The following is a 115,343-nucleotide window of genomic DNA, read 5'->3' on the forward strand; positions in this document are numbered from 1 at the left end:
TGCATCGGGCGTTTTGAGACTGAAACAGGTGTAAACCTATTTCAGGACTAGACACTGCGATTCAGGGGGCCGTTTCCTGGTGTTGTGCTCGGGCGTCGGCAGTACCCGTGACCTTGCGACCCCATGCCTTGCCCAGTTCAATGCCCGGTAGCTCGATATAGCGGTACGTCAGCATCGACAGCAGCAATACCATCCCCAGGCTGATCGCAATGATCAGATTGTCGAGCGCCATGCTTTGTGTGTGGATGTAGCGCAGAGCAACGCCCGGGATTTCACTCGGAATGTCGATCAACAGTTCCTGTCCGGTGATCTTGCCGTACAGCATCAGGCCCGTCGTCACGGAGAAGAGCACGATGGTGTGAGTCATGTAGATCGAAAAGGACAGGGTGCCAGCCCATTTGAATGGCCGGGTACACAGCCCTCGCGAAATCCCGCCAGCCTCAAAGGCAAACAGACCGATCACCCAGCAGAACAGCAGGCTCAGGGAAATGTTCTGCGAGGGGCCGCTGTAGGTGATCGCCATGTACACCGCAACCAGACTCAGTGCCTCCAGCAAGGTCGCCCAGCCTTTGTGGAACTCAAAGCCTTTGAATCTTGCATACAACCGATAAGTCATTACTCCGCTGAAGAAGCACGCCAGGCCTGTCAGTGCTCCTTCGTTGAAGAAGGTGTCTTTGAAGTACAGCGCGACGAAAGCCAGAACAGCGATGGCCGCGAATATCTGCCGCGACATCCCTGGTATCCCGACGGCAATCAGGGCGAAGAGCAGGTACAGATAGAACTCGACGCTGATGCTCCATGACGGGAAGTTGAACGACAGCTGATTGAAGCCAGGCCACCAGGATTGCAGCAGCAACAGATTGGGCAGGATTTCTTCGGCAGCTCTGGGGCCGGTAAAGCTGCCCGCGGCAAAAAGGATGCCCTGTTGTTCGGCGGCCAGCTTCAGGAACTCGAACAGCAGAGCCGCTAGCAGGGTCGCCAGATGCAGCGGGTACAGGCGGCAGATGCGTGCAATCACAAATCGTTTGAGCTGTGCGGTGCTGCCCAGTCGGTCGGCGTAGATGTGATAGAGCACAAAGCCGCTGAGCACGAAGAAAAAATTCACCAGGTAATTGGCGTGCTGGAAAAACGGCAGCTCAGTGACGCTTTGCGTTGCATGAAAGTGATGCAGGACCACCGCAAGGGCACAAAGCCCGCGAAAGCTGTCGAGCACAAGAAATCGCTTCATGGCTTGGGTTCCTTGAAGGGCGTTTGAGGCTGCAAACAGCGCAGGAGGGCAGTGCTGAGGGATGGGGCGTCGATATGTCGGGCACGTTACCACTGCGGCAAGGCTGCCGAGGGAAAGGGTATTTAGAGAGACGTTACCAACGTTAGCGCATTACGACGCAAGGCAGGGTTTAAATTAATCCCTATATATGGGATTGAAAATTACATATTGAGATTTATCGTTCGATGGGCTTATAGTCCGCCTCGCACTCACTTTTAAAAAAACAACAGGTGAAGCGATGGCGGCGCAATTGATCGCGCTCGATTGGGGGACAACCTCACTTCGTGCTTATCGACTTGGCGAACACGGCCAGGTCCTGGAACAACGCTCCTTGAGCGCAGGCATCATGCAATTGCCGGATACTCCCCGGCTGATCGCAGGTGCCATGTGCAGCGATGGTTTTGAACTGGCCTTTGATCAGGCCTGTGGCGACTGGCTCGATGCGCAACCGGATCTGCCGGTGATTGCCTGCGGCATGGTGGGCAGTGCCCAGGGCTGGCGCGAGGCGGTGTACCGGGAAACTCCGGCCAGCGTCGGTGAACTGAGCGCAGCCTTGCAGACCGTGCGCAGCCTGCGCGGCGTCGATATCCATATCATCCCCGGTGTATTGCAGCGCTCGACCCTGCCCAATGTGATGCGTGGTGAAGAAACCCAGGTGCTTGGCGTACTTGCCTCGCTTGATGAGGAGTCGACCCGTCGATCGCTGTTGATCGGTCTTCCCGGCAGCCACTCCAAATGGGTGCGTGTGGTTGAAGGCTGCATCGTCCATTTCGATACCTTCATGACCGGCGAGGTATACGCCGCCTTGTGCGGGCACACCATTCTCGGCCGCACCATGCGGCCCGGCGAAACCTTCGATACCAATGCGTTCGACTGCGGGCTGTCCATTGCCCTGTCGCCAGAGGGCGCGTCCGGTCTGCTCTCGACCATTTTCAGTTCCCGGACCCTGGGCCTGACCGGCCAGCTTGATGCCAGCGCCCAGCCTGACTATCTGTCCGGCCTATTGATCGGGCATGAGCTGGATGCCCTGACCAGAATCCAGCAAAAAAGCCTGAAGCAACTGCCTGCCGTGATCCTGATCGGCAGCGAGTCGCTTTGCGCACGCTACACACGCGGCCTTACGGCTTGCGGTTTCGATCAGGTGACCACAGCTATGCAGGCGACCGAGAGAGGCCTGTGGCAAGTGGCCGTTCAGGCCGGCCTTATCGCGTCCGGACCTTCAACAGATCCCTACGAGGTGTGAAATGCTCAAGCAAGCCCTGAAGGAAAACGGACTGGTCGCGATTCTGCGCGGCCTGCGTCCCGAAGAAGCTCCAGCCATTGGCGAGGTCTTGTATCAGGCCGGTTTCCGGGTGATCGAGGTGCCGCTCAACTCGCCGCAGCCTTATGACAGCATCACTCTGTTGCGCCAGTACCTGCCTGCCGATTGTCTGGTCGGTGCCGGAACCGTGCTGACACCGGAGCAGGTCGATCAGGTCAAGGAGGCGGGCGGTCAGGTCATTGTCATGCCACATAGCGACCCGAAGGTCTTGCGTGCGGCCAAGGCTGCCGGATTGTTCCTGTCGCCAGGTGTCGCCACGCCGACCGAAGCCTTTGCGGCTCTGGCCGAAGGCGCCGATGTGCTCAAGCTGTTTCCGGCCGAGCAAATGTCGCCTGCGGTGGTGAAGGCCTGGCTGGCGGTATTGCCAGCCGGAACGGTGCTGTTGCCAGTGGGTGGCATTACGCCGGAGAACATGAAGGTCTTCCTCGATGCTGGCGTCAAAGGCTTTGGCCTGGGCTCCGGGCTGTTCAAGCCGGGCATGAGCGCGGCGGATGTGGAGCTGCGCGCCAAGGCTTACGTCAGCGCCTGGCATGAACTGACTTCCAACTGACCGGCGCGCCGAGCGCTTCTTCCCCTACCTAATAAGAGAGAAATTGCACACATGAAAATCACCAAGCTCACGACCTTTATCGTTCCGCCACGCTGGTGCTTTCTGAAAGTCGAAACCGATGACGGTGTTGTCGGCTGGGGCGAGCCGGTTGTCGAAGGCCGTGCCCATACCGTCGCTGCGGCAGTGGAGGAGCTTTCCGATTACCTGATCGGCAAGGACCCGCGCAACATCGAGGATATCTGGACGGTGCTGTATCGCGGCGGTTTCTACCGTGGCGGCGCTGTACACATGAGCGCGCTGGCCGGTATCGATCAGGCGTTATGGGACATCAAGGGCAAGGCATTGGGCGTTTCGGTCAGTGATCTGCTGGGTGGTCAGGTGCGGGACAAGATCCGCGTCTATTCATGGATCGGCGGCGACCGGCCAGCCGATACCGCACGTGCTGCCAAAGAGGCCGTAGGGCGAGGCTTCACTGCCGTGAAAATGAACGGCACCGAAGAGCTGCAATTTCTCGACACCTTCGACAAGGTCGATCTGGCACTGGCCAACGTTGCGGCGGTGCGTGATGCGGTCGGGCCGAATGTCGGCATTGGCGTGGACTTCCATGGCCGGGTTCACAAACCCATGGCCAAGGTGCTGATGAAAGAGCTGGACCCCTTCAAGCTGATGTTCATCGAAGAGCCGGTCCTCAGCGAGAACTACGAAGCGCTCAAGGAACTGGCGCCACTGACCAGCACGCCTATCGCTCTGGGTGAGCGGCTGTTCTCGCGCTGGGACTTCAAGCGGGTCTTGAGCGAAGGCTACGTCGATATCATCCAGCCGGATGCCTCTCATGCAGGCGGTATCACCGAAACCCGCAAGATCGCCAATATGGCCGAAGCCTACGACGTCGCGCTGGCGCTGCATTGCCCGCTTGGGCCGATTGCGCTGGCGGCCTGCCTGCAACTGGATGCTGTTTGTTACAACGCCTTCATTCAGGAGCAGAGCCTGGGTATTCACTACAACGAAAGCAATGACCTGCTGGATTATGTGAAGTACCCCGAAGTGTTCGATTACGAAAAGGGCATGGTGAAGATCCCCAACGGGCCGGGCCTGGGCATCGAGATCAATGAAGAGTACGTCAAGGAACGTGCTGCCATCGGTCATCGCTGGCGCAACCCGATCTGGCGTCATGCCGACGGCAGCTTTGCCGAATGGTGATGGAGATCTGAATGATCGTGCAGCCCTTGTGCGCTGCACGATCAGGCATTGCAGAACGCAGTCCTCACATAAATCCAACAAGGGGCAATCTTCATGCAAACCCGCACTCTCGAAGGGGCGGCGTCTTTAGTCACGCCTACTCGCAAGCGTTTCTTCATCATGGTGCTGCTGTTCATTACGGTGGTGATCAACTATCTGGACCGCAGCAACCTGTCCATCGCGGCGCCGGCCTTGACCAGCGAATTGGGCATCGATCCGGTTCATGTCGGCCTGATTTTCTCGGCTTTCGGCTGGACCTACGCGGCCATGCAGCTTCCAGGCGGCTGGCTGGTGGATCGTGTTCCGCCGCGCATTCTCTACACCGCCGCGCTGCTGCTGTGGTCGATTGCTACCGTCATGCTGGGCTTTGCGGCGAGTTTCATTGCGCTGTTCGTGCTGCGCATGGCCGTGGGTGCGCTTGAAGCGCCTGCCTATCCGATCAACAGCCGCGTGGTCACCACCTGGTTTCCCGAGCGTGAGCGGGCGACGGCCATCGGTTTCTACACCTCGGGGCAGTTTGTCGGCCTGGCGTTCCTGACCCCGGTACTGGCCTGGCTGCAAGCTCATTACGGCTGGCATATGGTGTTTGTCGTCACCGGTGGCGTCGGCATACTCTGGGCCGTGATCTGGTATGCGGTGTATCGTGAACCGCGTGATTTCAAAGGCATCAACAAGGAAGAAATCGACCTGATCCGCGAAGGTGGCGGGCTGGTGGATATTCAGGTCGATACCGAAAAGCAGAAGCGTGGCTTCAGTTGGAAGGACCTGGGTGTAGTGCTGAGCCAGCGCAAGCTGTGGGGCATTTATCTGGGGCAGTTCTGCCTTAATTCGACCCTCTGGTTTTTCCTGACCTGGTTCCCCACTTATCTGGTCAAGTACCGCGGCATGGACTTCATCAAGTCCGGGCTACTGGCGTCGCTGCCGTTTCTGGCAGCCTTTGTCGGCGTGCTCTGCTCGGGGTTCTTCTCTGACTGGCTGATCCGTCGCGGCCACAGTATTGGTCTGGCTCGCAAGCTACCGATCATTGCCGGTCTGCTGATCTCGACATCGATCATCGGTGCCAACTATGTGGAATCCACGCCTCTGGTGATCGCGTTTCTGGCGTTGGCGTTCTTTGGCAATGGTCTGGCATCGATTACCTGGTCACTGGTCTCGACCCTGGCGCCGGCCCGTCTGCTGGGGCTGACCGGCGGCACCTTCAACTTCATCGGTAACCTGGCGGCCATTGCCACACCTATCGTGATCGGCTTCCTGGCGTCGGGCGACTCCTTTGCGCCTGCAATTACCTATATCGCCATACTGGCGCTGATTGGCGCGCTGTCCTACATCCTGCTGGTGGGCAAGGTGGAGCGTATCGAGTTGTGATCACTGGCATGCAGAAGAGCTTGCGACGATAATGCCGCCAGCTTTTCATAGGCCCGCTCTGGCCCTTGAGCGTGAAACTAAAACCCGGTGTTCACCCCCCAGCAGCGACCACCTGATGACGACCAGACTTCTTGGCCATATAGAGCTGACTGTCTGTTTCTCGTAAAAAGGCATCCGGTGTTGTTGCGGGGGTCGCAATAGTGCTGGCAACTCCAAGGGAAATGGTGACTTTCTGCCCGATATCGGAGCTCAGGTGTTCCATCCCGAGGGCATCAACAGCGTCTTTCATGGATTCGGCTACCCTGGCCGCTCCTGAAATATCGGTATGGGGCAAGATGCAAACGAACTCTTCTCCCCCATAACGTGCCAGTAGATCAAAAGGGCGTCGGATCAGTTCTGACAAGGAGTGGGCAATGGACTTCAAACAGTGGTCTCCTGCCTGATGGCCGTACCGGTCATTGTAGAGCTTGAAGTAGTCGACATCGATCATTATCAGGGAAAGGGGAGTGCTGTTGCGTTCACTCTGACGCCAGCATTGCTCGAACATGTCATCAAACTTTCTCCTGTTGGAAACGCCTGTCAATCCATCGGTGAATGCACTGCGCCTGAGAAGATCGCTTTGCAGTTTTAACGTGAGGTGAGTAATGACGCGGGCTCTGACGATCGTTGGGTTGATGGGTTTGGTTATAAAGTCCACAGCCCCTAATTCAAAGCCTTGTACTTCATCGAGTTCATCTCGCTTGGCGGTGACGAAAATGATGGGGATGTGTTGTGTCAGTGGCGATTCTTTCAGTTGACGACATACTTCATGTCCGTCTGTCCCCTCCATGACGACATCCAGCAGTACCAGATCCGGAAGTTGAGTGGCAGACAACGTCAACGCTTGCTGGCCGTCGGTCGCCATGATGATGTCGCAGGACTCTCGAAATATTTCCCTGAGAATTAAAATGTTGCTTGCCTGATCATCGACAATAAGAATCTTGGGTCTGGCAATGATCCCGGGTTCCCACACGTCATGGATGAAATTCATTCTTCCGGTTTCCGGCTGTAGTCATCGATAATTTTTAGTGCTGAGCGAAAGTCCAACTCGTTTATTCGTTGGATGAGCAGTTGAAGCTGAGACTTTTCAATAAAGGGAATCCCTTGGGTAAGCGTATCGATCTGCTCAAGGACGTCGAGGTTTCCAGCACCAAGCAATCCTCTGAGTGTTTTCAGTCTGCTTTCCCAGCCCTCGGTGTTTGACGCTGTACCAACAAGAGCGGGGGGGCTTTCTGTTTCGTGGAACATGGACTGTAGAGCCTGCTCGTTGTCGTGAAGCACTTTGCGAAATGCTGGGATGTCGAGATGAGAAATCGTATGGGCTGCCTCGTTGCGTGCGCTGGATCTCAACGACTTTTCCGATTCGGCGGCCAGTTCGGAGAGTGATTTTGCTCCCATCGTTGATGCGCTGCCTTTAAGGGTATGCAGAAGGTTAAGGGCTGCGGTGAGATCGTGATCGAGTAGTGCTTTTTCCAAGGCTGTTAATTGAATTTCCGTATTCGGCAGGAAGCTACTCAGAACCTGCCTGATAAGAGAAGTGTTGTTGCCGAATCGCGCCAGAATAGAGCCTCTCTCTTCCACGACGGGGCCGGATAACCGAGGTGTCCCTGATTCGCCATGAAGAGGAGGGGCAACGTTTGAAATATGGCTCAGCAGGCATGAAATCAGGCGTTCGTTGTCTATGGGCTTCGCAATATGGTCGTTCATGCCGGCTCTCAAACATGCCACTTGATCATCCTGAGTGACATTGGCAGTCATCGCCAGAATCGGGAGCGTGGCGAATCTCTTGTCATCGCGGATTCGGCGGGTTGCTTCCAGCCCATCGATATCGGGCATTTGCATATCCATCAATACGGCATGAAAAGGATGTCTGGACTCCAGCACTGCTTGAACGCCCTGCAGCCCACCTGTAGCCATTGCGACGACGGCACCTTCGGCTGCCAGCAATTCGGAGGCGATCTGTCGATTTAAAAAGTTATCTTCCACGACCAGTACGCGGACACCTTCCAGACTCTTGTTCTTTTTCTCTATGGCGCTGACAGGGGCGGAGGGTTTTTCGAGTGCTCTCGTTATCGCGTTGCTCAACTGGAAAGGGGTCACGGGTTTTGCCAGAACATCCGAAAAAACAGAAGTAAGGTTGTTCTGTTCCCTGGCCAATACTTCGCTGCCAAAGGCCGTAATCATTATGATTCCCGGCTCATCTGTCATGCCTTGAATGATTCTGGCGGCTTCCAATCCATCAAGTTCTGGCATTTGCCAGTCCATCAACACGACATCGTAATGCCGGTTTTTAAAACCGGCTTCGCGAACTCGCTCCACAGCCTTGAGTCCGCTGTTGACACATTCTGCTCGCCATCCAAGCGCTGTAATCATTTGTGTCAGAGAAACGGCGGACTCTTGATTGTCGTCCACGATCAGGATGTTCAAGACTCTTTTGAATGTGCCGCACAGGTCAATCAGGGAGCTATCACTGTCAATGGCCAAGTCAATCTCGAACCAGAAACAACTTCCTTTTCCCAGTGTGCTGCTTACCTGCAATTCCCCTCCCATTAACTGGACGAGGCGTCTCGAAATGACCAGTCCAAGCCCTGTACCGCCGAACCGGCGAGAAATGGAGGCCTCTGCTTGAGTAAAGCCATCAAAGATAATGCGTTGCTGTGCTTCGCTTATACCGATTCCAGTATCTTTGACCGAGATTCGCAAACGAATGCTTTCAGGTTTTCGGAGCACCTCTCTGATGCCGATGGTGATCTGGCCCTGAGGCGTGAACTTCAACGCATTGCCTGCGAGATTGATGAGAATTTGTTGTAGCCTCATCCGGTCTCCGATCAAGATGCCTGGAATGTTGTAATCCAGGTCATACATGATCTCGACATTCTTGCCGTCCTGATTGCCGGACAACACGGTCGAGAGCTCTTGCAATAGAGAGTCCACTGTAAACGCATGGATATCCAGAATCAGCTTTCCGCTCTCTATCTTGGAGTAATCCAGGATATCGTTAAGCAGGCCTAATAATGACGTTGCCGCCGAATGGGCTTTTGTGACGTAGTCCTCCTGTCGCCGATTGAGATCGGTCTGTTTGACTAGATGCAGCATGCCCAGTACGGCATTCATGGGGGTACGGATTTCATGGCTCATATTGGCCAGGAACGATGACTTGGCAGCGCTCGCGGCGTCTGCCAGATCCTTGGCTTCTCGCAGTGAGGTTTGAAGCTTTCTTTCTTCGGTTATATCAAGGTTAATACCGGTTATTCGTGTTGCCGCTCCTGTTGCATCGTAATGAACGCGCGCCGCTGCCTGGATGAAACGAATTTCTCCATTGGGCAGAAGTGCACGAAATATCGGGTCGTAGACACCGATACCCAGTATGGCGTTATTGAGTTTAAGTTCGGTTTCTTCGATATCGTCGGGATGGACGCGGGCTCTCCAATGCTCATATTTCAGCCCGCCATTTTGCAGTTCAATGGGGAGCGCATAGAGCTTGTACATCTGATCGTTGAATTCAAGGTGTGCCTTGATCAGGTCCCAGTTCCAGATGCCCAGATTGGCGACTTCTGCAGCCAATGTCGTATGGTCGTGAGCCGCAAGGATTTCGTCGCGTTGTCGCCGTTGCTCGGTAAGGTCCGCTACGATTGCCACAAACATGGGGTCTTCAGAGGTGCCCATTATGCCCAGGCTCATTTGAGCCGGGTATGAACTGCCCTCTTTTCTTAATACTCCAACCTCCAGGCCAGAACTATAGTTTTCGACACATTGCCGGGTGAGGAAGTCACTGACAGGGGTATCGCCCTGATCCGTAAATAGTCTGGGCATCAGTTCCCTGATGTTGATACTTTCCAGTTCATCGCCGTTGTACCCAAATGCACGTTCTGCAGCAGGGTTGTAGGTCTTTAAAATACCTTCACCATCCAGGGTTATTACTGGATTTACAGCCGTAGCCAGAATGGCACGAGTCGTTGCCAAGCTGCTGGCCAACTCCTTCTCGAAGGTTTTGCGTGAGGTGATATCTGTTGCGATACCGAGATAGCCGACAATACTGCCGTCAAGATGACGGACCACCGTGACGGACAGTGATACGTTTATATGAGAGGTGTCCTTGCGAACATAAGTCCATTCGCGAGTCTCCGATCCCTCCTGTTCTGCAATCTCTACAAAGGTTCTAATCCCTTCAATAGGTTTATGGAAATACGCGGACAGTTCAGATTGCCTCTCTATTACTTCTGATTCCAGGTGGAAGAGGCTCGGTGTATAGTGGTCAATCACTTCATCTGCACTGTAACCCAGCATATTCTGGGCACCGCGATTGAAGATCTTCACAATGCCTTGCATGTCGGTGACGACAACTGATATTTCCGAGGCTGATTCAAGTATGCTGCCCAACAGCACATTGAGCTTTTCAAGCTCGACTGTTCGTTCTGATACCTGGCGCTCCAGATCGGCATTCAGATCCTGAATTCTGGCTTCGGCAGCTTTTTGTTCGGAAATGTTTCGTACGGTTTTGGAGGCCCCGGATACTGAACCGTCGGAAGCAAAGATGGGCGATACGCTAAGTGAAACATCAATGAGATGACCGTCTTTATGCTGTCGCACGGTGTGGTGATTGGTAAAACGATCGCCATCCAGTATTCGGGATAATATTTCTGTTTCTTCTTGGGCCAGAGCGTCTGGCGTGACCAGCTCTCGTATGGTTTGTCCTATCGCTTCCTCAGAGGAATACCCGAACATCACTTCCGCGCCGTGATTCCAGCTTGTAATTACCCCTTGAAGGTCTTTGCCAATGATTGCATCGGTTGAGCTTTCAACGATGGTGCTTATCCGGGCCTGCTGATTGGAGTACTGTCTGCGTCTTATGGAGGCCGTTTCCATCAAGCTGGCTAACAATGCCAGCAAGGCGCTGATCAACAGCCCACTCAACATGACTGAACGTGGTGAAGTCAGGTTCAGACTGCTGGCAAAGGCAGGCTGAGCAGCGGTAGTCAGTTTCCAGATGCGCCCATATAGTTGGATTGTTTTCTCGGTCTTGATCTCATCGGGTGTTTCATGGGGCGCTCTGTCTGTCGTGTAAAAAGGCGATGAGTCATTACCTTCGGTGATATCGCTGAGTGTAATGGTCAGTCTTTGTGGGTCGATATTCATCCCGGCCAACACCTCGGATATCACGAGCGGAGCGTAACTCCAACCTAGGCAACTGTTTTCGCGGTTTTTTTCATCCTCTGGAGTTTTACCGTCTTTATAGATGGGAAGAAGTATCAGAAAGGATTGCTGCGGTTTTCCTGACTCCTGAACCAATGTAATAGGGCCGCTCAGGGTTGTTTTCCCGGTTTTCATCGCGCTCAGGGCTGCCTGGCGACGAGTGTCTTGCGATGCTATATCCAGCCCTATCGCGGACAGGTTTCGATCGACGGGTTCTATGTACTGAATGACGTATCGCTCGCCTGTGTTGGGCGAGAGCTCTCGTATATTGAAGTCTTTTTTTCCGTCTGCCCGGGCACGGGCCAGAAAGAGTGCTTCTTCTTCGGTCGCCACACGGCGAATGAATCCAAATCCCCGAGCGCCGGGAAACTCTTTGCTGATATCGCGGGTCTGGCTGTAGCGATAAAACAGGTCACGGTTTATGTTTTCACCGGCAGTAAGGATTACGCCTCGTACACCGCGAAGTCCGTATTGATAGAGATCGACTCTTTCTACTGTTGCTTGCGCGAGGCTTTCTGCTTCGTTGGTCAAGCGTGAGAGGACATATTTCCTGTTCTGTATGTCCACCAGCCAGGCACTCAGCAGAGACACTATGATGCCGACCGCAAGTGTGAGGTAGAGGGAAGGGCGTAGCTGGGGAATACTCAGGTTCTTGACCACTGGGCCTGTCCACTCGCGAATGACCAGTCATGCGACTCTGCGGTAATGGACGCTTTCAGCTTTCCATTTTTGTCTTCAGCATAGTTCGCATTTTTTATCTTGCAGTCTGTCCTTTCATATATCGGAAGGAGAAAAAATCGATTTGTGCAATGACTGACACTCTATGGCTGTTTGCAACGGGGCTTTCATTTCGTGCTGCCATGTGGCGTCCCGAACGGTTTTCACTGTTCGGGAGTTGACAGGTCTTGCAGCCTGAGTCTCTCGACCTTATCGAGCAATCCGCAGAATATGTCTGTCAGGAGTGGATCGAAATGCTGCCCGGATTGTTCTTTTATGTAGGCAGTGGTTGCCTCCAGTGTCCAGGGCTGTTTGTAAGGGCGTGGCATGCGCAATGCATCAAATACGTCGCACAGGGCAACGATTCTTGCGCTCAGTGGAATGTCTTCTCCTTTCAAACCGGATGGATAACCACTCCCATCCCATTTTTCGTGATGCCCTAACGCAATTTCTGCAGCCATGTCTGTCAGGTCCGAACCGTTGGCGTCATAAAGAATTTCATAACCGATGCGAGCGTGGGTCTGTATGTGTTGGCGTTCTTCAGTCGTGAGTGCGCCCGGCTTTTGCAGAATGCTATCGGCAATGCCTATCTTGCCAACATCATGCATCGGTGCTGCCTGTTCGATCAGTTCGCACCAGGCACTGGGCATGCCGATGGCTCTGGCCAGCAAGGCCGCTGATGCACCAATGCGAAGGATATGGCTTCCTGTGTCGTCATCGCGGTAGCTGGCTGCACGGCTCAGGCTTTTCAGCATGGCACGGTAGCTTTCCTGAAGTTGGGCTGTGCGTTGTTCAACCTTTTGTTCGAGTTCTCGCTTGGCGTTCTGTAGAAGACGACCACTTTGTGAGAGCTCCAGGCAACTGCGTACCCTGAGTAGCACTTCTGGCAGGTCGATTGGTTTTGAAATGAAATCGTTGGCCCCTTTTTCAAGACCTATACGGCGACTTTGAGGATCGTTCAGTGCCGTGACAATAATGATCGAAGAGGCCGTTCTGTCTCTGGTGTTCAGATGGTCAAGAATCTCGAAACCATCCGGTGCTGGCATATCGATATCCAGAAGGAGCAAGTCCCAGTCATTGGCCTGACACCACTGCAGCCCCTCAAGGGAGTTGGAGAATGTCTCGAATCGGTGCATGCCGAAAGCACGGAGGCAGGATTCCAGCAGCCGCAGATTGGTGGCCACATCGTCGATGATGACAATCACGGCATCGTTTCTTATCCTGGAAAACATTACGTCACTCCTATGGATAGCCTCAAAGATGTGTGTGCAGGCTGTTATTTGAATTCATGCGTATCCGGTTTGGCGATGACGCCATCCTGAAAGAGCGGCAAACTTATCCAGAAGTGACTACCCACTCCTGGTTCACTGGTGACTCCCATTTCTCCATTCATCAACTCTGCCAGTTCTCGACACAGCGCTAACCCGATTCCAGTGCCTTTAATGGCTGAGTTTTCCTTGCCCAGACGCTGGAAGGGTTTGAACAGTTGTTTCTGCAGTTCATGCTCGATGCCCGGGCCGCTGTCACTCACGAAAAGACTTGCCATCTGGCAGGCTTTATCAATATCTACTCCAATCACGATTGAGCCTCCCTTGCGGTTGTATTTGATGGCGTTGGAAAGCAGGTTGATCAATACCTGCTTGAGGCGTCGGTTGTCTGCCAGCACAAGGCAAGACTGAGCGGGAAGGCGCAGTTCAACCTTGATACTTTGGGTGATGGTCTGGGTACGAATCATGTTCAGGCAGTCTTGTGCCAATACAGCTGCATCGACCGGTCTGAGCGATAGATGAGGGGCTTCGGCCTGTAAGCTAGACCAGTCCAGAAGGTCGTCTAACAGTTGGCTTAAATGTTCACTGGCACTGATGATTTCATTCATGTCGGCGAGATCATCGGCATTTTTCGTGTCTGTAGAGGCCAGTTTCATTCTGCGAAGCTGAGCGAAGCCGAGGATGGCATTCAACGGTGTCTTGAGTTCATGACTCATGCCGGATATGAAGCGCGATTTTGCCTGACTGGCGGCCTGAGCCTCTATGGTCTTCTCCCGCAGGGATTGCTCAACCTGTTTGAGTGCTTCTATGTCGACGCAGGTGCCTGCTACGGGAGGTATGGATATATGCAGGCCCGAGAGGGTCCGGCCGCGGCAAAGCAGCCAGACCATTTCATCCTGTCTGGTCGACAGGCGAAATTCGACTTCGACGACATGGTCTTCGTTGTTCTGGGTTGCGCTGAGGAACTGGCAGAATCTTTTACGATCCTCTTCAGGCATTCGCGCCAACAAGTGTTCGGAGTCAACAGGATGGACGGGGAGGTTGAAGCGCTCACACAGCGCGCCTTTGAAGCTGAAAAGGTTTGTCGATGGCTGATATTCCCAGAGGCCTTCGGTAGCGCTTTCAATGACCAGTTCCAAGCGTTGTTGAGCTGCTCCCCGGCGGGCTTCGGCATGAGCCAGTTGGCTACCCATAGCCAGTGCCTGTTCCGAAATGGCTGCCAGTTCCTTTATTCTGGTGCGGCCGGGGGGTGGGCTCCATTTACCTTTGCCGATTTCCTCCAGCATGTTTGAAATCCCGATTATGGCCGTACTGAGTTGATTGCTCAGTTCTCGGGAGCGGAACCACAAGAACGCGAAAAATAATGAGTAAAAGACTATCAGGCCGGCGACCATCAGGTAGCCGATATCCTGATAATGCCTGGCCAACTGTTGTGTCTCCTGCATGATCACACTTTCGTCGACCACGGCCAGTAAATGCCACCCTGCTGGCAGGATATCGCTCCAGCTCACCAGATGAGGATGGTCGTTCAACTGAATTGGCAGCAACCCTTTGGCTTGCTTACGCAGTGCATCGACCAATGGTTCCAGGTTTGAGTGCGTGGTCAGGTTGAAGCCGTCTGGCTGGAAGTGATCGTGCTTCATCCTTTTATAGTCAATGATGCTTTTCATCTGCGACAGACTGAAATCACGTTCTGCTGCCGTTGGTAGCGCCATGATGTTCAGTTTATTGCTTACCAGTACCAGATAACCCGCCGACGGCACATGTAGCCTGGCGATTCGCTGCAGAATCGTGTCGACCGTGATGTCAATTCCCACCACGCCTTCGAGGGTATCGTCTTTGTAAACCGGCGTTATGACAGACATCATCCAGCCATGGCCTGCCGGATCCAGATAAACATCGGTCCAGACAGTCTGTCGTGCGGGATTGTGGGCGGCATCGGCCAGGTAATAAAAGTTGTACCGGGTCGAGTCCATATTGTGAGGGTATTGCGACAGCGTATTGAACCAAGGGTAAATGTGGTTATAGCCATCGGAGCTGTTGAAGTACAGGCTTACAATCGAAGGGTTTCCGGTTTTAAGGGTTTTCATCATGAAGTCGACATGCCTGAGACGATAGACCTTGTCGAGATCCTGTTGATCCAGAGGTGTGATACTTGAATAGAAGGAGGCTGCGCCGCCGTCATCGGTAGCGCTGTAGCGTGCGCCGTCGGGGCTGATGGTGAGTTCGGCTGGGTGATAGGGCAAGTCTTCTGCCAGTTCTGTCTCTATCGTTCTGGCAAGCAGGGTGGCCATGCTGCTGAGCTGCACTAGCTGGCCTTCGATGATTTCAGCGCTCTGCATGACGGATGCCTGAAGCTCGCGAGCGGCACTGTGATGCAAATACTCTCTCTGAGAATCCCTGATGGATTGATTACTCAGGAAGTACGCGGCCAGCAACGCGACCTCGACCACAATCAGCGGTATGAGAGAGGTACTCAGGAATGCTCTCCAGATCCAGCTACGCAAAGTCAGTGAAGATGGGGCCCGAATCATCGAGTAGTCCTCTCTAACGTCGTGATTGCCGAATTAGTGATGTTGCAGTGATATCAACTGTGGCACCAATCACCTAAAAGTCCAATCTATTGGCAGGTTTCAACGTGGGATATGCCGATCAGGACACGAGGAGTCTTTGTCCTGTCTGCGCTTGTGAGCGTGTGTCGAATGGTGATCACTGGCATGCAGAGGAACTGGCGACGATAATGCCGCCAGCTTTCCGATCTTATAAGGGCTGATATGCACAATGATCCACTCACGTCCGTGAGCACCGCGGGCAAGGACTCCGCACCGACCGGGACGCAAACCCTGTTGCGCGGTCTGGCGGTAGTGCAGGCCGTTGCCAGTGGTGCCAGGGACCTGAAAGCCATTTCCAGCCTGATCGGTACGACGCGCAGCACGACACACCGTTTGGTCAGTTGCCTGGTCGAGGAGCGTTATCTGCGGGTTTTGCCTCAGGTGGGCTATCTCTTGGGGCCTCGCTTGATCGAGCTGGGTTTCCAGGCTCGGGAAGAAGTGCCACTGGCGATTCTGGCCCGACCTTATCTGGACGAGTTGTCAGAGCTGACCGGCGATACGGTGCATCTGGCGATTCGCGACGGTGACGAGGTGCTTTATCTGCACAAGAACCCTGGTCGTAACGGGCCGGAGATGCGCTCCCGGGTAGGGCATCGCATGCCGCTGGTGCGCACAGGCATCGGCAAGGCGCTGCTGCTGGACAGTCAGGAGCAGGAGTGGCAAAGGCTGTATGAAATCAGCCTGCCCGTTGCAGGAAAGAACCCGCAGTGGCCGACCCACGAGCAGCAGACCTGGGAACAGTTACGTCAGCGCAGGCAAGAGTATGTGCAGGGCGGCTATGCCTTCGATCTGGAGGACAACGAGCCGTCGATTCGCTGTGTTGCTGCTCCGGTTCGCGATGCGGGCAAACAGATTGTCGCGGCTCTCAGTATTGCCAGCACTGTGCCTTATATGCCGCTTGAGAAGATGACCGATCTGGTGCCGGTTATCAAACAGGCGGCGGCGAGGCTTTCGGCGGAACTGGGCGGGTAGCTGCGCAGGAGCGAATTCATTCGCGAATGAATGCTCCTGCGGGGTTTTTATGCCTGCAGAGTCGCCATATCGATCACGAAGCGGTATTTCACGTCACCCGCCAGCATGCGCTCGTAGGCCTCGTTGATATTGCGGATATCCAGCATTTCGATATCGCAGGTAATGTCGTTTTCCGCGCAGAAGTCCAGCACTTCCTGGGTTTCTGCAATTCCGCCGATCAGCGAGCCTGCGATCACGCGGCGCTTCATCACCAGATGGGCGGCGTGGATTGGCGGCTCTACCGGCTCGATCAGGCCGACCAGAATATGCACGCCGTCAAAGCTCAGGGTTTCCAGGTAGGGGTTCAGGTCGTGTTGCACAGGAATGGTGTCCAGCAGGAAGTCGAAGCGACCTGCGGCGGCTTTCATCTGTTCGGCGTCGGTAGAGACGATCACATGATCGGCACCCTGACGGCGAGCTTCCTGGGCTTTTGAGGCCGAGCGCGTGAAGAGTGTGACTTCAGCGCCCATGGCCTTGGCGAACTTGATGCCCATATGGCCCAGGCCGCCCATGCCGAGAATCCCGACCTTGTCGCCGGCCTTGACGCCATAGTGCTTGAGGGGCGAGTAGGTGGTGATGCCGGCACAGAGAATCGGTGCGGCAGCAGCCAGGTCGAGTTTTTCCGGGATGCTGACCACGAACTCTTCGCGAACCACAATGCTGTTGGAATAGCCGCCCATGGTGTTGCTGCCGTCCACGCGATCAGGCGTGGCGTAGGTCATGGTCGGACCTTCCAGGCAATACTGCTCCAGATTCGACTGACAGGCCGAGCACTGTTGGCAGGAGTCGACCATACAGCCGACGCCCACCAGATCGCCCACTTTGTATTTGCCAGCGTTCGGGCCGGTGGCCGTGACCTTGCCGACAATCTCGTGGCCCGGCATCAGCGGGTAAACAGCGATGCCCCACTCGTTGCGTGCCTGGTGAATGTCGGAGTGGCAGACGCCGCAATAAAGGATCTCGATGGCGACGTCGTTGGCCCGCAGGCTGCGACGTTCAAAGGTCATGGGGGCGAGGGGCGCGGTGGCTGACTGGGCGGCGTAACCGATGGCTTTGTACATGGTGTTCCTCGCGGATCAAGGGTGAATAGTGGTGGCTATTTTCCGGGGACGGGCCGCTGAAGGCCATGAGCATTCCTCCGTGAGTCATGCCTATTCCTCCGGACCTGGTCGCTCAGGCATGGCTGTGAAGCTGATATCTGCGATGATACGCATGTCTGATTCTCTACCCGGTGTTCCATGTCGCGACTTCATCCCCAGGATGCCAATGCCACTCTTGTTTCCTTGATAAAGCCTCTGGCCACGAGTCCCGGATTTGTGACGACGTTATTGCCGGAGGTCAAGGTGGTCTCGGCCTATGAGTATGTGGCCAGCAGCCCGCAGATTTATGAGCCGAGCCTGATGATCGTCGCTCAGGGTGGCAAGTTGGCCAGCCTCGGTTCGCGCACGCTGGATTACGGTGCCGGACACTATCTGGTGCAGGCGCTTTCCGTGCCCTTCATGTGCGAAACCTTTGCCACGCCTCAAGCGCCATTGCTCGGCGTTTCGGTGGCGATTGACCGTGTCATGCTGGGCGAACTGGTGCAGTTGATGGGGCCGGTGCCTGATCACACCATCGAGGCGCAGACACCGGAGTCCATGACCTCGGCGGTGCTGGACGCGCCGATGCGCGAGAGTGTGGAGCGATTGCTGCGCTGCCTGCATGATCCGCTGGATTGCCACGTCATGGGGCAGTCACGGTTACGCGAGGTGCTGTATGCGGCGCTGCGCGGTCCACAGGCGGGCGTGTTGCGGGCGCTGGTTGCGCAGCAGAGTCATTTCGCCCGGATCGCGGCCTCTCTGGCGTACCTGCACAGCCATTACGCCGAGCCTTTGAATATCGATATCCTGGCGCGGCAGGCGAACATGAGCGCTTCGACATTCCACGAGCATTTCAAGCGCAGCACCTTGCTGTCGCCGGTGCAATACCTCAAGCGCCTGCGTCTGCTCAAGGCCCAGCATATGCTGGTCGCCCAGGGAATGGGCGTGGCCCAGGTCGCGCACGCTGTCGGCTACCAGAGCACATCCCAGTTCAGCCGCGAATACAAGCGCTACTTCGAGCGTAACCCCGTCGAAGAAAGCACCTATCTGCGAATTCCTGCATAAACAAGAAAGCCCCAAAAGGGGCTTTCTTGCAGCTTGCCGCTAAAAACTTGCAGCTTGTTTCCTACATGTTCGGGTAAGTCGGCCCGCCAGCCCCTTCCGGCGTCACCCAGGTGATGTTCTGCGCAGGATCCTTGATGTCACAGGTCTTGCAGTGAACGCAGTTCTGAGCGTTGATCTGGAAGCGCTTCTCGCCATCTTCCTGAGTAATCACTTCATAGACGCCGGCAGGGCAGTAGCGCTGGGCCGGTTCGTCATAGAGCGGCAGGTTGCTGGTGAGCGGAATGCTCGGATCGGCCAGCTTCAGGTGGCAAGGTTGTTCCTCTTCATGGTTGGTGCTGGAGAGGAATACCGAGCTGAGCTTGTCGAAGCTGAGCTTGCCGTCGGGTTTCGGGTAGTCGATCTTCTTCGAGTCGGCTGCCAGCTTGAGGCAGGCGTAGTCCGGCTTGGTATCGTGCAGGGTGAACGGGATCTTGCCGCCGAAAATGTTCTGGTCGATAAAGTTGAACGCGCCGCCCACGACTGTGCCGAACTTGTGCAGCGCCGGGCCGAAGTTGCGGCTGGCGAACAGTTCTTCATGCAGCCAGCTGGCCTTGAAGGCGTCCACGTACGAGGTCAGGACATCGCCGCCTTCCTTGCCGGCGAGCAGGGCGTCGGCCACCGATTCCGCAGCGAGCATGCCGGATTTCATGGCTGTGTGGCTGCCCTTGATCTTGGCGAAGTTCAGGGTGCCGAGGTCGCAACCGATCAATGCGCCACCCGCGAAAACCATTTTCGGCAGGGAATTCAGGCCGCCCTTGCAGATGGCGCGGGCACCGTAGCTGATGCGTTTGCCGCCTTCCAGGTACTGTTTGATGACCGGATGGTGCTTGTAACGCTGGAATTCGTCGAAAGGCGACAGGTAAGGGTTGCTGTAGGACAGGTCGACGATCAGGCCGACTACCACCTGATTGTTTTCCAGGTGATACAGGAAAGAGCCGCCCATGTTCTGGTCGTCCAGCGGCCAGCCGGCGGTATGAACCACCAGGCCTTGCTCGTGCTTCGCCGGATCGACTTCCCAGATTTCCTTGAGGCCGATGCCGTAATGCTGGGCATCGGCTTCGCTGTCCAGGTTGAAGCGCTTGATCAGTTGCTTGCCGATGTGGCCACGGCAGCCTTCGGCGAACAGGGTGTACTTGCCGCGCAGTTCCATGCCGGGCGTGTACAGGCCTTCTTTCGGGTTACCTTCGCGATCTACGCCCAGATCGCCGGTGACGATCCCGCGCACTACGCCGTTTTCGTCGATCAGCGCTTCCTGTGCGGCAAAGCCCGGATAGATCTCGACACCCAGGTTTTCGGCCTGCTGGGCGAGCCAGCGGCACAGGTTGCCGAGGGAAATGATGTAGTTGCCCTGGTTGTGCATGGTCTTGGGCACGAACAGGTCAGGTACTTTTATGGAGGTGTCGGCGCTGCGCAGCATATAGATGTCATCACGCTTGACCGGCGTGTTGAGTGGCGCGCCAAGTTCCTGCCAGTTCGGGAAGAGCTCGTTCAGGGCGCGAGGTTCGAATACCGCGCCGGACAGAATGTGTGCACCGACTTCGGAGCCTTTTTCCACCACGCAGACGCTGATTTCCTGACCCGCTTCGGCAGCCTTCTGTTTAAGACGGCACGCGGCAGAAAGCCCGGAAGGGCCGGCTCCGACGATGACGACGTCGAATTCCATGTATTCGCGTTCCACAGGCTATCTCCTACTCTCAAGGCTCACGGTATTTTTTTATATGAAGCGTACAAACCGACGTGCGGAGGCATGAGATGCCTGCCCGTCTTTTCAAGGAGCGCATTATATCTACACCACTTTGCAGGTCCAATACAAACGTTCGTTTGAATTGGCCGCAGGCCAGATAAATCAAAGACGCGAGACTCATGACTGGCCGATATGTCGTATTGACCGGAAAAGGCGTTGCGGTCAAGATACGGGCGGTTTTGCGCTCGCCGTAGGCTGAAGCGAGGTTCAATGAAACCTCTGAAAAGGCATCAGGTGAGCGTAGTGCAGGCAGTCCGGCCATTGCGCGCGGCGCATTCTACACGCCATGGAGGCGCTTGATGGGTGTGATCTGGCCTTATATACGGTTTTTTGGCGGTTGTTTTGATAGACATCCCCGATGCCTGCACTGAAACGATTGCTTGTTGAGGGCACACATATCGATCGTCTGGTCATGCCGGGCGACTTTCTTTTCACCGGAGAGTGAGGAATCCATGAAGGTTCTTGTAGCTGTCAAACGAGTGGTCGACTACAACGTCAAGGTTCGCGTCAAGGCGGACAACTCCGGCGTCGATCTTGCCAACGTCAAAATGTCCATGAACCCCTTCTGCGAAATCGCTGTGGAAGAGGCTGTCCGCCTGAAAGAAAAGGGCGTGGCGAGCGAAATCGTCGTGGTTACCATCGGCCCGACTACCGCACAGGAGCAACTGCGTACTGCCCTGGCGCTGGGTGCTGACCGTGCCGTGCTGGTCGAGTCCGCCGAAGAGCTGACTTCCCTGGCTGTCGCCAAGCTGCTCAAGGCTGTGGTCGACAAGGAGCAGCCACAGCTGGTGATCCTGGGTAAACAGGCCATCGACAGCGATAACAATCAGACCGGCCAGATGCTGGCTGCCCTGAGCGGTTACCCGCAAGGTACCTTCGCTTCCAAGGTCGAAGTGTCGGGCGACAAGGTTGCCGTGACCCGCGAAATCGACGGCGGTCTGCAAACCGTATCCCTGAGCCTGCCGGCTATCGTGACCACAGACCTGCGTCTGAACGAGCCACGTTACGCTTCGCTGCCCAACATCATGAAGGCCAAGAAAAAGCCGCTTGAAACGCTGACTCCCGATGCTCTGGGCGTTTCCACGGCGTCGACCAACAAGACCGTCAAGGTTGAAGCGCCGGCAGCACGTAGCGCCGGTATCAAGGTCAAGTCTGTGGCTGAACTGGTCGAAAAACTGAAAACCGAAGCGAAGGTAATCTAAATGACTATCCTGGTTATCGCTGAACATGACAATGCAGCCGTGGCTCCTGCCACGCTGAACACCATTGCTGCTGCCCAGAAGATCGGTGGCGATATCAATGTCCTGGTGGCCGGTTCCGGCGTGAGCGCTGTGGCTGAAGCTGCTGCCCGAATCGCAGGTGTTGCCAAGGTTCTGGTTGCCGACAACGCTGCCTACGCGCATCAGTTGCCGGAAAACGTTGCGCCGCTGGTTGTCGAACTGGCCTCTGGCTACAGTCACATCCTGGCTGCCGCGACCTCCAACGGCAAAAACATCCTGCCTCGCGTTGCGGCGCAGCTGGATGTGGATCAGATCTCCGAAATCGTTTCGGTTGAATCGGCTGACACCTTCAAGCGTCCGATCTATGCCGGTAACGCCATTGCCACCGTGCAATCGAGCGCGTCGGTCAAGGTCATCACCGTGCGTGCGACCGGTTTCGATCCGGTAGCCGCAGAAGGTGGTTCGGCTGCGGTCGAAGCGGTCTCTGCTGCTCATGATGCAGGCAAATCGTCCTTCGTTGGCGAAGAGCTGGCCAAGTCCGATCGTCCGGAGCTGACCGCTGCCAAGATCGTTGTTTCCGGCGGCCGCGGCATGCAGAACGGCGACAACTTCAAGCACCTGTACGCACTGGCGGACAAACTGGGTGCTGCGGTGGGTGCGTCCCGTGCCGCGGTCGATGCCGGTTTCGTACCCAACGACATGCAGGTCGGTCAGACTGGCAAGATCGTTGCTCCTCAGTTGTACATCGCGGTGGGTATTTCCGGCGCGATCCAGCATCTGGCGGGCATGAAGGACTCCAAGGTGATCGTCGCGATCAACAAGGACGAAGAAGCTCCGATCTTCCAGGTGGCCGATTACGGTCTGGTGGCTGATCTGTTTGAAGCTGTGCCTGAGCTGGAAAAACTGGTTTAAACCAGTTTCGAGAACCCGTTCAATCCGGCCGTGCATACCTGTCCTTGACAGGGCGCGTGGCCTGAGTGAACGGGTTTTTTGTTGTGCTGAAAAAGGATTATCCATGGGCCAGCCAAGGCTGTTTTTGTCCTCGCTTCTTATGGGGCTGCTGGTGCTGCCGTCGCTTGCAACTGCAGCAGGCAAGTGCGAGCGACTGATCGTGACCGGCAGCCCGGATGCGCCGCCTTATCTGTGGCGTGATCCGCAGGACCCCAGGCACTTGATCGGGGCCAATGCCGACTTGCTCAGGCAGGCGGCGGAGTCGCTGGATCTGGATGTCGAGTTTCTGTATGCAGGCAAGCGCAGTCAGGCGCTTGAGGAAGTGCGAACCGGTCGTATGGACCTGCTGGCTGATGCGCCGTTGAATCAGGCGCAATCTGGCTCACTCGATTACATCGATCCCCCGATTGTCCAGAATGAAATCCTGGTCTGGACTCGTCATGATCGTGCCTTGCCGTTCAATTCCCTGGCTGACTTGCACGGGCAGCCGGGTGCAATTTCCGAGAGGACCCGTCTGACCCAGTCATTCGAGGCGACTGCGAAAGAACACCTGGTTCTGGAACGCTTGCCCAATCTGACCCTGGCTTTTCAGAAGCTGGCGCTTGGGCAGGTCGAATATGTATTGGCCGGGCGTTATTCAGGCATGGTCATGGCGCAGACGCTTGGCTTGTCGGCGGATCTGGTTGCTCAGCCTGAGCCTCTTGATAAACCGGGTCTGCATCTGGCGTTATCGGTGAATTCGGCCTGCAACGATCCATGGTTGCGCGGACAGTTGGTGAAAAAGATGACAGAATCGGCGGCTTCGGGCCTTGCGGGTCAAGTCATCCAGCGCAATCTGGAATTGTGGAAAGCCCAGTTGCTGCAACCTGCCAGCACCAGCGCCCCAAACAAGTAGGAATGTTTTTGTGAGTATTCGCCCTTTAATTGCATTCATGGCCATCGCCACATTGACCGGCTGTGCCAATGATCCGGCACCGATCGAACAATTCAAGCTGACCGAGCAGGCTCTGGAACAGGCCAAGGCGGTCGGTGCTACCGATGAGCAGCCCGAGCTTGTCACGGCAGAATCCAGATTTACCCAGGCACGTGCCGACATGGCCGATAAATCCTATAAGGATGCGCGCATGAATGCGGAGCAGGCCGAGCTTGATGCGCGTCTGGCCGAGGCGCGTGTACTGACCCTGAAAAGTCAGGAGCAGATCAATCAGTTGAATGTTCGCCTCAATCGTCTGCGCAAGCAGTTGGGGGAAGCTCAATGAATGGTATTTCGCGTGTATTGAGCGGATGTCTCTTGCTGGGAGTGGCGGGGCTGTATGGCTGCGCCGGTCATCAGGACAGTGAGCAGGCCTTGCGTCAGGCCAGTACAGATTTCCAGAAAGTGAAAGAAGATCCCGATGTTCTACGCAGCGCGCCCAAGGACGTGATTCGCTCCGGTGAATCGCTGGCGCGGGCAGAGCGTCTGTCGAGTTATCTGGGCAGCGGGAGCGATGTCAGTCACTACGCTTACCTGAGTACCCGTTACAGTGAAATTGCCCGTGAGCACAGCAACTTGCTGCTGGCTCAGGAGCAACTGGCGAAACTGGAACTGGAGCGTCAGCGCCTGCAACTGGCCTTGCGCGAGGCCAAGCTGGCCAGCGCGCAGCAGCATGGCAAGTGGCTGGAAGACCAGATACTCAGTCTTGCCACCACGCAGACCGACCGTGGTCTGGTCATGACGTTGGGTGATGTGCTGTTCGATCCGGGTCATGCCGAGCTGAAAAGCTCTGCCAATCGCACCGTTCTTAAGGTCGTACAGTTCTTGCTGCTTAATCCTCGTCGAACCGTAAGGATCGAGGGTTATACCGACAGCACTGGTGATCGACAGGAAAACCTGAAACTGTCCAGGGATCGTGCGCAATCGGTTGCCGATGTTCTGACCGATCTAGGTGTGGATGACAAGCGCATTCAGGTCGAAGGCTATGGTCAGCAATATCCGGTCGATGTGAACGCTTCCGAGCGTGGACGGGCACAAAATCGTCGGGTCGAAATCGTCTTTTCCGACGATAAGGGCCAGTTGGGCGCTGCCCGGTAATAAAAAAATCTGAAAAAAGCCCGACGTCGGAAACGGCCTCGGGCTTTTTTTGGCTTAAAAGGCCGTGTTTTTGGCATCTTTGCCCGACAATATTTTTTGTCAGAGCGCACAATAACGGGCTTGAAGAGAAACTGTCCCAGTACACTTTATGACTGTTATGGTCTTTGGGCTATTATCTCCCCTACAAAAACAAATTGCGGGTCGGTGCGAGGCTGTGTAATGACCAATCTTTTGCTTTATCAGCGTATTGCTCAGCAGTTGGCGGAAGACATTCGTCGAGGTGTCTATCAGCCCGGCGAGCGTGTGCCATCGGTCCGCAAGATGAGCTCACAGCTCAATGTCAGCCATGCAACGGTGTTACAGGCTTACGCGAATCTTGAGGATCAGGGGCTGATTCGTGCTCGCCCGCAGTCCGGCTATTACGTACATCAGACGCCCGCATTGACGGCGTCGACGCCTGATATCGCGCGGGTTGAGCGCCCGGGTCTGGTGACCCGCAGCAGCATCATCCAGCAAGTGCTGGAGGAGTCGCGCCGCGAGGGTGTTTTCGCACTTGGCGCTGCTGTGCCTCACGTGGACTATCTGCCGGTTCGCGCCCTGCACCAGCAATTGGCAAAGGTGACGCGCTTTCACAGCCCGCGTGCGTTCAGTTACATGTTCAGCCCTGGCTTTGAGCCGCTGCGCAGGCAGGTTGCCATCCGTATGCGTGATGCTGGCGTGGTGGTTGATCCGTATGAAGTGGTGATTACCCACGGTTGTGTCGATGCCTTGCAAATGGCCTTGCGAGTGCTGACCCAGCCCGGAGACCTGATCGCGGCCGAGTCGCCTGCCTATTACGGCCTGCTGCAACTGGCGGATCTGCTGGGGCTCAAGGTCATCGAGATTCCCAGCGATCCATCGACAGGTATCAGCCTGGAAGCCTTGCAACTGGCGGCCAATCAGTGGTCGATCAAGGCTTTGGTGTTGACTGCGCGCTTGAGCAATCCATTGGGCGGCACCATGCCGGAAGAGCGGCAGAAGAACCTGCTGCGACTGGCGTCGGACTTCGATATACAGGTCGTTGAAGACGATGTGTATGGCGAGCTGATGTTTGAAGTAGGGCGCACCAAGGCCTTGAAGGCGTTCGACCGCCTTGGCCGCGTGATTTATTGCTCCAGTTTCTCCAAGACACTGTCGCCAGGTGTGCGTATCGGCTGGATGATTGCGGGGAAATATCAGGCTGAAATACAGCGTTTGCAGACCTTCAGTACCCATTCGGCCTGTAGCGTCACGCAGATGGCTATTGCTGCTTATCTGGAAAATGGCGGTTATGACCGGCATTTACGCTTTATTCGCCTGGAATATCGCAAGAATCTGAGTGCCTTCCAGTTAGCGGTGCAGCAGTTTTTCCCTGAGGGCACTCAGATGAGTCGCCCGCTCGGTGGCTTCATCCTGTGGGTCAGCCTGCCGGGGCGCGTCAATACCCAGGAATTGCATGTGCGGGCGCTGGAGCAGGGGATCAGTATCGCGCCGGGCCTTATTTTCAGTAATACAGAGCAGTTCAATCACTGTATTCGCCTGAACTGTGGCATGCCCTGGAACCGTGAAGCGGAGCGGGCCTTGATGACCTTGGGGATGCTGGCCAAGCAATTGTGTCAGGAAACGGTGCCAGCTTATTGAGCGCAAGTGCTTTTTGTCTGATCGTGGGCACTCTTGCCTTGTCAGGCGTGTTGCAAAAGGACAGCATGTGTACTTTCTGCCTCTGCCGTTTTATCTATGAATAATGCGTTTCGTTGTTTCGGATTGGTCGTCGCGGTGTTGTTGAGTGCGTGCGACTCTCAAGACGCGCCGGCCCCAAAGCCGAAGGTTGAGGCTGTTTCTGCGCCTGCCCGGCCATCGGCGGCGGTCGTCGCCCCCGATTCTGTGCCTGCCAGGCAGGTGGCACCTGCGCCTGTGCCTGCACCACCTGTGCATGAGTTGAAACCCAGTGCGCCGGTTGTCCCGGTGGTGGCGGGCAAGGAGGCGGTAATACCGCCGCGCCCTGTTTCTGCCAGCAAAGTCCCTGATTCCAGGCCTGTACAGGCCAAGGCTGCGACTGCAAAAGCTCCAGTGGCCAAGGTCAAGGAGAAAGCCGCTGTTGTGTCTGGGCGTGAAAAAAACAAGGCCGGCAAAGGCTCGGTCAAGGATGTTCGATTGGCTCAGCCCAAGCTCGATCTGAGCCTGCCGCCAGAGATGGTCAAGGAGCTTTCTCCTCCTGCCAATGTCATTACGGCCAAGCGCAAACCTTTGCTGCCGCAGATGTTCGGTAATAAAGGTTCTTCGTCTGATCCAAGTCCTTTCGAGCTTAATGGGCGTTTGCTGAGCAATGAAATGCAGCTGCAAATGCGCAATGAAAGCCGGCGCGATATCGAAGGGGCAGCGCTGGATTTCAAATTCAAGCAGTAAGGCCTTGTTGCTCGTCTGATATGGCGTTTTGAAACGTCCGTTTTAGCAGCTACTATCTTTCTTTTTCATCTTCAGCAAGGGTGTCTGGTCATGGACTGCCGCTCCGGTTGTGGTGCATGTTGCATCGCTCCCTCCATTACTTCTCCTATTCCGGGCATGCCAGCGGGCAAGCCTGCCGGAGAGCGTTGCCTGCATTTATCTGCCGAGTTGCTATGTGGCCTGTTTGGCAAGATTGAACGACCTGCTGTCTGTAGTCAGTTCAAGGCGGCGGAAGATGTTTGCGGTGTTGATCAGGCTGAGGCTATTCGTCTGATTGGCTGGTGGGAAAAGGCTACTGCTGTTGCATGAAGAATGTCGCTGCGCGGAATTGCTTTATCAGAACTTCAACAATAAGGAATAAACAATGGATACGCTGCATCGCATGGCTGTTGTCTGTGGGTTGACTGTGCTGCTGGCTGGTGTGGCTCAGGCTGAAGATTGGCAGGTGGCCAAGGACGAGGAGGGGATCAAGGTTTCCCTGAGCGATGTGCCGGGCTCCAAATACAAGGCTTATCGCGGCGTGACGACCATCAATGCCAGTGTCGCCAGGCTGCGCGCCCTTCAGGAGGATGTCGTGGGTGCCTGCGCCTGGATTCATGAATGCCAGTCACAGAAGCTGCTCAAGCATGAAGGCAACAAGGCCTGGACTTATACAAAATTCAATACGCCATGGCCTGTTACCCCTCGTGATTCGATTCTGCTGATTACAAGCGAGGAGGGTGCTGATGGCAGCCTGACGCGCAATATTGACGAGCAATCAAGCTATCTGCCCGAAGAAAAGGGTTTTGTGCGGGTCGCAGAGGTCAAGGGCTTCTGGAAGCTGGTGCCCAAAGGGCCGAATCAGACCGAGGTGACCTATCAGGTGCATACCGATCCGGGCGGCAGTGTGCCGTCCTGGCTGGCCAACAAGTTTGTTGTGGATGCGCCGTTCAATACTCTGAAAGCATTGAAGGAAAGGTCGCAAAAGTAAGTCTGAAACTATCGAAGCACAAAAAAGGGCTGCCATTGGCAGCCCTTTTCATTGCTGGAAAGTCGCTTACTTGCGGTCTTCCAGTGGCACGATATCGCGTGTCTCGTTGCCGGTGTACAGCTGGCGTGGACGGCCAATCTTGTACGGGCTGGAGAGCATTTCCTTCCAGTGCGAGATCCAGCCGACAGTCCGCGCCAGGGCGAAGATTACGGTGAACATGCTGGTTGGAATGCCGATGGCCTTCAGGATGATGCCCGAGTAGAAGTCGACGTTCGGGTACAGCGAGCGCTCGATGAAGTACGGATCGGTCAGGGCGATCTCTTCCAGGCGCATGGCCAGTTCGAGTTGTGGGTCATTGGTGATGCCCAGTTCGCGAAGTACTTCGTCGCAGGTCTTTTTCATGACCGTAGCGCGTGGATCGCGGTTTTTGTAGACGCGGTGACCGAAGCCCATCAGTTTGAACGGGTCGTTCTTGTCCTTGGCCTTGGCGATGAACTTGTCGATGTTGGAAACATCGCCGATTTCATCGAGCATGGTCAGTACGGCTTCGTTGGCGCCGCCGTGAGCCGGGCCCCAGAGTGCCGCGATACCGGCTGCGATACAGGCGAACGGGTTTGCACCCGACGAGCCGGCCATGCGCACGGTGGAGGTCGAAGCGTTCTGCTCGTGGTCGGCATGCAGGATGAAGATCTTGTCCATTGCCTTGGCCAGCACCGGGCTGATCGGTTTGATCTCGCAAGGGGTGTTGAACATCATGTGCAGGAAGTTTTCGGCGTAGCTGAGGTCGTTACGCGGGTACATCATGGGTTGGCCCATGGAGTACTTGTAAACCATCGCTGCCAGGGTCGGCATCTTGGCGACCAGGCGAACTGCCGAGATTTCACGGTGTTGCGGGTTATTGATGTCCAGCGAGTCGTGGTAAAACGCGGACAGGGCACCGACTACGCCACACATGACAGCCATCGGGTGGGCGTCGCGGCGGAAGCCGTTGAAGAAGCTCTTGAGCTGCTCGTGGACCATGGTGTGGTTCTTGACCACGGCAACGAACTGGGCTTTCTGTTCGCTGGTTGGCAGTTCGCCATTGAGCAGAAGGTAGCAGGTTTCCAGATAATCGGACTGTTCGGCCAGTTGCTCGATCGGATAACCGCGGTGCAGCAGAATGCCATTGTCACCATCAATGTAGGTGATCTTCGACTCGCAAGAGGCGGTCGACATGAAGCCAGGGTCGAATGTGAAGCGGCCGGTGGCGGTGAGTCCGCGCACGTCGATCACGTCAGGACCCACGGTGCCGGTCAGTATAGGCAGCTCGACGGGGGCTGTGCCCTCGATGATCAACTGCGCTTTTTTGTCAGCCATGTGGCCTCCTATTTATGCTTCAAATCATCAGACAGGCCCCCCACGCAGGGCCCGCACCACTATAGTTAGATAAATTCTAAAGTCAATTTGCCTAAAGTCGTGTTCCGCAAGGCCTTTATGCTGATGTTTCTGCAAGCCATTGCTGCCGTTTACGCCTTTTATTCAATCCGCGCAATCCGCTATTGGCTGTAAGTCTGCGCGTTGTCATTAGTTCCCTAACTGTCTATACTCGGCGTCCGACCGCCAAGGGCTTTTGGGCCCGTTTTAAGGGGGTTGTCACTTCCTGGGTGGTGGGTACCTGACCAGTGCACTTCCCAACAACTTGCCCTGATTGTTAGGGGCTCTTCAGTGTGAAAAAAAAGCCGTGAAAAGCCAACGACCTGTAAATCTAGACCTAAGGACCATCAAGCTCCCAGTCACTGCTTACACGTCCATCCTTCACCGTATCTCCGGTGTCATCCTCTTTGTCGGCATTGCAATCATGCTTTATGCAATGGACAAGTCGCTGGCCTCCGAAGAAACCTTCGGTGAAGTGAAAGCGTGTCTGACCAGCCCGCTGGCCAAGTTTGTAATCTGGGGGCTGCTATCTGCCCTGCTGTATCACCTGGTGGCCGGTGTTCGCCACCTGATCATGGACGCGGGTGTCGGTGAAACGCTGGAAGGCGGGAAACTGGGCTCGAAAATCGTTATCGCCGTCTCCGTGGTGGTGATCATCCTGGCGGGAGTTTGGATATGGTAACCAACGTCACTAACCTGTCGCGTTCGGGCCTCTATGACTGGATGGCGCAGCGCGTTTCAGCGGTCGTGCTCGCGGCTTATTTCATTTTCCTGATCGGCTACCTCGTCGCTCACCCTGGCCTGACCTATGCCCAGTGGCATGAGCTGTTCTCGCACAACGGGATGCGTATCTTCAGTCTGTTGGCCCTCGTTGCCCTTGGCGCTCACGCCTGGGTCGGCATGTGGACCATTGCGACCGACTACCTGACGCCTATGGCGCTGGGCAAGTCCGCGACTGCAGTTCGTTTTCTCTTTCAGGCAGTAAGTGGCGTTGCAATGTTCGCTTACTTCGTCTGGGGCGTGCAGATTCTTTGGGGTATCTGATTCATGGCTAACACAAATACACTTTCCTTCGACGCCATCATCATCGGTGGCGGCGGCGCTGGCATGCGCGCTGCCTTGCAACTGGCTCAGGGTGGTCACAAGACCGCTGTTGTCACCAAGGTATTCCCGACTCGCTCGCACACCGTTTCCGCACAGGGCGGCATCACTTGCGCAATCGCTTCGGCCGACCCGAACGATGACTGGCGCTGGCACATGTACGATACCGTCAAGGGTTCCGACTACATCGGTGACCAGGATGCTATCGAATACATGTGTTCCGTAGGCCCGGAAGCGGTCTTCGAGCTCGAGCACATGGGCCTGCCGTTCTCCCGTACCGAGCAGGGCCGCATCTACCAGCGTCCTTTCGGCGGTCAGTCCAAGGACTTCGGTAAGGGTGGTCAGGCTGCACGTACCTGCGCCGCTGCCGACCGTACCGGCCACGCTCTGCTGCACACCCTGTATCAGGCCAACCTGAAAGCAGGCACTGTATTCCTGAACGAATACTATGCCGTGGATCTGGTGAAGAACCAGGATGGCGCCTTTGTCGGCATCATCGCTATCTGCATCGAAACAGGCGAAACCTCCTACATCCGCGCCAATGCAACCGTACTGGCAACCGGTGGTGCAGGTCGTATCTACTCGTCCACCACCAACGCCCTGATCAACACCGGTGACGGTGTCGGCATGGCTCTGCGTGCCGGTGTTCCTGTTCAGGACATCGAAATGTGGCAGTTCCACCCGACCGGTATTGCCGGCGCAGGTGTACTGGTTACCGAAGGTTGCCGTGGTGAAGGTGGTTACCTGATCAACAAGCATGGCGAGCGTTTCATGGAGCGTTATGCTCCGAACGCCAAGGACCTTGCCGGTCGTGACGTTGTTGCCCGTTCCATGGTTAAAGAGATCATCGCCGGTAACGGTTGTGGTCCGGATGGCGATCACGTGATGCTCAAGCTCGATCACCTGGGCGAAGAAGTGTTGCACAGCCGCCTGCCAGGCATCATGGAGCTGTCCAAGACTTTTGCTCACGTCGATCCTGCTCTGGCTCCGATCCCTGTCGTTCCGACCTGCCACTACATGATGGGCGGCATTGCCACCAACATTCATGGTCAGGCGATCACTCAGGACGCTGCTGGCACCGACCAGATCATTCCTGGTCTGTTCGCTGTAGGTGAAGTGGCTTGCGTATCCGTGCATGGCGCCAACCGTCTGGGCGGTAACTCGCTGCTCGACCTGGTGGTCTTCGGTCGTGCTGCCGGTCTACACCTTGAGCAGAGCCTGCGTGAAGGCGTCGACTACCGTCGTGCTTCCGAGTCCGATGTCGATGCTGCCCTGGCGCGTCTGTCCGGCCTCAATGAGCGCACTACCGGTGAAGATGTTGCTTCGCTGCGTAAAGAGCTGCAAAGCTGCATGCAGAACTACTTCGGTGTATTCCGTACCGGTGAATACATGCAGAAAGGTATTGCTCAGCTGGCTGGTCTGCGCGAGCGCATTGCCAACGTCAAGATCAACGACAAGAGCCAGGCGTTCAACACTGCTCGTATCGAAGCGCTTGAACTGCAAAACCTGCTGGAAGTTGCCGAAGCCACGGCGATTGCCGCAGAACATCGTAAGGAATCGCGCGGCGCCCACGCCCGTGAAGACTTTGAAGATCGCGATGACGAAAACTGGTTGTGCCACACCCTGTACTTCCCGGGTGACAAGCGTGTGACCAAGCGTGCCGTGAACTTCTCGCCGAAAACTGTTCCGACTTTTGAGCCTAAGGTTCGGACTTATTAAGGGTGACCGATATGTTGCAAGTCAGTGTTTATCGTTACAACCCTGATCAGGACGCCGCGCCGTTCATGCAGGAGTTCCAGGTCGATACCGGTGGCAAGGACCTGATGGTTCTTGATGTGCTGGCCCTGGTCAAGGAACAGGATGAGGGTTTCTCGTACCGTCGCTCCTGCCGTGAAGGCGTGTGTGGTTCCGATGGCATGAACATCAACGGCAAGAACGGTCTTGCCTGCATCACTCCACTGTCTTCCGTGGTCAAGAATAACAAGCTGGTAGTGCGCCCATTGCCTGGTTTGCCGGTTATTCGTGACTTGGTAGTGGATATGAGCATCTTCTACAAGCAATACGAGAAGGTGAAGCCTTTCCTGCAGAACGACACTCCGGCTCCGGCCATCGAGCGTCTGCAGTCTCCGGAAGAGCGCGAAAAGCTGGATGGTCTGTACGAGTGTATTCTGTGCGCTTGCTGCTCGACTTCCTGCCCGTCCTTCTGGTGGAATCCGGACAAGTTCCTCGGTCCGGCTGCGCTGCTGCAAGCCTATCGCTTCCTGGCTGACAGCCGTGACACCCGGACTTCCGAGCGTCTGGCTTCGCTTGATGACCCGTTCAGTGTTTTCCGCTGCCGCGGGATCATGAACTGCGTAAACGTTTGCCCGAAAGGTCTTAACCCGACCAAGGCAATCGGACACGTACGTAACATGCTTCTGCAAAGCGGCGTCTGATTTACCGCAGTACCGTAACACCGTTGCACGTAAAGTAGCCGCGGCGCAGGCTTCAACCGGCGTCGTGGCTTTAACCTGAGCAGTGGCTCGCAAGGCTGCCGCTCTTATTTTGAAGAAATGAGACCAGCAGGGGCATCCGGGCTGGTACCCGGGCTATCTGCGTGATCCTTAGTGACTTGATATGGTCGCTGCACACGACTGTTTCATGTTTACTATGGCGTCTTCGCCGGTGGTGTCCCCTTACCGAGGGTGACCAAGCATGCAAGAAAGCGTGATGCAGCGCATGTGGAACAGTGCCCACCTATCCGGTGGTAACGCTGCCTATGTGGAAGAGCTTTATGAGCTCTACCTGCACGACCCTAACGCTGTGCCAGAAGAATGGCGCACCTACTTTCAGAAGTTGCCAGCAGACGGCAACTCTGCCACCGATGTATCGCATTCCACGATTCGCGATCATTTTGTGTTGCTGGCTAAAAACCAGCGCCGCGCTCAACCGGTATCTGCCGGGAGCGTGAGCAGCGAGCACGAGAAGAAGCAAGTTGAAGTATTGCGACTGATCCAGGCATATCGTATGCGCGGCCATCAGGTTGCTCAGCTCGATCCGCTTGGCCTGTGGCAGCGTCCTGCCCCGGCCGATCTGTCGATCAATCACTACGGCTTGACCAATGCCGATCTGGATACGACTTTCCGCGCCGGCGACCTGTTCATCGGCAAAGAGGAAGCGAGCCTACGCGAAATTCTCGAAGCGTTGCAGCAGACATATTGTCGCACCATCGGTTCGGAGTTCACGCACATCGTTGATTCCGAGCAACGCAACTGGTTCATGCAGCGTCTTGAAAGCGTGCGTGGCCGTCCTGCGTTCTCTGCTGAAATCCAGGGTCACCTGCTTGAGCGCGTCACTGCCGCTGAAGGGCTGGAAAAATACCTGGGTACCAAATATCCGGGCACCAAGCGCTTCGGTCTGGAAGGTGGCGAAAGCCTGATCCCGATGCTGGACGAACTGATCCAGCGTTCCGGTTCCTACGGCACCAAGGAAGTCGTGATCGGCATGGCCCACCGTGGCCGTCTGAACGTGCTGGTCAACACCTTCGGCAAGAACCCGCGCGAGCTGTTCGACGAGTTTGAAGGCAAGAAGAAAGTGGAGCTTGGCTCCGGTGACGTCAAATATCACCAGGGTTTCTCTTCCAACGTAATGACCGCAGGTGGCGAAGTTCACCTGGCCATGGCATTCAACCCGTCCCACCTGGAAATCGTTTCTCCGGTGGTCGAAGGGTCCGTGCGTGCGCGTCAGGATCGTCGTAACGATCCGAACGGTGACAAGGTTCTGCCGATTTCCCTCCACGGTGATGCTGCTTTCGCAGGTCAGGGCGTGGTCATGGAAACCTTCCAGATGTCGCAGACCCGCGGCTTCAAGACTGGCGGCACGATCCATATCGTCATCAACAACCAGGTTGGTTTCACCATCAGCAACCCGCTGGACTCGCGTTCCACCGAGTACGCCACCGACGTTGCCAAGATGATCCAGGCTCCGATTCTCCATGTGAATGGCGATGACCCGGAAGCCGTGGTATTCGTGACCCAGCTGGCTATCGATTACCGCATGCAGTTCAAGCGTGACATCGTGATCGATCTGGTCTGCTACCGTCGTCGCGGTCACAACGAAGCGGACGAGCCTAGCGGCACCCAGCCGTTGATGTACCAGCAGATCACCAAGCAGCGCACGACTCGCGAGTTGTACGCCGATCAGTTGATCAAGGCCGGTGTTCTCACTGAAGAGCGTGTCCAGGCCAAGATCGATGACTATCGCAATGCGCTGGACAACGGTCAGCATGTTGTGAAAAGCCTGGTCAAGGAGCCGAACAAGGAGCTGTTCGTCGACTGGCGTCCGTATCTGGGCCATGCCTGGACTGCGCGTCACGACACTCGTTTCGACCTCAAGACCTTGCAGGAACTGTCCGCCAAGCTGATGGAGCTGCCGGAAGGCTTCGTCGTTCAGCGTCAGGTCCAGAAGATCTACGAAGACCGTCAGAAGATGCAAGCCGGCGGCCTGCCGATCAACTGGGGCTACGCTGAAACCATGGCGTACGCGACCCTGGCGTTCGAAGGTCATCCGATTCGCATGACGGGTCAGGACATCGGGCGCGGTACGTTCTCGCACCGTCACGCTGTTCTGCACAACCAGAAAGACGCAAGTACCTACATTCCTCTGAAGAACCTGTTCGCCGGTCAGCCGCGTTTTGACCTGTACGACTCGTTCCTGTCCGAAGAAGCGGTACTGGCTTACGAATACGGCTACTCGACTACCGAGCCTAACGCTCTGGTTATCTGGGAAGCCCAGTTCGGTGACTTCGCCAACGGCGCGCAAGTGGTTATCGACCAGTTCATCACCAGCGGCGAGCACAAGTGGGGCCGTCTGTGCGGTCTGACCATGCTGTTGCCTCACGGTTATGAAGGGCAGGGGCCTGAGCACTCGTCCGCACGTCTTGAGCGTTATCTGCAGCTGTGTGCCGAGCACAACATTCAGGTATGTGTGCCGACCACTCCAGCGCAGATCTACCACTTGCTGCGTCGTCAGGTGATCCGTCCGCTGCGCAAGCCGCTGATCGTGTTGACGCCAAAGTCGCTGCTGCGCCACAAGCTGGCAATCTCGACTCTGGAAGAACTGGCCGAAGGCTCGTTCCAGACAGTCATCCCGGAAGTCGATGCACTCGATCCGGCCAAGGTGACCCGTCTGGTGCTGTGTGGCGGCAAGGTCTACTACGATCTGCTGGAAAAACGCCGTGCCGAAGGCCGCGAAGACATCGCCATCGTACGTATCGAACAGCTGTATCCGTTCCCTGAAGATGATCTCATGGAAGCGATCGCGCCTTACACCAACCTGCAGAATGTAGTGTGGTGTCAGGAAGAGCCGATGAACCAGGGTGCCTGGTACAGCAGTCAACACCACTTGCGTCGCAGCATGAGCAACCACAACCGCAGCCTCGTTCTCGAGTATGCCGGTCGTGACGCTTCTGCAGCTCCCGCGTGTGGTTATGCTTCGATGCATGCCGAGCAGCAGGAAAAACTCCTGCAAGATGCCTTCACTGTTTAACGCCTTCGAGCATTAGAAACCGAATTAAGGAATTACAGATAATGGCTATCGAGATCAAAGCCCCCTCTTTCCCGGAATCCGTTGCCGACGGCACCATTTCCAAGTGGCACAAGCAACCGGGCGAAGCGGTAAAACGTGACGAGCTGCTGGTCGACATCGAGACTGACAAGGTTGTCCTCGAAGTTCTGGCCGAAGCAGACGGCGTGCTGGCATCGATCGTGAAAGGCGAGGGCGACACCGTCCTGTCCAACGAAGTGATTGCAACCCTGGACGCCGGTGCTACTGCATCTGCTGCTCCTGCCGCCGCTGCTGCGGCTCCAGCTGCTGCACCGGCACAGGCTGCTGCGTCGGCTGCTGACGAAGATGCAATTGCTGCTCCTGCCGCTCGCAAGCTGGCTGAAGAAAACGGCATCAACTTGGCCAGCGTCAAAGGCACTGGCAAGGACGGTCGTGTAACCAAGGAAGACGTGGTTGCCGCTGTAGAAGCCAAGAAATCCGCACCGGCCGCAGCTCCTGCCGCCAAGCCTGCTGCAGCCGCTGCTGCTCCTGTGCTGGCTGCCGGCGACCGCGTCGAGAAGCGTGTACCGATGACTCGCGTTCGTGCCACCGTTGCCAAGCGTCTGGTCGAAGCCCAGTCGAACATGGCGATGCTGACCACGTTCAACGAAGTGGACATGACCGAAGTCATGGCTCTGCGCGCCAAGTACAAGGACCTGTTCGAGAAGTCCCACAATGGCGTGCGCCTGGGCTTCATGTCGTTCTTCGTCAAGGCAGCTACCGAAGCGCTGAAACGCTTCCCGGCAGTCAACGCTTCGATCGACGGTGGCGACATCGTTTACCACGGTTATGCCGACGTCGGTGTTGCCGTATCCAGCGATCGTGGTCTGGTCGTACCGGTTCTGCGTAACGCCGAGCTGATGAGCCTGGCTGAAATCGAAGGCGGCATCGCCACCTTCGGCAAGAAGGCTCGTGACGGCAAGCTGTCCCTGGACGAGATGACCGGTGGTACCTTCACCATCACCAACGGTGGTACCTTCGGTTCGATGATGTCGACGCCGATCGTCAACCCGCCACAGGCCGCCATTCTGGGCATGCACAACATTCTGCAGCGTCCTATGGCGATCAATGGTCAGGTTGTGATTCGTCCGATGATGTATCTGGCTCTGTCGTACGATCACCGTTTGATCGACGGTAAAGAAGCGGTAACCTTCCTCGTTACCATCAAGAACCTGCTGGAAGATCCGGCTCGTCTGCTGCTGGATATTTGATGGCGTAGCCTCAAGCTGCAAGTCGCGAGCTTCAAACAGAAGCGCAGCGGCGTGCAGCCTGGGCTGGTATGTTGCATCTAATTAACAGGTTGCAAGCCCGCTCTGCAGAGCAGAGCGGTGCAGATCGGTTTGCAGCTTGCAGCTTGAAGCTCGCAGCTAAAAGGAATCTTTTTTATGTCCCAGAAATTCGACGTGGTAGTGATTGGCGCAGGCCCTGGCGGTTATGTTGCCGCCATCAAGGCTGCGCAACTTGGTTTCAAGACTGCCTGCATCGAGAAGTATCAGGACAAGGAAGGCAAGCTGGCCTTGGGCGGTACTTGCCTGAACGTTGGTTGCATTCCTTCCAAGGCGCTGCTGGACAGCTCCTGGAAATTCTACGAAGCCAAGAACGGCTTCGGCGTTCACGGTATCTCGACTTCGGATGTCTCCATTGACGTTCCTGCGATGGTTGGCCGCAAGTCCACTATCGTCAAGAACCTGACTGGCGGCGTTTCCAGCCTGTTCAAGGCCAACGGCGTGACCACTCTGCAAGGCCACGGCAAGCTGCTGGCTGGCAAGAAAGTCGAGCTGACCGCTGCTGACGGCACCGTTGAAATCATCGAAGCCGAGCACGTGATCCTGGCTTCCGGTTCGCGTCCGATCGACATTCCACCGGCTCCGGTCGACCAGAAAGTCATCGTCGATTCCACTGGCGCTCTGGAATTCCAGGCAGTGCCAAAGCGTCTGGGCGTGATCGGCGCTGGCGTCATCGGTCTGGAACTGGGCTCGGTATGGGCTCGTCTGGGTGCTCAGGTTACTGTTCTGGAAGCCCTGGATAAATTCATCCCGGCTGCTGACGAAGCTGTTTCCAAGGAAGCGCTGAAAACCTTCACCAAGCAAGGCCTGGACGTAAAGCTGGGCGCTCGCGTGACCGGTTCCAAGGTCAATGGCGAAGAAGTCGTGGTCAGCTACACCGACGCAACCGGCGAGCAGTCGATCACTTTCGATCGCCTGATCGTTGCTGTTGGCCGTCGTCCAGTGACCACCGACCTGCTGGCTGCCGACAGCGGTGTGGACCTGGACGAGCGTGGCTTCATCTACGTCGACGACTACTGCACCACCAGCGTACCGGGCGTTTACGCCATCGGTGACGTGGTTCGTGGTCTGATGCTGGCGCACAAGGCGTCGGAAGAGGGCATCATGGTTGTCGAGCGCATCAAGGGCCACAAGGCCCAGATGAACTACAACCTGATTCCTTCGGTTATCTACACTCACCCGGAAATCGCGTGGGTTGGTAAAACCGAGCAGACCCTGAAGAGCGAGGGCGTTGAAGTCAACGTCGGCACTTTCCCGTTTGCAGCCAGCGGCCGTGCCATGGCAGCCAACGACACCGGCGGTTTCGTCAAGGTCATCGCCGATGCCAAGACCGACCGCGTATTGGGCGTTCACGTCATTGGTCCAAGCGCTGCCGAGCTGGTACAGCAGGGCGCGATTGCAATGGAATTCGGTAGCAGTGCAGAAGACATCGGCATGATGGTCTTCTCGCACCCGACTCTGTCCGAATCGCTTCACGAAGCGGCCCTGGCAGTGAATGGCGGCGCCATCCACATCCAGAACCGTAAAAAACGCTAAGACAACAAGAGAAAACCACGACGGTCTGCCCGTCGTGAGCCTTGCGAGCAAGACTCACCGCGGAAAGTCCGTCGGACTCGAGCTCTCGGGCGGCTCCAGGGTGTTGAAGGACACCTCTGGAGTTATCCGGGAGTAGCGGTCACAGGTGGTGCGGCACACTGAATGTGCAGCACCGAATGCGCAGTACTTAAACGAAGACGGTAATAAGCATGAATCTTCACGAGTATCAGGGTAAGCAGCTGTTCGCTGAATACGGCCTGCCAGTATCCAAAGGCTACGCAGTCGACACCCCGGAAGCAGCAGCAGAAGCTTGCGACAAGATTGGTGGTACCGAGTGGGTCGTCAAGGCCCAGGTTCACGCTGGTGGTCGCGGTAAAGCGGGCGGCGTCAAGCTGGTTCGCAGCAAAGAAGACGCAGCAGCATTCGCACAGCAATGGCTGGGCAAGCGTCTGGTGACTTACCAGACCGACGCCAACGGTCAGCCAGTGACCAAGATCCTGGTTGAATCCTGCACTGACATCGCCAAAGAGCTGTACCTGGGCGCTGTAGTCGATCGTTCCAGCCGTCGTATCGTGTTCATGGCTTCCACCGAAGGTGGCGTGGACATCGAGAAGATCGCTCACGACACTCCTGAAAAGATTCTCAAGGCTACTATCGATCCACTGGTTGGCGCTCAGCCATTCCAGGGTCGTGAGCTGGCTTTCCAGCTGGGTCTGGAAGGCAAGCAGGTTGCTCAGTTCGCCAAGATCTTCACCGGTCTGGCCAAACTGTTCCAGGATCACGATCTGGCCCTGCTGGAAGTGAACCCGCTGGTGATCAAGGCTGACGGCGATCTGCACTGCCTGGACGCCAAGATCAACATCGACGCCAACGCCATGTACCGTCAGCCAAAGCTGAAGGCTTTCCACGATCCATCGCAGGATGATCCTCGTGAAGCTCACGCTGCCAAGTTCGAGCTGAACTACGTAGCGCTGGAAGGCAACATCGGTTGCATGGTCAACGGTGCCGGCCTGGCCATGGGTACCATGGACATCGTCAACCTGCACGGCGGCAAGCCAGCCAACTTCCTGGACGTTGGTGGTGGTGCTACCAAAGAGCGCGTTACCGAAGCGTTCAAGATCATCCTGTCCGACACCAATGTCGCAGCAGTACTGGTCAACATCTTCGGCGGCATCGTTCGTTGCGACATGATTGCCGAAGGCATCATCGGTGCAGTGAAAGAAGTCGGCGTTAAAATCCCGGTTGTTGTTCGCCTTGAAGGCAACAACGCTGAGCTGGGCGCTAAAGTACTGGCAGAAAGCGGTTTGAACATCATCGCGGCTACCAGCCTGACCGACGCTGCTCAACAAGTTGTCAAAGCTGCGGAGGGCAAGTAATGAGCGTTCTGATCAATAAAGACACCAAGGTTATCTGCCAGGGTTTCACTGGTTCGCAAGGTACCTTCCACTCCGAACAAGCCATTGCCTACGGCACCAAAATGGTTGGCGGCGTGACTCCAGGCAAAGGTGGCACCACTCACCTGAACCTGCCAGTGTTCAACACTGTGAAAGAAGCTGTAGCCGCTACCGGCGCTGACGCATCGGTCATCTACGTTCCGGCTCCTTTCTGCAAGGACTCCATCCTTGAAGCAGCTTTCGGCGGTATCAAGCTGATCGTCTGCATCACCGAAGGCATTCCTACCATCGACATGCTGGAAGCCAAGGTCAAGTGCGACGAGCTGGGTGTTGTCCTGATCGGCCCTAACTGCCCAGGCGTCATCACTCCGGGCGAGTGCAAGATCGGCATCATGCCAGGTCACATCCACTTGCCAGGCAAGGTAGGTATCGTGTCGCGTTCCGGCACCCTGACCTACGAAGCTGTGAAGCAGACCACTGACGCCGGTTTCGGTCAGTCCACCTGCGTCGGTATCGGTGGTGACCCGATCCCGGGCTCCAACTTCATCGATATCCTGAAACTGTTCCAGGAAGACCCGAAGACCGAAGCGATCGTCATGATCGGCGAGATCGGCGGTTCGGCTGAAGAAGAAGCGGCTGCCTACATCAAGGCAAATGTGACCAAGCCGGTTGTTTCCTACATCGCTGGTGTGACTGCTCCTCCGGGCAAGCGCATGGGCCACGCAGGTGCAATCATCTCCGGCGGTAAAGGTACTGCAGACGAGAAATTCGCTGCACTGCAAGACGCTGGCGTGAAAACCGTGCGTTCCCTGGCAGACATCGGCAAGGCCCTGGCTGAGCTGACTGGCTGGGAAGTCAAGAAGTAAGCTTCGGCTGACCGATTGATGCTTCAACAAAGGCCACCTTCGGGTGGCCTTTGTGCGTTTGGGCATTTATTTATCAGGGTAGGAGCGGACTTGTCCGCGAGACGGCATTTCAGGCGACGCATGTCTTTGGGATGTACCGTCCTTTTCGCGACTGAAGTCGCTCCCACGGAAAATACGTTCCTACCTGTTTGTCGCATCCGGCTTTCGCGCGTTTCATGCACGAATGCGTGCTAAACCGCTACATTCAAGTGCGACTCGTCGCCATGGCGCTCTTTTATAGTGCGTTTTGTGGTCCATTTCGTTAGGCTAGCAGCCTTTTCGCGTCGTCCGTTTCCCACAAGGAAACCTGGCGCTTTACTGCCAGCCTTAAAAGGGTAGGCATAACTTCCCTGACCCTCGGGAATCCTCTCTTTTAATCCTGATTTGGCAGTGTGGTTCCCCTCGATGAAAGTGTTGAAAGGCCAGGACGTCCTGGCACTGGGTTTCATGACCTTTGCCCTGTTTGTGGGCGCCGGTAATATCATCTTCCCGCCTATCGTAGGCTTGCACGCCGGTCCCCATGTGTGGATGGCTGCGCTGGGCTTTCTTGTGACAGCTGTCGGTTTGCCTGTCATCACAATCATTGCGCTGGCCAAGGTCGGTGGCGCGATGGACGACCTGAGCAGCCCTATCGGCAAGGTGGCTGGAGTTATCCTGGCTGCGGTCTGTTATCTGGCCGTCGGTCCGTTGTTCGCCACTCCGCGTACAGCCACTGTGTCCTTCGAAGTCGGTCTGGCGCCTCTGACAGGGGAAAGCCCGCTGGCACTGTTCCTCTACAGTCTGGTTTATTTCCTCGTGGTGTTCTGGGTTTCCATGTACCCGGGCCGTCTGCTGGATACCGTCGGCCGTTTCCTGGGCCCCCTGAAAATCATCGCTCTGGCGGTGCTCGGGGTTGCAGCCTTCATGCTTCCGGCGGGTGATGTCGGTCCTGCCGAGGCAGCCTATGTGGCAGCACCTTTTTCCCAAGGCTTCATCAATGGTTACCTGACCATGGATACGCTTGGGGCGCTGGTCTTCGGTATTGTCATCGTCAATGCCATTCGTTCGCGAGGTGTTGAATCGCCACGCCTGATTACCCGCTATGCAGTCATCGCTGGCCTTATAGCTGGTGTGGGCCTGGCGCTGGTGTATATCAGTCTGTTCCGCCTGGGTGCTGGCAGCCATGCAGTGGCGGCGGGTGCGACCAACGGCGCGGCAGTGCTGCATGCCTATGTGCAACATACCTCGGGTGCCTTGGGCAGTGGTTTCCTGGCAGTGCTGATTTCACTGGCTTGTCTGGTGACGGCTGTGGGCCTGACCTGTGCCTGTGCCGAGTATTTCAGCCGCATCCTGCCGCTGTCATACAAGACTCTTGTCATCATCCTGGCACTGTTTTCCCTGTTGGTATCCAATCTGGGCCTGACCAATCTGATCAAGGTCTCGATTCCCGTGCTCACGGCGATCTATCCGCCATGCATCGTGCTGGTCGGGCTGAGCTTCTGCAAAGGGCTTTGGAACAGCCAGGGGCGCGTCATCGCTCCGGTCATGCTGGTTTCCCTGCTGTTCGGCATCATCGATGCCTTCAAGGGGGCGGGTTTTGCCGATAAGCTGCCGAGCGTACTGGCAAACCTGCCGCTGAGTGAGCAGGGGCTGGCCTGGCTGGTGCCATCGGTGATTACTTTGTTCGGTGCTGTTGTAGTTGACCGTATCGCCGGAAAGCGCAGTGAAGCGTTGGCGTGAAGTGGTAGTGAGTCAATACACTGCTGTAACGGCAGTTTTACAGTGTGTCTAGTCCTGAAATAGGTTTACACCTGTTTCAGTCTCAAAACGCCCGATGCACCGCATCGGGCGTTTTGTATTTCAAGGCCAGATGAGGCCGCTCTTCGTTATAGATCAGCACTGACTCATCCACCATTTTCACGGCGTCTGACAGGTTTTTAGGCCGATGGAGTAAAAACTCGGTCTTCAAAATCCCGTTTACTCGTTCGGCCATAGCGTTCTGATAGCAGTCATAACCATCGGTCATCGAGCACCTGATCCCGTGTTTCGCATGCAACCGCTGATACAGGTCGGAGCAGTACTGGACGCCACGATCTGAGTGGTGAATCAGCAGTTGTTCGGTCTCTCGCTTACTAACCGCTTTTTCCAGCGCCTTAATCACCGATTCCGTATGCAAGCTTTCATGCACGTGATGGCCAACGATCTTGCGTGAGTAAGCATCGGTTACAAGGTTTACATAGGCCACACTTTCCTGCGTTGGCAGATAGGTTATGTCTGCAACCCAGACCTGTTCGGGTCCACTGACCACTACTTGGTCCGGGCCTGCCTTGAGCAGGTTGGGATGGCGGCGAAAGCGATGATGGCTATGAGTGGTCTTGTGATAAGCCCGCTTGCGCGGAACCAGTTCGCGCGCGTCACGCAGGATGTCAAATAGACGGTCTCTACCCACGCACAGTGGTGCAGGAGCTTCGACGCTCATCAAATAGTGCAACTTGCGTGTACCAAGCCTTGGCTGGCGACGCCGCTTTTCCAGAACGAAGTCCACCACCTCTTGGTCCTGGCGGACTCTCGCATCAAAAGCACGATTACGCTTGTAGTACGCCTGACGCGAAATGCCCATGAACAGGCAAGCCCTACTAATGCTCAGGTCCTGGATTTGCCCTTGCGAGAGGACTTGCCGGGTCGCTTTTTTACGACAGAAACACCGTAGTCATTTTTCAAAACGTTAACGACGGCTTCAAAGAACTGAGCCTTCTGATTGCTCAGCGCTAGCTGTTCTTCAAGCTCTTTGATTCGCTGCTCGGGTGTCAGCGGGAGGGTTGGCTCGGTCATGGACCTGCTCCTCGACTCTCGAATTGATGCGCCTTGGCTCCAATCCTGCCGACCGTGCTTGCGTAACCACACCAATACTGTCGACCGACCCTGGATGCCATAGCGCCGTTGGGCTTCTTTATAACCCAACTCGCCTTTTTCAACCTGGTCTACGACCGATAATTTAAAGGCTAGCGTGTAGTCGCGCTGGCTGCGCCTTTTGCCCGAATCCATTGAATCCTCCTGAGGAAAGGTCAGAAGGTGTAAACCTTATTCAGGACGGGACAGTGAAACCAATAAAGCCCGTTAAATAACGGGCTTTATTATTTTCTACGAAGTCTCTTGTCCCTGGCTTATTTGCTTGGCGCTGTCTCTGGCGCTGTGGCAGGGGTTTCGGCGGCGCGCTGTTGTGCTGCTTCCGCACTCTTCTGAGCGGCTTCCTGGCTTTCCTTGGCCGCGTCATTCACTTTTTCCTGAGCCTTCTCCATTGACTCCTGGGATTGTTGAGCTGCCTTATTGGCTTCTTGCTGGGTGTTTTCAGATTTTTTGTCGCAGGCGGCAAGACCCAATGTGGCAGAAAGCATCAAGGCATAGGCTAAAGATTTACGCATGGGGTATTTCTCCTTATTGATTATCTACGAGCCTGAGAACCCAGCCTTGTAAGTTAAGTTCCAACGGATTATCGGAATATTCAATGCGCCTGTTCCGTCGACCTTACAGGCTCGAATTCACTGTCGACGAGCCTGGATTGGCTGTCATGTACATGTGTCTTGCCAGTGAAACGCTTTGCATATGAAGGGCTTGTCCTTACCTTGCCCCAGGCTTTCGCGACGAAGCGTTTGCAGACAAGAATTGCGGTTGATGTTTTTGCGCTCTTGAAATCCTGCTCCCAGCCCCCACCTTGATGACTACCCGCTGCCACGCAGAGCTGAGTCTGGATGTGGCGGCTTATATCATCCACTTGGAGTTTGATGACCATGAGTGTGGAAACTCAAAAGGAAACCCTGGGCTTCCAGACCGAGGTAAAGCAACTGCTGCACCTCATGATCCATTCGCTGTATTCCAACAAGGAAATCTTCCTTCGCGAATTGATCTCGAACGCCTCCGACGCAGTCGACAAGTTGCGCTTTGAAGCCTTGTCCAGCCCTGAACTGCTGGAAGGTGGCGCTGAACTGAAAATTCGTGTGACCTTCGACAAGGACGCCAAGACCGTCACTCTCGAAGACAACGGCATTGGTATGAGCCGTGACGATGTGATTACCCACCTTGGGACCATCGCCAAATCCGGTACCGCAGATTTCATGAAAAACCTGTCGGGCGACCAGAAGAAGGACTCGCACCTGATCGGCCAGTTCGGTGTGGGTTTCTACTCGGCATTCATCGTTGCCGATCAGGTTGAAGTATTCAGCCGCCGTGCAGGCTTGCCAGCCAGCGAAGGCGTGCACTGGTCCTCCAGAGGCGAGGGCGAGTTTGAAGTTGCCACCATCGAGAAGGCCGAGCGCGGTACCCGTATCGTTCTGCACCTGAAAAGCGGTGAAGACGAGTTCGCCGATGGTTACCGTCTGCGCAACATCATCAAGAAGTATTCCGACCATATCGCCTTGCCGATCGAGCTGCCTAAAGAGCAGGCTCCGGCCGCAGAAGGCGAAGAGGCTCCTGAGCTTGAGTGGGAAACCGTCAACCGCGCCAGCGCGCTCTGGACACGTTCTCGCTCCGAGGTGAAGGACGAGGAATACCAGGAGTTCTACAAGCACGTTGGCCACGACTACGAGAACCCGCTGAGCTGGAGCCACAACAAGGTCGAAGGCAAGCTGGAATACACCTCGCTGCTGTATGTTCCTGCTCGTGCGCCGTTCGATCTGTATCAGCGTGAAGCGCCTCGCGGGCTGAAGCTGTACGTACAGCGCGTGTTCGTCATGGATCAGGCCGAGTCCTTCCTGCCGCTGTACCTGCGCTTCATCAAGGGCGTGGTCGACTCCAACGACCTGTCGTTGAACGTCTCTCGTGAAATCCTGCAGAAAGACCCGATCATCGACTCCATGAAGTCCGCGCTGACCAAGCGCGTGCTGGACATGCTGGAGAAGCTGGCCAAGAACGAGCCTGAGCAATACAAGGGCTTCTGGAAAAACTTCGGTCAGGTGCTGAAAGAAGGCCCGGCCGAAGACTTCGCCAACAAGGAAAAAATCGCCGGCCTGCTGCGTTTCGCTTCCACGAACGATGACAGCGGCGAGCAGAGCGTTTCCCTGGCCGAATACCTGGCTCGCGCCAAGGAAGGTCAGGACAAGATCTACTACCTCACCGGTGAGTCCTACGCTCAGGTCAAGAACAGCCCGCACCTGGAAGTCTTCCGCAAGAAAGGCATCGAAGTGCTGCTGCTGACCGACCGCATCGACGAGTGGCTGATGAGCTACCTGAGCGATTTCGATGGCAAGGGTTTTGTCGATGTAGCGCGTGGTGATCTGGATCTGGGCAAACTTGATTCCGAAGAGGACAAGAAGGCTCAGGAAGAGATCGCCAAGGATAAGGAAGGTCTGATCGAGCGTCTCAAGACTGCTTTGGGCGATTCCGTCAGCGAAGTCCGTGTTTCGCACCGTCTGACCGACTCTCCGGCGATTCTGGCCATTGGTGAGCAGGATCTGGGTCTGCAGATGCGTCAGATCCTGGAGGCCAGCGGCCAGAAGGTCCCGGATTCCAAGCCGATCTTCGAGTTCAACCCGTCCCACCCTCTGATCGGCAAGCTCGATCTGGAGCAGAGCGAAGAGCGCTTCGGCGACTTGTCGCACATCCTGTTCGATCAGGCGGCACTGGCCGCGGGTGACAGCTTGAAAGACCCGGCTGCCTATGTGCGCCGTCTGAACAAGTTGCTGGTCGAACTGTCGGTTTGATCACCGGTTGAAAGAAAACCCGCTTCGGCGGGTTTTCTGATTTTAAGGTTTATCACTTCCCCTTTAATGATCAGGAGTCAGCGATGAGCAGCACTATTACTGTCCGTTCCGTGGTTTATCAGATCGATGGCCAGCCTTACGAAAGCCGTCTGGTGTACGACGCGGCTGCAACCTCTGCGCGTCCGGGATTATTGATGGCCCCCAACTGGATGGGCGTCAGCCAGGGCGCTGAAACCATTGCCAGGTCGGTTGCCGAACAGGGTTATGTCGTGTTGCTGGCCGACCTGTATGGCCAGAGCATTCGTCCGTCCAACAATGACGAGGCGGGCGCCGCCATGACGCCGCTCAAGAATGACCGTGCCTTGCTGCGCAAGCGCATGCAGGTCGCTCTGGATCAGTTGCTGGCTCAGGGCGATGTTTCGCTTGATGCCAGCAAGATCGCAACCTTCGGCTTCTGCTTTGGCGGCTGCTGCTCCCTTGAGCTGGCCCGTACCGGCGCAGAACTGAAAGCGGCCATCTCTTTCCACGGCACCCTGGATACCCCGAACCCTGCCGATGCGAAAAGCATCAAGGGCGCGGTACTGGTCTTGCACGGTGCTTCCGACCCGTTGGTGGCCAAAGAACAATTGCCAGCCTTCGAGGAAGAAATGAATGCGGCAGGCGTGGATTGGCAGTTGCACAGCTACGGCGGTGCCTTCCACTCGTTCACCGATCCAGGCGCCAACGTGCCCGGCATGATGATGTACGACGCCAAAGTCTCGAAGCGTGCCTTCACTACCATGCATAACCTGCTGGATGAAGTGTTCGGCTGAGCCTTGGTTCGGTAGGCGCGAATGAATTCGCGAAAGCGGTGTTTCGAACGACACATTTCTGTCCGGCAGATACCGCAACGGCTGTGCCAGCTTCTTTCGTTCTGAATGTGCTCATTCGAGTCGCTTGGTACTAAAGCCCTGAAAGACAGAAACCCGCCTCACAGGCGGGTTTCTTGTTGGCGACTCAGGTTGCGCGCTAACTCACCACCTTATTGGAAAAAGGCCGGGCAGGTGCTGGGCAGGGCGGTGGTGGGAATGGCCTCGCAGGTGTTGCTGAATGTCAGATTGCCTTGCTTGTCGGTGGACAGTTCCCACACGCTGTCGTAATCCTCGAAGCTCCAGGACGGCACTTGCGCTGCGGCGGTCGGGTTGCGGTACATGTCGGTCAGCAAGTATTTCACGGCCTTTTCAATATTGCCGTGTTCCCAGCCCACCAGGACCGTGCCGCCATGCTCCGCACGGCTGAAGTAGGGAGACGCACGGTTGAAAAGCGCCTGTGCCAGATCGGTTGCATCGTTCCACTGGAACTCGGCCAGCGTCAGGGGCAAGTCGTGTTCAATGGCGAACGGTGCCACTGTCAGCGAAGGGCGGATGTACGAGCAAGTGCCATTGCAGCCGATGATGTTGTCGGGGTCGGACGTGAAAACATAATCCGGCTTGCGCTTCATGATTTCGCTGAGCCGGGCGTTGGCACCCAGTGCGCGCCACTGCCCCTGGCACACGTAGTTGCCATTTTCAAAGTTGCCGCTGGGGTGTGCTTCCACGTGACGTACCAGGTACACCTTCTGTTCGGTGTAAGGTTTCAAGCCGTCCGGTGCCTTGGCCTGGATGGTGACAGGCGGCTGGGCACAGGCGGTGCGAGGTGGCAGGGGCACCTTGGGGAAATGCGGGTCATCGGTAATGCCGTCGCTGTAGATGCCCACGGCAAATGGCTGGCTCTGGCCCGACAGCACCACATACTGGTGCGTGCCATCCAGTGCCAGCGTATCGTTGCTGACGCTGCCCGCCATGGCCTGGATCATCTCGGGCGGCATGGCCATCACATAGGTACCGCGCGGCTGGTTGCCCAGCAACTGTTGCATGAAGTACGCCGGTGAGTTGTATACGCTGGCATCGCCCTGGCTGAGGTCTTGCGAGGAAACGCCGAAGCTGTTCAGCAGCGCATAGGGTTCGATGGTTTGCAACGGCACCATGCTGGGCGAGCCTGCGTAGGTGAATGCATACACCTGGCGCACCTGCGACGCCTTGCCCGCCAGCAAGCCGTTGAGCACCTGCCCGAAACGCAGCGCGTGGTTGAGGCCGGTGGGTGAGAGGTTGTTGCCCTTGCCTGTCTGGCTTTCAAAGCTGGGCACCAATACAAAATTCCAGTCGTTCGGATTGAGGGCTGGAGAGTCCGCCAATGCGACGCGGTTGAAGCACAGCGCACACAACAGCAATAAGAAGAAACGCAGCATCATGATGGTTTTCCGGTAATCGGCACCGGCCACAAGACTGTGGCCGGTACGGTGAGCGGTGGAGGTAGGCGGGTCAGCGGATCAGGGCGTGAAATACTGGCGGCGCTGATGCTGCTCCTGGTGCATGGGGAACATCACGGCGTAGAACTCGGTCCAGCCCCCCATGCGCACGCGCAGCAGGTCGTAGCGTTCCGGGTCCTTGCTCGCCGCCTGGTAGGTGGCAAGGTCGGCGCAGGTCAGCGTGATCAGGTTGGAACCCGTGCCACCGTCGGCATACACGCGCAGGAAGCGTTTCAGGTCTTCCAGCGGGAAGTTCTCGGAGATGTTCATGTCCACCGGGGAAGCGTTGGATAGCCCGTAGTCAATGGCATCGTTGCGCCAGCTCTCTAGCGACTGGTAGATGTTGCGGAAGGCCGGTGCTGCCGCCAGATCCTGCGGTGCCGGAACGGGAGACAGGTCGGACGCAATGGGCATGCCGTTGCGGCGGCCATCGGCCGTGGCACCGCAGGGCGCGCCATCGCCCACGTAGCCCTCGAAGGTGCCGATGCCCGGTGTGACGACGAATTCAAACTGGCCATAGGTTTTGGCAATACCGTCCAGTACCGGCTGCAATGCAGGATGGGGCTGGCGGATCACATCCACGCACAGGCGGATCAGGTTGTCCATCACCCAATTGCCCAGTTCGTCCACGTCCTTGTGGCCGCTGCCCCACTTGGGCAACTGCAGGGCTACGTCGCGCCATTCCTGGTAGCGGCGTGCTCGCTCGCCCGCCGCCGCAGGCCCCATCAACTCGTTCTGGTACGGCTCAACCGGGGTATAGCCCCAGTCGTTGATCAGGCAGTCCACCAGCTCGGGAAGGGTGGTGATCGCCGTCTCGCGGTCGTACACCAGTTTCTTGATCGCATACAAGGAGTCGATGGTGTTGGAGACGCCCACGCACAGCGGCGCAATCATGTGAAAGCGCGCTCCGGCGTTGGTCAGGTCGCGGCCCGACTCGATACAGCCATCGATCAACGTGGACAGCAGGGGGCTTGGGCAGATTTCGCCCAGATTGCCGTAGCCACCCAGGATGACGTTGTAGGTCTGGATCACTAGCCATTCCAGCTGGTGCAGGAACTGCGACTGCAGCTTTTCAAAGCTGTCGATCTCGTGCGCGGGCGGAGAGCGGAAAGTCTGCTTCAGGCCGCGCAGGTAGATCGGCCCGGCCGAGCCATAGGTGGCTCCCTGGTTAAGCGCCTGTTCCAGCGCCGCCATCGGCGTAACGTTGGCAAACGCAAACTCGGTGGCGCCCGCCAGCATCGGCTCGTAGCAGCCATCGGCAGCGTAATCGCGAGACCAGCTCAGCGACACGTCCTTGCCCGAGCGGCGCAGCGCTTCGCACAGCTTGTCATCCTGATACAGAATGGGGTGCGCACCGCCTGCCAGCAACGACTGGGCCGCTGCGTCCAGAACCTCTTGGGGCATGTCCTTGTAAACCCGCAGCGAAAGAGTGGGCGCGTTCACCGGTATGCGGCGGGCAGCCTTCAGGCACAGCATGGTCACCGGGTTGACGCCGCCGGTAGGCTCTGCATCGTCATTGGCCACATAGCCGCCCACCGTGATCTGCTGCACCCACTGGTTGATGCCGCCCCCCTGCGGGAAGTTACCGCCCAGCCCGCACACCGCCGTGGTGCCGTAAGTGACGTAGTCGGTGATGTTGGCCCGGTTCACGAAGGCGTTCTCGCCCATTTTCAGCCACAGGCAATCGACGATCTCCTGCGCACGGGCTTCGTCCAGCGGATGCTTTTGGAGCAGCGGCCACAAGATCTGGTCCAGTCGCCCAAGGGCTGTCAGTTCGCCCAGCAGGTGCAGGCAGCAGTGGAAGGAAAAGATCAACTGTACGCCATCATGGAAATCACGCGGCGGCTCGCTGCTCAGGTGGCGCAGGCGCGCAGCCACGTCACGCATGTTCTGCGCATCTTCCGGTGCTGTGGTCTGGGCTGCTGTTTGTTCGGCATGCTCCGCCCAGTTGAGCAGGTAGCGCTGCACGCCTTCCAGTGACCAGATCGCTCCCTGATAGAACTCCTGCTGCGCTGCTGACAGGTCAGGCTGTGCCCGCTTTTGCTGCAGTTGCGCCAACAGGCCGCCCAGGCCCAGATCGACCAGACGCTGGTAGTGCGGCACCACATGGCCCATGGCCGACCATTCGTTGAGCTCGCCCTTGAGCCAGGCCGCAATGGTCTCTTGCTCGCTCAGGTAGGGCACCACTTCCTTGCCGCGCCCCAGCGTGAAGTCGGGAATGATCCCCACCAGCAATTCTTCGGGGTAGATGCGCAGCAACTGGTTGTCACGTGCCAGTCGCGAGTGCGGGGACGAGAGCAGGTCGGCCAGCGTCTTCTGGTTGGCCAGCCCTTTGCGCAGCAAGGCCGATCCCTGGAGTACCGGCGCTTCGTCCGGTGTCACCAGTGCGGACAGGTGCGGCAGGCGTGGAAAGGGCTGACGGCGCAGCCAGCCGTCGCTCCAGTGCGAAAAGGTACGACCCAGCAATGCCAGCAGGCGGGGGGCGGGCGGGTCACCCGGTGCGTAGCCGCCTTCTGCCATCTGGTGCAGATAGTCCTGCGAGTTGTAGAACATGTAGCCATTGGAGCTGCGCACATCCCAGTGCGGATCTTCCTCGGTATCTGCCACGCTGGCCACGTGCGCCACGTCCAGCTCTGCCGCCGCCGGTACATACCAGTAGGCACCCGCGACTCCCTGCACCACGCTCATCAGGCGATCGACAGGACGGTCGGGCATGTCACCCATCAGATGATGCAAGATCTTCTCGAAACGCTCCTGCTCATTGCAGAAAGCCACGAACATCAACCCTGCCTCACGCCCCGCGTGACCGGCCTGTTCGCCAAATGGCAGCGCCTGGCGCAGCAGCTTGCGGTTATTGCCATTGGCATCACGCACATGGGCGCGGTGGATATGCGCATCCGCAGGCCCTTGCGGCAGGATTGCTCCATCCGTATCGCGGCCGATCATGGCGTCTTCGCTGTCCGGCGACATCGCGGCAATGGTGCGCCAGTCAAACAGGAATTTCTGGGTGAAGGCGAACGACGCTCCTGCATATGCGTCGTCCAGCAAGATATCCTCGGCCAGACTGACTGGATCGTTGGGGTTGGTAATGCCATCCAGATAGCGGCCGCCGATGACACGGCCATCCTCGCGCTTTCCAGCCTCTACCACCTCGATGTGGCTGGCCAGTGCCTCCAGTGCGGGCCTGAACTCGCTCACCAGGCGGCTCGCCGTTTCCGCATCGGGTGCTTTCAGGAACAGCAGCACATCTCCGCCGGTATCGCGCAGTTTGGGTGAATGGTTGAGCACCTTGCGGCTGACCGGAATCTCGCGGCCCTGCCAGCGGCCCCACAGTTCTGGCGCAAACGCAGTCACCAGCCCCGCAGGCTGGGTCGCAGCTTCGCTGGCCTGGGCCAGCTTGCGAACCACATCCAGCACCGCCTGCTGGCTGGCAGGTCCAGGGTCGCGGAGCGTGATGGTGAGAATCTGGCCGAATAAAGGCCGCAATAAAAGACCGCGCTGAGCTCCCTTGACGATGTTGGCAAACATGCGACTTCCTTGCGATGAGGATTGAGAAGAAGCAACGCTCGTAACGAAGCGGTGCTCTGGAAACAAGACTGCGGAGTGGGCGGCGATTGATGGCACTTTATACCCCACGACTTGGGGCGAAAATTAAACCAAATGTAAGAAATGCGCCAACGGAATATGAAGTCGTCTTATTGACCCGATGAGCCCGTCTATACGGGCTCATCGGGTGCTACAGGTGGCGATCTCGGAGACGCATGGCTGTCATGCTTCTATCGGATGTACTGGCCCTTCGCGCATGAATTCGTCCACACCATTGTGTGATGCTTATTCAGGCAACTCGATCCTGCCAATTTCCCCCAGCACAGTCGGCCAGTCTCCTGCAGCCCAGCGAGCTTTTGCCTGTTCTATCAGCGCCTTGTCGCTGGCCACGAAATTCCAGTTCATGCGACGCGGGCCGTCCAGTGGTGAGCCTCCGATCAGCACCGCATGGCAATCACTTTCTGCACAGAGGTTCACCGTCTGGCCTGGGTCCAGCACCACCAGGGTTCGTGCTGTGACAGGTTCGCCATCCAGCGATGCTTCTCCCTCCAGTACATACAGTGCTCGTTCCTCGTGCTCGGTAGGGATCTGCAATGTCGTGGCGTTCTGCAGATGCAGTTCGGCGTACAGGGTCGGTGAAAGCACTTCTACAGGTGAGGTCAGGCAAAAGCCGTTGCCCGCGATCATGCGAATACGGATTCCTGATGTTTCACTGCAAGGCAGGCTTTGTGCCGGGTGATAGCCATAATGGCCATTTCCCTGTTCATGTTCCCTGGGTGATGCCAGCCAGACTTGCAGGCCATGCAGGTGCGAGCCGCTGGCGAGAAGCGGGGGAGGAGTGCGTTCGATGTGGGCGATGGCGCTGCCCGAGGTCATCCAGCTGACGTCACCGGGGCCGACCAGTTGGTCGCTGCCCAGGCTGTCCTTGTGCTGTAGCTGGCCTTCAAACAGATAGGTCAGGGTCGAGAGGCCGATATGCGGGTGTTGGCGAATATCCATGCCGTTACCCGGTGCGTAGCGGGTTTCCAACATGTGATCGAAAAAGACGAAGGGGCCGACGCTTCTGCATTTTGCCGAGGGCAGGGGGCGCAGGATCGGTTGTCCTTCCACGTCTTCGGCACGCGGGGTGATGGTGAGCATGAGGCCTGTCTCTGCAAGTCGTGGCAATGCCCAAGCATATCGCAGGCATGAAAAAGGCGCCTCGAAAGGCGCCTTCTTCATTACTTGCTGCGAGGGCGTATTACTTGCCCTGCCAGCGCTTCATGACCAGAGTGGCGTTGGTGCCACCAAAGCCGAAGCTGTTGCTCATGACCAGATCGAGCTTGGCATCTTCGCGAGTCTTGAGCAGGATCGGCATGTCGGCGACAACCGGGTCCAGTTCGTCGATGTTGGCGGAGCCGGCAATGAAGTTGTTTTCCATCATCAGCAGGCAGTAGATCGCTTCGTGAACGCCAGCAGCGCCCAGGGAGTGGCCGGACAGGCTCTTGGTCGAGCTGATCGCTGGAGCGTTGGTGCCGAAGACTTCACGAACACCTTCCATCTCCTTGGCGTCGCCGACCGGAGTCGAGGTGCCGTGGGTGTTGAGGTAGTCGATAGGGCCGTCAACGGTGGACAGAGCCATCTTCATGCAGCGAATGGCGCCTTCACCGCTTGGGGCAACCATGTCGTAGCCGTCGGACGTTGCGCCGTAGCCAACGATTTCTGCATAGATCTTGGCGCCGCGTGCCAGAGCGTGTTCCAGCTCTTCAACTACGACCATGCCGCCACCGCCGGCGATGACGAAACCGTCACGCTTGGCGTCGTAGGCGCGGGAGGCTTTTTCCGGGGTTTCGTTGTACTGGGTGGACAGAGCGCCCATTGCGTCGAACAGGAACGACTGGGTCCAGTGCTCTTCTTCGCCGCCGCCAGCAAAAACGATGTCCTGCTTGCCCAGCTGGATCTGCTCGACTGCGTTACCGATGCAGTGGGCGCTGGTGGCGCAGGCGGACGAGATGGAGTAGTTCACGCCCTTGATCTTGAACGGAGTGGCCAGGCACGCCGAAACGGTGCTGCCCATGGTCCGGGTGACGCGGTAAGGGCCGACACGCTTGACGCCTTTCTCGCGCAGAGTGTCCAGTGCTTCCATCTGGTTCAGAGTGGAGGCGCCGCCGCTGCCAGCGATCAGGCCGGTACGCACGTTGGAAACCTGATCTTCGCTCAGGCCGGAATCGGCAATGGCGTCTTTCATCGCCAGGTAGGCATAAGCTGCCGCGTGGCCGACGAAACGGTAGATCTTGCGATCGATCAGTTCTTCGAGGTTGAGGTCGATGGAACCGGAAACCTGGCTGCGCAGACCCATTTCGGCATATTCCGGATTGAACCGGATGCCAGGGCGGTTGGCACGCAGGTTGGCGGTGACGGTCTCTTTGTCATTGCCCAAGCAGGAAACAATGCCCAGACCAGTGATAACGACGCGGCGCATGCGATTACCCTTAGAAGTTTTCAGTGGAAGTGAAGACGCCGACCCGCAGGCCTTCGGCGGTGTAGATCTCGCGACCGTCGACAGTAACCGAGCCATCGGCAATGGCCAGGTTCAGCTTGCCTTTGAGGACGCGCTTGATCTGGATGTTATAGGTGACTTTCTTGGCGCTTGGCAGGACCTGACCGAAGAACTTCACTTCGCCCGAGCCCAATGCACGACCACGGCCTGGCAGACCCTGCCAGCCCAGGAAGAAACCGACCAGTTGCCACATGGCATCGAGGCCCAGGCAGCCTGGCATTACCGGGTCGCCTTCAAAGTGACAGGCGAAGAACCACAGGTCTGGATTGATATCCAGTTCAGCGACCAATTCACCTTTGCCGTACTTGCCGCCCTCTTCGCTGATGTGGGTGATGCGATCAACCATCAGCATGTTGGGGGCAGGCAGTTGCGCGTTACCTGGTCCGAACAGCTCGCCGCGACTGCAGCGCAGCAGGTCTTCCCGGGTAAAGGCGTGTTGTTTGGTCATGCGAGCTCCTCAATAATCTTTGTGCGGCAGGATGGGGCGCCACTGGCCCTATCGCCAGTCCTGGCGGACTAATTCGCCAGGACTCTGTCCGGCAGCCTACTCATAGACTGTTGCGTTGAAGTGAAAGTCACAGCGCAAGGGAAAATCAAAGTACACCTGTGCACTGAAATACGTCATTCGACCGATATCACTGGGCGGTTCGATCCCCAAGACTGCCGCAATTTAGCATTTATCGCCAGTCGCAGCCGCCCGAAAGGATAGCCAACGTTGTAAAACCTGCTGTAAATCAGCATGTTTGAAGGGCTTTGCCAGGTAGTCATCCATGCCCGCCTGTAAACAGGCGTCACGATCACCCTGCAGGACATTAGCCGTCAGAGCGATGATCGGCAACTCGCCGAGCCCCGAAATTTGCCGGATTCGCCGGGTTGCTTCATAACCATCCATGACCGGCAGTCGGCAATCCATGAGAATCAAGGCGTAATTTCCCGCGCCTGCCTTGATCACGGCCTGGGCGCCGTCGACCGCGACATCCACCTTGCAACCCATGTTGTGCAACATCGCCATGACCACCGTGCGATTGACCGGGTTGTCCTCGACCAGCAAGACACAGTGTTCCTTGCCGCATTCATCGATGTTCAGAAGCGGTTGCGCCTTGTCGGCTGCCGCCATGCTGCACAGCAACAACGGGATCTGCAGGGTAAAGACCGAGCCGATACCTTCTTCGCTCTGGGCATGCAGGGTTCCGCCCATGCGCTCGGCCAGTGTGCGGGCAATGGGCAGGCCCAGCCCGGTGCCACCGTAACGCCGCGAAATGGAGCTGTCGGCTTGCTTGAAGGCATCGAACATGGACTCCAGCCGATCGGCATGGATACCGATCCCGCTGTCGCGCACAGTGCATACGAAGCGCACATGATCGCTGTCCAGGTTTTCCCAGCCCACTTCTATACGCACACTGCCGACTTCGGTGAACTTAAGGGCATTGCCGATCAGGTTGACCAGTATCTGGCGAATACGGGTCGGATCGCCCATGACGTTCAGCAGCTCAAGGCCGGGTTGTATGTGGCGTTCCAGCAGCAGGTTGCGTTGCTGTGCGCTATGGCTGAAGGCCAGGGTCGAAGCGTTGACCAGATCGGCGAGGTTGAACGTGATGCCTTCTATTTGCAGGGCGTCGCGTTCGATGCGTGAGAAGTCGAGAATGTCATTGATGACCCGTAGCAGGTGCTCGGTGGACTCGGTGGCCAGCGCTGCATATTCGGCCTGCTCGTCGGTCATCCGGGTTGTTTCCAGCAGTTGCAGCATGCCTAGCACGCCATTCATCGGGGTGCGCAGTTCATGGCTCATCATCGCCAGAAAGTCGGATTTGGCGCGGTTTGCCTGCTCGGCTTCTTCCCGCGTCTGGATCAACTGGGCCATGGAACGTTGCTGCTCGGTGCTGGCCTTGTCCAGATTGAAGGCCAGATTATTGATGTGCCTGGCCAGAGCCCCCAGCTCGGCATCGTCGCTGACCGGCAGGGGAGTGTGGTAATCACCTTTCTGTATTGCCTTGAGGGCTTCGCCCATGTCGCTGATCGGTTGTGACAGGCTCAGGGCCAGCCGTCTGGCCAGAAGAAAGGTAAACAGCAGGGCGAACAGCGCCAGTATGCCGGCCTTGAGAAGAATTTCCTGCTGGCGCTGGCTGAACGCTTCGCTGGACATGCCTACCAATACCCGCCCCAGATAACTCTCCGATGTCGCGATGTTGTGGTTCGCGCCTGAATGCTGCGAGTGGATGGGCGCCTGGAATGTTTCCGTCTGCAAGGAGTGATTGGCGCTCTGATGCGGTTGCTCGATGTAGATCAGCACATTGTTGTCGCTGTCCTGAATTTCCACATAGCGGACATTGGGCATGGACAATGTGGCGCGCATCAGGCTTTTAAGGGTTTCGATATCCCCGAGAATGACCCCGGTTTCCGCCGCCGGTGCCAACTGGTTGGCGATCAATTGCCCGATATGATTGAGCTCCTGGCGCAGATCCTGAATCCGCACGAAGGTAAAGAAGCTGACCAGCAGCAGTGTCAGGATCAATGCCGGACCCAGGCTGATGATCTGTGTGCGGGTATTGATATCCCAGTGACGCAGTTTCATTGGCTGCGTACCGTCTGGGCCGGGAGGCGGTCCGGTAAATGGAGGGTTGCGTCCATGCTTCTGGGCTCTGTGGTTCGGGTCATAGCATTTGCGTCAGTGGCTCAGCGTAAAAGCCAAATGCCACGATCATCCATGCTGCATCGGCGCATGTTAACCGAGATGGGCGCGATTTCCATGGAACTTGTGTGACCGCAACGGGCTCAGGTCCATGACTGATGGCGTTTCTGACAGCGTTTGTCGCTGGCCGATGCGCCAGCGCTCCGTATAATGCGCCATCGCCAGTTGAATGGCCCCTGGATGGATTGGTTTATGACCACGCAGCAACCTGTAGCGGTTCTTGGTGGCGGCAGTTTCGGCACTGCCATTGCAAACCTGTTGGCGCAGAACGGTCATCAGGTTCGTCAATGGATGCGCGACCCGGAGCAGGCCCAAGCGATTCGCGACAACCGTGAAAACCCTCGTTACCTCAAGGGCATCAAGGTCAGGCCCGAAGTCGAGCCGGTCACTGACCTCACCGCCACTGTCGAGGCGTGCGAGCTGATTTTCGTCGCCTTGCCTTCGAGTGCCTTGCGCGCCGTGCTGGCGCCCCATGTCGAGCGTTTGAACGGCAAGATGCTGGTGAGCCTGACCAAGGGCATCGAGGCTCAGACTTTCAAGCTGATGAGCCAGATTCTCGAAGAGATCGTTCCAAAGGCGCGCATCGGCGTGTTGTCCGGCCCTAATCTGGCCCGTGAAATCGCCGAAGATGCGCTGACCGCAACCGTGGTCGCCAGCGAAGACGAAGAACTGTGCCAGCGGGTCCAGGCCGCGCTGCATGGCCGTACCTTCCGTGTCTATGCCAGTAATGACCGTTTTGGCGTCGAACTGGGCGGTGCCTTGAAAAACGTCTATGCGATTATTGCAGGCATGGCTGTTGCCCTGGGCATGGGCGAAAACACCAAGAGCATGCTGATTACCCGTGCCCTGGCAGAAATGACCCGCTTTGCGGTCAGTCAGGGCGCCAACCCCATGACTTTCCTGGGGCTGGCCGGGGTCGGTGATTTGATCGTGACCTGTTCCTCGCCCAAAAGCCGTAATTACCAGGTCGGTTTCGCATTGGGGCAGGGCCTGACCCTGGACGAAGCAGTGAGCCGCCTGGGCGAAGTGGCCGAAGGGGTGAACACACTCAAGGTACTCAAGGTCAAAGCGCAGCAGGTCCAGGTCTATATGCCGTTGGTCGCTGGCCTGCATGCAATTCTTTTCGAAGGTCGTACGCTCAATCAGGTCATCGAAGCGTTGATGCGCGCAGAGCCCAAGACGGACGTCGATTTCATATCAACCACGGGTTTCAACTGAATTCAAACTCATCAGGGAGAATGTCTTGAACGAATCGAAAATCCAGAAAAACGAATCGATCCTGCTGCGCATCCTGTGGATGCTGTTGTTCGCCATCGTCTGGCAGGTCGCGGAGATTGTCCTGGCGGGTGTCGTGCTGGTGCAGTTGGGCTATCGCCTGATCTATGGGGCGCCCAGCGGCAGCCTGATGAACTTCGGTGACAGCCTGAGCCAGTTTCTGGCACAGATCGGGCGCTATGGCACTTTTCATAGCGACCAGAAGCCCTGGCCATTCGCCGATTGGCCGACGCCTCGTGCTCCAGAGGGCGAGGCTGCGCATTATGTCGAGCCTGCGCCGCATCCGGTGCGCGATGAAGAGCCAAAACTGTGAAGGTCTGGGTACTGCGCCATGGAGAGGCGCAATCCCGGGCACGCAGCGATGCCGAGCGTGAGCTGACGGCCCATGGCCGCGAAGAGGTGCTCAAGAGCGCCGCGCATCTGCAGGGCAAGCCGCTGCAAAGAATCGTGGCCAGCCCTTACGTGCGTGCGCAACAGACTGCCGAACTGGTTCGTCATGCGCTAGGGTTCAGTGAGCCGATTGTGACCGTGCCCTGGCTGACACCCGACAGCGATCCCCGTCAGGTCCTGAGTCACCTTGATCTTCAGGCTGACGATGACGTCCTGTTGGTCAGTCATCAGCCCCTGGTCGGCGCATTGATCGGTTTGCTGGCACACGGCAGCTATCAGCATGCCCAACCCATGAGCACCGCCAGCCTTGCCGAACTGGAAGGCGAATTTGCAACGGCTGGAGGCATGACACTGCTGAGTGTCCGCCACGTCTGAATCACTGACGCATGTGGAGCGACTTCAGTTGCGAGCCCCTTTCGCGAATAGATTCGCTCCCACACAGCATGATTGAGTGCATCTATAAAAAGGATCGAGCATGACCCTATGGCGTGAAACCCCCAATCTCGAAAGCCTCAATGCAGGTCAGAAGAACACCATTGGCGAAGTGCTGGATATTCGCTTTGACTCGTTCACCGACGATTCACTGACCGGCAGCATGGTGGTCGATCAGCGTACCCATCAGCCTTTTGGTCTGTTGCATGGCGGGGCGTCGGTGGTGCTGGCCGAATCCCTTGGGTCTGTGGCCAGTTTTCTTGTGGTCGACACCAGCAAGTTCTTTTGCGTGGGCCTGGAGGTCAATGCCAACCATTTGCGTGGTGTTCGCAGTGGGCGAGTGACGGGCGTTGTGCGTCCGGTTCATATCGGTCGCACGACCCATGTGTGGGATATCCGCATCAGCAACGAAGATGGCAAGCCCTGCTGTATCTCTCGCCTGACCGTCGCGGTCGTTCCTCATGGTCAGGAACCGCCTGCACGTTGAATGCCGACACTCCGGCCAGTTCCATGGCCGGAGTGTCACCTTCGATGGCACTTCCAAGCGTTGCCGTACCTTTGGCGCAGTGCGCACAATCGCCACAGATTCAGCCATTGGATGCGCCGGCATGTCGCAACATATCTTCTTTGCTCACGCCAACGGTTTTCCGTCGGCGACCTACGGCAAACTGTTCACCGCGCTGGCGCCGGAGTACTCGGTTGCCCATCTGGAACAGCATGCCCATGACCCTCGTTTCCCGGTCGATGACAACTGGCTGAATCTGGTGGATGAACTGATCCATCACCTGCGCGAGCAGCCGGGGCCGGTCTGGGGTGTCGGGCATTCCCTGGGGGGCGTGCTGCACTTTCATGCGGCACTACGCTGTCCTGAGTTGTATCGTGGCGTGGTGATGCTTGATTCGCCGGTCCTGAGCCTGGTGGACCAATGGATGATCCGCGCCGCCAAGCGTTTTGGTTTCATCGACCGCATCACACCCGCAGGCCGTACTCTGGGGCGCCGTGAGGCCTTCAGCAATGCCCAGGCGGCCCGTGATTATTTCTCCAGCAAGACGCTGTTCCGCCGTTTCGATCCAGACTGTTTCGATGCCTATCTGCAACACGGCCTGCAAGCCGATGGCGAACAGTTGCGCCTGCGTTTCGATGCCGCCACGGAAATCAGCATCTATCGCAGTATCCCGCACACGAGCCCCAAGCCGTCGCGACAGCTCAGCGTGCCGTTGGCCATGGTGCGTGGCAAGCACAGCCGGGTGGTATTGCCGCATCATGGCTATCAGGCCAGACGCCTGCGTGACGGTGAATGCCTGTCGATGCCGGGCGGCCACATGTTCCCGCTGGAGCGGCCCACCGAGACGGCGCAGATGCTCAAATCATTGTTTACCCGTTGGGATGCCCGACGCATCGAGGTCACCGGCCCATGAGCCATGCAGTAGAAGAAGTTCGCCTGAGTCTTGGGCATATCGAGCTGGCTGCGCATCTGTTCGGCCCTGAAGATGGTCAGCCAGTGATCGCCTTGCATGGCTGGCTCGATAACGCCAACAGCTTTGCCCGACTGGCACCCAGGCTTGAAGGCCTGCGCATCGTGGCGCTGGATCTGGCTGGTCACGGTCATTCCGATCATCGTCCCGCAGGCGCGAGCTACAATCTGGCGGATTACGTGTTTGATGTGCTGCAGGTGGCCGAGCAATTGGGCTGGCAGCGTTTTTCCCTGCTCGGGCACTTGCTGGGCGCGATTATCTCGGTGATTCTGGCGGCTTCGATGCCTGATCGGGTTCATCGTCTGGCCTTGATCGACGGCCTGTTACCGCTGACCGGCGAAGCTGACGAGGCGGTGGATCGCATGCGGATGTCCATTCAGGCGCAACTGGCCTTGCCCGGCAAGAAAAAGTCGGTGTATCCGGATCAGGAGCGCGCCGTGGAAGTGCGCATGAAAGGCATGGTGGCGGTCAGTCGTGAAGCGGCGCAATTGCTGGCCCAGCGTGGGCTCATGCCGGTTCCGGGCGGTTACACCTGGCGTAGCGACAGTCGCCTGACGCTGCCTTCGGCCGTTCGTTTCACTCAGCAGCAGGCCATGAGCTTTATCGACGGTATCCAGTGTCCGACACAATTGGTAATGGCTGAAGGCGGAATGCTGGCCAAGAACCGGGACCTGTTGTCGGGCCTGCCATTTCAGGTCTCGAGCTTGCCTGGCGGGCACCATCTGCATTTGAATGACGAGGCGGGCGCACGCTCTGTTGCAGACTGTTTCAATCGCTTTTTCGCTGCGTCTTGACTTGCAACAGGCAACTGTCGACGCTGCAAGGATTGAAACAGGAGTCAATCATGATGGACCAACCTATTGCCTTGTATATTCGCCTCAGCGGCGACGTTGCCCATTTCATTTCTCGCCTTGCAAGTCGATGAGAGCATCCATGCGTTTATCCAGTGCTCCATTTGTCATGTTGTGCGCTTCACTGTTCAGCGCCCTGGTGTCTGCCGCCGATGTGCCGGGTAGTCATGACCTTAATATCGTGCCGCGTCTGGCTGATGCGGAAATCGTCGATTACCGCCCAAGTGCTGATCTGGAGCGTATCTATCCCATGGGGTCTATCCGCAAGATCAGCGGCCAGTTACGTTTTGATGGTCAGGTCAGCGCCCGCGGCAGTCTCACTTCGGTGACCTACCAGTTGCCTGCCGAGCACGCTTCCGACGAAGCGTTCACGGCTGCCCGTGAAGCCTTGCAGAAACAAGGTGCCGAGCTGTTGTTCTGGTGTCAGGCCCGTGATTGCGGGGAAAGCAGCCTGTGGGCCAATGAGGTTTTCGGTAATTCCAAGCTTTATGGTGCCGATGACCGACAAGCCTATCTGCTGTTGCGACTGGCTGAGCCTGACAATGAAACCCTGGTGGCCTTGTACAGCATCACTCGCGGTAATCGCCGGGCTTATCTGCATGTAGAGCAATTCACGGCTGCCGCGCCTCTGGGTGAGTTGCTGCCGACATCCGCCACCTTGCTGCGTCAGCTCAGAAGCACCGGCAGGCTCGATATGCCAAGGCTGGGTGGCGAGCCGCAGGAGAGCTGGGTGACTTTGCTGTCCCGGGGGCTGAATCTGGACAGCACCTTGCGTGCGACGGTTTCGGGTGTTCATGCCGAAGCATGGCGTGAAGCTCTGGTTGCCAAGGGTGTACGCGCGGCACGATTGGAGACGGGCAGTGTCGATAAAGCGGGTCTTGTCATTGAAGTGATCCGCTAGTCTTTGTACAAGACATTCGCTGTTCTTATTTTCATAGGTGCCCTCCATGTTCAATAACGACCGCCTGCTGGTGCAGATCCTGTTGTTGGTGCTGTTTGGTGCCTGTCTCTGGGTGATGGCGCCATTCTGGTCGGCACTGGTCTGGGGGGCTGTGCTGGCGTTCGCCAGTTGGCCGCTGATGCGTTTACTGACTCACTGGTTCAAGGGCCGTGAATCACTGGCCGCGTTGGCGATGAGCCTGTGCTGGATGTTGCTGGTGGCGGCACCGTTGGTCTGGCTGGGTTTCAACCTTGCCGATCATGTGCGGGACGCAACGGCGTTCATCAAGGATGTTCAGGTCGACGGGCTGCCTGATCCTCCGGGCTGGCTGGCAGGCATTCCGTTCGTGGGTGAGCGGCTGGTGGGCATCTGGAACACCATCGATCAGCAAGGCGCGGCATTCATGGCTGCTGCCCGGCCTTATCTGGGCGAAGTCGGCAACTGGTTGCTTGCCCGTAGTGCGCAGATCGGTGGCGGCATTCTCGAACTGACCCTGAGTATCGTGTTCGCTTTCTTCTTCTATCGCGATGGTCCAAGGCTTGCGGCTTTTGTGCTCAGCCTGCTGGAACGCTTGATCGGCGACCGCGCCCAGTATTATCTGGATCTGGTTGCCGGGACGGTGCAGCGGGTGGTCAATGGTGTGATCGGTACCGCCGCAGCCCAGGCAATCCTGGCCTTGATCGGCTTCCTGATCGCGGGTATTCCCGGTGCGCTGGTGCTGGGCATCCTGACGTTCGTGTTCAGCCTGATTCCCATGGGGCCGCCGCTGGTCTGGATACCGGCTACCGCCTGGCTGGTCTGGCAGGGCGAGTACGGCATGGCGGTGTTTCTCGGTCTTTGGGGCACCTTCATCATCAGTGGGGTCGACAACGTGCTCAAGCCGTACCTGATCAGCCGTGGCGGCAACCTGCCGTTGGTGATCGTTCTGCTGGGGGTATTCGGCGGTTTGCTGGCGTTTGGTTTTATCGGCCTGTTCATCGGGCCGACGCTGCTGGCGGTTGCCTATAGCCTGTTGACCGACTGGGTCGCCGGGGAAAAGATCATCAAGACCAAGCGAGAAGATCCCGCCGCGTGATGTGCATCAGCGGCGGTTCTCGTGTCAGGCAGCAGTGTCGAGGTATTTACCGATAGGCTTGCTGCCTTCGGTGTCATAACGCTCGCCCAATGCGGCAATCATCTTGCTCAAGGCCTGGGCGGCCACTTGATTGGCATTGGTCTGTTCGCTATTGCTGTTGCTCTGGCTCAGGGCCGTGGCCAGTTCGGTGGCGCTGATGCTGTCGTCACTGTCCGTATCCAGGGCGCTGAACAGGGCTGCGCTGTCAGTGCTGCCGACATTGGCATTCTGTGCAGGTGGCGGGCCGGCCGGTGGCTGTTGCGGTTGCAGGCTGGCTGTCAGTTCTTCAAGGCTGACGGTGCCGTCTTCGTTGGTGTCCAGAGCATCGAACACTTTGGTGCTGTCGGCAGTGCTGCCCGCATTGGTCAGGCCAGTGGTCAGCTCGTCACTGTTGATCGAGCCGTCGCCGTCAGTGTCCAGCGAGCTGAGCAAGTCTTCGGCTATATCCGTGGCAGGTGGAGGCGGCGGTGGTGTCAGGGCTGCCAGCTCATCGGCATCCAGGCTGTCATCATCGTTACTGTCCAGGCTGCTGAACGCTTCGCTCAGGCTGACGGTAATTCCATCTTTCTTGTCGGAGGAGAGCGCCGAGCTCAGTTCGTCCTTGTTGATGCTGCCATCACCGTCGGTATCGAGCTTGGCCAGCAACTCTTCCTGAAACTTCTTGCTGTTTGTGCTTGAAGTCAAACTGCTTGAGCTGGTGTAGCTCGAATAACTACTGCTGATACCACTGATCATTGGGCTGACTCCCATGAGGTTGATAGGTCCGATGGCGGTGCACCGGCTTATGAAGCCTCAGGGCGTCAGTTGTCGTGGGGATGTGGGATTTGTATCGGGCGGGATACGCGCTCGTCAGGCCCGTGGCAGATCGAGTACGACCGTCAGGCCACCGCCGGGCGTCTCTGTCAGGTACAGCTCGCCGCCCATGCGCCAGGCTGCCTCGCGGGCGATGGTCATGCCCATGCCGACGCCGCCGGAGTTGCGATTGCGCGAGCCTTCCAGGCGATAGAAGGGCTCGAATACCGTCTCGTGAAACTCGGGCGCAATACCCGGCCCACGGTCGATGACCGAAATCTTCACACGACTGGCCTGGTCCTGAATATCGATGTTCACACTGCCTGCATAGCGCAGCGCATTGTCGATCAGGTTATGCAGGCAGGAACGCAACGCCATCGGTTGCGTCTTGAGTGGCTTGCACTGCCCCTGGTATTGCACGTCATCGCCGTTGTCCTGAGCGTTCTCGGCCAGGGACTCGATCAGTGCCTGCAGGTCTAGCTGTTGCAGTTCTTCACTCTTGCGATGCTCATTCAGGTAGCTCAGGGTGGCGTCGAGCATGTTGATCATGTCGTCCAGATCCTGAGTCATCTGGCCATGGAGTTTGGGGTCTTCGATTTTTTCGACACGCAGTTTCAGGCGTGAAAGCGGTGTGCGCAGGTCGTGGGAGACGGCTGCCAGCATGCGTCCGCGCTGCTGCATCTGCTCGCGAATCTTTTGCTGCATCAGGTTGAAGGTGTGAGCCGCATTGCGAGCCTCCCTGGGGCCGGTCAGCTCCAGAGGCGGGCTGTCGAGGTTTTCACTGAGGCGTTCTGCCGCTTCGCTCATGCGTTGCACAGGACGGCTCAGGGCCTTGGCCCCATACCAGGCGGCGATGACCAGCGTGATCAACTGAAAGCCCATGACTGTCAGAGGCCCCCGCCAGAATGATGGCCTGCGAGGGACGCGCTCCTGAGAAGTGCCGTTGGCGTCCTGCTGAGCGAAGGGCGGTGCCTCCCTTGGCGGTGGCGGGCCGTATTGCGTGAACCAGATGAATGCCAATACATGCCCGAGCAGGATCGCAATCAGCGCTCCACCGAACAATCGTGCAAAAAGTGTATCGGCTGATCTTATCAAGCGAGTTCCCTGGCATCGAAAAGGTAGCCTTCGCCGCGCACAGTCTTGATCAGTTGGGGATTCTTGGGATCGTCCCCCAGCTTCTGGCGCAGGCGCGAGACCAGCAGATCGATGCTGCGGTCGAAGGCCTCAATGGAGCGGCCGCGGGCGGCATCGAGCAGTTGCTCGCGGCTGAGCACGCGATGAGGGCGTTCCAGAAATACCCGCAACAGACGGAATTCGGCGTTGGAGAGCGGAACTACCAGGCCATCTGCGGCGATCAACTGACGCAGGACGCTGTTCAGGCGCCAGGCATCGAAACGTACGGTGGTGCGCTGCTCGCTGCGCTCGTCGCGCACCCGGCGCAAGACTGTCTGGATACGAGCGACCAGTTCGCGAGGCTCGAAGGGCTTGGCCATGTAGTCGTCGGCACCCAGCTCCAGCCCGATGATACGGTCGGTGGGCTCGCAGCGGGCTGTGAGCATCAGGATCGGAATATCCGACGTGCTGCGCAGCCAACGGCACAGCGACAGACCGTCTTCGCCGGGCAGCATCAGGTCCAGCACCACGACATCAAAGGTTTCCTCGGCCAGGGCCTGACGCATCTGTGTGCCGTCGGTAACGCCTTTGGACTGGATGTTGAAGCGGGACAGGTAATCGCAGAGCAGTTCACGAATGGCCACATCATCATCGACGATCAATGCGCGGATATTCCAACGCTGTTCTGGTGACGAGTTATCGGTATTGCTGTCGGGGATTGCTTGCATAGTGCGACTGCTGCCTTGTGATGCCGCCATCACTGGCCGCTATTGAAGATCAACGCTCCCGTCATGCTACTTCGCCACGGGACGCGGCGAAAGGGTGTCGCGGGAGAATGTCGTGGGCATGTCGTGAATGTATTCAAGTTGGTACAAATCCCCAAGGCCCCTCCCACAAATGACATCTATGCCTTAACCGATCGGGATTACTTCTAAAGAGTCGGCATTCTTTACGCCGTCTTTACGCCCCTCGCTACCTGTCGCTCTCGTTCCTTTACGCCTCTGCTGAGGACAATTGCTCCCAAGCGGCAACCGCCGTAGCGACGGAGAATCTTGATGAGCGTTCTGGATGGGGTGTCACTGCTGTTGGCAGTCGGGCTGTTCATTTACTTGCTGGTTGCGCTGCTGCGCGCAGGCCGGAACTAGGAGCTGCCATGCACAGTTATGACTATCTGCTGATTCTGGCTTTTCTGGTGCTGGTCGTATTGCCTGCGCCCTTGCTGGGGCGTTTCTACTATCGGGTGGTGGAAGGCGAGCGCACCTGGCTCAGCCCGCTGCTGAGGCCGGTGGAAAATATCTGTTATCGCCTGTCGGGCATCGACCCCAAGGTCGAGCAGAACTGGAAGGCCTACCTATGGGCTTTGCTGGCCTTCAACCTGGCCGGTTTCGTGCTGCTGTTCGCCATGTTGCTGGGGCAGGGCGCCTTGCCACTCAACCCGCAGCAATTGCCGGGGATGGAATGGTCGCTGGCGTTCAACACTGCAATGAGTTTCGTCACCAACACCAACTGGCAAAGCTATAGCGGCGAAGCGTCGCTCAGTTACCTGAGCCAGATGGTCGGCCTGACCGTGCAGAACTTTGTCAGCGCCGCCACGGGGATTGCCGTGTTGCTGGCGTTCTGTCGCGGCATCAGCCGTCGCTCCACAGAAAACCTCGGCAACTTCTGGACCGACATGACCCGCGTCACTCTGTACGGCCTGTTGCCGCTGTGTATCGTGCTGGCCCTGTTGCTGGTCTGGCAGGGCGTACCGCAAAGCTTTGCCCACTATATCGATGCCGTCACCTTGCAGGGCGCCGATCAAAGCCTGCCCATGGGGCCTGCTGCAAGCCAGATCGCGATCAAGCAACTGGGCACCAACGGTGGCGGCTTCTTTGGCGTGAACTCGGCGCACCCGTTCGAGAACCCGACCGCCTTGAGCAACCTGCTGCAACTGGTGTCGATCCTGCTGATTCCGGCTGCGCTGGTGTTCACTTTCGGGCATTACGTCAAGGACATGCGCCAGAGCCGCGCCATCATGGCCTGCATGCTGATCATGCTGCTGATCGGCGGCGCTGTTTCGCTGTGGGCCGAGTATCAGCCCAACCCGGCGCTGAACATTGCCGGTGTCGAGCAGACCGCGCCGCTCGAAGGCAAGGAAAGCCGTTTCGGCACCACTGCTACTGTGCTCTGGGCGACGGCGACCACTGCCGCGTCGAACGGCTCGGTCAATGCCATGCATGACAGCCTCAACCCGCTGACCGGCATGGTCGCGCTGGTCAACATGATGGTCGGTGAGGTGATCTTCGGCGGCGTCGGTGTCGGCCTCAACGGCATGCTGCTTAACGTGCTGATCGCCGTCTTCCTGGCCGGCCTGATGATTGGCCGCACCCCGGAATACCTGGGCAAGAAGCTGCAAGCGACAGAAATCCGCCTGCTGGTCGCGACCCTGTTGGTCATGCCTGTCGGCGTGCTGGTGCTCGGTGCCGTGGCTGCCAGCCTGCCAGGGCCGCTGGCTTCAGTGAGCAACCCTGGCCCGCATGGTTTCAGCCAGTTGCTGTATGCCTACACCTCGGCCACGGCCAACAACGGCTCGGCGTTCGGCGGTTTCAGTGCCAATACCGTGTTCCACAACCTGATGCTCAGCGTGGCGATGTTCCTGGGACGTTTCGGTTACATCGTGCCGGTCCTGGCACTGGCGGGCAGCCTCGCGATGAAAAAGGCCGCGCCACAGGGCCTGAACAGCTTCCCGACCCACGGCCCGCTTTTCGTGACCTTGCTGACAGTGACCATTGTGCTGGTCGGTGGCCTGACCTTCCTGCCAACCCTGGCACTTGGGCCGATTGCCGAACATTTGAGCCTGGGCTTCTGAGGAGCCGATGATGAATATGCAGATTCCAGTGACAAAGCCGTCTGAAGCGCCAGCAGTGGCCGAGTCGGCAAAAACCAGCTTCTCGTCGTTGTGGCGCGGTGCGCTGGTGCAAGCCTTCGTCAAGCTCGATCCCCGCCAACTGGCTCGTTCGCCGGTGATGCTGGTAGTGGAGCTGACCGCAATCCTGACAACCATCCTGTGCCTGATTCCCGACCCGGCCGTACCGACCGGCGTTGCGGTGCAGATAGCCTTGTGGCTGTGGTTCACCGTGCTGTTCGCCAACTTTGCCGAAGCCTTGGCCGAAGGGCGTGGCAAGGCGCGGGCCGACAGCCTAAAGGCGGGCAGCGAAGGGCTCAAGGCGCGGCGTCGCGATGAGTCCGGCGCGTTCAGCATGGTCAATGCCAGCGCCTTGCGTAAAGGCGATGTGGTGCGCGTCGAGGCCGGGGAAATGATTCCCGGCGACGGTGAAGTCATCGAAGGGATTGCAGCGGTCAACGAAGCGGCGATTACCGGTGAATCGGCTCCGGTCATCCGTGAGTCCGGCGGCGACCGTTCGGCCGTGACCGGCAATACCCGGCTGGTGTCCGACTGGCTGCTGATAAAGATCAGCACCAACCCCGGCGAATCGACCCTGGACCGCATGATTGCCTTGGTCGAAGGTGCCAAACGCCAGAAGACGCCCAATGAAGTGGCGCTGGATATCCTGCTGATCGGCCTGACCTTGATCTTCCTGCTGGTGGTCGTGACCTTGCAGCCGTTCGCCCACTTTGCCGGTGGCAGCCTGCCGCTGGTGTTTCTGGTGGCACTGCTGGTGACATTGATCCCGACCACTATCGGCGGCCTGCTGTCGGCCATCGGTATCGCCGGCATGGACCGGCTGGTACGCCTCAATGTCATCGCAAAGTCCGGGCGTGCAGTGGAAGCGGCCGGTGATGTGCATGTGCTGTTGCTGGACAAGACCGGCACCATCACTTTCGGCAACCGTCGTTGCAGTGCGCTGTACGCCGCCACAGGCGTGACGGCCAGGGAAATGAGCGACGGCACCTTGCTGGCGTCGCTGGCCGATGACACTGCCGAAGGCAAGTCCATCGTCGAATACTTGCGTAACCTGCATCCGATTACCGAGCCAAAACCTTCGGAACTGACGGCTGTGCCTTTCAGCGCCGAAACCCGTTTGTCCGGCGTGGATTATCAGGGCCACCAGTACCGCAAGGGTGCCGTGGATTCACTGCTGGCCTTCGTGGACTTGCAACGTCGCGACCTGCCTGCGGCTCTGGCCCGGGAAATCGACAAGATCGCCAAGACCGGTGGTACGCCATTGCTGGTGTGTGTCGACAAGAAACTGCTGGGCGCCATTCACCTCAAGGATGTGGTCAAGCCGGGCATTCGTGAGCGCTTCGCCGAACTGCGCAAGCTGGGGATTCGCACCGTGATGGTCACGGGTGACAACCCGCTGACCGCTGCGGCGATTGCCGCCGAAGCCGGTGTGGACGATGTGTTGGCCGAAGCGACGCCGGAGAAGAAGCTGGAGCGTATTCGCGCCGAGCAGAACGAAGGGCGTCTGGTAGCGATGTGCGGGGACGGCGCCAACGATGCACCGGCACTGGCTCAGGCGGACGTCGGCATGGCGATGAACGATGGCACCCAGGCGGCACGGGAAGCAGCGAACATGGTCGATCTGGACAGCGATCCGACCAAGTTGCTGGATGTGGTGCAGATCGGCAAGGAACTGCTGGTGACGCGCGGTGCGCTGACGACCTTTTCCATCGCCAACGACATCGCCAAATACTTCGCGATCCTGCCGGCCCTGTTCGCTGCGATCTATCCGCAACTGGGCGTGCTGAACATCATGCAACTGGCCAGCCCGCAAAGCGCGATTGTTTCGGCCATCGTCTTCAACGCCTTGATCATCGTGTTGCTGATCCCGCTGGCCCTGCGCGGCGTTCGGGTCCAGGCCGCCAGCGCGGCTCATCTGCTGCGCCGCAATCTGCTGATCTATGGCGTGGGCGGGATCATCGTGCCATTCGTGGGCATCAAGTTGATCGACATGCTGCTGGTTGGATTGGGGCTGGTGTAACTGACCCAGTCCGTAGGAGCGAATTCATTCGCGAAAGACCGATGCTGTATGGAATACCGCTTTCGCGAACAAGTTCGCTCCTACAAAAAGCGTTGCAACTCACTATGAGGAACTGATGATGTCCACTGTATTACGCCCGGCCTTGAGCCTGATTGTATTGATGACTGTGCTGACCGGTGTGGCTTATCCATTGGCGGTGACAGGTGTTGCTCAGGTGGCCTTCCCCGAGCAGGCCAATGGCAGCCTGGTGTACGACGCCAGCGGCAAGGTGCAGGGTTCGCAACTGATTGCCCAGGCCTTCAGCGGTGATGAATGGTTCCAGCCGCGTCCTTCGGCCGGTGCCTTCGCCACGGTTTCCAGCAGCGCGAGCAATCTGTCACCGAGCAATCCGGCTCTGGTGACCCGTGTCTCTGACGATGCCGCGAAACTGGCGGTCGCGGGGCAGGGCGCGGTGCCTCTGGCTTTGCTGACCACTTCCGGCAGCGGTCTTGATCCGCATCTGCCGCCGTCTGCCGTGGCCTATCAGGCCGCACGAGTCGCGGCGGCGCGCAAACTGCCGTTGGCGCAGGTAGAGGCCCTGATCGAGGCCAATACCGAGCGTTCCCTGATTGGCCCTCCGGTGGTCAATGTGCTGAACTTGAATCGTGGCCTGAATCAGTTAACGTCTGCACAACATCAGGCACAACTTTGAGTGAGTAGTAACAACCATGAGTGATTCCGGCCGTGCCGATGCCTTGTTAGCCGATATGCCCAGAGCCGGGCGTGGGCGTTTGAAAGTGTTTCTGGGCGCTGCGCCCGGCGTCGGCAAGACCTACGCCATGCTGCAGGCCGCCCATGGCCAGTTGCGTCAGGGCGTGAGGGTGCTTGCCGGTGTGGTCGAAACCCATGGTCGCGCAGAAACCGAAGCGTTACTGGGCGGTTTGCCGCAACAGCCTTTGCTGCGCTCGCAATATCGGGGCGTGACACTGGAGGAAATGGATCTCGACGGCCTGCTCAAACAGCGCCCGGAACTGGCGCTGGTGGACGAGCTGGCCCACAGCAACGCGCCGGGCAGTCGCCACGCCAAACGCTGGCAGGACATTCAGGAACTGCTGGCGGCGGGTATCAATGTCTACACCACCGTCAATGTCCAGCATCTGGAAAGCCTCAACGATCAGGTGCGCGGCATTACCGGTGTGCAGGTGCGCGAAACCCTGCCCGACTGGGTGTTGCAGGAGGCCTATGAGCTGGTGCTGATCGACCTGCCGCCCCGTGAACTGCTGGAGCGCCTGCGCGACGGCAAGGTCTATGTGCCGGAACAGGCGCGGGCGGCCATCGATGCATTCTTTACCCAGACCAACCTTACGGCCTTGCGCGAACTGGCGATGCAGACGGCTGCGGCACAGGTCGATAACGACCTCGCCCAAGGCTACCGCCAGTTGGGGCAGGACGCGCCAGCCGTGCGCGGTCGGTTGCTGGTCTGTGTGGATGGCGACATCCATGCCGAGCGTCTGGTCCGCCATGCCAGCCGCGTTGCACAGCGTCGGCATCTGCCCTGGACGCTGGTGCATGTCGATAATGGCCGGCCTTTTGACGAACAGTCCCGCGCCCGTTTGCAGCGAGCCCAGCAACTGGCCGAGCGGCTTGGGGGTGAAGTGGTGCAATTGCGCGCCGGCGAGGTGGCCAGAACCCTGATTCAGCATGCGGCCGAGCGCCGGGCCAGCGTGGTTCTGGTCGGTCAGTCGCAACCGCGCTTGCGTCGTCGGTTGTTCGGCGGTGGCGTTGCCGAGCGTCTGTTACGCGAAGCCCATGGCCTTGAAATCAGTGTGCTGGACAGCGAGCCGCTGCCGGATCAGCCACGGGTTCGCTCGTCCCGCTCTGCGCCGTGGTTCGACTACTTCCTGGCCCTGATGGCGACATTATTGGCCAGTGCCCTGGCCTGGGCGGTGTCGAACGTACTGGATTTGCCGAATATCTCGCTGGTGTTTCTGGCCGCCGTCCTGCTGGTAGCGATCCGTACCAGTGTGGGGCCGTCATTGGCCTGCTCGGTGTTGTCGTTCCTGGCCTATGACTTTCTGTTCATGCCGCCAAGTTTTTCCCTGACCATCCAGCGCGAAGAGGACGTGCTGACCTTGCTGTTCTTCCTGCTGATGTCTGCCCTGACCGGCAACCTGGCTGCTCGTCAGCGCCGGCAACTGGAAGCCCTGCGCGACACTCAGGAGCAGACCAGCGAGTTGCTGGATCTGTCCCGCAAGATGACCGCCGCGACGGATCGGCAAGCTGTGCTCAGTGCCGCCGAGCATCATTTGAATGGCTGGCAAGAACTGCAAGTCTGCCTGCTGGATCGTGACGGGCAGGGCGGCTGGAAACTCAGCGACGATATTGCTCCGTTGTCCGAACCGGAGCGTGCAGCGGCAGACTGGGCCTGGCAGCATGATCAGGCGGCGGGCTATGGCACCGGCACCTTGCCGTCCGGTCGCTGGTGGTGGTGGCCATTGTCCGGTGAAAACGGGCCGCTGGCCTTGCTGGGCGTGTGCCCTCGCGACGGCCAGGAATTCACCGCCCAGCGTCGCCGTCTGTTGATCGCTCTCAGCCAGCCGCTGGCTCAGGCGCTGGCCCGTGCGCGACTGGCCGAGGATCTGGAAGCGGCGCGTCTGCATGGTGAAACTGAACAACTGCGCAGCGCCTTGCTGGCTTCGGTGTCCCATGACTTGCGCACGCCCCTGACCTCAATGCGCGGCAGTATCGACAGCCTGCTGGCGCTGGGCGAAGCCATTTCCCTGGAGGATCGCCGCGAGTTGCTGGAAGGCACGCGGGACGAGGCCGAGCGTCTGGATCGCTATATTCAGAACCTGCTGGACATGACCCGGCTGGGACACGGCGCATTGAAGCTGGCGCGTGACTGGGTTTCGCCCGGCGATATCGTCGGCAGTGCCCTCAGTCGCTTGCGCGCGGTCATGGCGCCTTTGCAGGTCGAAGCGCAGGTGTCTGCCGAACTGCCGCTGCTGTATGTGCATGCCGCGCTGATCGAGCAGGCGCTGGTCAATGTGCTGGAGAACGCAGCGCGGTTTTCGCCACTCAATGGCCGCTTGCAGGTCACGGTCACGGTGGAGAGCGACGAATTGGTATTTGCGGTCAGCGATGAGGGGCCGGGGATTCCCGAGAGCGAGCGGGCGAAGATTTTCGACATGTTCTACACCGCTGCCCGTGGTGATCGTGGCGGGCAGGGCACGGGACTGGGGCTGGCGATCTGTCAGGGCATGGTCGGTGCCCATGGCGGACGTGTCAGCGTCGGCGCGGGCATTGACGGGCAGGGCACCAGCATCACCTTGCACCTGCCACTGCAAGCCCAGCCTGAAGCAGAAACGGAGTCGTTGTCTTGAGGACGCTTTACGTTAGGCTTATGGCCCACTCGGCCATTGCACACCCAGGGACATCATGAGTCAGACCGCGACCATTCTGGTGATCGACGACGAGCCGCAGATCCGCAAGTTCCTGCGCATCAGCCTCGTGTCGCAGGGGTACAAAGTACTTGAAGCGGCAACCGGCACCGACGGCCTGAGCCAGGCTGCGCTGAGCAAGCCTGACTTGCTGGTGCTCGACCTCGGTTTGCCGGATATGGACGGTCAACAGGTGCTGAGCGAGTTTCGCGAGTGGTCGAGTGTGCCGGTGCTGGTGCTTTCCGTACGTGCCAGCGAAGTGCAGAAGGTCCAGGCGCTGGATGCCGGGGCCAACGATTATGTGACCAAACCGTTTGGTATCCAGGAGTTTTTGGCCAGGGTTCGTGCTTTACTGCGTCAGGTGCCGGTGGGCGACAAGCCTGAAGCGGCAATCATTGTCGGCCCGTTGACCGTGGACCTGGCCTATCGGCGTGTGCTGCTTGAGGGCGTCGAGGTATCGCTGACCCGTAAGGAGTACGCGGTGCTGGCGCAACTGGCGCGCTATCCGGGACGGGTCATCACCCAGCAGCAATTGCTCAAGGATATCTGGGGGCCGACCCATACCGAGGACAGCCACTATTTACGGATCGTGGTAGGGCACCTGCGCCAGAAACTGGCCGATGACCCTACCGCCCCGCGCTTTATCGTGACCGAAGCGGGTGTCGGATATCGCCTGATGGGCACCTGACCCAGTAGGAGCGAATTCATTCGCGAGAGGCCGATACATCCAAAGAAAATGGTTCGCCTGAAATGCCGTCTCGCGAATAAATTCGCTCCTACATCATCCGCAAACACATGGCGGCGGGTGATCTTTCACCCGTGCTCGTTTTCATATCGATCCAGCGTATCCCTGGCAATCTCACGGCCTAGCGCGATCAGCTCCGGTGCCTTGTAAAACTCGAAGAACCGGCAGACCCGTTTTGGAACGTTGATCAGAATATCCGGCGGATAACCGGCGATCTTGTATTGCGCCAGGGACGTCTGCATCACCTCGAAACTCTGGTTGATCAGGTCCAGCAGTGAGGCCGGCCCCACATTGTCGATGATGACCGAGCCGCTGGCGGATTTCGGGGCACCCGATGCCTGGGGCGCGGCTGCCGGTTGTTGACTCAGCGGGTCGGCGGACTCCTCGCCCAGCCAGGGGTTGCCGATAAGTGCCGATGCAGGCTTCAGGCTGTTCGACTCGCCATCGGCCGTCTCGATCTTGCGACGAAACGGCAGGCGTGAGCCCAGTGAGCTGATCAGTGAGTCAAAACGCTTTTTCACGGCTGGTGGACGTTCAATCGTGGGTAGCTGATATTGCTGCTGGTTGGTTGCATTGAGGTTGATTGCCACGATCAGGTCGCAGTGGCTGGACACCACGGGCACGATGGGCAAAGGATTGAGCAGACCGCCATCCACCAGCATCCGGCCACCCTGCATGACCGGGGTGAACAGGCTCGGGATTGCCGCCGAAGCCCGCATGGCCTGATGCAGGCAGCCTTCCTGAAACCATATTTCCTGCTGATTGGTCAGGTCGGTCGCCACCGCCGTGTAGGGAATACGCAGGTCCTCGATATTGATTTCTCCGACGATGTCGCGGATCTGACCGAAAACCTTCTCGCCGCGAATCGCCCCCAGCCGGAAGCTCACGTCCACCAGACGCAGCACATCAAGGTAATCCAGGCTCTCGATCCATTGACGATACTGCTCCAGCTTGCCAGCGGCATAGATACCTCCCACCACGGCCCCCATCGAGCAGCCTGCAATGCAGGCAATTTCATAGTCGCGCCGTTCCAGCTCTTCGATCACGCCAATATGGGCATAACCACGAGCGCCACCGGAGCCCAGCACCAGTGCTATTCGTTTTTTCATCAGATCGCTCCTGATTTGTATCGATCCACGACCGGGTAATGCAGAATGCCATGCAATGAAAACAGTTGCTTACGGCACTTTTAGTGGCAAGTATCGTCAAAGTCGCACACTCTTTTTTTACTTCTGAGGTAACACCCCCATGAAAGCCTGGATCTGTTTGCCATTGTTCATCGTGGTCCTTGCAGGTTGCGCCGGCAAGACCGGGTATCGGGATAGCTGCGCCAGTCAGCTCGACAGTGCCTGGCAGGAGCTGGATCTGGCCAAGGCCGAGGGTTTTGCCGGGACGGTCAGTTACTCCAAGGCTTTGTCGCTATTGACCGGTGCCAAGACCCAGCAACAATTCGAGGCGTTTGAAGGTTGTACCCAAAAGGCCGAGAAAGCACGTTTCTATATTCGTGAGTCCCGAGCCGGTCGCTGACTCTGCTTTAGCGAATGAATCCGCTCCGGCGCCGTCGGCAGGAGCGAATTCATTCGCGAACAACCATCTCACATCTCCCGCAGCAATTCTCCTCTCTCCTCTGGCGAAAAGGCCTACGCTAACCGTAAAGTGTTTGTGCGTATGGCATCGTTTGCAGTCCCAATGGCTTGTAAGCAGTCGCCTGGAGAGGCTTTCAGATGGGCAGAAAACTCGATGCATGTCTCAGTGCCATAAATGAAGTGGTTCTGGGCAAGGAGGGGCAGGTACGTCTGGCAATGACGTGTCTGCTGGGTGGCGGTCATTTGCTGATCGAAGACTTGCCGGGTATGGGCAAGACCACCCTCAGTCATGCTCTGGCCCGGATACTGGGCTTGAGCTATCAGCGTATCCAGTTCACCTCGGACCTGTTGCCCGGAGATATTCTCGGCACCTCAGTGTTCGATCGCGATACCGGGCAGTTCACCTTTCATCCGGGGCCTGTCTTCGCCGAGCTGGTGCTGGCTGATGAAATCAACCGGGCAACACCCAAAAGCCAGAGCGCCTTGCTTGAAGCGATGGAGGAAGGTCAGGTTTCCATCGAGGGCGCGACGCGACTGTTGCCCGATCCATTCTTTGTGATCGCTACCCAGAACCCGTTCAGTTCGGGTGGCACCTTTGCCTTGCCCGAGTCGCAACTGGATCGTTTCCTGATGCGCATTTCCATGGGCTATCCGGCCCGCGCAGCAGAAAAAGCCCTGTTGCTGGGGCAGTCCAGGCGTGAGCTGATGCCGCGTCTGCAGCCGATACTCAACCATGCCGAACTGGGCCTGTTACAGGCCCAGGCGCGGCAGGTGAGGGTCAGCGATGCGCTGGTGGATTATGTCTTGCGTCTGGTGGACGCCACTCGCAGTCAGCCGCAGTTCGCCTACGGGCTTTCCCCGCGTGCAAGCCTGGCGATTCTGGCAGCGGCGCGGGCCTGGGCCTTGTTGCTGGGGCGAGATTATGTGATCCCCGAGGATGTGCAGGCGGTGCTGCCATCCGTGGTCGGTCATCGTCTTCGCGAGCGTAGCGACCCGACCGGTCATGGCGGCGGGGCGCTGGTGCAGTGGCTGCTGCGCGAGGTGCCGGTGCTTTGATCCAACAGCTCAAACCGCTCTGGCAGCGCTGGCTGGGGCGGCGGATTCCTCCGGCGGCGCGCATCAAACTGGATCATCGGCGCATTTTCATCCTGCCGACCCGTACCGGTGCCACTTTCGCGTTCGTGGTGTTCCTGATGCTGCTGGTTTCGATCAATTACCAGAACAGCCTGGCGTACGGCCTGACCTTTCTGCTGCTGTCGGTGGGAATACTGGCGATCCTGCATACCTATCGCAATCTTGGCGGGCTGGTGCTCAGTGCCGGTCTGGCACGTTCGGTATTTGTCGGTGAACCGGTGCAATTACGCCTGCGTCTGGAAAGCGCCGGTTATGCCCATCATGCGATTGGCCTGGGATGGGATGCGCAAGGCTTACAGCAGAGCGACGTGTCTGCCGAAGGCCTGACGGAAGTCGAGTTGACCTTGCCCGCCGAAACCCGAGGCTGGCTGCGTGCTCCTCGATTGCGCGTCGATAGCGTCTTCCCGCTGGGGATTTTCCGGGCATGGAGCTGGCTTGATCTTGAGCAGAGCGTCCTGATTTACCCTCGCCCGATACCCGGCGCAATGCCGCTGCTTCAGGGCGTGCAGCCTCATGCCCAGGACGATGGTCAGGCGACTCAGGGCGCGGGGGTTGATGATTATCAGGGGTTGCGCAGCTATCAGCCTGGAGATAACCGCCGACGCCTGCACTGGAAGGCGTATTCCCGAGGTCAGGGTCTGCTGGTCAAGGATTTCACCGACCTGAGCGGCCATGAGCTGTGTCTGGATTTCATGGCGCTGGGGGGCGACATCGAGGAGCGTCTGTCGCGCCTGTGTTACTGGGTGCTGGAGCTGTCGCAACGCCAACAGCCGTTTGCACTGCGTTTGCCGGGTTTCCTGTCGGCGGTGGACAGCAGCGACGCCCATCGCGAGGCCTGCCTGCGCGAGCTGGCGCTGTTCGGCAACCGCTCATGAACAGCATCAGCCTCGGGCAACCTGTCCCGCGTCCCGGCCTGATCTGGTTGTTACTGGCCCAGGCCCTGGTCATTCTGCCGTTCATCACTCATCTGCCGGTATCCATCATCCTGTTGTGGCTGGGGTGCATGGCATGGCGCGTCCAGGTCATGCGTATGCGAGCCCGCATGCCGGGTAACTGGGTCAAATCGGGCCTGTTGGTCGGTACGGCCGCAGGCGTGTATCTGGCGCGTGGCAGCCTGGTGGGGCTCGATGCGGGGGCGGCGCTGCTGATTGCTGCATTCGTGCTGAAGATGCTTGAAGTCCAGACCCGTCGCGATGCACTGGTCCTGATCTTTCTGGGGTTCTTTTGTGTGGTGGTGGGTTATCTGTTTGAGGACAACCTGCTTTGGGCACTGTTCAGCCTGTTGCCGATTACAGCATTGCTGGCGGCGCTGATCGGCTTGCAGCAGTCGGATCTGGCCAGCAAGCCCGTCAACAGCCTGAAGCTGAGCTTCAAGTTGATAGCCCAGGCCTTGCCTCTGATGTTGCTGCTGTTTTTGTTCTTCCCGCGTCTTGACCCGTTGTGGGCGCTGCCGCAGCCAAGCAACAAAGGGGTTACCGGCTTGTCGGACAGCATGTCGCCGGGTGATCTGACCGAGCTGAGCAAGTCGCCAGCCCTGGTGTTTCGTGCCAGTTTCAAAGGGCCGGTGCCGGCGCGCAATCAGTTGTACTGGCGCAGCCTGACCCTTGAACAGTTCGATGGCCGTCGCTGGTCGCAATCGTTGCGAGCCCAGACGATCCAGATTCCTCAGTGGCAAAAGCGCGGCGATGCGTTGACCTACAGCATCGTCATGGAGCCTAGCGGGCGTCCGTGGCTGCCAAGCCTTGATGTCGGCGAAACGAATCTGGCCGAGGTGCGCCAGATGAGCGATTTTCGTTTGCAGCGCAGACGTCCGGTCGATCAGGCCTTGATGTTCGCGGTGACCTCATGGCCACTGTCGGTTCGTGATGCGCAATTGAGCGAGAACATTCAGCGTCAGGACCTGCAACTGCCCGCCAAGGGCAATGATCAGGCCAGGCAGTGGGCCAGGGATCTGTTGCGCCGCTACCCCAAGCCCGATGCATTGGTCGAGGCCATGCAGCGGTATTTTCGCGAAGAGTCTTTTCATTATACCCTCAAGCCAACGCCTCTGGGCCTGGACAGTATCGATGATTTCCTGTTCGTCAGCAGGCGGGGGTTCTGCGGTCATTACGCTGGAGCCATGACCTTTGTGTTGCGGGCGGCGGGGATTCCGGCGCGCGTAGTGGCGGGTTATCAGGGCGGTGAATTGAACCCGGATGGACAATACCTGACCGTGCGCCAGTTCGATGCCCACGCCTGGGTCGAGTACTGGCAGCCGGATGTCGGCTGGCGCAGTGTCGACCCGACCGCTGCCGTGGCGCCCGAGCGTATCGAACAGGGACTGGAGCAGGCATTGGCCGCCGATGAAGCATTTCTGCAGGACTCGCCCATGTCGGCGTTGCGTTATCGGGACGTGGCCTGGATCAACTCATTGCGCCTGAGCTGGGACAACCTCAATTACGGCTGGCAACGCTGGGTGCTGGGTTATCAGGGACAGCAGCAATTGCAGGTGCTGGGCCGCTGGTTCTCGGGTTTTCAGGTGCCGGTTTTCGTAGGGGGTGTGCTGGGGGTTCTGGCACTGATAGCCTTGTGGCTGTTCAAACCCTGGCAACGGGAAAGCGATTCGCAGCTTCGTCTGTTCAAGGCGTTCGAGCGTTTGCTGGGGCGCCATGGGTTACACCGTCTGCCGGGCGAGGGCGCCGAGGCATTCTGTCGTCGTGCCGTGCTGTTTTTCCCTCTTCATGCCGATGCCATCGAAGCATTCGTTGCAGAGTTTCAGGCTCAGCGATATGGCGCAAGCGGGGCGTCGCTGAGCGAACTGCGTCGGTGCCTCAAGCAATTGCGCCGTCGTTTGCCATGGCGTCTGGCGCCCGTGAAGGGCAGTCATTCATAAACTGATGCCGATCAGTCAAGAGGCTGATTTCAAAAAAACGGGTGGCTGGGGTCACAATCCGTGGTAGGGGTCTTGGCCGCGACAGCCCGGTTTCAGGCGCTGAAAATGTGTTGTCTGTAAGCAGGTCGTTGCGGCCAAGGCCCCTCCCATAAAGTCTGCACAAGTCACAGGTATGCCTTGGCTGATCGGCATTAATCATTCATAAACCGTTTTTTCAGAGGGGGTAGGCATGTCGTCGATGGTGAATCATCTGATCGCCGAAGTCATTGCGCTGGACGTCAAGTTGATTGCGTGCCAGGCACGTGTGGCGGTATCCACCGACAGTGAAGCGCTGCACGACCTGCGCACCACGGTACGTCGTCTGCGCAGTGTGTTGCGTCCGTTGCGCGAGCTGTCGAGTGTCGAGCCGCTGGAGGAGGCGGCAAAGGCGGTTGGCCAGTTGACGACGCCCTTGCGCGACATGCAGGTACTGGCTGCGTTTCTTGCGAAAAAAGGCTTGAGCGAAGCGGCCAGCAAGCGCGATGAATATCTGGAAAAGGCCTGCCCGAAGGTGGCGAGGTCTGCGGAGTTGATCCGGTTGCTCACCATGCTCGATCAGTTCCCGGCCATGCTGCGCATGCAGGAGCGTCAGGGTGGTTTGGGTGACCTGCGCAAGACCATCGAGAAACGCATGGACAAGCAATGGCACAAGCTGCGCGTTGCCATGGCTGATCCGGGCCATGACCGTCACGATCTGCGTTTGCTCATCAAGCGCGTGCGTTACGCCGCCGAGGCTTATCCGCAACTCAGCCATCAGCCCAAAAAGTTGCAAGCCAGGCTCAAGGCTGCCCAGAGCGAACTGGGTAACTGGCACGATCATTTGCAGTGGCTGGCGCAGGCCGGACAAGAAGCGGATCTGGCGCCCTGCATTGCAGGTTGGCAGATCGGTATCGTACGGGCCGAGCGTAAAGCCGAAGTGGCATTGGAGCGGTTGGCCAAAGATTGTTTCTGATTCTGGGTATCTGTGTCATTCAGGCCGCAAATATGGCCGATACGGCGTATGTCAGCAGGCGACGGGGTCGTTAAGATCCTGTTCAGTCAGCTTTTTCCTACACCGGGGTGCCCATGAATTTTTCTGACCTGCTCAACGCGGTTCGCGACAACCCACAGTCTGTCACCATCCCGGCTCAATGGTCCCAGGGGCGTGCCTGTTTTGGCGGGCTGATGGCAGCCTTGCAATACGAAGCCATGAGCGCCCGCGTTCCACAGGACAGACCGGTACGTTCCCTGGCGATCACCTTTGTCGGGCCAGCCGAGCCAGAGATTCCGATCTCTTTCGAGGTGGAGATATTGCGTGAGGGCAAGGCGGTCAGCCAGGTGCTGGGGCGAGCGGTGCAGAACGGGCAGGTGATGACCCTGATGCAGGGCAGTTTTGGTGCCCCGCGTGAGTCGGTGATTGCGGTCGAGGCCGATCCGGCCCCTGAACTCAAGTCATTGGAGCATTGCCCGGCGCTGCCTTTCATCAGTGGCATGATGCCTGAGTATCTGCGCTTCATGGAGTTACGCTGGGCATTGGGTGGTTTGCCGTTCAGCAATACAAAGTCGCCAGCCATTGGCGGTTACGTACGTTTTCGCGTTGATGGCGAATCCGAGCCGCTGACGCATGCGCATATTCTGGGAATGGTCGATACCTGGCCGCCTGCTCTCTTGCCGCACTTGAGCAAACCCGCACCCGGCAGCTCATTGACCTGGACCATCGAGTTCGTCCAGCCACAACCCGCCTTGAACACACTCGACTGGTGCAGCTACCGTGCAGTGATCGAGCATGCCCGCGATGGTTATGGCCATACCGCTGCGATGCTGTGGGCACCTGATGGTGAGTTGGTGGCTATCAGCCGACAGACTGTGACGGTTTTTGGCTAAGCCCTGGAGGTGCGCAGGAATTACTTGCGATGCCTTTGCTTCCAGGCGCGCCACCATCCGCCACTCAGAACAAAGCGGGGGAAGGTCACGAACTGTTCGGTCAGCAGACGTTTTACTGCATCGTTCCTGTCGCTGAAGGGCTCGGGTGCCTGAGCTTCCAGCGAGTGGCCGTGACGCTGGAAGCCCAGTGCTGCGATCAGGCCGATGATGCCGATGGCAATCGAGGAAAAGCTCAGCGAGAAGATGCCATCGAGCAGTAACAGAACCGCGAGGATAAACAGCGGGACGGCAATCAGGTGCAGGACAAGATTGGCCGGGTGCTGATGGTTGTCGGCATAGCCACGCCACTGCCAGGTGGGGAGATTGGGGAGTCGCTTGCCCATACTGCTGTCCTCTTCAATACATATTTCAATGTGTGAAGAATAGGCTTGGCTCCGTTTGTCCGCGAGCCAAGCCTGACTATCGGTCCGATAGGCCTTTACAGCTTGAGTTGGCCGATGGCCTTGCTCAGTTCACCTGCCAGAGTGGCCAGATCGTCACTGGTGGAAGCCGAGTCCACGGTCTGGGTGACGGTGCGTTCGGTGACATCGCGAATACTGACCACTGCGCGATTCATTTCTTCGGCCACCTGGCTTTGTTGCTGGGCTGCGACGGCAATCTGGGTATTGCTTTCGCGCATCTGCGCCACGGCGCCGGCAATGGCGGCCAGCGCTTCACCGGCTTCCTGGGCTTGCTGCACGCATTCGTCGGCCTTGTAGGAACTGTCCTGCATGAAGTCCACGGCATCGCGGGTTCCGGCTTGCAGATCTGAAACCATGCTGGTGATTTCGTCGGTGGAGGTCTGCACACGCTTGGCCAGGTTGCGAACTTCGTCGGCAACCACCGCGAAACCGCGACCCATTTCCCCGGCGCGTGCAGCTTCGATGGCCGCGTTTAGTGCCAGCAGGTTGGTCTGTTCGGCAATGCTGTGGATCACGTTGACCACGCCATTGATCTTCTGGCTGTCTTCGGCCAGGCGCTGGATCATTTGAGCGGTCTGCTGCACACCGCTGGACAACCCGGCAATGGAAACCTGAACACGATCGACCACGGCCTTGCCACCACCGGCAAGATTGTCTGCGGTCTGGGACTGATCCCGTGTGGTGCTGGCGTGCTGGGCAATGTGATGGACCGTGGCGGTCATTTCATTGATCGCCGTGGCGACCTGATCGGTTTCGCTTTGCTGGCCGAGCATGCCGTGGCGCACATCCTTCATGCCGGAAGCCAGGTGAGCTGCGCCTTCATCCAGACGTGTGGCAGTCTGCGAAACGGTATTGACCACTCGCTGATAGCCCGCCTGCATGGCATTGAAGGCCTTGGCCATCTGGCCCACTTCATCGTCGCTGCCATTGGGGACGCGGGCAGACAGGTCGCCGCTTTTCTCCACATGCAGCATCACATCCTTGAGGGTGTTGAGCTGGGTGAGGATGAAGCGAATCAGCAATTGCGAAGCGCAGAGCATCGCAATCATCAGCACGAATACCGCGATGGCGTAGTTGGCAAAGCGATCCTTGAGCACCTGCACGGCAGTAGGTGCAACGGCCAGTACGGCGATGCGCTGACCGTCGGCGCGGCTGACGACCTGTGCGCCGATCACGGACTGTTCGCCTGCCTGTTTGTCCAGCGTGACCCAATCCGTTGCATTGCTCAGCTCGGGCAATGGCAGGTTTTTCAGGCTGGGTGTCTGGCCCTGCGCGTAGACCAGGGTATTGACGGAGGAGGGCAAAGGCTGCGCGGCGGGCCATGCGGCAATCAGGCGGGCCTGCGCCTGGGCTGCGTCTTTGGCGGTTTCCTGCCGAGCCTGTTGCTCCAGCTCGACGGCGTACACCACCAAGAGCAGGGTGGTGATGAAAGCGACCGCGTTAACGGCCCAGAACTTGTACTTCAGTGAGAGGTTGCTAAGCAATGAGCCCATAAGTGGTCTTCTTTTGGTTGATCGTTAGAGATGTGCAGCAAGGTGCCATCACGATGCCTTAGCCATTAAACAAACAGTTGATGCGGGTCAAGGTAACATCACATTTCTTTCACTGAAGCCTCGAAATCGGGCAAGCGAAAGAAATTACGCGCACAGGCTGTGGTATGGCTGGCGAGGTCATCCTGACTCTCGTTGCGGTGCAAAGCCACTTCCCGCAGGACTTCGGGCAGATAGGCCGGTTCGTTGCGACCGTTTTTCGGTTTGGGCCGCAGGCTGCGTGGCAGCAGGTAAGGCGCATCGCTTTCCAGCATCAGGCGACCACGAGGAATATTGTGGACCAGTGGATGCAGATGGGTGCCACGACGTTCGTCACAGATCCAGCCGGTGATGCCGATGTGCAGGTCCATATCCAGATAACTGAACAGTGCGCGTTGCTCGCCGGTAAAGCAGTGAACCACTGCCGCAGGCAGGCGATCACGGTAGTCGCGCAGGATTTCCAGCAGACGCTGGCTGGCATCCCGTTCATGCAGGAACACGGGCAGTTGCAACTGCACCGCCATGGCCAGATGAGCCTCAAGAACCTTTTCCTGCTGGGGACGAGGCGAGAAGTCCCTGTTGAAATCCAGCCCGCATTCACCGACTGCCCGCACGCGAGATTCCTTGAGCAGGGCCAGCAACTTTTGCTCGGTGTCCTGTGTCCAATCGCTCGCCGAATGGGGGTGAACCCCAGCGGTGCTGAAGAGTTGCAAGGCGCTTTCATCCAGTTCATGGCAAAGCTCCAGGGCCTGCTCGCTGCCCTCGACACTGGTGCCGGTGACGACCAGTTGCGACACGCCAGCAGCGTAGGCCCGGTCGAGGACCGCTTGTCGCTGAGAGTCGAAGCTTGCGTTGGTGAGATTGACGCCGATGTCGATGAGTTGCATGGTGCTACCTCCAGCCGAAGGCTGCCGAGGATATCAGAGCTTCGGTAATAAAAAGAAAATGCAATGCATTCAGCAGGTTAGGCCGAAAGGTTTAACGTTTTTAGTGATAGCGCTTCCTTGAACAACCCTTTTTTCTGTCTTTTCTGGCATTTCCCCGGAGAGTGAATGACCGTCCGAGCCCTGCTTTTGCCTATCGTTTGCCTCATGGCGCTGTCGCCTTTGTCAGCGGCTGCCCGTCAGGCCGGTCCGGAGGCTGCGCAGCATAAAACCCAGGTTCGGGATCTGGCGGAAATTCGCAGCAGTAAAGTGCTGCGGGTGTTGGTCAATCAAAGCCGCAACAGTTCGGGAGACGTCAAGGGGCAGGAAATCGGCATTGAATATCAACGCCTGCAAGCGTTTGAACAATACCTCAATGGTCATTCACGCAATGGCCAGAAAGTGACCTTCAAGGTCATCCCCAAAGCCAAGAATCAACTGCTTGCCGCCTTGCAGCGTGGCGAGGGTGATCTGGTCGCGCCCGGTGAACTGCTCGATACCGCCAGCGCCAAGGGTATCAATGCCGGCGAGCCGATCATCCGCGACGTGCCGCTGATTCTGGTGGGTGTCAGGGGCGGGCGCAGCTTCAAGAATGTCGATCAGCTTTCAGGGCGCACCCTGAGCCTGCCCGCTGGCAGCATGGCCGATGAAGCATTGCATCAAGTGAATCAGCAGCTGGCATTGCGCAAACTGGCGCCGGTGCGAATCGAGTGGGTCGATCCCAGTCTTGCCGTTGAAGATGTACTGGAGATGGTCCAGGCGGGTATCTATCCCCTGACACTGGTGGAGCAGCCGATTGCCGAACGCTGGGCCAGGGTCATGCCCAGGTTGCGTCTGGACCGAAACCTGACGCTGCGCACCCATGACGACATCAGTTGGTTCGTACGCCAGGACGCAGCCATGCTGCGTGCCAGCATCGATGACTTCCTCAAGACCTATAAGCCTTCCGCCAATCAGGACGTGGCCTTCGAGAAGGCCTACAAGAACATGTATCGGGTCAACAACCCGTTGGTGCGCACCAATCTTCAGCGTCTGGAAAAACTGCGGCCCATGCTGCAACGCCATGCCGACGCGCAGAATATGGACTGGCTGGACCTGGCAGCGCTGGCTTTCAAGGAATCGAAGCTGGACCCGCAGGCCAAAGGCAGTGGCGGTGCCACGGGGTTGTTGCAGATCACTCCGTCGGCGGCAAAGCGGGTCGGTGTTTCCGATATCCAGAATGCGGACAAGAACGTACAGGCCGGTGCGCGTTACATGGCGTTGATCCGCAGCAAGTATTTCGCCAGCCCCAGGGTCAATGAGCGTGAGCGCATGGCTTTTGTCCTTGCGGCCTACAACCTTGGGCCGGAGCGGGTGCAGAGCATGCGTGAAGAGGCGCGTCGTCGCGGGCTCAATCCCAATCAGTGGTTCTTCCAGACCGAGCGCATCGCCATGGAGCAGGGTGGCGCTGGTGTAGTCAGCTTCGTGAACAGCGTGAACAAGTACTACCTGGCGTTTGATCGGGAAAGGGGAGCGCTGGAGAAAGAGGGGTCTGAAAAGTACGTCATCAGAAGATAGATCGAATAATTCGATTGTTATGCAGCGTTTTTTGCGATTTTCATATTGGTTGATTTGATTATGATGGCGCCACTCCCACTTAATCAGTAACGGAACAACTCACCATGAACGCAACCATCAAATCTGTACTCTCCACTCGCGCTGGCTATGGCCTGACTGTATTGCGCATCATCGTCGGTATCATCTTCATCGCTCACGGCAGCCAGAAGCTGTTCGGTGCATTTGGTGGTTATGGCCTGGAAGGTACGGCGCAGTTCATGGCAAGCCAGGGCCTGAATCCGGGCTACCTGATGGCGCTGCTGTCGGGCAGTGTCGAGTTCTTCGGCGGTCTGGCCGTGCTCATCGGCCTGCTGGCCCGCCCGGCGGCACTGGGCCTGGCGGTATTGCTGCTGGTAGCGATTTTCTCGGTACACATCGGCAATGGCCTGTTCATGTCCAACAATGGCTATGAGTTCGCATTGGCCTTGCTCGGCGGTGCTATCGCAATCCTGATCGAAGGCGCAGGCAAACTGTCGGTGGATCGCGCTATCGCCAAGTGAAGAGCGGCATGCGCATCAAGAAGGGCTCGCCTTGTGAAAGGCGGGCCTTTCTTGCTGATGGCATTTGACAATTAGCCAGCGGCTTCTCTAGGATGCTGACCAGGCGCCGATTTAACAACTACTTGCGGGGCGCCAGGCAAGGCACAGACCTTGTCGAAATACCGCTAAAACGTTGGTTCGGTGTTGCCTCCCACCGCTGCCCAGCGGACCATCCGAGGCTGAGACAAGACACCATGAACAACCTGCGCCCCCTCGCTCGCCTGTCCCCGATCACTACCGTGCTGTCCCGCAAGAATCCTAAAATCCTGCTGGGTGGTTCGCATCAGCCGACGTTATTGCGTTATCTGGACGGCTGGCCACGGCGTCGCGGCGGCTCTTGTGCCTTTCTTATTCAATTTGCCGATACGACCCAATCGCTGGCTCACTATGCCAACGACCAGTTCGACCTGGCCGTGATCCAGACACCCGATGCCGGCAATGTCGAACAGATGATTCATGATCTGACACGGATTGCCCGACAGGGCCTGATTACACTGGGTTAATACAAACCGGGCCACTTGCTCATCAATTAAATGGAATTACCGGGTAGGAGCGAATCAATTCGCGAGACGCACGTATATCCAAAGCAAATTTATCTCCATCAATAACGTCTCGCGAATAAATTCGCTTCTACGGTATAAGGCGTTTCAGTCTGGTTCTGCACTGTAAATCCCCTACAACGCTTTGGTGCGCGGGAACCAGAGCGTGACTCCGGCCACTCATTGCCTGTCTTTGCATTGTCTATTGCAGCTCACCGACTTTTCGTACAAAGCCTGACGTACCGATTTTTCGAATAAATAATTCAACATAAACGAGAAAGGGATCGTCTCAAGAGGGCGCTGAACGGTTGTCGCTAATAATTTAGTGGACGAGAACCCGATGAATATTTTGACTCCTGCCGTTTACGTAACAAACCGAGTCCGTTTTCCCATGAAGTTTTTTATCCTGGGAATTATTGTCCTCATACCTCTGCTTTTTCTCGGTACCCGAGTCATGCAGACACTCAACACCAGCATCGATACCTTGAGTCATGAACAAGTGGGCCAGCATTACCTGCTGGATGTTACCCCCGTGTTGCGAATGTCCATGATGCAACGTGCGCTGACCCACAGCATGCTCAGTGGCAATGAAAGCGCCAAAGCCGATGTCGCTCGCAATGCCGAGAAGCTTGAGCAAGCGTTCAACGACCTGGCAACTCTGGATGCCAAGGTCGGCCAGCAACTGGAAACAGCCGGTCGGGTGCAGAAACTGCGTGCCGACACCCGTGAACTGATAGAGCGCGCCAAGGCCCCCGGCGCGGAACCATTGGCTATTTTCAGCGCCTGGAACGATCAACTGACCAACGTGCTGGGCTTCATCTATTACATCTCGGCCACCTCGGGAATGATTCTGGATGAAGACTATGGCTCGCTGTTCCTGATCGACCTGAGCACGTTGCGACTGCCGCGGCAAATCAACGTGGTCGGGCAGATTCGTGGTCTGGCCAACGGTTTCAGCGTTGACCGTCAGGTTGACGAAACCACTCGTGCCTTTGCCTTGAACCTGATGAAGCAGGAAGCCCAGATCCGTCAGGAGTTGCAGCAGAGCCTGCGTCTGCTGCGTCGTGAGGAGCCGGAACTTGCCGATGTGGTGGAGCAACCCGTCACCGTGGCCTTTACCGATCTGGAAAACCTGAATCGCGACCTCATGGACTACCTGGACCCGAGCAAGAGCCCGAACGCAAGCGCCAATACTCTGGGCGAGCGTGGCAATGCCGTGGTCGCGCAGTTCTACAAGGCTCAGGAGCAGATGCAGGCTTCGTTGCAGGGCCAGCTCGCAACGCGCCTTCATGACCGTAACAATGAGCGTCTGTTCTTTATCGGCTTGTTCGTCGCTCTCGGTGTCTTGCTGCTGTATGCCTTTGCAGGCATCTACAATGCGTTGCGCAGCGCCGTGGAAGAACTGCTCAGCGTGACTGCACGCATTGCTCAAGGCGACCTGAGCGCACGGGTGCAGGTTGGCAGTCGTGACGAGATCGGGGATGTCGGCACAGGCCTGAACAGCATGGTCGAAGCGTTCTCCCATTCGTTGAGCCAGGTCGAGCGCAGTTCGCATTCCGTCTCCGAGTCCGCACAACGTCTGGAGCGCTCGATCAGCCAGGCCAAGCAATCCATGGATGCCCAGCAGGCCGAGACGGAGCAGGTCGCCACGGCGATCAACGAAATGACCACCAGCGTGGCCGACGTGGCGCACAACACCGAAGGTGCTGCCAGTGCCGCCGAAGCAGCCAGTAATGCTTCGGCCAAAGGCCTCCAAGTCATGGGTGAAACCCGTGCAACCATCGAAGCACTGGTCAATGAAGTGCAAATCAGCGGGCAAAAAGTCGAAGCCCTGGCCACCCACAGCATGGAAATCGGCGGCGTGATCGAAGTGATTCGCACCATCGCTGACCAGACCAACCTGCTGGCCCTGAACGCGGCCATTGAAGCGGCGCGAGCAGGTGAGCAGGGCCGAGGCTTTGCCGTGGTGGCAGACGAAGTGCGCACTCTGGCTTCACGCACACAGAACTCCACCGAGGAAATCCGCCGCATCATTCAGCAACTGCAAGGCGCTACCGACGAAGCCGTGCAGCAGATGAAAGCCGGTCAGGACCGTGCCCATGCCTGTCTCGATGCTTCTGAGCAGGCTTCAGGCACCCTTAAACAGATCAACGAAGCCGTGGACGGAATCGTTGGCATGAATACCCAGATCGCCAGTGCAGCCATACAACAGCACTCGGTTTCTGAGGACATCAACCGTAACGTCATAGGCATACGCAACAGCAGTCTGGTGGTCATGGACGGTGTGAACGATAACGCAGTGACGGCGGACGAACTGTCATCACTGGCCAGCGAACTGCGCACCGTGGTCGGCCGCTTCCAGTTCGCCAGGTAAGCTTCACAGGCCTTTCAGTCACCAGATACTGAAAGGCCTGCTCCTTCCTGCTCTTGCTTGCAGCTTGCAGCTTGCAGCCTGCAGCCTGCAACTTCTACTATCATCCCCCTCTGTTTCCCTACCCCCGCTGCAAACACTGCCTGCGAGATTCCTCTTTTGCCTACAAACATCATTACAACGGAAGGTCATGAGGCTCTGAAAAAGGAGCTGGATTACCTGTGGCGAGAAAAGCGTCCCGATACCACCCGCAAAGTCACCTGGGCGGCGTCGTTGGGGGATCGCAGTGAAAATGCCGACTACCAGTACAACAAGAAACTGCTCCGCGAGATCGATCGCAGGGTTCGCTACCTTCGCAAGCGGCTTGAGGATGTGCGGGTCGTCGCCTATTCCCCCGAGCAGGAAGGCAAAATCTTTTTCGGGGCCTGGGTCGAGATTGAAAACGAGGCGGGAGAGATCAAGAAATTCAGGATCGTGGGGTATGACGAGATCTACGGTCGCAACGACTACATCTCCATCGACTCACCCATGGCTCGTGCGCTGCTGAAAAAGGAAGTGGGCGACGAGGCGGTGGTGCAGACACCTGGCGGAGAGGTGTTGTGGTGGATCAATGAGATTTTTTACGGCCAATAATGTTCGCGAATAAATTCGCTCCTACGCAGATTGTGTAGGAGCGAATTCAGTCGCGAAGGGTCTCAACCCTCGCGCAGCACCGTCAGCGGGCTGGCATTCAAGGCGCGACGTGTACCGAACACACCGGCGCCGCCCACCAGCAGGGCACCGATCAGTGGCAGCAACAACAGCCATGGATGCGGTTGCCAGGCCAGATCGAAGGCGTAGCGGTACAGGACCAGACTGACCAGTTCGCAGCCCAGCGCGGCCAGCAGGCCACTGGCTGCGCCAAGCAGGCCGAACTCGATGCGGCGAGACTTGATCAGCAGCTTGCGTTCGGCCCCCAGGGCGCGCAGCAAGGCACCTTGGCGGATACGCTCATCAAGAGTCGCCTGCAAGCCCGAGAACAGCACGGCAATGCCGGCTGCCAGCACGAACAGCAGCACGAACTGCACCGCCAGGGTCACTTGATCGAGGATGCTGCGCACCTGAGCCAGCAGGGCTTCCACGCCCAGGATGCTGATGGCCGGGTAGGCACGGGAAAGCTCGACGATCTGCTTGTCCTGGCCGGGCGGCAGATAGAAGCTGGTCAGGTAAGTGGTCGGCAGGTCGGTGAGGGTGCCGGGCTGGAAGATCATGAAGAAGTTGGGCTGGAAGGTATCCCAATTCACGTCCCGCAGGCTGGTGACCACGGCTTCGCGAGTCAGGCCGCCGACGATGAAGCTCAGGTTGTCCCCCAGCTTGATTCCAAGGCTGTCTGCCAGCTTGGCTTCCACCGAGACTCCAGGCTTGGCGTCAGCAGCAGTGGCAGGTGCCCACCAGTTACCGGCAGTCAGCCTGTTGCCTTCGGGCATATCGGCCGCCCAGGTCAGGCTCAGATCGCGGCGGGTCGCATTTTCGCCGCGTGAGTCCTTGGTCACGAAGTTGCCGACCGGTTCGCCGTTGATGTTCACCAGACGGCCCGGCACCACAGGGTAGAGCGGGGCAGAGTGGGTCGACAGGCGGCTCAGGGTCTGGGCGAAGTTTTCTTTCTCGGAAGGCAGGACGTTGAGCACGAAATAGTTCGGTGCGTCCTTGGGCAACTGGTTCTGCCAGGTGTCGAGCAATTCACCGCGCAACAGGGCTATCAGCCCCATGGACAACAGGATCAGCCCGAATGCCAGCGACTGACCGGCTGCGGCCAATGGATAGCGTAGCAACTGGCCCAGCCCCAGCCGCCATGGCAGCGAGGCACCGGAAAGCAGGCGACGCAGGCTCTTGAGCGCCAGCAGCAACAGGCTGCCCAGCACCAGCGCGGCCACGATGCCGCCACCCAGCAGGGCGAAGGTCAGGACCAGATCCAGGCTCAGACGCCACATGATCAGACCAAGCGCCAGCAAGGCCGCGCCGTAGACCAGCCAGGAACTGGCCGGAATCGGCAGCATGTCCCGGCGCAATACGCGCAATGGCGGTACGCGGCCCAAGGCTGCCAGCGGCGGCAGAGCGAAGCCGGCCAATGCGACCAGACCGGTACCGATCCCGGCAACGGCGGGCAGCAGACCGCCAGCGGGTACGGTGGCCGGCAAGAGATTTTGCAACAGGGCAAACAGGCCCAGTTGCGCCAGCCAGCCCAGCAAGGCTCCACTCAAACTGGCCAGCAGGCCGATGATCGCCAGTTGCAGGCTGAACAGGGTCATGGTTTCGCCACGGGACAGGCCCAGGCAACGCAACAGCGCACTGGAGTCGAAGCGTCGGGCGGCGAAGCGCGATGCCGAGAGTGCGACCGCGACACCGGCCAGCAGTACGGCCACCAGACTCGCCATATTCAGGTAACGCTCGGCCTTGCCCAGTGCGCCGCCGATCTGCTGGCTGCCGTCCCGGGCGTCCTTGATTTCCTGATGAGGTTCAAGGCCTGGCTCTATGGCTTTACGGTAGGCCGCCAGAACCTCGGGAGGCCCGCTCCACATTTCCCGGTACTCGACCCGGCTGCCCGGTTGCACGACACCGGTGGCGGCAAGGTCTTGCAGGTTGATCATCACCCGTGGCGTCAGGCTGTAGAAGTTGCCGGCGCGATCAGGCTCGTAGGTGAGGATGCGGGTCAGCTTCAAGGTCTTGGAGCCGACATCGATGTTGTCGCCGATCTTCAGGTTTACCGCCGGCAGCAGTCGTGCCTCGGCCCAGGCTTCTCCCGGTTCGGGACCGTTACCGATCTGTTCAGGCTGGTAGAGGTCGGGAGCGCTTTTCAGGTCGCCACGCAGCGGGTAGACGTCATCCACTGCCTTGATGCTGGAGAGCTGAATACCACTATCGGTAGCGATTACGCTGGAGAACAGCACGATTTTCGCGTGGTCGAGCTTGAGCTGCTCGCCCGCTTCTATCTGTTCCGGGCGGGCAGGGCTTGAGCCTTCGAGGATCAGGTCGGCCCCGAGGAATTCTGTAGCCCGCAGCATCATGGCGCCATTGAGGCGTGCGCCGAAGTAGCCGATGGCGGTGCTGGCGGCTACAGCGACCAGCAGCGCGAAGAACAACACCCGCAACTCGCCGGCGCGGGCATCGCGCAGCAGTTGTCGGGCAGCAAGGCTGAGCAGGCGAACAAAGGGCAGGCGTGCCATCAAGGCTCCAGAGGGGCGACCAGACGCCCACCTTCAAGACGGATCAGGCGTCGGCAACGATGGGCCAGGCGCTCATCATGGGTGACCAGTACCAGCGTCGTATTGCGCTCCTTGTTCAACTCGAACAACAGATCGCTGATGCGTTCGCCCGTGTGGCTGTCCAGGTTGCCGGTCGGTTCGTCGGCGAACAGCACATCCGGATCGGCAGCGAAGGCGCGTGCAATCGCGACCCGTTGCTGTTCGCCACCGGACAACTGGCGCGGCGTATGGGTCAGGCGCTTGCCCAGACCGACGCGCTCCAGCAGGCTGCGCGCTTTTTCACGTGCATCCTTCCGGCCTTCCAGCTCCATGGGCAGCATGACGTTTTCAAGGGCATTGAGGCTGTCGAGCAACTGGAACGACTGGAAGACGAAGCCGACGTGTTCGGCACGAACCCTGGCGCGCTGATCTTCATCCAGCTGGCTCAGGTTGCGTCCCGAAAGGGTCACGGCACCGGCACTGGGAAGATCCAGCCCGGCCAGCAGGCCCAGAAGCGTCGATTTGCCGGAACCTGAGGAACCAACGATGGCCAGCGTATCTCCCTTGTTTAGTTCCAGAGAGAGTTCGTGCAGGATAGTCAGGTCACCTTCGGTGCTGGGGACCACTTTACTGAGGCTTTGAGCACTGAGAATACTTTCACTCATGGAGAGTCCGATGCGTGCGTGGTTTTTAAGTGCTGGCCTGGGTTTGTTGCTGCTGTCACAAGGGGCAGTGGCGGGCACGGTATTGATCGTTGGAGATAGTATCAGCGCGGCTTTCGGCCTGGATACCCGTGTCGGCTGGGTCAGCCTGCTCGAGCAGCGCATGCGCAGCGAGGGACACACCGATAAAGTCGTCAATGCGTCGATCAGTGGCGACACCAGTGCCGGAGGCCTGGCGCGGCTGCCTACGCTGCTTGCAGAGCATAAGCCCGAGCTGGTTATTCTCGAATTGGGCGGCAACGACGGGCTGCGCGGGCAACTGCCAGCCCAATTGCAACAAAACCTTACGAGCATGGTTCAGCAGTCCAAGGGGGCCGGTGCCAAGGTGCTGCTTCTGGGGATGAGGATACCGCCCAATTACGGCCCTCGTTACACCACGGCCTTTGCCGAGGTGTACCCCAAGGTTGCTCAGGAAACCGACATCCCGTTGGTGCCTTTCATGCTTGAAGGTGTAGGTGGTGTGGCTGCGTTGATGCAGGACGATGGGCTTCACCCCAACGCCAAGGCACAACCCATGCTGCTTGATAATGTCTGGCCGAGCCTGAAACCGCTGCTTTGAGGCTTTTCTAGGCGGGGTCTTTCGGCTAATGTGGCGCCCCCTATCTGGAGCCCCCCATGCCGCGTCCCGCCTGGTCCCTATATGCCTATCAAATGATCGAGCCCGATGAACAGCTCGATCTGTTCGCGTGCCAGGAAGTCAGGGTGCATCTGATTGCGCGACAACTGGAGCTGGGCGGCTCCATCGATCGTACCTTGTGCGGCACCTTGCTCCCGGCGCAGCCACGCTGGTCGGGGGTCGAGCAGCAGGCCTTGACCGATGAGCGGCTGTGTCCGTTGTGCAAGGCGATTCTCGACGCTCAGCGACGCGGGATGCATCCGATCTGGCCTGAACTGTAGCTGTCTCTGTCCTGCGCCTGTCTCCCGGTTCTGTAAGCGCCGGTGTACACTTCATTACTTTCCCCATTCGCCGTTTAGCCGAAGGATTTCCCCGGATGTTGTCGCGCATTCCAGCCGTTACCCGCTGTCTGTCGCTTGCTGCTCTCTGTGTGGCCAGCTCTGTCAATGCACTGGAGTTTCCATTGCCTGCGCCTGGAGAGGACATCATCGGGCAGGTTCAGGTGATCAAGGCTCGCTACGAGGATACCTTTGCCGATATCGGCACAAAGTACGACCTGGGTTATCTGGAGATGATCGCGGCCAACCCTGGCGTCGATCCATGGTTGCCGGGCGCTGGCACCGATATCGTGTTGCCGACCCGCTTCATTCTGCCGCCGGGTCCGCGTGAAGGTATCGTCATCAATCTGGCCGAATACCGCATGTACTACTACCCCAAGGGCCAGAACGTTGTACATACCTATCCTCTGGGAGTGGGGCGCGAAGGCTGGGGGTCGCCGATCGGTGTGACCAAGGTGATCGCCAAGACGCCGAACCCGACCTGGACACCGCCGGCGTCGATTCGCGCCGAGCACGCGGCCGATGGCGACATCCTGCCCAGCGTCGTGCCTGCCGGTCCCGATAACCCTCTGGGGCCGTTCAAGTTCGGGCTGGGCATGTCCGGTTACCTGATCCATGGCTCGAACAAGAAGTTCGGCATCGGCATGCGCACCAGCCATGGCTGCTTCCGCATGTACAACAACAACGTACTGGAGCTGGCAGACATGGCGCCGGTGGGCACGACGGTGCGAATCATCAGCGAGCCCTACAAGTTCGGTATCAGTGGCGGCAAGGTGTATCTGGAAGCCCACACTCCGCTGGACGATCAGGGCAATCCGTCAGTGGTCGACAAGCACACTGGCGTCATCAATGCCTTGCTCAAGCGTGAGGATCTGGCCAACAACCTGCGCATGAACTGGGATCTGGTGCGTGATGTGGTCGCTGCCGAAGATGGCATGCCGGTCGAGATCGCGGTTCCGGGCACTGCGCCAGCGGCTGCCGAAGCCCCGGTGATCTTTCAATAAGCTGTCTTGAGTCCTGGCCAGCCTGAGCGGGCTGGTCAAGGCCTGCATACTGAATCGCAGGCAATAAAAAGGCTGACCCGTGCGAACGGGTCAGCCTTTTCAACAATCCCGAGGGATTATTACTTGCGGCTAGCTTTGTCCAGCATGCGCAGAGCGCGCTCGTTGGCTTCGTCAGCAGTTTGCTGAGCTTTTTGAGCAGCAGCCAGAGCTTCGTCAGCCTTGCGATAGGCTTCGTCGGCACGTGCTTGCGAACGAGCTGCTGCGTCTTCGGTAGCTGTCAGACGAGCTTCGGTTTCTTTGGAGACGCTGCTGCAACCGGTGGCCAGAACTGCGGCCAGAGCCAGAGCAGAGAATTTCAGAACGTTGTTCATCGTGTTCCCCTTCAAGGACTTTTCTTCAAATTAGTCATCTCTCGAAAGTGAGAAAATGACCGGCGTACATAGTACCCATTGTTTGTAGTAAGTAAACTGACGAAGCGCAAGAAGGGATAAAATTCTTGGCTTTGAAAGTGTTCCGTACTACTTCTCATGCAATCTGTATAAAAACTATCCACTTTGCCGCGTCAGCGTGGGACAGTGGCTCTGACGAACGCCTGGCTCAAGAAGACACGTGCCGCCATGACCCGGAATCCGGGTGCTGTGGCTTCATATCGGCCACTTCATGTCCAATGTCGCGCCTTGCTCTTGAGCAGGCTCGTTATCTAAAAGGACTGCGGTGACTTTCAATGTTCATGGACGTCTCAATCGACAACATCCGGCGAGGACTGGTTCAACCGTGCCCGTAAATATTGGGTCGAACATGCATTTTATGATCGATAGGCTTGAGCATCTTCTGTAAGGACGCCTACTATTTGGAGGTGCTGTTTGTTGGAGATCTGCAATTCTTTTCTCGGTGTCCAGGCAGGCACGGGGTGGCGTAGATATTCCTTCGCCGGAAAAACATCGGTAAGGTAGGGGTCAAAATCCAAGACCCGCGAGGAGTAGTGATGAGCGAGGCGTTGTCCATCCACCATGATAAGACTGGCCATCAATTTGAAGTCAACGTTGAAGGTCATCGTGCCTACCTGACCTATATGGACCTGGGAAAACAGACCCTGGATTTCTACCGGACCTTCGTGCCGGACGAGCTGCGTGGCAGGGGCATTGCGGCTGCCCTGACCGAACAGGCGCTCAATTATGCCGACAGCATGGGGTACACCGTGATTGCATCCTGCTCGTATGTTGAGCGCTACATGGAGCGCCACCACCGCCAGGCTGCCAAGATCTGAAGGCACATCCAGCACTATGAAAAACGCCGGGCATATGCCCGGCGTTTTCGTTGGTGCGTGACCGTTAACCGCGATTGCGGGCTGGCAGTACACCCTTGAGCTTGGCATGCATGCTGCGCAGGGTTTTTTCGGTGCTTTCCCAGTCGATACAGGCATCGGTGATCGATACGCCGTATTGCAGTTCCGACAGGTCTTTGGGAATGGCCTGGCAACCCCAGTTCAGGTGGCTTTCCACCATCAGGCCGATGATCGACTCGTTGCCTTCCAGAATCTGGTTGGCGACGTTCTCCATGACCAGAGGTTGCAGGGCAGGGTCCTTGTTGGAGTTGGCGTGGCTGCAATCGACCATGATGTTCGGACGGATATTCGCCTTGTTCAGTGCCTGCTCGCAAAGAGCGACGCTGACCGAGTCATAGTTCGGCTTGCCGTTGCCGCCGCGCAGTACCACGTGACCATAGGCATTGCCCTTGGTGGTCACGATGGAAACGCCGCCTTCCTGGTTGATACCCAGGAAGCGATGCGGGCTGGAAACCGATTGCAGGGCGTTGATTGCAACCGTCAGGCCGCCATCCGTGCCGTTCTTGAAGCCCACGGCCGACGACAGGCCGGAAGCCATTTCGCGGTGGGTCTGGGATTCGGTCGTGCGGGCGCCGATGGCAGACCAGCTGATCAGGTCTTGCAGGTATTGCGGGGAGATCGGGTCCAGCGCTTCGGTAGCGGTTGGCAGGCCCATTTCCGCGAGGTCCAGCAGCAATTGACGGCCGATGTGCAAGCCATCCTGGATCTTGAAGGAGTCATCCAGGTACGGATCGTTGATCAGGCCTTTCCAGCCGACGGTGGTACGTGGCTTCTCGAAATACACGCGCATGACCAGATACAGGGTGTCCGAAAGTTCGGCAGCCAGAGTCTTGAGGCGTGCGGCGTATTCTTTTGCTGCCTTCAGATCATGAATCGAGCATGGCCCGATCACGATGAACAGGCGATGATCCTTGCCGTCGAGAATGTTGCGGATCACTTCCCGGCCCTGGCTTACAGTGTGCAGGGCTTTCTCGGTAAGAGGAATTTCGTGCTTGAGTTGATCCGGCGTGATCAGAGTCTCGTTGGATGCAACGTTGAGGTCGTCAATCGGTAAATCAGCCATCGTGTTACTCATCAGGTCACGGGTATTGGCCGCACGCAGTGTTTCTTGCGGCGGTGCTCAGCATGGTTGAGCGTATCGGGGAGCCGAACCTTAGCGCGTTACCCTGTTGCTCGACAATGGGTAAACGTGGCTTTGAGGCTGTCGGGCTGTAATAAAGACAGTACTTGAAGCAAGGATAGCCGCTTGCTCTCGCCGTGAATTTGCAACCGGTCGGCATGCATCGGATAGTGTGCGGACAATCAGAACTGCCATGAGGCAGACGATATTGAGAGGATGAGTATGACCCGTGATACGCAACGACCAAGGATCGGCATTATCGGCACCGGTGCTATTGGTGGTTTTTATGGCCTGATGCTGGCGCGTGCCGGTTTTGACGTGCATTTCCTGTTGCGCAGTGAATTCAATGCAGTGGTTCGCAACGGCCTGCAGGTGAACAGTGCGGTGCATGGTGATCTGTCGCTCAATCCGGTCCAGGCTTATTGCTCCGTTGCAGACATGCCGCCTTGCGACTGGTTGCTGGTGGGCACCAAAAGTACCGGCAATGGCGGCCTTGCGCCTGTCATTGCCCGGGCTGCGGCGCCGGGAGCCAAAGTCCTGCTTTTGCAGAATGGCCTGGGAGTGGAGGATCAGTTGCGGCCCTTGCTGCCCGAGAGTCTGCACCTCCTGGGTGGTTTGTGTTTTATCTGCGTGCATCGTGCGCAGCCCGGGGTTGTGACCCATCAGGCTTTTGGTGCCGTGAGTGTCGGGTATCACAGTGGCCCGGCCGTTGATCAGGAAAGCCGTCAGGCAGTGGTCGAAGAATGTACGGCGCTTTTTCAGAGGGCAGGAGTCGAATCCCATGCCATGGCCGATCTGCAGCAGGCCCGCTGGCAGAAGCTGGTCTGGAATGTGCCCTATAACGGTTTGTCTGCCCTGTTGCAGACCAGCACTACGCCATTGATGGTCGATCCTTGCAGTCGTGAACTGATCAAGGCATTGATGGATGAGGTGGTGCAGGGCGCCGAGGCTTGTGGCTATGTCCTGCCCGAAGGGTATGCTCGTCAACTGTTCGAGGTGACCGGGAAAATGCCGGATTACAAACCCAGCATGCACCACGACTTCGTCGAGGGGCGACCGCTGGAGCTGGAGGCCATCTATGCCAGGCCGCTGGCCGCCGCGCTGGAGGCTGGATACGACATGTCGCGGGTCAGGGTGCTCTATCAGTCTCTGGCGTTCATCGGACGTCGAAACGTTTGATTCGATCAGTCAACAAGGAGGCGATCATGGCAGACCGTGATGAGCATAAACTGGTGCTGGCGATTTCCTCGCGGGCACTGTTCGATCTGCGTGAAAGCCATGCGGTGTATATGGCGGACGGGGTCGAAGCCTATCGCCAGTATCAGATCGATCATGAAGACGAAGTGCTGGAGCAGGGCGACGCTTATCTGCTGGTGGAAAAGCTGCTGAGTCTCAACGCCAGCCTCAGCAAGGCGCGGGTCGAGGTCATACTCGTTTCGCGCAACAGCGCCGATACCGGGTTGCGGGTCTTCAATTCGATTCAGCATTACGGGCTGGATATCACCCGTGCCGCTTTTGTCGGCGGGCGCAGTCCCTATCCTTATCTGGCGGCGTTTGGCTGCCACCTGTTTCTTTCAACCCATGCCGAGGACGTACGCAGCGCTCTGGATGCCGGATTCGCTGCGGCAACCATTCTTTCCGGTGGCGCACGGCGGGCGGCCAGTGCCGAGTTGCGAATCGCGTTCGACGGCGATGCGGTGCTGTTTTCCGACGAGTCCGAGCGCATCTACCAGACCGGCGGGCTGGCGGCCTTTCAGGCCAGTGAACGCGAGTCGGCGCGTGAGCCTTTGCGCGGCGGACCTTTCAAGCCGTTTCTGGCAGCGCTTAACCTGTTGCAGCGCGAGTTTCCCGAGGAAAACTGCCCGATTCGTACGGCCCTGGTCACGGCCCGCTCTGCTCCGGCCCACGAGCGGGTGATCCGCACCCTGCGCGAGTGGGACATTCGTCTGGACGAGTCGCTGTTTCTGGGTGGTTTGCAGAAGTCTGCTTTTCTTGAAGCGTTCGCGGCCGATGTCTTCTTCGACGATCAGCCCGGCCATTGCGAAAAGGCCCGGGAGGTTGTAGCTACCGGCCATGTTCCCCACGGCATCAGTAATGAAATAAAGCTTTGACAGCACAAGGCGCAATAAGCCGTATTCGTAGTCTTGGGTGCGCTGCTAAGCTGAATCAATCTCCGTCATTCCGGTTGTTCGGGAGGTTATATGATTCGTTCGATCCTGTATGCCACAGACCTCGGTCTGTATGCGCCTTACGTGGTGCAACATGCGCTGGCAATGGCTCGAACGTTCAATGCCGGCCTTTACGTCATTCATGTTGTCGAGCCCATGGGTCTGTTCGCCGAGTCGGTATTGCAGAGCTACCTGGGGGAGGATGCGTTGAAGGACCTTCACGGCAAGGGCGTGAGTACATTCATGGATGGAATAGAGCAAAGGATGCTCGACGGGTTTCGTGAAGAACTAGGAGAAGGTCATAAAGACCTGTCTTTCATCCGCGCAGTGAGGGTCGTTCAAGGGGAGCCATGCAATGTGATCCTTGAGCAGACACGCGAGCTGGCAGTGGACTTGCTGGTGCTAGGTAGTCATAGCCATATGGCGAAAGAGGGCGCGCCGATAGGTCGTACGGCCGCCAGGGTTTTACAGCTTTCTGATGTACCGGTTTACATGGTGCCCATGATGCAGAACAGAGGACGGGGGTAGGGTGGGGGTGTAAATGATGGTTTAAGTGAAATCGAGCGTGCGATTACCTCTCAAAGGTGATAAAAAGTTCTAGCGTTATTCACCAGACCATTAATCCAGTTATATACCGTCGCTGATACCCCTAGGGTTTATCTGCTTTGAGGGATACATATGAAGCTCCAACAATTGCGCTACATTTGGGAAGTGGCGCACCACGACCTCAACGTTTCCGCGACGGCACAGAGCCTTTACACCTCGCAGCCCGGCATCAGCAAGCAGATACGCTTGCTTGAGGACGAGTTGGGGGTCGAAGTTTTTGCCCGCAGCGGCAAGCACCTGACACGGGTCACGCCAGCCGGTGAACGCATTATCACCACTGCTGGCGAGATTCTGCGCAAGGTCGAAAGCATCAAGCAAATTGCCCAGGAATTCTCCAACGAGAAAAAGGGCACCTTGTCGATCGCAACCACCCATACCCAGGCGCGTTATGCCTTACCGCCTGTCATCAGTAATTTCATCAAGCAATACCCGGACGTTGCATTGCACATGCACCAGGGGTCACCGATGCAGATCGGGGAAATGGCGGCTGACGGGACCGTTGACTTCGCCATTGCTACCGAAGCGCTGGAGCAGTTCGGTGATCTGGTCATGATGCCGTGCTACCGCTGGAACCGCTGTGTAGTGGTGCCTCAGGGCCATCCCCTGACCAAGGTACCCAAGCTGACCCTGGAGCTGCTGGCCGAATACCCGATCGTGACTTATGTATTCGGGTTCACCGGGCGCTCCAAGCTTGATGAAGCATTCAGCCACCGCGGGCTGGTGCCCAAGGTCGTTTTCACGGCGGCGGACGCAGACGTGATCAAGACTTATGTGCGCCTGAATCTGGGGGTCGGTATCGTTGCCAGGATGGCAGTGGATGAAGAGCTCGACAGTGACCTGGTCATTCTTGATGCCAGCGACCTGTTCGAGTCAAGCATCACCAAGATTGCTTTCCGTCGCGGTACTTTCCTGCGTGGCTTCATGTGCGACTTCATCGAGAAGTTTGCCCCGCACCTGACTCGCGAAGTCATGGCCAAGGCGATTCACTGCCACAACAAACAGGAGCTGGAAGAGCTGTTCGAGGGTGTGGAACTGCCTGTGCATTGATGTCTATCGCGGATGAATCCGCTCCCACGCAATCTGTGTAGGAGCGGATTCATCCGCGAAACGACCATCAACCCTTGGTAATCAGATTCCCGGCGTGCAACCCGCATTCCTTCTGCGTCGCCTCTTCCCACCACCAGCGGCCTTCACGTTCGTGCTGGTTCGGCAATACCGGGCGCGTGCAGGGCTCGCAGCCAATACTGATGAAACCGCGTTCGTGCAGGCTGTTGTAAGGCAGCTCAAGCATGCGGATATAGCCCCAGATTTCTTCGCTGCTCATCTGTGCCAGAGGGTTGAACTTGTACAGCGTGCGTTCGGGCGTCGAGAAGGCGCTGTCGACTTCCAGGGCGGCTACCGCGCTCCGGGTGCCAGGGCTCTGGTCGCGACGCTGGCCGGTGGCCCAGGCCTTGACGTCTGACAGCTTGCGGCGCAGGGGTTCGATCTTGCGAACGCCACAGCATTCGCCATGACCGTCCTTGTAGAAGCTGAACAGGCCCTTTTCCTTGACGAAAGGCTCAAGCTTTTGCTGGTCCGGGGAGATCAGTTCGATATCGATCCTGTAATGCTCGCGGACCTGCTCGATGAAGCGATAAGTCTCTGGATGCAGGCGACCGGTATCCAGGCTGAACACCTTGACGTTCTTGTTCAGCTTCCAGGCCATGTCCACCAGCACCACATCTTCGGCACCGCTGAAGGAGATCCACAGCTCGTCACCGAAATGTGCGAAGGCCAGTTTCAGAATGTCCTGAGCAGACTTGTTGGCATACGTCGCGGCGAGTTCAGCGACGTCGAAGGGTTGGCTCATCAGGCGGCTTCCTAGGTACAAGAGTGGCGCTTAAGCGCTCGTGATGGCGGCAATGGTAACAAAATCCATCGCTCAATGGCCTGTCTGACGTGTTCTGGGTTTGTGCCAGTACGGCTTGCGCTGAAATGGCAACAGACTCTAGAGTGCCGCTTCGCTTGATCTTGAAATCCCATTGAGGAGTGTTCTGTGGAAATTGCCTGTCTCGACCTGGAAGGGGTGCTGGTCCCGGAAATCTGGATTGCCTTTGCCGAAAAAACCGGCATCGAATCGCTGCGTGCGACCACTCGGGATATTCCCGACTATGACGTGCTGATGAAGCAGCGGCTGCGCATCCTCGATGAGCATGGCCTGAAGCTGTCGGATATCCAGGAAGTGATCGGCACCCTCAAGCCGCTGGACGGCGCGGTCGAATTCGTCGACTGGCTGCGCGAGCGTTTCCAGGTGGTGATTCTGTCGGATACTTTCTACGAGTTTTCCCAGCCGCTGATGCGCCAACTGGGTTTTCCGACCTTGTTGTGCCATCGACTGATCACCGACGAGACGGATCGCGTCGTCAGCTACCAGTTGCGTCAGAAAGACCCGAAGCGTCAGTCGGTACTGGCTTTCAAGAGCCTGTATTACCGCATCATCGCTGCTGGCGATTCCTACAACGACACCACCATGCTGGGCGAGGCCGATGCAGGCATCCTGTTCCATGCCCCGGAAAACGTCATTCGCGAATTCCCGCAGTTCCCGGCGGTGCATACCTTTGAAGACCTGAAAAAGGAATTCATCAAGGCCTCGAACCGGGATCTGTCGCTGTAGATCCATTCGCGAATGAAGTCGCTCCTGCACATACCGTAGGAGCGACTTCAGTCGCGAATAAAGTTCTCCAGTGTCCTGAGCAACACCCGCACCTTGGTAAAAGACTCCTGATACTCCGACTCCCAATCGGAGTCTGCCACGATTCCACCGCCACCCCAGCAGGAAATGCTGCCGTCTTTCACCAGCAGGCTGCGGATGGCGATGGAGCTGTCCAGTTCACCGCGCACATCCAGGTACATCAGCGAGCCGCAGTACAAGGCGCGGCGTGTGGGCTCAAGTTCGTCGATGATCTGCATGGCGCGGATCTTTGGGGCACCGGTAATCGAGCCGCCGGGGAAGCTGCCAGCGATCAAGTCCAGAGCATCCTTGTCTGCCGCCAGTTCGCCAGTCACGCTGCTGACCAGGTGATGCACATTCGGGTAGCTTTCCAGGCTGAACAGCTCCGGCACTTTCACTGAACCGGTGGTGCAACTGCGGCCCAGATCGTTACGTAACAAATCGACGATCATCAGGTTTTCGGCGCGGTCCTTGATGCTTGAAAGCAGTTCCTGCGCATAGGCCTCATCTTCGATTGCATCGCGACCCCGTGGGCGGGTGCCTTTGATCGGGCGGGTTTCGACTTCCCGATGGCTGACTTTGACGAAGCGCTCCGGCGACAGGCTCAGGATCGCATCGCCGTCGGGCAATGACTGGTAGCCGGAAAACGGCGTTGGGCATGCTTCGCGCAGAGCGCAGTAGGCAGTCCATGAGTCGCCTTCGCAGCGAGTCTGAAAGCGCTGGGCAAAGTTGACCTGATAACAGTCACCCGCCTGGATGTAGTCCTGAATACGGGTAATGGCTGTGCGGTAATCCAGTGCGCTGAGGTCGGCCTGGAAAGGGCTGCTCAAGCGGAACTCGCTCGGGACCGAGTCGCTGCCCGGCTGCTGAAACAGCTCCAGCAACCGCAAGCGTTCAGATTCCGGCAGTGCAGGGTGACAGACCAGTTGCGTGGTGCCTGCCTGATGATCACTGATCACCGCCCAGGCATACAGGCCCAGGCGAGCATCCGGCAGTTGCAGGTCATCGATAGCCAGGGTTGGTAACGGCTCAAGGCGACGACCGAAGTCATAGCCCAGATAGCCGATCAACCCACCCGCAAAGGGCAGTTCGCTGTCATAGGGCAATTGTGCAACGCCCAGACGCTCAAGGCCGTCGCGCAACCGTTGCAGAAACGCCGTACCGGATTCACCTGGCTCTACAACCAGATGCTCCAGCGGCCATGCGCTGAGCAGATCAAACCTTCCGCGATCCGCCTCAGGACGACCACTGTCCAGCAACACGGCGCCCGGTGCGTGACGGACCCGTTTGAAGTATTCAGCAGGGTCAGATGAATAGCGCAAGGGGTAAAGGGTGCAGGTCGGCATTCGCAGAAATCGGTCGGCAGTATCGGGTGGGTGATTCTAAGGCTCAAGTGCCAGTATCTCCTAGTACTCTGTTTGGGAAACGGGCTGTATTCTTGTCCTGAAGAAGTATTTTGATGGAAATGATCATTTGACTGTAAAGGCAGCTTTACAACTAATTCCATCGTGTCCCAGGTCGTGATGTACAAGTGCTTTATCGCTGATTTGAATAGCTTGTATGAATCTAGGAAGAGAATGTTAATGAAATGATTTAGTTATTCTTGAAAGGGATAAGCCTGCTTTTTTTATTGTGAATTGATTGGCTCTTCATCGTTTATTTATCTTTTGTTCGTGGGAATAAGGCTACATTCCTCTAGGAAAGGTCCTACATGATTATAGGTTTTGTATTGTTATTCTTCGGCGCCGTTGATGACGTACGCATTGTCGTTGTCGCTTTTATAAAACGAAGGAATAAGTCATGTTTTTTTATAATTCGTCGAAGTCTGCTGCTTCAGGCAGAGTATTGCGAACACTGTGGATTACTCCGTTGGTGTTATTTGGCTATCATGGTGCCGCTCTGGCGGAAACCGTTATTGGAGGCCCCAGGTATATCGATAGCACTTACTATAAGACTGAGTGGTTTGTCATGAATGGAGGGGTGCTTAATGCCGATGGTGCCAAGGCTACTTACATAAGAGTGGAGCACGGCGGTGCGCTGAACTTTACGGATACGCAGGTGACGGGTGAGGGGGCTATCTTAGGTATTGCCATCAGTTTTCTGGGCGGTGCAGGGAACTTCATTGGCGGCAGTATCGGGGGGGCAAATGCACTTATTGGCATGCGCGTAACTGCCGCCAATGCGCTGATGAATGGCACTATCGTGAGCGCAAATGAAATAGGCATTGATATGTTGGCAGGGAGCACTGTGACGCTCTCGGGAAGTCAGGTCAGTGGCACGGGTGCCAATGGCGTTGGGGTTCACATGTTCAACGGGGAGTTGAGGGCCACTAACGGTACGGTCATTTCCGGGGCCGTAAACGGTATCAACGTCACTCAAAGTCGTGATGTTTCGGGCCCTGGTAATCCTTTCATCGAACTGGACAACAGCCAGGTCATTGGGCAGACAGGTGCTGCAATCGTTGTTGATCCCCCTTTTGGCAGCACTGACTTGACGAACATCATTGTAAAGAACGGCTCAAGTCTGACGGGGGGGAACGGGAATATTCTCGAGGTCAATGGCGCTACGGCCACAATGGATGTATCAGGCAGTGCGCTTGCGGGAAATGTTCAGGTCACTGACAGTGGCAAGCTGGATTTGAGCCTGGACCAGAGCACCCTGACGGGCGACGTGATCGCTGAAGCGGGCAGTACTGCAAATGTTGCACTCTCCAATAACTCCGTTCTGACGGGCCGTCTTGAAAACCTCAGCAGCCTGGCGATCAATAGTGCTGCGAGGTGGGTGATGGTTGAAGACTCCACGGTCAGCAACCTGACCATGGATGGCGGCTTCATCAAGATGGGTGAGCCGGATGCGTTCTACAGGTTGTCGGTGGGCAATCTGTCAGGTAATGGCACCTTTGTCATGGACGCCGATTTCTCCCAGGGCAAAGTCGACTTTCTCGATGTGACTGGTACTGCAACCGGCAATCACTCCTTGCTGGTGGGGGCGACCGGTTCCGATCCGCTTGCCGACTCGTCCATGCATGTGGTGCATACCGCCAGTGGTGACGCACAGTTCTCGTTGCTCAACGGGCCGGTAGATATGGGCACCTACACTTATGAACTCAGCCAGCAAGGTGGTAACGACTGGTATCTGGTCAATACCGGCAAGGTCAGTTCGAGCACTGGCGCGGTACTGGCATTGTTCAATACGGCGCCTACTGTGTGGTATGGCGAGTTGTCCACCCTGCGCAGCCGTATGGGTGAGTTGCGTTTCAAGGGCGGGCAGCCAGGCGGCTGGATTCGTACCTATGGCAACAAGTTTGACGCCAAGGCCGCGTCCGATGTCGGTTACAAACAGACACAACAAGGGCTTTCCTTTGGTGCCGATGCCCCATTGCCATGGGGTGACGGGCAGTGGCTGGTCGGTCTGCTGGGTGGTTACAGCAAGTCGGACCTGAACCTTGATCGCGGTACCACCGGGCAGGTCAACAGCTACTATGTCGGCGCTTATACGACCTGGCTCGATCAGGACAGCGGCTACTACTTTGACGGTGTTCTCAAGCTCAACCGCTTTCGTAATGAAGCCGATGTCAGCCTGAGTGATGGTTCCGAGTCGAAGGGCGATTACGACAACAGTGGTGTGGGGGCTTCCGTCGAGTTCGGCAAGCATATCAAGCTCGATGATGGCTATTTCGTCGAGCCTTACACGCAACTGGCAGGCTTGATGGTTGAGGGCAAGGATTATTCTCTGGACAACGGCATGCGGGCTGAAGGTGATGATACCCGGTCACTGGTCGGCAAGCTGGGTGCTACGGCAGGTCGTGATTTCGATCTGGGCGAGGGCCGGATTGCCCAGCCTTATATTCGTGCCGCTTACGTGCATGAGTTTTCTCAGGACAATGGTGTAAAGATCAATGGCAACGACTTCAATAATGATCTTTCCGGGGCGCGAGGTGAACTGGGTGCCGGTATTGCCGTTTCAATGTCGGATCGCCTGCAACTGCATGCCGATTTCGATTACAGCAATGGCAAGAAACTTGAGCAGCCGTGGGGTGCCAATATAGGGTTGCGTTATAACTGGTAAGGGTTGTCATGGATCATGAGGGAAGCGAAAGCTTCCCTTTTTTATTCGTGAAACGAATATCGGAAGGTTTAATTCATCTGCCGGGTACTGGCAGTTCTGACAGTATCCAACTCTTCACGGGGGGCGTTTAATGGTGTTCGAGCAGGGGCGGTGTTAACAGGAGGCTCGGCCGCTCTTGAACGAATCATTCCTGCTCGCCTTATGTATACAGGTTTTTTGTTGAACTCAAGGAGAGTGAAATGTCGAATGCTCATAAAATTGCGGAAGGCATACAGAAGCGTCGCGAGTATATGCGTTCACAGGTGAAGAGAGGGGGAGGTAATCCCTCACCGGATGCCTTGCTTGATCCTGCGCTGGTAAGCGCTATTATTGCAGGCTTGCCGCCGGGGTTACTCCGTGTCAAGGATTTAGTGGGTGATCTTGATGTGCAAATTCCTTATTGGCATCTTCCGATTGTCAGTACGGGTTATGTAGATGTTGTTTTAACACTCACTAATAGTGAGGATTATATCATTTATGTCAATTCAAAGCGATTCATGGGGCCGCTGGACGCAACTGATTTTCCGCTGGAGAAGAATATTCCGCATGATAATATCCCTCATGAGGGTGTATTCACGATTGCATACGAAATTTTTACAAACGAAGGGACTAATAACAGTTCCAGTCCTCTCACTATTACGATTGACAGGACTCCGCCTTATTTCAATCCGGATCCAGCCCTTGCATTCCCCACGGCATTGATTGTCCCGGCAGACTTTATTACTGACGAGACTTTTGCGGGGGGAGTGACTGAGTTTGTCTGTACGCTGCCGGACTATCCAGGGATTACCGACGAGGACCAAGTCGTGGTGTATTGGGGGCCGGGAATGCCAGATTCGCCTAACGCTCCGAACCCAGCTTTCGGCCCGGTGGTGATCCCGGCGGACCGGAAAATTCCTATCCAGAAATCCTTTATCGAAGACAAGGTCAATGGCCCTACGCTGGCTGTGTACTGGTTGACAGACAAGGCCGGAAATGTGAGTGCCGTTTCCCAGATTACTGTAGTGGATGTGCAGCTGGGGGCGCTGCCTGCCGATCTTCAGCCACCGGAGGTTCCATTAGGGCCATTGGTGGACCTGGCCGATGCGCATATGGGTGTCACCGTGCTTGTTCCTGCGTTCAATAATCCTGCAAGTACGCTTGTTCGAGTGAAATGGGGTGGAACTGATCTGGCTCCTGTTGAGCCTGGGTCCATGCCTCGTGATGTGTATGTCACTGTGCCTTGGGGGACTCTGAAGGCTGAGTATCTGGGGCCTGGCGAAAAACCTTTGGAGGTCAGTTACCAGGTCAGTCGTGGGACGCTGTTATTCCCCGATGCACCCTTGACTCTGGGTATCGATGTTGACTTTTCGACCATTGGCCCGGGGAATCCCGATGAGCCCGACCCCGTTAATCCGACACTTGCGCAAGTGCATCTGACCGGGGCCGATGGTGGGCAGGATCACCTTACACCCTCCGACGACGGTAAGGACATTAATGCAACCACGACGTTATATACGCCTGTATTGCCTACTGAGGTATTGAAACTGTATTGGGGCACTCAGGAAACTCCGGTGTATGAGTTCACGGTAGCAAATGAAAAACCAGGGGACCCGATCAGTTTTACCATTCCCTGGACAGCCATTGAACCCCAGGCCAATAACCCGGCACTGCCGATGTATTACACCATCAACAGTGATAACGGCAATAACCCCCAGAGTTCTCCTCCTACGCCAGTCAATGTCGATGTCTTGCGGATCAGTTTCGAGCCTGCCACTTTTCCCGATGTCTTCGTGGATGATCTGGGCAACGGGACGCTTTCATGCATTTCCCTGCGCTCGGAAGATTATAACGATCCGACTGCAAAGTTTGGTTTCAGGGTGCAGATTCCAGCAGATAAAGACCTAGCCGTCGGTGATGAGGTGATTGCGGTATGGCAGGGGTATGAGCTCGATGGCACCACGGCCATTCCTGCTACCCGATTTACCCATGTTCATCCGCCGTTGAAGCAGGAGGAGGTGGACAATGGTTTCCTGTTTCTTGTGGAACCCTATGTTGATCATATCTTGCCGATCAAAAGGGGGTTTACGGAAGTTACTTATACCGTAACACCCGCGGGCGGTGGTACGCCTGTCCCGGCTAATCCAATGCCTGCGAAGCAGTATGTTTCGCTTCTTATCCCGGGTGAGGATCTAACGTGCGTAGTGCCGCCGCCAGAACCCAAACCATGAAGTGTGAGGCCGACAACTTGCGTGTCTGCGCGCAAGGGGTGTGGCCGATTATATTCCCTGGCAGGTTATATGGGAGAAACGCGATATGGATGCGACTGATTTTTTAGCGAACTTGAGCCCGCCAGTAGTGCCAGAGACTTTACCGGACATTCCGGGAGGAGAAACCAATCTTCTGCCTCTGGCGGCATTGCAAAGAGACCTGAAAGTGACATTTCCCTTATGGGGCGGAAGCGATCCAGCACCGGGCCGCAATGAAAGGGTCGTGCTGAACTGGGATGGCCGGGAAGTGGCTGTAAAGACATTCACGACGCCCATCACTGATCCAGACACTCTGTTTGCGGAGATTCCTCTGGCTGAATTGATTGAAGGTACGCACCAGTTGTTTTACAAGGTCACGCTTTCAACCGGCAACACTAACGACTCCGATCCCGTCACCCTTACCATCGACAGGACTCCTGCCACGCTTGCCGGCAATAAAGACCCGCTGGCTTTTCTTCCCGATCTGATCGGTAACAGGGTCACGGCCCGTTATCTGGAGGAGCACAACAATACACTTCCGGCCACTGTCCCCACCTATTCCCCCCATCGGCCCGGCGACACCATCAGTTGGTATTGGGAGCAGGCACCGGTTGGCTCTCTGCTGGCGGGTGAAAAGACCCTGAGCCAGGCCGATATGAGCCTGGACATCGCAATCGATGGCGATGTGATTGTTGCCGGTGGCGATGGCCAGCGGTATGCGACCTATGAAGTTCAGGACCGGGCCGGAAACCTCAGTGTATTGTCTCGCGCCGCACTGCTGACCGTTGATGCGCAGCCGATTCCGTTGCTGATGCCTTCGGTCAGGAAATCGCTGCCAGCTGGCGGTGGCAAGGGAACACTGGACCCGATGCTGGTCACGGATGGAGCCGTGGTGGTCATCCCCTCGGAAATCGATCTGCAGCCCTCCGACCTGCTCACGGTCTACTGGGCCGGTATTACTCCCGAGGCCAGCCACGTCACAACTACCCCCATCGCGGCGGGTGGTCTTGAGTATGGAATACCGGCTATCGCAGTACCCGGCAATATAGGTTCAGGCAGAGAAGTCGAGGTGTATTACACCTTGACCCATCAGGGTGGCAAGGTTGAAGAGTCCGGGAAGTACCTGCTGACCATCCTGCCGATTCCCGATGCCCGGTTTCCCCAGCCACAATGCGAACAGGCAAGCGGGACACCGGAGACACTTCGTCTTTCTGCAGTACCCGCCGGTGGAGCAGACTTCTTCACCCGGGCATGGGTGTTTATGGCCGAGAAGCAAAAGATGAATATGCGGGCAGAGGGAGTGGACAAGAATACGGGGGGCGATCTGTACTTCGATATGTTCAAGGCGCGTGAGGTAACTTCAAGTGAGATCGTTGCAGAGAGAGTCGACGCCGTGCTGGTTCGTTCGTTTCTGGAACAGTTGAAACTCAATGCAGTCTTTGCGGTATATATCGAAGTGAGTTTCGATGGAGGGTTATCGTACAGGGTGTTCAGGCCGCAGGAGTTGACATTGGTGGCTTGAGAGATCAGCCCCGACTTTTGGTCGGGGCTGACTGGTTATTTTGATTTTTATATGACTCTTAGTGCTCTGATGTTGGTAACTAATCTGCTTGGTGCACTTTCAAATGTCAAGAATCTTCCGAACCTACTGCCATTAGCTTGAAAGAACTTGAGAAGTGGTGGAATGTCTGGATCTGTAGTGCTCGGAGAAGCTTGTAATGTCGTACTGCTAGTGCTTCCCCGTCTGGAGAGTGATGCTGTAGCAGAGATGGAATCTCTCAATGGTGTTGCTGCTGGCGGTGGTGAGGGTGGAGGTGGAGGTGGAGGTGAAATGGAACTTCTGGTTGAGGCTGGTAATGATGCTGAAATTGAATTACTGGTTGAAGCTGGTAATGAGGCTGGAGGTTGAACACCTAATACGTTTGCGTTTGTGCCTTCGGGTAAGGTTAATTCAGGAAATTGAAAGGCGTTATCCCCGTTATATAAAGGGTTTTGTTGCATTCTGAAGTTGTTTGTGAGGTCAGGAAGGCTTTCGGAAGCCCTGGAGGCTGCAACAGGAGCTACTCCCTCAGGTGCTGCTTCTGACATCCCGACGGAAAACCACTTTGACTCCTTCGTAAAAAGGGTCGCCGCACCCGCCAGAGTCGATATGATCCCCAGCACAGTGCTTGTTATACCCAGCACTTTCTTGGCCTGTGTATCCGGGGTATAAGCTCCGATCCCGCCTGTCACCACCGCCGCAACCCCCGCCGTCTGGGCAACCGCGAACATGCCGAACTGCATGGTCAATGCCGGCGCAGCCACTCCACCGGTCGCAACGGTGCCAATGATCCCCAGCACCAGGCCTGCGATATTGAGCCCCAGAAACAGACCACGGGACATATGCCCGGTGGGGTCGACGAAGCCGATCGGGTCGCCCAGGCAATAGACATAAGGGTTGAGCCCGCCAGCGCCGAACGGGCTGAGGCTGTCGGGGCTATGGAAACGCATCAGTATCGGGTTATAGGCTCGGTAGCCACGGCCCAGCAGATACCAGCCGCTGACCTCATCGCGCACTTCACCATTGAAGCCCAGCAGGTTACGCATGCCATCGTCACTGCTGCGTTCCCCATAGGCGCTGTACACCGCCGTGCGCAGATCGGCCTGCTGGCTTTCGCCGAGCAGGCTTTGCTTGGCGTCGGTCATGAATAACAGGGTCTTTGCCCCATCGCCGAGGGTCTGCTGCCCCAGCGGTTGATTGTCGCCATACAGATAACAGGTGGTTTCGTTGCCCTGAATACTGCTGCTCAAGCGTTCGCCCTGATAGAAACGCAGCGCCTCGATTTGACTGCCTTGACTGACGCCAACCAGCTGGTTGTGCGAGTCATAGCGGTATTGCGCTGCCGCTGTGCCATCTGTTGCTGTTACACCCAGCAAGCGGCTCTGAGTGTCATAAGCCAGTAGCTGAGCATTTTCGTCGTGCAACAGATTGCCATCGGCGTCGTAATCCAGCGTGATGCTGGCAGGGTAGTCCGGGTGAGTGTGGGTGATGCTGACCAGTTGCGTCGGATCATCAATGGCAAAGCCGAACAATGCCTGATCGGTGCTGCCATCGATAAAGGTGCTGAGTACTGCAGTGATATTGTCCAGCGCATCGAAATCGAAATGTTGTTCGCTGATCCCGTTGCCATAACGATCCTGTGGCAGCGTTTCTCCGGTACAGGCATGCAGCACGAGGCGGCCGCGTTCGTCGTAATCGAAGGTTTCATCGAGCAATGAGCGGTCGGCGGTTTTCAGATGCCTGGACGTCAGCCTGCCGTCCTTGCGCCATGTCTGGGTAATCGTGCGGGTATCGTGGCCGCTCAGTTCAAGGGTACGCTCGGTTTCCTGTCCCTGATCGTTGTATTGCAGGCTGGTCTGTAACGTGTTGCCACTGCCTGTATCCGTCGTGAGAGTACTCTGCAACCGACCCAGGCTGGACCAGGTGAATCCGGCCTGCAACTGTCCCTGTTTCACTGACCTGGCGCGGCCGAGCTGATCGTACTCATAGACTGACGTCAGCCCGCCTGGCTCCTGGCGGCTCAACGCCCGTCCGCCAAAGGAAGCCGTATGCAGGGTTTCCCGTGTCACTCCGTCTTCCACGCGGCGTTCCGCTTTCAATCCGCCGTTCAGGTTGTAATCGAACTCGGTGCGGCTGCGACTGTTTTGCGAGGTCATCAAGGCGGCCGTCTTGAAGTCATAGGTAAAGTCGGCCTGTTCACTCTCGGCGATGGTGCGCACTGGCTGATCGCTCAGGCCCAGGCTGTATTCATAATGAATGGAGTGCCTGGCGGGAGTGATGCATTCATCCACCTGCATCTGTCCGCCCTTGTAGACCAGGGTGGTGGTACGAGGGCCGACGCTGACGTGTGTCGCGCGATTCAGTCCATCGAACCGTTGTTCACCCAGCAGGATGGATTCTGTTGCCTTGTCTGGCCTGGCGCAGATTCTTGTCGGCAAGGCATCGCTGCTGTGTAACGCATAATCCTTTTCGATCACGGTCAGGTCGGGGAGGGTGGTGCTGATGACCCGTGACAGGG

At 57.5% G+C, this 115,343-nt stretch carries 94 protein-coding genes and 1 pseudogene (1 of these 95 running past the window's edge); 65 read left to right on the forward strand and 30 right to left on the reverse strand.

Translation table 11 applies throughout. The features are described from left to right. Window positions 1-61: 61 nt before the first annotated feature. Window positions 62-1,228, reverse strand: coding sequence for an acyltransferase family protein (locus ACODS3_RS22435; RefSeq protein ID WP_201020421.1), 1,167 nt, complete (start codon window positions 1,226-1,228; stop codon window positions 62-64). Window positions 1,229-1,505: 277 nt separating this feature from the next. Between ACODS3_RS22435 and ACODS3_RS22440 the strand changes: the two genes are divergently transcribed. From ACODS3_RS22440 to ACODS3_RS22455, 4 genes are all read left to right on the forward strand, one after another. Then, the gene (locus tag ACODS3_RS22440; protein WP_489036329.1) at window positions 1,506-2,510 is read left to right on the forward strand and encodes a 2-dehydro-3-deoxygalactonokinase; all 1,005 of its coding nucleotides are present in this window, start codon (window positions 1,506-1,508) and stop codon (window positions 2,508-2,510) included. 1 nt (window position 2,511) lies between these two features. Next, window positions 2,512-3,138: a 2-dehydro-3-deoxy-6-phosphogalactonate aldolase gene (locus ACODS3_RS22445; protein ID WP_304575395.1), complete on the forward strand. Its 627-nt coding sequence runs from the start codon at window positions 2,512-2,514 to the stop codon at window positions 3,136-3,138. 51 nt (window positions 3,139-3,189) lie between these two features. Next, window positions 3,190-4,338: a galactonate dehydratase gene (gene dgoD / locus ACODS3_RS22450; protein ID WP_489036331.1), complete on the forward strand. Its 1,149-nt coding sequence runs from the start codon at window positions 3,190-3,192 to the stop codon at window positions 4,336-4,338. A gap of 93 nt (window positions 4,339-4,431) precedes the next feature. After that, the gene (locus ACODS3_RS22455) at window positions 4,432-5,742 is read left to right on the forward strand and encodes an MFS transporter (RefSeq protein WP_201002584.1); all 1,311 of its coding nucleotides are present in this window, start codon (window positions 4,432-4,434) and stop codon (window positions 5,740-5,742) included. 91 nt (window positions 5,743-5,833) lie between these two features. Here ACODS3_RS22455 and ACODS3_RS22460 read toward each other — a convergent pair whose 3' ends face one another. From ACODS3_RS22460 to ACODS3_RS22475, 4 genes are all read right to left on the reverse strand, one after another. Next, window positions 5,834-6,772 (reverse strand): diguanylate cyclase, encoded by a 939-nt coding sequence (locus ACODS3_RS22460; RefSeq protein ID WP_201020418.1) that lies wholly within the window; start codon window positions 6,770-6,772, stop codon window positions 5,834-5,836. Beyond that, entirely contained in the window at window positions 6,769-11,634 is a 4,866-nt protein-coding gene (locus ACODS3_RS22465) for a PAS domain S-box protein (protein ID WP_489036334.1), read from the reverse strand. The genes ACODS3_RS22460 and ACODS3_RS22465 overlap by 4 nt, the downstream gene beginning before the upstream one ends. 221 nt (window positions 11,635-11,855) lie before the next feature. Continuing rightward, window positions 11,856-12,923 carry an HD domain-containing phosphohydrolase gene (locus ACODS3_RS22470; protein ID WP_304575397.1) on the reverse strand — a complete coding sequence of 356 codons (1,068 nt, stop codon included), beginning with the start codon at window positions 12,921-12,923 and terminating at the stop codon, window positions 11,856-11,858. A 44-nt stretch (window positions 12,924-12,967) separates the two neighbouring features. Further along, the gene (locus ACODS3_RS22475) at window positions 12,968-15,493 is read right to left on the reverse strand and encodes an ATP-binding protein (protein ID WP_489036336.1); all 2,526 of its coding nucleotides are present in this window, start codon (window positions 15,491-15,493) and stop codon (window positions 12,968-12,970) included. Window positions 15,494-15,733: 240 nt separating this feature from the next. On the opposite strand from ACODS3_RS22475, the gene ACODS3_RS22480 reads away from it, so the two are divergent. Then, on the forward strand, window positions 15,734-16,543 hold the full coding sequence (locus ACODS3_RS22480) for an IclR family transcriptional regulator (RefSeq protein WP_489036338.1): 810 nt from the start codon (window positions 15,734-15,736) through the stop codon (window positions 16,541-16,543). 47 nt (window positions 16,544-16,590) lie between these two features. On the opposite strand, the gene ACODS3_RS22485 is transcribed toward ACODS3_RS22480, so the two are convergent. Next, on the reverse strand, window positions 16,591-17,643 hold the full coding sequence (locus ACODS3_RS22485) for an NAD(P)-dependent alcohol dehydrogenase (protein ID WP_489036340.1): 1,053 nt from the start codon (window positions 17,641-17,643) through the stop codon (window positions 16,591-16,593). Window positions 17,644-17,820: 177 nt separating this feature from the next. Between ACODS3_RS22485 and ACODS3_RS22490 the strand changes: the two genes are divergently transcribed. Next, the gene (locus tag ACODS3_RS22490; RefSeq protein ID WP_201020412.1) at window positions 17,821-18,726 is read left to right on the forward strand and encodes an AraC family transcriptional regulator; all 906 of its coding nucleotides are present in this window, start codon (window positions 17,821-17,823) and stop codon (window positions 18,724-18,726) included. 61 nt (window positions 18,727-18,787) lie between these two features. On the opposite strand, the gene ACODS3_RS22495 is transcribed toward ACODS3_RS22490, so the two are convergent. Continuing rightward, on the reverse strand, window positions 18,788-20,443 hold the full coding sequence (locus ACODS3_RS22495; RefSeq protein WP_201020411.1) for an electron transfer flavoprotein-ubiquinone oxidoreductase: 1,656 nt from the start codon (window positions 20,441-20,443) through the stop codon (window positions 18,788-18,790). A 518-nt stretch (window positions 20,444-20,961) separates the two neighbouring features. Between ACODS3_RS22495 and ACODS3_RS22500 the strand changes: the two genes are divergently transcribed. The 9 genes from ACODS3_RS22500 (at window position 20,962) to ACODS3_RS22540 (ending at window position 28,184) form a co-directional block, all read left to right on the forward strand. After that, window positions 20,962-21,711, forward strand: coding sequence for an electron transfer flavoprotein subunit beta/FixA family protein (locus ACODS3_RS22500; protein WP_201020410.1), 750 nt, complete (start codon window positions 20,962-20,964; stop codon window positions 21,709-21,711). Next, window positions 21,712-22,641 (forward strand): electron transfer flavoprotein subunit alpha/FixB family protein, encoded by a 930-nt coding sequence (locus ACODS3_RS22505; protein ID WP_201002564.1) that lies wholly within the window; start codon window positions 21,712-21,714, stop codon window positions 22,639-22,641. Between the two features lie 103 nt (window positions 22,642-22,744). After that, window positions 22,745-23,575, forward strand: a complete 831-nt coding sequence (locus tag ACODS3_RS22510; RefSeq protein ID WP_489036342.1) for a substrate-binding periplasmic protein — start codon at window positions 22,745-22,747, stop codon at window positions 23,573-23,575. 10 nt (window positions 23,576-23,585) lie between these two features. After that, the gene (locus ACODS3_RS22515; protein WP_201020408.1) at window positions 23,586-23,939 is read left to right on the forward strand and encodes a DUF4398 domain-containing protein; all 354 of its coding nucleotides are present in this window, start codon (window positions 23,586-23,588) and stop codon (window positions 23,937-23,939) included. Continuing rightward, window positions 23,936-24,751, forward strand: a complete 816-nt coding sequence (locus ACODS3_RS22520) for an OmpA family protein (protein WP_201020407.1) — start codon at window positions 23,936-23,938, stop codon at window positions 24,749-24,751. The genes ACODS3_RS22515 and ACODS3_RS22520 overlap by 4 nt, the downstream gene beginning before the upstream one ends. A 219-nt stretch (window positions 24,752-24,970) precedes the next feature. After that, a complete protein-coding gene (locus ACODS3_RS22525) occupies window positions 24,971-26,410 on the forward strand; it encodes an aminotransferase-like domain-containing protein (protein ID WP_201020406.1) in 1,440 nt (479 codons plus the stop codon). A gap of 96 nt (window positions 26,411-26,506) precedes the next feature. Beyond that, entirely contained in the window at window positions 26,507-27,175 is a 669-nt protein-coding gene (locus ACODS3_RS22530) for a translation initiation factor 2 (RefSeq protein ID WP_304575401.1), read from the forward strand. A gap of 90 nt (window positions 27,176-27,265) precedes the next feature. After that, a complete protein-coding gene (locus tag ACODS3_RS22535) occupies window positions 27,266-27,523 on the forward strand; it encodes a YkgJ family cysteine cluster protein (protein ID WP_201020404.1) in 258 nt (85 codons plus the stop codon). Between the two features lie 55 nt (window positions 27,524-27,578). Further along, window positions 27,579-28,184, forward strand: coding sequence for an START domain-containing protein (locus tag ACODS3_RS22540; RefSeq protein WP_489036345.1), 606 nt, complete (start codon window positions 27,579-27,581; stop codon window positions 28,182-28,184). A 66-nt stretch (window positions 28,185-28,250) separates the two neighbouring features. Here the strand turns inward: ACODS3_RS22540 and gltA are convergent, their stop codons facing one another. Then, window positions 28,251-29,540 (reverse strand): citrate synthase, encoded by a 1,290-nt coding sequence (gene gltA, locus ACODS3_RS22545; RefSeq protein WP_201002549.1) that lies wholly within the window; start codon window positions 29,538-29,540, stop codon window positions 28,251-28,253. A 364-nt stretch (window positions 29,541-29,904) separates the two neighbouring features. Here gltA and sdhC point away from each other — a divergent pair, with 364 nt between their 5' ends. From sdhC to brnQ, 10 genes are all read left to right on the forward strand, one after another. Beyond that, on the forward strand, window positions 29,905-30,279 hold the full coding sequence (gene sdhC / locus ACODS3_RS22550) for a succinate dehydrogenase, cytochrome b556 subunit (protein ID WP_122317824.1): 375 nt from the start codon (window positions 29,905-29,907) through the stop codon (window positions 30,277-30,279). After that, complete coding sequence (gene sdhD, locus ACODS3_RS22555; protein ID WP_201020403.1) at window positions 30,273-30,641, forward strand: succinate dehydrogenase, hydrophobic membrane anchor protein; 369 nt, start codon at window positions 30,273-30,275, stop codon at window positions 30,639-30,641. The genes sdhC and sdhD overlap by 7 nt, the downstream gene beginning before the upstream one ends. Window positions 30,642-30,644: 3 nt before the next feature. Next, a complete protein-coding gene (gene sdhA / locus ACODS3_RS22560) occupies window positions 30,645-32,417 on the forward strand; it encodes a succinate dehydrogenase flavoprotein subunit (RefSeq protein ID WP_201002545.1) in 1,773 nt (590 codons plus the stop codon). Window positions 32,418-32,428: 11 nt separating this feature from the next. After that, window positions 32,429-33,133 (forward strand): succinate dehydrogenase iron-sulfur subunit, encoded by a 705-nt coding sequence (locus ACODS3_RS22565; RefSeq protein WP_117164259.1) that lies wholly within the window; start codon window positions 32,429-32,431, stop codon window positions 33,131-33,133. A 259-nt stretch (window positions 33,134-33,392) separates the two neighbouring features. Continuing rightward, window positions 33,393-36,224, forward strand: coding sequence for a 2-oxoglutarate dehydrogenase E1 component (locus ACODS3_RS22570; RefSeq protein WP_201002543.1), 2,832 nt, complete (start codon window positions 33,393-33,395; stop codon window positions 36,222-36,224). 41 nt (window positions 36,225-36,265) lie between these two features. Continuing rightward, window positions 36,266-37,492: a 2-oxoglutarate dehydrogenase complex dihydrolipoyllysine-residue succinyltransferase gene (odhB, locus tag ACODS3_RS22575; RefSeq protein ID WP_201020402.1), complete on the forward strand. Its 1,227-nt coding sequence runs from the start codon at window positions 36,266-36,268 to the stop codon at window positions 37,490-37,492. A gap of 174 nt (window positions 37,493-37,666) precedes the next feature. Continuing rightward, window positions 37,667-39,103, forward strand: a complete 1,437-nt coding sequence (lpdA, locus tag ACODS3_RS22580) for a dihydrolipoyl dehydrogenase (RefSeq protein ID WP_201002539.1) — start codon at window positions 37,667-37,669, stop codon at window positions 39,101-39,103. A 209-nt stretch (window positions 39,104-39,312) separates the two neighbouring features. Continuing rightward, on the forward strand, window positions 39,313-40,479 hold the full coding sequence (gene sucC, locus ACODS3_RS22585) for an ADP-forming succinate--CoA ligase subunit beta (RefSeq protein WP_201002537.1): 1,167 nt from the start codon (window positions 39,313-39,315) through the stop codon (window positions 40,477-40,479). After that, on the forward strand, window positions 40,479-41,363 hold the full coding sequence (gene sucD / locus ACODS3_RS22590; protein WP_025260628.1) for a succinate--CoA ligase subunit alpha: 885 nt from the start codon (window positions 40,479-40,481) through the stop codon (window positions 41,361-41,363). Before sucC ends, sucD begins: the two co-directional genes overlap by 1 nt. A 444-nt stretch (window positions 41,364-41,807) precedes the next feature. Then, window positions 41,808-43,121 (forward strand): branched-chain amino acid transport system II carrier protein, encoded by a 1,314-nt coding sequence (gene brnQ, locus ACODS3_RS22595; RefSeq protein ID WP_304575402.1) that lies wholly within the window; start codon window positions 41,808-41,810, stop codon window positions 43,119-43,121. Window positions 43,122-43,203: 82 nt separating this feature from the next. Here the strand turns inward: brnQ and ACODS3_RS22600 are convergent. Together ACODS3_RS22600 and ACODS3_RS22605 are read right to left on the reverse strand one after the other, a co-directional pair. Next, window positions 43,204-44,426, reverse strand: a protein-coding gene (locus ACODS3_RS22600; protein ID WP_489036351.1) for an IS3 family transposase whose coding sequence is annotated in 2 segments (ribosomal slippage) — window positions 43,204-44,075 and window positions 44,075-44,426 — 1,224 coding nt in all. Because the reading frame shifts where the segments join, the coding sequence is not laid out codon by codon here. Between the two features lie 119 nt (window positions 44,427-44,545). Then, entirely contained in the window at window positions 44,546-44,803 is a 258-nt protein-coding gene (locus tag ACODS3_RS22605) for a hypothetical protein (protein WP_304575403.1), read from the reverse strand. A 366-nt stretch (window positions 44,804-45,169) separates the two neighbouring features. Between ACODS3_RS22605 and htpG the strand changes: the two genes are divergently transcribed. Continuing rightward, entirely contained in the window at window positions 45,170-47,077 is a 1,908-nt protein-coding gene (gene htpG / locus ACODS3_RS22610) for a molecular chaperone HtpG (RefSeq protein ID WP_489036353.1), read from the forward strand. A gap of 83 nt (window positions 47,078-47,160) precedes the next feature. Next, window positions 47,161-47,889 (forward strand): dienelactone hydrolase family protein, encoded by a 729-nt coding sequence (locus tag ACODS3_RS22615; protein ID WP_489036355.1) that lies wholly within the window; start codon window positions 47,161-47,163, stop codon window positions 47,887-47,889. 209 nt (window positions 47,890-48,098) lie between these two features. On the opposite strand, the gene ACODS3_RS22620 is transcribed toward ACODS3_RS22615, so the two are convergent. The 6 genes from ACODS3_RS22620 to ACODS3_RS22645 form a co-directional block, all read right to left on the reverse strand. Then, on the reverse strand, window positions 48,099-49,346 hold the full coding sequence (locus ACODS3_RS22620; RefSeq protein ID WP_489036357.1) for a hypothetical protein: 1,248 nt from the start codon (window positions 49,344-49,346) through the stop codon (window positions 48,099-48,101). Between the two features lie 78 nt (window positions 49,347-49,424). Then, a complete protein-coding gene (locus ACODS3_RS22625; protein WP_489036358.1) occupies window positions 49,425-52,931 on the reverse strand; it encodes a Dyp-type peroxidase in 3,507 nt (1,168 codons plus the stop codon). A 303-nt stretch (window positions 52,932-53,234) separates the two neighbouring features. Next, window positions 53,235-54,089, reverse strand: coding sequence for a pirin family protein (locus ACODS3_RS22630; protein ID WP_489036360.1), 855 nt, complete (start codon window positions 54,087-54,089; stop codon window positions 53,235-53,237). 100 nt (window positions 54,090-54,189) lie between these two features. Then, entirely contained in the window at window positions 54,190-55,410 is a 1,221-nt protein-coding gene (fabB, locus tag ACODS3_RS22635; RefSeq protein ID WP_201002522.1) for a beta-ketoacyl-ACP synthase I, read from the reverse strand. A 10-nt stretch (window positions 55,411-55,420) separates the two neighbouring features. Next, window positions 55,421-55,936: a 3-hydroxyacyl-[acyl-carrier-protein] dehydratase FabA gene (gene fabA, locus ACODS3_RS22640; protein WP_025260620.1), complete on the reverse strand. Its 516-nt coding sequence runs from the start codon at window positions 55,934-55,936 to the stop codon at window positions 55,421-55,423. A gap of 222 nt (window positions 55,937-56,158) precedes the next feature. After that, the gene (locus tag ACODS3_RS22645) at window positions 56,159-58,060 is read right to left on the reverse strand and encodes an ATP-binding protein (protein WP_489036363.1); all 1,902 of its coding nucleotides are present in this window, start codon (window positions 58,058-58,060) and stop codon (window positions 56,159-56,161) included. 309 nt (window positions 58,061-58,369) lie between these two features. On the opposite strand from ACODS3_RS22645, the gene ACODS3_RS22650 reads away from it, so the two are divergent. The 8 genes from ACODS3_RS22650 to ACODS3_RS22685 all read left to right on the forward strand — a co-directional run bounded on the left by ACODS3_RS22650 (window position 58,370) and on the right by ACODS3_RS22685 (window position 64,615). Next, window positions 58,370-59,395, forward strand: coding sequence for an NAD(P)H-dependent glycerol-3-phosphate dehydrogenase (locus ACODS3_RS22650; protein WP_489036365.1), 1,026 nt, complete (start codon window positions 58,370-58,372; stop codon window positions 59,393-59,395). A gap of 25 nt (window positions 59,396-59,420) precedes the next feature. Further along, the gene (locus ACODS3_RS22655) at window positions 59,421-59,765 is read left to right on the forward strand and encodes a DUF4389 domain-containing protein (RefSeq protein WP_201002515.1); all 345 of its coding nucleotides are present in this window, start codon (window positions 59,421-59,423) and stop codon (window positions 59,763-59,765) included. Next, entirely contained in the window at window positions 59,762-60,217 is a 456-nt protein-coding gene (gene sixA / locus ACODS3_RS22660) for a phosphohistidine phosphatase SixA (RefSeq protein WP_025260616.1), read from the forward strand. Before ACODS3_RS22655 ends, sixA begins: the two co-directional genes overlap by 4 nt. Before the next feature lie 100 nt (window positions 60,218-60,317). Continuing rightward, entirely contained in the window at window positions 60,318-60,761 is a 444-nt protein-coding gene (locus tag ACODS3_RS22665) for a hotdog fold thioesterase (protein ID WP_489036366.1), read from the forward strand. Between the two features lie 121 nt (window positions 60,762-60,882). Then, the gene (locus tag ACODS3_RS22670; RefSeq protein WP_304575408.1) at window positions 60,883-61,692 is read left to right on the forward strand and encodes an alpha/beta fold hydrolase; all 810 of its coding nucleotides are present in this window, start codon (window positions 60,883-60,885) and stop codon (window positions 61,690-61,692) included. After that, window positions 61,689-62,543, forward strand: coding sequence for an alpha/beta fold hydrolase (locus ACODS3_RS22675; RefSeq protein ID WP_489036367.1), 855 nt, complete (start codon window positions 61,689-61,691; stop codon window positions 62,541-62,543). The genes ACODS3_RS22670 and ACODS3_RS22675 overlap by 4 nt, the downstream gene beginning before the upstream one ends. A gap of 127 nt (window positions 62,544-62,670) precedes the next feature. Beyond that, window positions 62,671-63,501 (forward strand): DUF4892 domain-containing protein, encoded by an 831-nt coding sequence (locus ACODS3_RS22680; protein WP_374005010.1) that lies wholly within the window; start codon window positions 62,671-62,673, stop codon window positions 63,499-63,501. Window positions 63,502-63,547: 46 nt separating this feature from the next. After that, window positions 63,548-64,615: an AI-2E family transporter gene (locus tag ACODS3_RS22685; protein ID WP_201020618.1), complete on the forward strand. Its 1,068-nt coding sequence runs from the start codon at window positions 63,548-63,550 to the stop codon at window positions 64,613-64,615. A 24-nt stretch (window positions 64,616-64,639) separates the two neighbouring features. Here ACODS3_RS22685 and xopAW read toward each other — a convergent pair whose 3' ends face one another. The 3 genes from xopAW to ACODS3_RS22700 form a co-directional block, all read right to left on the reverse strand. Beyond that, entirely contained in the window at window positions 64,640-65,389 is a 750-nt protein-coding gene (gene xopAW, locus ACODS3_RS22690; protein ID WP_489036370.1) for a XopAW family type III secretion system calcium-binding effector, read from the reverse strand. Window positions 65,390-65,503: 114 nt separating this feature from the next. Next, window positions 65,504-66,541: a sensor histidine kinase gene (locus ACODS3_RS22695; protein WP_304575411.1), complete on the reverse strand. Its 1,038-nt coding sequence runs from the start codon at window positions 66,539-66,541 to the stop codon at window positions 65,504-65,506. Beyond that, a complete protein-coding gene (locus ACODS3_RS22700; RefSeq protein ID WP_201020616.1) occupies window positions 66,538-67,287 on the reverse strand; it encodes a response regulator in 750 nt (249 codons plus the stop codon). Before ACODS3_RS22700 ends, ACODS3_RS22695 begins: the two co-directional genes overlap by 4 nt. Before the next feature lie 327 nt (window positions 67,288-67,614). On the opposite strand from ACODS3_RS22700, the gene kdpF reads away from it, so the two are divergent. The 6 genes from kdpF to ACODS3_RS22730 all read left to right on the forward strand — a co-directional run bounded on the left by kdpF (window position 67,615) and on the right by ACODS3_RS22730 (window position 75,591). Continuing rightward, complete coding sequence (kdpF, locus tag ACODS3_RS22705) at window positions 67,615-67,704, forward strand: K(+)-transporting ATPase subunit F (RefSeq protein ID WP_074569008.1); 90 nt, start codon at window positions 67,615-67,617, stop codon at window positions 67,702-67,704. 8 nt (window positions 67,705-67,712) lie between these two features. Further along, window positions 67,713-69,407 (forward strand): potassium-transporting ATPase subunit KdpA, encoded by a 1,695-nt coding sequence (gene kdpA / locus ACODS3_RS22710; protein ID WP_489036373.1) that lies wholly within the window; start codon window positions 67,713-67,715, stop codon window positions 69,405-69,407. 10 nt (window positions 69,408-69,417) lie between these two features. Beyond that, window positions 69,418-71,484 carry a potassium-transporting ATPase subunit KdpB gene (gene kdpB / locus ACODS3_RS22715; protein ID WP_201002493.1) on the forward strand — a complete coding sequence of 689 codons (2,067 nt, stop codon included), beginning with the start codon at window positions 69,418-69,420 and terminating at the stop codon, window positions 71,482-71,484. Window positions 71,485-71,602: 118 nt separating this feature from the next. Next, on the forward strand, window positions 71,603-72,175 hold the full coding sequence (kdpC, locus tag ACODS3_RS22720; protein WP_201020614.1) for a potassium-transporting ATPase subunit KdpC: 573 nt from the start codon (window positions 71,603-71,605) through the stop codon (window positions 72,173-72,175). Window positions 72,176-72,191: 16 nt separating this feature from the next. Continuing rightward, complete coding sequence (locus ACODS3_RS22725) at window positions 72,192-74,846, forward strand: sensor histidine kinase (protein WP_201020613.1); 2,655 nt, start codon at window positions 72,192-72,194, stop codon at window positions 74,844-74,846. A gap of 55 nt (window positions 74,847-74,901) precedes the next feature. Then, entirely contained in the window at window positions 74,902-75,591 is a 690-nt protein-coding gene (locus ACODS3_RS22730) for a response regulator (protein WP_489036376.1), read from the forward strand. Window positions 75,592-75,716: 125 nt separating this feature from the next. Here the strand turns inward: ACODS3_RS22730 and ACODS3_RS22735 are convergent, their stop codons facing one another. Further along, a complete protein-coding gene (locus ACODS3_RS22735) occupies window positions 75,717-76,757 on the reverse strand; it encodes a patatin-like phospholipase family protein (protein ID WP_201020611.1) in 1,041 nt (346 codons plus the stop codon). Window positions 76,758-76,896: 139 nt separating this feature from the next. Here ACODS3_RS22735 and ACODS3_RS22740 point away from each other — a divergent pair, with 139 nt between their 5' ends. The 6 genes from ACODS3_RS22740 to ACODS3_RS22765 all read left to right on the forward strand — a co-directional run bounded on the left by ACODS3_RS22740 (window position 76,897) and on the right by ACODS3_RS22765 (window position 83,142). Then, window positions 76,897-77,175 (forward strand): hypothetical protein, encoded by a 279-nt coding sequence (locus tag ACODS3_RS22740; RefSeq protein WP_025260601.1) that lies wholly within the window; start codon window positions 76,897-76,899, stop codon window positions 77,173-77,175. A gap of 197 nt (window positions 77,176-77,372) precedes the next feature. Further along, complete coding sequence (locus ACODS3_RS22745) at window positions 77,373-78,290, forward strand: AAA family ATPase (protein WP_201002484.1); 918 nt, start codon at window positions 77,373-77,375, stop codon at window positions 78,288-78,290. Then, the gene (locus ACODS3_RS22750; RefSeq protein ID WP_201020610.1) at window positions 78,260-79,243 is read left to right on the forward strand and encodes a DUF58 domain-containing protein; all 984 of its coding nucleotides are present in this window, start codon (window positions 78,260-78,262) and stop codon (window positions 79,241-79,243) included. Before ACODS3_RS22745 ends, ACODS3_RS22750 begins: the two co-directional genes overlap by 31 nt. Beyond that, on the forward strand, window positions 79,240-81,240 hold the full coding sequence (locus ACODS3_RS22755; RefSeq protein WP_489036380.1) for a transglutaminase TgpA family protein: 2,001 nt from the start codon (window positions 79,240-79,242) through the stop codon (window positions 81,238-81,240). The genes ACODS3_RS22750 and ACODS3_RS22755 overlap by 4 nt, the downstream gene beginning before the upstream one ends. Window positions 81,241-81,469: 229 nt before the next feature. After that, window positions 81,470-82,231 (forward strand): CHAD domain-containing protein, encoded by a 762-nt coding sequence (locus tag ACODS3_RS22760; protein WP_236250287.1) that lies wholly within the window; start codon window positions 81,470-81,472, stop codon window positions 82,229-82,231. A 113-nt stretch (window positions 82,232-82,344) separates the two neighbouring features. Continuing rightward, on the forward strand, window positions 82,345-83,142 hold the full coding sequence (locus tag ACODS3_RS22765; RefSeq protein WP_201002478.1) for an acyl-CoA thioesterase: 798 nt from the start codon (window positions 82,345-82,347) through the stop codon (window positions 83,140-83,142). Between the two features lie 20 nt (window positions 83,143-83,162). On the opposite strand, the gene ACODS3_RS22770 is transcribed toward ACODS3_RS22765, so the two are convergent. The 3 genes from ACODS3_RS22770 to ACODS3_RS22780 all read right to left on the reverse strand — a co-directional run bounded on the left by ACODS3_RS22770 (window position 83,163) and on the right by ACODS3_RS22780 (window position 86,019). Next, window positions 83,163-83,525, reverse strand: coding sequence for an Mpo1-like protein (locus ACODS3_RS22770; RefSeq protein ID WP_201020608.1), 363 nt, complete (start codon window positions 83,523-83,525; stop codon window positions 83,163-83,165). Between the two features lie 95 nt (window positions 83,526-83,620). Continuing rightward, window positions 83,621-85,096: a methyl-accepting chemotaxis protein gene (locus ACODS3_RS22775; RefSeq protein ID WP_201020607.1), complete on the reverse strand. Its 1,476-nt coding sequence runs from the start codon at window positions 85,094-85,096 to the stop codon at window positions 83,621-83,623. A gap of 98 nt (window positions 85,097-85,194) precedes the next feature. After that, window positions 85,195-86,019, reverse strand: a complete 825-nt coding sequence (locus ACODS3_RS22780; RefSeq protein ID WP_489036384.1) for a TatD family hydrolase — start codon at window positions 86,017-86,019, stop codon at window positions 85,195-85,197. A 165-nt stretch (window positions 86,020-86,184) separates the two neighbouring features. On the opposite strand from ACODS3_RS22780, the gene ACODS3_RS22785 reads away from it, so the two are divergent. From ACODS3_RS22785 to greB, 6 genes and pseudogenes are all read left to right on the forward strand, one after another. Continuing rightward, complete coding sequence (locus ACODS3_RS22785; protein WP_201020605.1) at window positions 86,185-87,612, forward strand: MltF family protein; 1,428 nt, start codon at window positions 86,185-86,187, stop codon at window positions 87,610-87,612. Between the two features lie 104 nt (window positions 87,613-87,716). Beyond that, window positions 87,717-88,151, forward strand: coding sequence for a DoxX family protein (locus ACODS3_RS22790; RefSeq protein WP_201002469.1), 435 nt, complete (start codon window positions 87,717-87,719; stop codon window positions 88,149-88,151). Window positions 88,152-88,384: 233 nt separating this feature from the next. Beyond that, complete coding sequence (locus ACODS3_RS22795; protein WP_201002467.1) at window positions 88,385-88,693, forward strand: class I SAM-dependent methyltransferase; 309 nt, start codon at window positions 88,385-88,387, stop codon at window positions 88,691-88,693. A 1,285-nt stretch (window positions 88,694-89,978) separates the two neighbouring features. Then, window positions 89,979-90,233, forward strand: a pseudogene (locus ACODS3_RS22800) (HAMP domain-containing protein); the annotation flags it as partial. Window positions 90,234-90,392: 159 nt separating this feature from the next. Next, entirely contained in the window at window positions 90,393-91,103 is a 711-nt protein-coding gene (locus ACODS3_RS22805) for a methyl-accepting chemotaxis protein (RefSeq protein ID WP_489036403.1), read from the forward strand. A 156-nt stretch (window positions 91,104-91,259) separates the two neighbouring features. Continuing rightward, window positions 91,260-91,733: a transcription elongation factor GreB gene (gene greB / locus ACODS3_RS22810; RefSeq protein ID WP_489036387.1), complete on the forward strand. Its 474-nt coding sequence runs from the start codon at window positions 91,260-91,262 to the stop codon at window positions 91,731-91,733. A gap of 62 nt (window positions 91,734-91,795) precedes the next feature. Here the strand turns inward: greB and ACODS3_RS22815 are convergent, their stop codons facing one another. Then, entirely contained in the window at window positions 91,796-94,303 is a 2,508-nt protein-coding gene (locus tag ACODS3_RS22815; RefSeq protein WP_489036389.1) for an ABC transporter permease, read from the reverse strand. Next, on the reverse strand, window positions 94,303-94,986 hold the full coding sequence (locus ACODS3_RS22820; protein WP_122317868.1) for an ABC transporter ATP-binding protein: 684 nt from the start codon (window positions 94,984-94,986) through the stop codon (window positions 94,303-94,305). Before ACODS3_RS22820 ends, ACODS3_RS22815 begins: the two co-directional genes overlap by 1 nt. A gap of 10 nt (window positions 94,987-94,996) precedes the next feature. On the opposite strand from ACODS3_RS22820, the gene ACODS3_RS22825 reads away from it, so the two are divergent. From ACODS3_RS22825 to ACODS3_RS22835, 3 genes are all read left to right on the forward strand, one after another. Next, window positions 94,997-95,602: an arylesterase gene (locus ACODS3_RS22825; RefSeq protein ID WP_201020602.1), complete on the forward strand. Its 606-nt coding sequence runs from the start codon at window positions 94,997-94,999 to the stop codon at window positions 95,600-95,602. A 56-nt stretch (window positions 95,603-95,658) separates the two neighbouring features. Next, a complete protein-coding gene (locus tag ACODS3_RS22830) occupies window positions 95,659-95,940 on the forward strand; it encodes a hypothetical protein (RefSeq protein ID WP_117164303.1) in 282 nt (93 codons plus the stop codon). A 95-nt stretch (window positions 95,941-96,035) separates the two neighbouring features. Then, the gene (locus tag ACODS3_RS22835; RefSeq protein WP_201020601.1) at window positions 96,036-97,001 is read left to right on the forward strand and encodes a L,D-transpeptidase family protein; all 966 of its coding nucleotides are present in this window, start codon (window positions 96,036-96,038) and stop codon (window positions 96,999-97,001) included. Window positions 97,002-97,120: 119 nt separating this feature from the next. On the opposite strand, the gene oprI is transcribed toward ACODS3_RS22835, so the two are convergent. Then, window positions 97,121-97,372, reverse strand: coding sequence for an outer membrane lipoprotei OprI (gene oprI, locus ACODS3_RS22840; protein WP_002553018.1), 252 nt, complete (start codon window positions 97,370-97,372; stop codon window positions 97,121-97,123). A gap of 614 nt (window positions 97,373-97,986) precedes the next feature. Here oprI and ACODS3_RS22845 point away from each other — a divergent pair. After that, window positions 97,987-98,268: a GNAT family N-acetyltransferase gene (locus ACODS3_RS22845; RefSeq protein WP_201002454.1), complete on the forward strand. Its 282-nt coding sequence runs from the start codon at window positions 97,987-97,989 to the stop codon at window positions 98,266-98,268. Between the two features lie 64 nt (window positions 98,269-98,332). On the opposite strand, the gene ACODS3_RS22850 is transcribed toward ACODS3_RS22845, so the two are convergent. Further along, window positions 98,333-99,409 carry a 3-deoxy-7-phosphoheptulonate synthase gene (locus tag ACODS3_RS22850; RefSeq protein WP_201002453.1) on the reverse strand — a complete coding sequence of 359 codons (1,077 nt, stop codon included), beginning with the start codon at window positions 99,407-99,409 and terminating at the stop codon, window positions 98,333-98,335. A gap of 279 nt (window positions 99,410-99,688) precedes the next feature. Here ACODS3_RS22850 and ACODS3_RS22855 point away from each other — a divergent pair, with 279 nt between their 5' ends. The 4 genes from ACODS3_RS22855 to cysB all read left to right on the forward strand — a co-directional run bounded on the left by ACODS3_RS22855 (window position 99,689) and on the right by cysB (window position 103,287). After that, window positions 99,689-100,645, forward strand: coding sequence for a putative 2-dehydropantoate 2-reductase (locus ACODS3_RS22855; protein ID WP_201002451.1), 957 nt, complete (start codon window positions 99,689-99,691; stop codon window positions 100,643-100,645). A gap of 26 nt (window positions 100,646-100,671) precedes the next feature. After that, window positions 100,672-101,577 (forward strand): 5'-nucleotidase, encoded by a 906-nt coding sequence (locus ACODS3_RS22860; RefSeq protein WP_201020600.1) that lies wholly within the window; start codon window positions 100,672-100,674, stop codon window positions 101,575-101,577. Window positions 101,578-101,667: 90 nt separating this feature from the next. After that, entirely contained in the window at window positions 101,668-102,162 is a 495-nt protein-coding gene (locus ACODS3_RS22865; protein ID WP_201020599.1) for a universal stress protein, read from the forward strand. 150 nt (window positions 102,163-102,312) lie between these two features. Continuing rightward, window positions 102,313-103,287, forward strand: coding sequence for an HTH-type transcriptional regulator CysB (cysB, locus tag ACODS3_RS22870; protein ID WP_201002444.1), 975 nt, complete (start codon window positions 102,313-102,315; stop codon window positions 103,285-103,287). Window positions 103,288-103,354: 67 nt separating this feature from the next. Here the strand turns inward: cysB and ACODS3_RS22875 are convergent, their stop codons facing one another. Continuing rightward, a complete protein-coding gene (locus tag ACODS3_RS22875) occupies window positions 103,355-104,089 on the reverse strand; it encodes a phosphoadenylyl-sulfate reductase (RefSeq protein ID WP_201020598.1) in 735 nt (244 codons plus the stop codon). A 186-nt stretch (window positions 104,090-104,275) separates the two neighbouring features. Here ACODS3_RS22875 and thrH point away from each other — a divergent pair, with 186 nt between their 5' ends. Beyond that, window positions 104,276-104,893, forward strand: coding sequence for a bifunctional phosphoserine phosphatase/homoserine phosphotransferase ThrH (thrH, locus tag ACODS3_RS22880; protein WP_201002440.1), 618 nt, complete (start codon window positions 104,276-104,278; stop codon window positions 104,891-104,893). A 47-nt stretch (window positions 104,894-104,940) separates the two neighbouring features. Here the strand turns inward: thrH and pabB are convergent, their stop codons facing one another. After that, complete coding sequence (pabB, locus tag ACODS3_RS22885; protein ID WP_201020597.1) at window positions 104,941-106,296, reverse strand: aminodeoxychorismate synthase component I; 1,356 nt, start codon at window positions 106,294-106,296, stop codon at window positions 104,941-104,943. A 454-nt stretch (window positions 106,297-106,750) separates the two neighbouring features. On the opposite strand from pabB, the gene ACODS3_RS22890 reads away from it, so the two are divergent. From ACODS3_RS22890 to ACODS3_RS22900, 3 genes are all read left to right on the forward strand, one after another. Further along, on the forward strand, window positions 106,751-109,018 hold the full coding sequence (locus ACODS3_RS22890; RefSeq protein WP_489036398.1) for an autotransporter outer membrane beta-barrel domain-containing protein: 2,268 nt from the start codon (window positions 106,751-106,753) through the stop codon (window positions 109,016-109,018). Window positions 109,019-109,257: 239 nt separating this feature from the next. Next, on the forward strand, window positions 109,258-111,267 hold the full coding sequence (locus ACODS3_RS22895) for a hypothetical protein (protein WP_201020595.1): 2,010 nt from the start codon (window positions 109,258-109,260) through the stop codon (window positions 111,265-111,267). 127 nt (window positions 111,268-111,394) lie between these two features. Then, window positions 111,395-112,807: a hypothetical protein gene (locus tag ACODS3_RS22900; protein ID WP_489036400.1), complete on the forward strand. Its 1,413-nt coding sequence runs from the start codon at window positions 111,395-111,397 to the stop codon at window positions 112,805-112,807. Window positions 112,808-112,854: 47 nt separating this feature from the next. On the opposite strand, the gene ACODS3_RS22905 is transcribed toward ACODS3_RS22900, so the two are convergent. After that, on the reverse strand, window positions 112,855-115,343 hold part of the coding region annotated (locus tag ACODS3_RS22905) for an RHS repeat-associated core domain-containing protein (protein WP_489036401.1) (this coding region is incomplete at its 5' end). 303 nt of the annotated region lie beyond the right edge of the window; 2,489 of 2,792 annotated nt are visible.

Source organism: Pseudomonas sp. FG43, assembly GCF_057809175.1.

Bases quoted from the DNA above. Each gene is read 5' to 3' on its own strand.
- ACODS3_RS22725 (WP_201020613.1), top strand. From the start codon at position 72,192: ATGAGTGATTCCGGCCGTGCCGATGCCTTGTTAGCCGATATGCCCAGA.
- ACODS3_RS22765 (WP_201002478.1), top strand. From the start codon at position 82,345: ATGAATTTTTCTGACCTGCTCAACGCGGTTCGCGACAACCCACAGTCT.
- fabA (WP_025260620.1), bottom strand. From the start codon at position 55,936: ATGACCAAACAACACGCCTTTACCCGGGAAGACCTGCTGCGCTGCAGT.
- ACODS3_RS22630 (WP_489036360.1), bottom strand. From the start codon at position 54,089: ATGCTCACCATCACCCCGCGTGCCGAAGACGTGGAAGGACAACCGATC.
- kdpC (WP_201020614.1), top strand. From the start codon at position 71,603: ATGTCCACTGTATTACGCCCGGCCTTGAGCCTGATTGTATTGATGACT.
- ACODS3_RS22825 (WP_201020602.1), top strand. From the start codon at position 94,997: ATGCGTGCGTGGTTTTTAAGTGCTGGCCTGGGTTTGTTGCTGCTGTCA.
- ACODS3_RS22520 (WP_201020407.1), top strand. From the start codon at position 23,936: ATGAATGGTATTTCGCGTGTATTGAGCGGATGTCTCTTGCTGGGAGTG.
- ACODS3_RS22645 (WP_489036363.1), bottom strand. From the start codon at position 58,060: ATGAAACTGCGTCACTGGGATATCAATACCCGCACACAGATCATCAGC.
- xopAW (WP_489036370.1), bottom strand. From the start codon at position 65,389: ATGATCAGTGGTATCAGCAGTAGTTATTCGAGCTACACCAGCTCAAGC.
- ACODS3_RS22530 (WP_304575401.1), top strand. From the start codon at position 26,507: ATGAATAATGCGTTTCGTTGTTTCGGATTGGTCGTCGCGGTGTTGTTG.
- sdhA (WP_201002545.1), top strand. From the start codon at position 30,645: ATGGCTAACACAAATACACTTTCCTTCGACGCCATCATCATCGGTGGC.
- ACODS3_RS22730 (WP_489036376.1), top strand. From the start codon at position 74,902: ATGAGTCAGACCGCGACCATTCTGGTGATCGACGACGAGCCGCAGATC.
- ACODS3_RS22435 (WP_201020421.1), bottom strand. From the start codon at position 1,228: ATGAAGCGATTTCTTGTGCTCGACAGCTTTCGCGGGCTTTGTGCCCTT.
- ACODS3_RS22675 (WP_489036367.1), top strand. From the start codon at position 61,689: ATGAGCCATGCAGTAGAAGAAGTTCGCCTGAGTCTTGGGCATATCGAG.
- lpdA (WP_201002539.1), top strand. From the start codon at position 37,667: ATGTCCCAGAAATTCGACGTGGTAGTGATTGGCGCAGGCCCTGGCGGT.
- ACODS3_RS22770 (WP_201020608.1), bottom strand. From the start codon at position 83,525: ATGGGCAAGCGACTCCCCAATCTCCCCACCTGGCAGTGGCGTGGCTAT.
- ACODS3_RS22890 (WP_489036398.1), top strand. From the start codon at position 106,751: ATGTTTTTTTATAATTCGTCGAAGTCTGCTGCTTCAGGCAGAGTATTG.
- ACODS3_RS22850 (WP_201002453.1), bottom strand. From the start codon at position 99,409: ATGGCTGATTTACCGATTGACGACCTCAACGTTGCATCCAACGAGACT.
- oprI (WP_002553018.1), bottom strand. From the start codon at position 97,372: ATGAACAACGTTCTGAAATTCTCTGCTCTGGCTCTGGCCGCAGTTCTG.
- ACODS3_RS22755 (WP_489036380.1), top strand. From the start codon at position 79,240: ATGAACAGCATCAGCCTCGGGCAACCTGTCCCGCGTCCCGGCCTGATC.
- fabB (WP_201002522.1), bottom strand. From the start codon at position 55,410: ATGCGCCGCGTCGTTATCACTGGTCTGGGCATTGTTTCCTGCTTGGGC.
- htpG (WP_489036353.1), top strand. From the start codon at position 45,170: ATGAGTGTGGAAACTCAAAAGGAAACCCTGGGCTTCCAGACCGAGGTA.
- ACODS3_RS22745 (WP_201002484.1), top strand. From the start codon at position 77,373: ATGGGCAGAAAACTCGATGCATGTCTCAGTGCCATAAATGAAGTGGTT.
- ACODS3_RS22470 (WP_304575397.1), bottom strand. From the start codon at position 12,923: ATGTTTTCCAGGATAAGAAACGATGCCGTGATTGTCATCATCGACGAT.
- ACODS3_RS22570 (WP_201002543.1), top strand. From the start codon at position 33,393: ATGCAAGAAAGCGTGATGCAGCGCATGTGGAACAGTGCCCACCTATCC.
- ACODS3_RS22535 (WP_201020404.1), top strand. From the start codon at position 27,266: ATGGACTGCCGCTCCGGTTGTGGTGCATGTTGCATCGCTCCCTCCATT.
- sucC (WP_201002537.1), top strand. From the start codon at position 39,313: ATGAATCTTCACGAGTATCAGGGTAAGCAGCTGTTCGCTGAATACGGC.
- ACODS3_RS22620 (WP_489036357.1), bottom strand. From the start codon at position 49,346: ATGATGCTGCGTTTCTTCTTATTGCTGTTGTGTGCGCTGTGCTTCAAC.
- odhB (WP_201020402.1), top strand. From the start codon at position 36,266: ATGGCTATCGAGATCAAAGCCCCCTCTTTCCCGGAATCCGTTGCCGAC.
- ACODS3_RS22875 (WP_201020598.1), bottom strand. From the start codon at position 104,089: ATGAGCCAACCCTTCGACGTCGCTGAACTCGCCGCGACGTATGCCAAC.
- ACODS3_RS22485 (WP_489036340.1), bottom strand. From the start codon at position 17,643: ATGTACAAAGCCATCGGTTACGCCGCCCAGTCAGCCACCGCGCCCCTC.
- dgoD (WP_489036331.1), top strand. From the start codon at position 3,190: ATGAAAATCACCAAGCTCACGACCTTTATCGTTCCGCCACGCTGGTGC.
- ACODS3_RS22665 (WP_489036366.1), top strand. From the start codon at position 60,318: ATGACCCTATGGCGTGAAACCCCCAATCTCGAAAGCCTCAATGCAGGT.
- ACODS3_RS22895 (WP_201020595.1), top strand. From the start codon at position 109,258: ATGTCGAATGCTCATAAAATTGCGGAAGGCATACAGAAGCGTCGCGAG.
- ACODS3_RS22835 (WP_201020601.1), top strand. From the start codon at position 96,036: ATGTTGTCGCGCATTCCAGCCGTTACCCGCTGTCTGTCGCTTGCTGCT.
- ACODS3_RS22625 (WP_489036358.1), bottom strand. From the start codon at position 52,931: ATGTTTGCCAACATCGTCAAGGGAGCTCAGCGCGGTCTTTTATTGCGG.
- kdpB (WP_201002493.1), top strand. From the start codon at position 69,418: ATGAATATGCAGATTCCAGTGACAAAGCCGTCTGAAGCGCCAGCAGTG.
- ACODS3_RS22700 (WP_201020616.1), bottom strand. From the start codon at position 67,287: ATGCAAGCAATCCCCGACAGCAATACCGATAACTCGTCACCAGAACAG.
- ACODS3_RS22760 (WP_236250287.1), top strand. From the start codon at position 81,470: ATGTCGTCGATGGTGAATCATCTGATCGCCGAAGTCATTGCGCTGGAC.
- ACODS3_RS22650 (WP_489036365.1), top strand. From the start codon at position 58,370: ATGACCACGCAGCAACCTGTAGCGGTTCTTGGTGGCGGCAGTTTCGGC.
- ACODS3_RS22540 (WP_489036345.1), top strand. From the start codon at position 27,579: ATGGATACGCTGCATCGCATGGCTGTTGTCTGTGGGTTGACTGTGCTG.
- pabB (WP_201020597.1), bottom strand. From the start codon at position 106,296: ATGCCGACCTGCACCCTTTACCCCTTGCGCTATTCATCTGACCCTGCT.
- gltA (WP_201002549.1), bottom strand. From the start codon at position 29,540: ATGGCTGACAAAAAAGCGCAGTTGATCATCGAGGGCACAGCCCCCGTC.
- brnQ (WP_304575402.1), top strand. From the start codon at position 41,808: ATGAAAGTGTTGAAAGGCCAGGACGTCCTGGCACTGGGTTTCATGACC.
- kdpF (WP_074569008.1), top strand. From the start codon at position 67,615: ATGAGCGTTCTGGATGGGGTGTCACTGCTGTTGGCAGTCGGGCTGTTC.
- ACODS3_RS22860 (WP_201020600.1), top strand. From the start codon at position 100,672: ATGGCAGACCGTGATGAGCATAAACTGGTGCTGGCGATTTCCTCGCGG.
- ACODS3_RS22615 (WP_489036355.1), top strand. From the start codon at position 47,161: ATGAGCAGCACTATTACTGTCCGTTCCGTGGTTTATCAGATCGATGGC.
- sdhD (WP_201020403.1), top strand. From the start codon at position 30,273: ATGGTAACCAACGTCACTAACCTGTCGCGTTCGGGCCTCTATGACTGG.
- ACODS3_RS22775 (WP_201020607.1), bottom strand. From the start codon at position 85,096: ATGGGCTCATTGCTTAGCAACCTCTCACTGAAGTACAAGTTCTGGGCC.
- sucD (WP_025260628.1), top strand. From the start codon at position 40,479: ATGAGCGTTCTGATCAATAAAGACACCAAGGTTATCTGCCAGGGTTTC.
- ACODS3_RS22855 (WP_201002451.1), top strand. From the start codon at position 99,689: ATGACCCGTGATACGCAACGACCAAGGATCGGCATTATCGGCACCGGT.
- ACODS3_RS22685 (WP_201020618.1), top strand. From the start codon at position 63,548: ATGTTCAATAACGACCGCCTGCTGGTGCAGATCCTGTTGTTGGTGCTG.
- ACODS3_RS22670 (WP_304575408.1), top strand. From the start codon at position 60,883: ATGTCGCAACATATCTTCTTTGCTCACGCCAACGGTTTTCCGTCGGCG.
- ACODS3_RS22565 (WP_117164259.1), top strand. From the start codon at position 32,429: ATGTTGCAAGTCAGTGTTTATCGTTACAACCCTGATCAGGACGCCGCG.
- ACODS3_RS22480 (WP_489036338.1), top strand. From the start codon at position 15,734: ATGCACAATGATCCACTCACGTCCGTGAGCACCGCGGGCAAGGACTCC.
- ACODS3_RS22510 (WP_489036342.1), top strand. From the start codon at position 22,745: ATGGGCCAGCCAAGGCTGTTTTTGTCCTCGCTTCTTATGGGGCTGCTG.
- ACODS3_RS22805 (WP_489036403.1), top strand. From the start codon at position 90,393: ATGACCACCAGCGTGGCCGACGTGGCGCACAACACCGAAGGTGCTGCC.
- ACODS3_RS22445 (WP_304575395.1), top strand. From the start codon at position 2,512: ATGCTCAAGCAAGCCCTGAAGGAAAACGGACTGGTCGCGATTCTGCGC.
- ACODS3_RS22490 (WP_201020412.1), top strand. From the start codon at position 17,821: ATGTCGCGACTTCATCCCCAGGATGCCAATGCCACTCTTGTTTCCTTG.
- ACODS3_RS22680 (WP_374005010.1), top strand. From the start codon at position 62,671: ATGAGAGCATCCATGCGTTTATCCAGTGCTCCATTTGTCATGTTGTGC.
- kdpA (WP_489036373.1), top strand. From the start codon at position 67,713: ATGCACAGTTATGACTATCTGCTGATTCTGGCTTTTCTGGTGCTGGTC.
- ACODS3_RS22780 (WP_489036384.1), bottom strand. From the start codon at position 86,019: ATGCAACTCATCGACATCGGCGTCAATCTCACCAACGCAAGCTTCGAC.
- ACODS3_RS22845 (WP_201002454.1), top strand. From the start codon at position 97,987: ATGAGCGAGGCGTTGTCCATCCACCATGATAAGACTGGCCATCAATTT.
- ACODS3_RS22820 (WP_122317868.1), bottom strand. From the start codon at position 94,986: ATGAGTGAAAGTATTCTCAGTGCTCAAAGCCTCAGTAAAGTGGTCCCC.
- ACODS3_RS22525 (WP_201020406.1), top strand. From the start codon at position 24,971: ATGACCAATCTTTTGCTTTATCAGCGTATTGCTCAGCAGTTGGCGGAA.
- ACODS3_RS22440 (WP_489036329.1), top strand. From the start codon at position 1,506: ATGGCGGCGCAATTGATCGCGCTCGATTGGGGGACAACCTCACTTCGT.
- ACODS3_RS22500 (WP_201020410.1), top strand. From the start codon at position 20,962: ATGAAGGTTCTTGTAGCTGTCAAACGAGTGGTCGACTACAACGTCAAG.
- ACODS3_RS22735 (WP_201020611.1), bottom strand. From the start codon at position 76,757: ATGAAAAAACGAATAGCACTGGTGCTGGGCTCCGGTGGCGCTCGTGGT.
- ACODS3_RS22475 (WP_489036336.1), bottom strand. From the start codon at position 15,493: ATGATTCGGGCCCCATCTTCACTGACTTTGCGTAGCTGGATCTGGAGA.
- ACODS3_RS22795 (WP_201002467.1), top strand. From the start codon at position 88,385: ATGAACAACCTGCGCCCCCTCGCTCGCCTGTCCCCGATCACTACCGTG.
- ACODS3_RS22815 (WP_489036389.1), bottom strand. From the start codon at position 94,303: ATGGCACGCCTGCCCTTTGTTCGCCTGCTCAGCCTTGCTGCCCGACAA.
- ACODS3_RS22785 (WP_201020605.1), top strand. From the start codon at position 86,185: ATGACCGTCCGAGCCCTGCTTTTGCCTATCGTTTGCCTCATGGCGCTG.
- ACODS3_RS22460 (WP_201020418.1), bottom strand. From the start codon at position 6,772: ATGAATTTCATCCATGACGTGTGGGAACCCGGGATCATTGCCAGACCC.
- ACODS3_RS22505 (WP_201002564.1), top strand. From the start codon at position 21,712: ATGACTATCCTGGTTATCGCTGAACATGACAATGCAGCCGTGGCTCCT.
- ACODS3_RS22865 (WP_201020599.1), top strand. From the start codon at position 101,668: ATGATTCGTTCGATCCTGTATGCCACAGACCTCGGTCTGTATGCGCCT.
- ACODS3_RS22605 (WP_304575403.1), bottom strand. From the start codon at position 44,803: ATGCGTAAATCTTTAGCCTATGCCTTGATGCTTTCTGCCACATTGGGT.
- cysB (WP_201002444.1), top strand. From the start codon at position 102,313: ATGAAGCTCCAACAATTGCGCTACATTTGGGAAGTGGCGCACCACGAC.
- ACODS3_RS22740 (WP_025260601.1), top strand. From the start codon at position 76,897: ATGAAAGCCTGGATCTGTTTGCCATTGTTCATCGTGGTCCTTGCAGGT.
- ACODS3_RS22830 (WP_117164303.1), top strand. From the start codon at position 95,659: ATGCCGCGTCCCGCCTGGTCCCTATATGCCTATCAAATGATCGAGCCC.
- ACODS3_RS22455 (WP_201002584.1), top strand. From the start codon at position 4,432: ATGCAAACCCGCACTCTCGAAGGGGCGGCGTCTTTAGTCACGCCTACT.
- ACODS3_RS22790 (WP_201002469.1), top strand. From the start codon at position 87,717: ATGAACGCAACCATCAAATCTGTACTCTCCACTCGCGCTGGCTATGGC.